The organism is Lentzea sp. NPDC036949, assembly GCF_055608075.1.
The window spans coordinates 173,015-288,357 of record NZ_JBVJRA010000006.1; the positions used below are offsets into that span (position 1 = coordinate 173,015).

The following is a 115,343-nucleotide window of genomic DNA, read 5'->3' on the forward strand; positions in this document are numbered from 1 at the left end:
GGCGATGTTGTTCGCCACGCAGTACGGCCAGCCGTAGTTGCCGGGCGACTTGATGACGTTCCACTCCACCAGGCCCGCGGGTCCGCGGTTGGGGTTGTCCGAGCCCGCGTCCGGGCCGTAGTCGGCCGCGTAGACCACGCCCGTGGTGGGGTGCACGCTGAAGCGGAACGCGTTGCGGAAGCCCATCGCGTAGATCTCGGGCCGGGTCTTGGCCGTGCCGGGCGCGAACATGTTGCCCGCCGGGACGGTGTAGGTGCCGTCGGCCTCCGGGTGGATGCGCAGGATCTTGCCGCGCAGGTCGTTGGTGTTGGCCGCGGTGCCCTGCGCGTCGTAGAGCGAACGGCCGGAGCGCTCGTCGATCGGCGCGTAGCCGGCCGAGTCGCCGTTGGGGTTCGTGTCGTCGCCGACGCTGATGTAGAGGTTGCCGTTCGGCCCGAACGCGAGCTGGCCGCCGGTGTGGCCCGGTTCCTCCCGCCGCGACGCGGGCAGGGTGAGCAGGACCTTCTCGGTCGAGGTGTCGAGCCGGTCGCCGTTCATCGTGAACCGGGAGATGCGCGCGATCTCCTGCGACCCGGTCGGCGAGTAGTTCAGGTACACCCACCGGTTCGTGGCGAACGCCGGGTCGAGCGCGAGGCCGACGAGACCGTCCTCCGAGGTCTGCCCGCCGCCGTAGACGCTGAGCGTGCCCGCGACGACCGTGGTCCTGGTGTCCGGCTTGTAGATCTTGAGGTTGCCGTTGTACTCGGTGAAGAACACCCGGCCGTCCGGTGCGACGTCGAGGGTGCTCGGCGCGATCGTGGAGCTGTCGAGCTGCACCTTCTGGAAGCTGCTCCACACCGTGGCCCCGCAGTCGGCCGAGACGACGCCGCCCGCGGACTCCACGCCGCCGGTGATGTGCTGGCGGAACAGGGGTTCGGAGTAGCTCGACGCCTGGTGGCCCATGCCGGTGGCCCACAGCCGGCCGCCCTCGTAGTTGCGGCACCAGGAGATCGGGTGGTCGACGCCCATCTTCGACGAGCCCGCGTCGTAGGTCGACTCGTCGGCGGTGACCAGGACGTGCACGTCACCGCGCGCGGAGCGGTTGAAGTTGTACCACTCCTCGGTGCGCGTCCAGCGGTCCGGCAGACCCGCGCCGGACGGGTGCTTGCGGTCGGCGACCTTCGCGGTGCCGGACACGACCGCCGAGTGCTGCGTCATCGTCATGCCGAGCATCTGGTCCCACCACGGGAACTGCGCCTCGATGTTCATGTCGGTGGCGTTGTGGATCGCGACCACACCACCGCCCCTGCGCATGTAGTTCTGCATCGCGGTGCGCTGCGCCGCGGTGTCCCACACCATGCCCGACGTTTGCAGCATGACGACGACGTTGAACGTGGCGAGCGTGGTGTCGTTGAAGACCGACGCGTCCTCGCTCTTGGTGAGCTCCCAGCCGCGTTCGGCGGCCAGCTGCTCGAACATCGTGATGCCCGCGGGGATGGAGTCGTGCCGGTAGGCGCCCGAGGCGGTCTTGGAGAACAGCAGGACGTGCAGGCCGTGCGCCTGGGCGGGGGTGACCGGAACGACGAGCCCCATCACCACCAGGACACCGGCCAGCACTGACAGTAATCGCGTGAGTCTGCGTTGCATTGCCACTCCTCCGTGGTGGTGAGGCGGTCGGCGGTCAGGTCAGAGCGGCGGCGGCGGAACGCAGGAAGGCGAGCCCCTCGGCGGCGAGGGCGTCGGGTGAGTCGGCGAGCGGCCGCCAGATCGAGGCGGCGGTCGCGATGGCGGCGTTGTCCGGGGTGAACGACTCGATGCACAGCGGTCCCCGGTAGCCGGCCCCGGAGAGGGCGCCCAGCAGGGCCGGCCAGTCCTGGTGGTCGCGGCCCGGTGTGCCGCGGTCGTTGGCGCACACCTGGACGTGCGCGATCCGCGACCCGGCGGCGTGGACCGCCTTCACCGGTGCCGCTTCCTCGATGTTGAGGTGGTAGGTGTCGAGCGCCAGTCCGCAGCCCTCGTCCGGGAGCCCGGCCAGTGCCTCCAGCGCCTGGTCCACGGTGTTGAGCAGGCTGGTCTCGTAGCGGTTCAGCGGTTCCACGGCGACGCGGACGCCACGTGCGGCGGCGTGCTCGACGACCGGGGTCAGGTTCGCGCGCAGCTCCGCGTACACCCGCGGCCGGTCGTCGATCCGCCAGGTGCGGCCGACGGAGCTGTAGGCGGGACCGGCGATGACCGGGCTGCCCACGACCGCCGCGACGTCGACCACGTGCCGCAGGTAGTCCTGCGTCTCCCGCACGGTGTCCGCGGCGACCAGCTCGCGGCCCGGTGGCATGACCAGGCAGACGGTGGCGCGCAGGCCGAGCGCGGCGAGCAGGTCGGCCGCGCGGTGCGGGTCCCAGTCACCCGGCTGCTCGACCGGCAGCTCGATGACGTCGAAGCCCTGCTCGCGGACCTTCGGTGCGAGGGCGGCCAACCCGTCGTCGGTGAGCGGCGACGTCCAAACCCATGTGCTGACGCCAATGTCCCACATGAGCCTGAACGTAGGCCCGGACATATGACCGGGTCAATGCAGAAGAGCGTCGCTTCTGGCGTAACTTATGACGACTATCCGCCAAAAGTGCCGTGGACCTCCGCGGTGGCCACCCCGGCGACCCCCGCCGCGACGGCACCCAGCCGCGCGTCCAGCACCTCCGGCGACAGCACGTGCCGCACGACCATCGCCGCCGCGCCCAGCGCACCCGCGGTCACCCCGGCACCCGACGCGACGATCCGCAGGTTCTCCGTGGCCAGCGGCAGCGAACGCCGGTAGATCGACTCGCGCACCCCGGCCAGCAGCATCTCCCCCGCCTCGGCGAGCAGCCCGCCGATCACCACGAGCGCGGGGTTGAACATGCTCACGCACCCGGCGAGCACCTCGCCGATGTCGCGGCCGGCCTGCCGCACGACCCGGCCGGCCTCGAGGTTGCCCGACCGCACCAAATGCACCACGTCGGCGGTGGAGTGCGCGGGCAGGCCCAGTCCTCGCAGCTTCGCCGCCAGCGCGGGTCCACCGGCGACCGCCTCCAGGCACTCGGTGTTGCCGCACCGGCACAGCACCTCGCCGCCCTGCGGCACCCGGATGTGCCCGAGGTCCCCCGCCGCGCCCGCCGCACCCCGGTGCAGCACGCCGTTGCTGATCAGCCCGGCACCGATGCCGGTCGCCGCCTTCACCACGATCATGTGCTGCACGTCCGGGTGGGACGCCGCGTGCTCGCCCAGCGCCATCAGGTTGACCTCGTTGTCGACGAGCACCGGGGCACCGAACTCCGCCTCGATCGCCGCGGGCACGTCGTAGCCGTCCCAGCCGGGCATGATCGGCGGGTTGTTCGGGCGCCCGGTGGAGTGCTCGACCGGTCCGGGCAGCCCGATGCCGACACCGGCGATCTCGGCGGGGTCCACCGTCCGCAGGAGCTCCCGCCAGGTCGCCACGAGCAGCGGCAGGATCACCGCGGGCCCGTCGGCGACGTCGAGGCCCACCTGCTCGACGGCCAGCAGCCGGCACGCCAGGTCCGCCACGGCCACGGTGGCGTGCGTGGCCCCCACCTCCGCCGCCAGCACGAGGTGCGCGCCGGGGTTGAACCCGAACCGGCTCGCCGGGCGCCCGCCGGTGGACTCACCCGTGCCGTTGCCGGTCACCAGTCCCGCGGCCACGAGCAGGTCCAGCCGCGCCCGCACCGTGGAACGGGCCAGGCCGGTCGCCGCCACGATCTCCGCTCGGGTGCGCGGCCTGCCGTCCATCAGCATGCGCAGCACAGCGGCCGGCGAACCCGCCTCGATGCCCTGGGTGCTCTCCATCAGCCAATTGTCACATCGCCACCGAAAGTACGGGTGCAGCTGTCACGGCCGCGTGTCACCGCCGCCCGAACCGGTGGCGTCGCGGTGGCGCGCGAACAACGCCGTGTAGTCCGCGTCCAGTCCGGCCAGCGCCGTGCGCAGCGCCTGGGTCACCCACGCCGTCGGCGACGCGTACCGGTCGAGCTTGGTGAGCAGCAGCAGCCGGGTCGCGCCGATGACGACCAGCGTGGTGCCGCTGGCGGAGATCGTGCCGTCGAACGCGACCACGCGCGTGACGCCCTCGCAGCCGGGGACGCCGTCGCGGACCGGGGCCGAGCCGCGCAGGTTGAGGTAGCCGGAGCCGCCGCTGACCGTGGCCCTGGTGGTGAAGCTAAGGCCACCGGGAAGGCCGTCGAGCGCGGTGTCGACGCTCAGCGTGGTGTCGACCGTGCGGCCGGGCGCGGGCAGCAGCTCGTGCACGATCACCCGGTCCACCCTGGACGCGAACGCCCGGCGGGCCCAGATGCCGTACCTGTCGATCCACGTCGAGATGACCTCGCCGGTGCGGTAGTCGGTGATCCGGCCGTAGCCGTCGACGGCGGTCATGCCGGGGCTGGAGATGCGGAACTCGTAGGCCGGGTCGCAGCCGGGGTGGTCGAAGACGACCTTCTCCATCGCGGGCATCCCGTACAGCAGGGCGCCGCACTCGTCGTTGTCGGTGCGGAAGCCGTCGGTCCTGGACACGGCCGGGCTCGTGTCGTGCCGGCCGCGCTCGCGGTCCACGGAGGTGCGCATCACACGACTCCTTCGTCAGTGATGGGTGGTCATGGCTGTGCGCGGCGTGTGGAACGGTGCCAGTCGTACCACGGAAGGCACGACTGGCACCGCGTTGTTCGACAGTTCGACTGTCAACCGGAACTGTCACTGGAACTGCGCGAAGAACCTCCAGATCTCGGCCTTCGTCCACGTCCGTGCACCGTCGTCACAGCCGCAGCCCTCCACCGGCGCGGGCGCGTGGCCCCCGTCGTAGGCGGCCCACTGCACCGGGTACCCGGCCCGGCACGAGTAGGTGGTCGTGACGTGCGTCCGGCTGCCCACCGCCGGTTCCCGCGGGCTTTGCGCGGCACAGCCGTTGTTGCGCACGAACCGGTCGCGCAACGACCGGCCCTGGCCGATGCCCAGCACGTTGTCGCTGACGCCGTGCAGACCGAAGTACGCGACGGGCTGCGTGCCGCCGCTGCACCCGCTGATCTCGCCACCGGAGATCACGGCGACCGCGCGGATCGCGGTCGGCCGCGCGCAGGCCAGCGCGTAGCTCATGCCACCGCCCCAGCTGAACCCGAGGGCGAACCGCTGCGCCGGGTTGACGCACAGGTCGCCCTCGACGCGTTTGACGAGGTCGTCGATGAACGTGACGTCCTCACCGCCGGAGTTCGCCCACCCGTTGCCCTGGCCCTGCGGTGCGACGAGGACGGCGGTGTTGTTCGACTGCTCCTGCTGGCCGTAGTAGGCCCAGGCGGCACCGCTGCTGCCACCGGACGCGACGTCGTTGGCCGTGCCGCCGCGCCAGTGCAGACCGATGATCAGCTTGTAGCGGTTGGTGTTGTTGTAGTTGTCGGGGATGCGGAGGATGAAGCTGCGGGTCTTGCCGCCGCTCTGGATCGTGTGCGTGCCGTTGCGCAGGGTCGGTGCCTTGCCGCAGCCGCCACCGGTTCCCGGGTCGCCGCCACCGGACAGCTTGACGAGCTGCCACTGCTGGCTCGCGGCACCGGTGTCGGTGTTCTGCACGACGTCGGCGTTGTCGGCGGTCGACCCGCCGCGCACGTCCACCGCCTTGGCGCTGTGCCTGGCGATCAGCCGCACGTGGCCGCCGTCCGAGTCCGCGGCCCGGAACTGCTGGTTGGACCCGTTGTTGTCGGACCACTGCACGACAGCGGCACCGTCGGCCGCCGACGCGCCGGACACGTCGAGGACCTTGCCCGAGCTGCGGGACCTGATCCGGTAGTAGCCGCCGCCGGAGTCGACGAACTGCCACTGCTGGTTCGCCGCGTCCGTGCGGCTCCACTGGATGATCCGCGTGCCGTCGGCGGCCGAGGCACCGGACACGTCCAGCGCCTTGCCGCTGTTGCGGTCGACGAGGACGTACCAGGCGGTGGTGTCGATGGTCGCAGCCGACGCCGGTGGACCGGCCGCGACCACCGTCCCCGCCACGACGAGTGCCGCCACCGCGGCGCTCACCCGCCTCACGGCAGGGTCCAGCGCTGGTTGGTCCCGCCGTGGCAGGTCCAGACGATCAGCGACGTGCCGTCGGCCGAGCCGCCGCCGTTGGCGTCCAGGCAGCGGCCGGACTGCTGGTGCACCAGCGACCCGTTCGCGCCCGGCGCCCAGTTCTGCGTGCCGCTGCCGTTGCACGTCTGCAGCTGCACCTGCGCGCCGTTGCCGCCGGCGGTGGTCATGCACTTGTTGAACGCGCGCAACGTGTTCCCGTTGACCGTCCACTGCTGGGCGGCGTTGGAGTTGCAGGTGTAGAGCTGGATGCGGGTGCCGTCGGCGCTGCTGCCGCCCGCCACGTCCACGCACTTGCCGGAACCACCGGTGATCCGGCCGGTGCGCGGCGTCGTCCCGCCGAGCTCCTTGATCCGGACGTTGCGGAACGACACGTCGTCGCCCGTACCGTGGTTCTGCAGGCCGATGTACCCCGACGTGAGCGAGCGGGCCGGGTCGGCGTTGGTGAAGTCGTTGATCTTCACGCCGTTCAGGAACACCTGCAGCCGTTCGCCCTCGACGAGCAGCTCGTAGGTGTTCCACTCGCCCGGCGGGTTCAGCGCCGCGTCCCTGGCCGCGATGTCCGCGCCCTTGACCCCGTAGATCGCGCCCGTGGTCTTGTCCGCGGTGTCGGTGGCGTCGATCTGGACCTCGTAGCCGCTGGTCAGCGCCGAGTCCGGGGTGCTGCCGGCCGGGAACCCGAGCACGACACCGGAGTTGTCGTCACCGGGCACCTGCCAGTCCAGCTTCAGCGAGTAGGACCGCAGCTCCTTCGCGCTGTACCAGAGCATGCCCATGCCGTCGTACGACGTGAGCGTGCCGTTGGTGTTGGTGAAACCGCCGGGGCCCGCCTGCGTCCACCCGCTCGTCGAGCCGTTGTAGAGGGTGGTGTACCCGGTCTCGGGCCGGCAGTCGGCCTTCGTCCGGTTCGCCGCGTAGCGGATGCCGCCGAGGACCATCGAGCGGAACGCCGGGTCGGCGTAGCTCTCCCTGGTGTGACCGGTGCCGGTGTAGAACGACCGGCCGCCGCTCAGGGTCTTGCACCAGGTGATCGGGTGGTCGCCGCCCATCGACCCGCCGGAGTAGGTCGACTCGTCCAAAGTGGACAACACGCGGGCCGTGGAGCGCGGGTTGCTGCGGTAGTTGTACCACTCGTCGGTGCGCGACCAGGCCGGGCTCAGGTGCGCGGTGGCCGCGTGCGCCCGGTTCTCCGTGCGGACCGTGGCCTGCTGGATCGCCGGGTGCGAGGAGAAGTACGCGCCCACCAGCTCGCCGTAGAACGGCCAGTCGTACTCGGTGTCGGCCGCGGAGTGGACGCCGACGTAGCCGCCCCCGCCGCGGACGTAGGACTCGAACGCGGTCTGCTGGGTCGCGTTGAGCACGTCCCCGGTGGTGTTGAGGAAGACCACGGCCTCGTACTGCGCGAGGTTCGAGGTCGTGAACACCGCGGAGTCCTCGGTGGCGGTCACGGTGAAGTTGTTGCCGGCGCCCAGGTCGCGGACCAGCTGGATGCCGGTGGGGATGGCGTCGTGCCGGAAGCCCGCGGTCTTGGAGAACACCAGCACGTCGTACGGTGCGTCGGCAGCCGCCGCCGGTGGCGCGGTGACGACCGCCCCGGCGACCAGTGCCGCGGCGGTCGCGCTGAGCGCCCGCCGGAGTGCCTGGTACCTCATCTCATCCTCCTTGATGGTGAAGCAGGCGGCGGAGTCGTCACGGCAGGGTCCAGCGCTGGTTCGTGCCGCCGTGGCAGTTCCAGATGATCAGCGCGGTGCCGTCGGCCGTGCTCGCCCCGTTGGCGTCCAGGCACTTGCCCGACTTCGTGTTCACCACGGAACCGTTGGCGCCGGCGGACCAGTTCTGGCTCGTGGCACCGTTGCAGGTCGTCAGCTGCACGGCCGTGCCGTCGGCGGTCGCGCCACCGGCGGTGTCCATGCACTTCGACAACGCCCGCAGCGTCGTGCCCTGGACGGTCCACCGCTGGTTCGTGCCGTTGTTGCAGGTGTAGAGCTGGATGCGGGTGCCGTCGGCGGTGCTGCCGCCGGTCACGTCGGCGCACTTGCTCGCGGGGCCGGTGATCGGCCCGGTGCGGCCACCGCCGCCGGTGGAGGTGTCGAACGTGAAGGCGTCCAGGTCGAACAGGTAGCCCGTGCCGCTGCCGGTGAAGGTCAGGTACAGCCTGCCGGTGGTCGCGGGCACCGAGCTGAGAGCGGTCGAGACCTCGGTGAAGGTCTCCCAGCCGCCCGTCACCGGCGCCGTCAGCGTGGCGATGGCCGTGCCGGTCGGGGAACCGGCGCGCACCGTGATCGTGCCACCCGCGCCGGCCGAGGACACCCGTGCGGTGAACCGGTTGGCGCCGGTGAGGTTGTAGTTGTCGAACGCGATCCAGTCGCCGTTGTGGACGTCGCCGACGGTCCGGCCGCCCTCGGCCGGGGTCTTGTCGTACAGGGCGACACCCGACTGCGCCGCGTAGTGCTCGGCCTGGCGGTGGCGCGGCTGCAGCACGTGCTGGGTGTGCGTGGTCGCCGCCGGGACGCCGTTCGCGCCGTTGTCGGTGTACTCGGCGTCGAAGACCGCGTAGATGTTCGCCGCCGTGTCGTGCTCACCGTCGACCGGGATCGTCAGGGTGCCCGAACAGCCGGTGTTCGACGTGATCGGGTGGCCGTGGCTGTCGTGGCCGAGGATGTAGGACAGCTTGACCCGCGTGCAGTCGATCGTGCCGTCCTCGGCGTCGGTGACCGTGATCGTGTACGGGATGGTGTCGCCGTAGCTGAACAGGCTGCCGTTCAGCGGTGCGTTCAGAGTGACGACCGGTGCGGTGTTGCCCACTGTGACCACCACGCTGGTGTTGGCCGTCGCCCCGGCGGGGTCCGTCACCGTCAGCGTGACCGTGTACTGGCCGTTGGCGGTGAAGGTGTAGCTCGGGTTGGCCGCCGTGGAGGTGGCGCCGTTGCCGAAGTTCCACGAGTAGGTCAGCGCGCCGTTCTCCGGGTCGGAGGAGCCCGCGGACGAGAAGTTCACGGTCAGCGGAGCGGCACCGGACGAGCGATCCGCGCTCGCCTTCGCGACCGGCGCCCGGTTGCCCGACGGCACGTACTCGATGCGGTAGAGCGCGGAGCTCGCGTCACCGCTGCCCCAGCCCGTGCCGTAGTCGAGCACGTAGAGCGCGCCGTCCGGGCCGAACGCGGCGTCCATGACCTGCGTGCCGCGCCACGGGAAGTCGCCGACCGTGCCGGGCGTGCCGTCGGAGTTGACGTCGATCGTCTTGATCCAGCGGCGGCCGAACTCGGTGGCGAACACGTGCCCGTCCAAGGAGGCCGGGAACTTGACCGTCGACGGGTTCGTCGAGTCGTAGCGGTACACCGGCGCCGCCATCGGCGACTCCGAGCCGCAGCCGAACGCGGCGAACGAGCAGTTGTCGTACTTGATCCACGCCGCGCGCGCGGGCGGCAGGTTCGTCAGTCCGGTGTTGTTGGGCGAGTTGTTCACCGGGGCCGCGCAGTTGAACCGGCTGCCCGACGGACCCGACGGGAACGTGTAGTCCACATAGGTCTCGTTGGTGGTGTTGCCGCCGGTGCAGTACGGCCAGCCGTAGTTGCCGGCCGAGGTGATCCGGTTGAACTCGACCTGGCCGGCGGGACCGCGGGTGGACGTCGTCGACCCGGCGTCCGGGCCGTAGTCGCCGAGGTAGATCGTGCCGGTGGCCTTGTCCACGTTGAAGCGGAACGGGTTGCGCAGGCCCATCGCGTAGATCTCCGGGCGGGTGCGGGCCGTTCCCGGCGCGAACAGGTTGCCGGCCGGGATCGAGTACGACCCGTCGGCGTTCACCTTGATCCGCAGGACCTTGCCGCGCAGGTCGTTGGTGTTGCCGGCGCTGCGCTGCGCGTCGTAGACGGGGTTGCGGCCGGAGCGCTCGTCGATCGGGGTGTAGCCGCCCGAGTCGAACGGGTTGGTGTCGTCACCGGTGGACAGGTACAGGTTGCCGGCCGCGTCGAAGTCCATGTCACCGCCGACGTGGCAGCACATGCCCCGGCTGGTCGGCACGTCGAGCACCGTCACCTGGCTCGCCATGTTGACCGTGAAGTCGGTGTTGAGGGTGAAGCGGGACAGCCGGTTCACACCGTTCCACGCCGAGAAGTTCGTGCCGGTGGCCGGAGCGTCACCGGACGGTGTCGACAGCGGTGGCGCGTAGAAGAGGAAGATCTGCCGGTTGGTGGCGAAGTTCGGGTCCGCCGCGACGCCCTGCAACCCCTCCTCGTCGTGGGTGTAGACGGGGATGTTCGCGATCACGCTCGTGGTGCCGGTCGCCGTGGTGCGGCGCAGCGTGCCGTTGCGGGAGGTGTGCAGGACGGAGCGGTCCGGCAGCACGGCCATCGACATCGGCTCGCCCATCTCGGCGACGCCCTTGGCGAGTTCCACCTGCTGGAAGTCCGCCGGGTTGACGACGTGCGCGGCGGCCGGTGGGGCGGTGGCGACCGAGGCGGCCGTGACGGCCACCGCTCCGGCCACGGTCAGCAGTGCGGCGGAGAACGCCGCGGAGAATCGTTTTCTCATGACAGGTGACAACCTTCGATCTCGTTCGCACGCGGGCAGCGCGCGGTCCGCTGTGGACGGTCAGGGCGTCGGCGCGTCGAGTCGGTCGGTGTGCGGGCGCGTTCGCCAGGGGAAGCCCTCTTCTGGGAGCGCTCCCAGAAGAGGGCGGCCGGAACGGCCCTGTTCACCGCCGGGGGAACGCGGGCCGGGAGGGGTTACGCGCGGGCCGAGGAGGTGCCGGAGAGCGGGACGACTCCTCGGGGGCGGACGCGCCGCCATGACGTTCTGTTCACGCTTGGCTCCTTCGCAGGGAAAGGGTCGCGCAGCGGAAGCGAACCGGAACGGTCGGTGGGTCAGTCGGTCTGGCGCGAGCGCGGGTCATCCAGTCCCCGCGCCCACTCGTGCAGTTCGCGGGCCTGTTCGGCGAGCCGGTGCTCGTCGCTGCCCAGCGGGTCCTTGAAGAAGAACGCGAGCGCGCCCTGCGCACCGCTGCGGCCGGCCGCGTGGGCGGCGGCGAGCAGGCGGGCGAGGTCGAGCACGAGCGGGGCGGCCAGGGACGAGTCCAGGCCGCTCCAGGTGAGCTGCAACGACATCCGCGCGCCCAGGAACCCCTCGAAGGACACGTGGTCCCACGCGGTCTTGCGTTCACCGAGGTCGGGCACGTGGTCAATGTGCAACGGCGCGGTGACCTCCGCGCCGAGCAGGGCGGCCAGTCCCCTGGCCTTGGACGCGAGCTTGCTGTCGGCGTGCGCCGGGTCCTCCAGCGTCGCACCGTCACCGCCGCCGAGCAGGTTGGTGCCGGTCCAGGACAGGACCTTCAGCGCCCGCGAGGTGAACATCGGCGCGATCGCCGCGCGCAGCAACGTCTCCCCCGTCTTGCCGTCACGGCCGGCGTAGGGCAGCGACCGCGCCCGCGCCAGCTCGTCCAGCGCGGGCAGCGCCACACCGGTGGACGGGGTGAAGTCCACGAAGGCGCACCCGGCCTGGAACGCCGCGTAGGCGACGAGGGAGCTCGGCGGCAGCACGGCGTTCCCCGGCACGGCGAGCGCTTCCTCCAGCTCCGCCAGCGACTCGTGCGGCACGTGCACGGGCGGTTCGGTCGACGCCACGTTCACCACGACGACGCGGGCGAGCCCGTGCCGTTCGCGGAAGCCGGTGATGTCGGCCGCCAGCCGCCGGGCGGCCTCGGCCTGGCTGCCGGCGAACGCGGCGGGGTCGTGGCCGGGCCGGATCTCCGCGTCCACGGCGTCCAGCCCGTCCGCCACCCACCCCGCCAGGTCGTGCGGCAGCACCCCGTCGCGCACGAGGCCCTCCACCCGCTTGACCAGCGGGGTGTCCACGACGTCGTGCCCGCCGACCACGAACGCCTCCCACGGCGGCAGGTCGGCGTCCAGCAGTTCCGAGGCGCAGCCCGTGGGCGGCACGAGCCCCTCGCGCAGGGCGAGCAGCCCGCTGACCGCTGTCGTCGCCACCGACCCCCTGGCACCGTTCAGCCACAGGCCGATTCGTTCGGTCACGACCGTCTCCTCTCGTCAGCGGGCCCTCGCCCGCGCGTCACCCGCCCGAGCTGAACGCGGCGTCGAAGGAAGCCGACGGCGGGTCGAAGGCGTTGCGGCGGATGAACTCCAGCGCCTCGGGCGCGCCGACGAGGCGGTCCATGCCGGCGTCCTCCCACTCGACGCTGATCGGACCGGAGTACCCGATGGTGTTGAGCATCCGGAACGACTGCTCCCACGGCACGTCGCCGCGTCCGGTCGAGACGAAGTCCCAGCCGCGCCGCGGGTCCGCCCACGCCAGGTGCGAGCCCATCCGGCCGTTGCGGCCGTTGCCGACCTGGCGCCGGGCGTCCTTGCAGTCGACGTGGTAGATCCGGTCGCGGAAGTCCCACAGGAACCCGACCGGGTCCAGGTCCTGCCACACGAAGTGCGACGGGTCCCAGTTGAGGCCGAACGCGGGCCGGTGCCCGATCGCCTCCAGCGCCCGGACGGTCGTCCAGTAGTCGTAGGCGATCTCGGACGGGTGGACCTCGTGCGCGAACCGGACGCCGACCTCGTCGAACACGTCGAGGATCGGGTTCCAGCGGTCGGCGAAGTCCTGGTACCCGGCGTCGATCATCGACTGCGGTGCCGGCGGGAACATCGCGACGGTCTTCCAGATCGACGAGCCGGTGAAGCCCACGACGGTGTCGACGCCGAGCTTGGCCGCGGCCCGCGCGGTCATCTTCATCTCCTCGGCCGCGCGCTGCCGCACGCCCTCGGGGTCGCCGTCGCCCCAGTTGCGGGCGGACAGGATGCCCTGGTGCCGCTCGTCGATCGGGTCGTCGCAGACGGCCTGGCCGGTGAGGTGGTTGGAGATCGTCCACACCTTCAGGTCGTGCTTGGCGAGGACCTCCAGCCGGTCGGCGACGTAGTCGTCGTCCTCCGCGGCCCGCCACGGGTCGAGGTGGTCGCCCCAGCAGGCGATCTCCAGGCCGTCGTAGCCCCAGCCGGAGGCCAGCCGGCAGACCTCCTCGAACGGCAGGTCGGCCCACTGGCCGGTGAACAACGTGATCGGGCGTGCCATCTGTTCTGCCTCCTCAGACCTGTTGCCACGTGCGGGACTCGGCACTCGTCTCGACCGCCGCGAGCACCCGCTGCACCTGGAGGCCGTCGGCGAACGACGGCGCCGGGTCGGTGCCCGCGGCCACGGCTCGCACGAAGTCCACGGCCTGGTGGGTGAACGCGTGCTCGTAGCCGAGGCCGTGCCCGGCAGGCCACCACGCGGACACGTACGGGTGCTCCGGCTCGGTGACCACGATCCGGCGGAACCCGGCGACGGACGCGTCCTCGGTGCCGTCGAAGAACTGCAGGACGTTCATGTCCTCGAAGTCGAACGCCAGGCTGCCCGCCGAGCCGTTGACCTCGATGCGCAGCGCGTTCTTGCGGCCGTTGGCGAAGCGGGTCGCCTCGAACGAGGCGAGCGCGCCGCCGGTGAAGCGGGCCAGGAACAGCGCGGCGTCGTCCACGGTGACCGGGCCGGTCTCGCTGCCCGCGGCGGTGCCCGACAGCCCGGAGTGGGCGGCCGCGACGGGCCGCTCCGGCACGAACGTCTCCATGGTCCCGGTCACCTCGGCGACGGTGTCGCCGAGGATGAACTGGGTGGCGTCCACGATGTGCGCGCCGATGTCGCCGAGCGCGCCGGAACCGGCCTTCTCCTTGTCCAGCCGCCACGACAGCGGTGCGGCCGGGTCGACGATCCAGTCCTGCAGGTACTGGGCGCGCACGTGGTGGACGCGGCCGAGCCTGCCCTGCGCGACGAGGTCGCGGGCCAGGGCGAGCGCGGGCACCCGCCGGTAGCTGAAGCCCACCATCGCCCGCACCCCGCGTTCGGCGGCGCGTGCGGCCGCTTCCGCCATGGCGACCGCCTCGGCGACGCTGTTGGCCAGCGGCTTCTCGCACAGCACGTGCTTGCCCGCCTCCAGGGCGGCGACCGCGATCTCGGCGTGCGTGTCACCCGGTGTGCAGATGTCCACCACGTGCACGTCGTCGCGGTCCAGCACGGACTTCCAGTCGGTCGCGGCGTCGGCCCAGCCGAGCCGGTCGGCGGCGGCGCGCGTGCGGCCGGGGTCCCGGCCGCACAGCACCGCCATCACCGGCCGCACCGGCAGGTCGAAGAAGCGGGGGGCGACCCGCCACGCCTGGGAGTGAGCGGCTCCCATGAACGCGTGGCCGACCATTGCGATGCCCAGCGTCGTCACAGTGCGTTCCCTCTCAGGACTCGAAGGCGGTCGGCAGGTAGCGGTCGACGTTGTCCTTCGTCACGACCGGCGCGTACAGCTGGACCTCGCGGGGGACCTCCACCTCGACCAGGTCGCCGAGGCTCTTGCCCTGCACCGCGAGCCGGGCCAGCCGGATGCCGTCCGCACCCTGGGTCGACGGGTAGACGACCGTCGCCTTGTGCGGCCCGTTGTCGGCCTTGATCTCGCGCATCACGTTCGCCGAGCCCGCGCCGCCGACCATGAAGAACTCGCCGCGGCCGGAGTTCTTGACCGCGGCCGCGACGCCGACGCCCTGGTCGTCGTCGTGGTTCCAGATGGCGTCGATCTTGCGCGCGGCCTGCAGCAGGTTCGCCGCTGCCCGCTCACCGCTCTCGACGGTGAACTCGGCGGCCACCCGGTTGGTCACCTTCAGGCCGCAGCCCGCGAGCGCCTCGGCGAAGCCCTTGCTGCGGTCCTGGGTCAGCGGCAGCGAGTCAATGCCGGCGATCTCCGCGACCACGGCGTCGCCCTTGCCCTTGAGCCGCTCGCAGACGTAGGTGCCCGCGGACACGCCCATGCCGTAGTTGTCGCCCAGCACCGTGGACCGCGCCGCGAACGGGCTGTCGAACCGGCGGTCGACGTTGATCACGGTGATGCCGGCCTTCATGGCCTTGAGCGCGACCGGGGTGAGCGCGGCGCCGTCGAACGGCAGCAGGACGATCGCGTCGACCTTGTCGTTGATGAACGTCTCGACCTGGCTGATCTGGAGGTTGGGGTCGTTGGTGCCCTCGACGACGCGCAGCTCGACGTCGGAGTACTTGCCGGCCTCCTTCTTCGCGGCGTCGGTGATCGCGGCCATCCAGCCGTGGTCGGCGGCCGGTGCCGAGAAGCCGATGACGACCTTCTTGCCCGGCTCGTCGTTGGCGACCCGCACCCCGCCCTGGTTGCCGCCACCTCCGGTGTCCTGCGGCGTGTTGCCGGTGCACGCGGTCAGCGCGGCACCGAGCGCGAGTGTCGCCGCCGCTGCGGCGATGCGGGTGGTTCTCTTGTGCGGCATGACTTTCTTGTCTCCTCGGGTGGCAGCGGTCTGGAGGGGCGGCGTCAAGCGCCGCTGCGTCGGGCGAGCCGCTGCTGCAGGAGGACGGCGACCACGATGATCGCGCCCTTCGCGACGGCCTGGGCGGAGATGGAGAGGTTGTTGAGGGTGAAGACGTTCGACAGCGTCGTGAAGATCAGGACGCCGAAGACGGTGCCCGCGATCGTGCCGCGGCCGCCGGAGAGCAGCGTGCCGCCGATGACGACCGCGGCGATGGCGTCGAGCTCGTACAGGCCGCCGTGGGTGGCGCTACCGGTGGTGGTGCGGGCGATGAGCATGACCGCGGCCAGCCCGCAGCACAGGCCCAGCAGCGAGTACAGCATCACGGTGTGCCGCCGCACGTCGATGCCGGCGAGCCGGGCCGCCTCCGGGTTGCCGCCGACGGCGAACGTCCTGCGCCCGAACGTCGTGCGGTTGAGCAGCACCCACCCGCCGACCGCGACCAGCGCGAAGATCACCACCAGCACCGGGACGCCCAGCACCGACGCGTCGAAGAACGCGGCGAAGCCCGGCACGTTCACGATCTGCGTCTTGCGGTTGGAGATGATCTCGGCCAGGCCGCGTGCGGCGGCCAGGCTCGCCAGGGTCGCGATGAACGCCACGACCCGGCCGTACGCGATCAGCACCCCGTTGACCAGCCCGCAGGCTCCGCCCACCAGCAGGGCCGTGAACACCATGACGATCCAGTGGGTGTCGCCGGCCAGGCCCTGCGTGGCCAGCGTGGTCGCCCACACCGACGACAGCGCGACGATCGCGCCCACGGACAGGTCGATGCCGCCGCCGGTGATCACGAACGTCATGCCGATGCTCACCACGCCGATCACGGCCGCGAGCCGCAGGATCGTGAGCACGTTGTCGATGTCGGCGAACCGGTCCCCGGCGGTGACCACACCGCCCGCGCACAGCAGGACCAGTGCGACCACGAGTCCGGTGTTGCGCCCGGCGGCGGAGCCCAGCAGGCCCGCGATGCCGGTCTCCTTGGCTGCGGGCGCTCTGCCCTGTGTTCGCGCGGGCACGGCGGTGTCCTCGCTCATGCGGCGTGTCCTTCCATGACCAGGTCGAGGACCCGGGACTCGTCGATCTCGCCGGCCGGCCCGTCGTGGACCACCCGGCCCTCGCGCACGACCAGCACCCGGTCGGCCAGCCCGAGGACCTCCTCCACGTCGCTCGACACGACGACGACGGCCACCCCCCTGGCCGCCAGGTCGCGGATCAGCTCGTAGATCTCGTTGCGCGCGCCCACGTCGACCCCGCGCGTGGGTTCGTCGAGCAGCAGCACCCGGCACTCCCGCAGCAGCCACCGCGCGAGCACCACCTTCTGCTGGTTGCCGCCGGACAGGCCGCGCACCACGCGGTCGACCCCGGCTGGGCGCACGTCCAGCGCCTCGGTCAGCGCGGTCGAGCGGGCGCGTTCGGCGCGGTCGTCGAGGAACCCGAACCGGGCGAAGGCCGACATCGACGACACGGTGATGTTGCGGTAGACGGCCTGGTCCAGCAGCAGCCCCTGGCTCTTGCGCTCCTCCGGGCACAGCCCCATGCCCGCGCGCACCGCCGCCCCGACACCACCGCGCCGCAACGGCCTGCCGTCCACCTCGACCGTGCCACCGGCCCGTTTGCGTGCGCCGTAGACGGTCTCCAGGATCTCCGAGCGGCCCGACCCGACCAGACCGGCGAGCCCGACCACCTCACCGGCGCGGACGGTCAGGTCCACGTCGCGGAAGCGGTCGCCGTCGGTCAGCCCGCGCACCACCAGCACCTCCGGCGCGGCCGGGTCGAGCGGCGGCCGGTCGGGGTAGACGTTGTCGAGGTCGCGCCCGGTCATCAACGCGATCAGGTCCGCGGTCCGCACCTCGCGCGCGGACAGGCCCGTCGCGACGGTGCGGCCGTCCTTGAGCACGGTCACCCGGTCGCCGATCTCCCTGATCTCGGCCAGCCGGTGCGAGATGTAGATGACGGCCACGCCCTGGGCGGTCAGCTCGCGGATGACGTCGAACAGCACCCGCACCTCGTCCGGGTCCAGCACGGCCGACGGCTCGTCCATGATGAGCAGCTGTCCGTCCAGCGACAGCGCCCGCGCCATGCTGACGACCTGCTGGTGGGCCACGGACAACCGGCCGACGTCCCGGTCCGGCGCGATGTCGGGGTGGCCCAGCCGGTCGAGCAGCGCACGGGTCCTGCGGTGCACCTCCGCGCGCCGGCTGAAGCCCGCAGTGGACAGTTCGTGCCCGAGGAAGACGTTGTCGGCCACCGAGAGGCCCGCGACGAGGTCCAGCTCCTGGTAGATGGCGGCCACCCCGCTGCGCATCGCGGCGGTGGGGTGGCCGAACGACACGACCTCGCCGCGCCAGCGGATCTCGCCCTCGTCGGGGCGGTGCGCACCGGACAGCACCTTGATCAGCGTCGACTTGCCGGCCCCGTTCTGCCCGAGCAGGCAGTGCACCTCCCCCGCGCGGACGTCGAAGTCCACCCCGCCCAGGGCCGTCACGCCGGGGAACCGCTTGACCAGGCCCCTGACCGACAGCAGTGCCGCCGCCGGGACCGTCATCCGGTCACTCCCGTCCACAGCCGACCAGGCGCGCGACCGCGCACGGGTGAGCCCACCATCGAAGTCCTCCGAGCCCCGGCAACCGCTGTGCCAGCAGGGAAATCCGGCCTTGTGAACCGTCAACCTAGGTTCGGCCGAGCCCGGGGACAAGGTGGTGGAGGTGGCACATATCGGCCAATTTTTCCCTTGACCAGGGGCCGTTCGGGAGCGATGGCGACGCGGGCCGGGAGTCGTCCCGGCCCGCGTCGGACGTGCGGTCTTCCACTGTGGAGGATCAGCTGCCGTTCGTCTTCGCCAGCACCCGCAGGAACGCGCGCGACCACTCCGGCAGGTCCGGCCAGCCGCGGCAGGAGACCATCACGCCGTCCACCACGTCCGGTCCGTCGGCGAACGTCCCGCCGGCCTGCTCCACGTCGGCGCGCAGCGGCGGGTAGGCCGCCGTGGTCCGGCCGCGCAGCAGCCCGAGCGCCGCCGGGACCTGCGGTCCGTGGCAGATCGTCCCGACCGGGCGGTCGTGGGTGAAGAAGTGCTCGACGATGCGCGCCACGTCCGGGTCGACGCGGATGTACTCCGGTGCCCGGCCGCCCGGGATCACCAGCGCGTCGAACTCCTCCGGCCGCACGTCGGCGAACGCCAGGTCCACCGGCAGCCGCCGGCCGGGTTTCTCCGTGTAGGCGTCGCAGCCCGGCTCGAAGTCGTGCACCACCAGCTGCACCGGGCGGGTGGTCGGTGCGGCGACCACCACCTCGTGGTCGTCCTCCCGCAGGCGGAACAGCGGGTACATCGAGTCGAGCTCCTCCGCGGCGTCACCCACCAGCATCAGCACTCGTGCCATGCGCACTCCTCGTCGTCAGCGACTGCGGACACGGCGGTTCCACGGCGAGGGCGCCGGTGGCACCCGGAGAGTTGTGTCCACAAAGGACTACATCGGTCTTCGGCAGAACAGCTCCCACGGTAGGACCACCACCACTCGCGGTCAACCGGCCGAGGTGGCAGGTGCAGGCCATTCCCGCGGCGTGCGCAGGGCAGCGCGAGGCACACCTCCGGCCCCCGCCCGGCGCACAGGTGTTCTGCCGATTTCCCTTGTGTCACTTCATTGACGGCGTTGCCGCGGCCCTCCTAGGTTCGATCACGGACGCCTTCCTCCCGAAGGGTTGGGACAATGCGCAGACGCTCCTTCCTCGGCGCCGCGGCCGCCACGGTCGTCGCCGGATCCACCACCACCGCGGTGGCCGCCACGCCACCGCGGGGCCGGGAACGCTGGGTCGGCACGTGGGCGTCGATGCCCCAGCTGACCGAGCCGCACAACATGCCACCGGCGCCGTTCACCCAGGACGGGCTCGTGCTGGCCGACGCGACCCTGCGGCAGACCGTCCGGGTCACGATCGGCGGGCGGCGGCTGCGGTTGCGGTTCTCGAACGCGTTCGGTGGCGCGACGCTGCCGATCACCGCGGTCACCGTCGCACTCCCCGCGGGCGGCCGGGCCGGTGTGAGCGCCGTCGAACCCGGCAGCACGCGCCGGGTGACGTTCAACGGCTCGCCGTCGGCGGACCTCACGCCCGGCATGCTCGTGGTGTCCGACCCGCTGGACTTCCCGCTGGCCGCGGGCTCGATCCTCACCGTCACCACGTACCTCGCCACCGGGCAGGCGTCGAACGACATCACCTCGCACCCCGGTTCGCGCACCACGTCCCACCTCCTGGCGGGCAACCACGTCGAGGCGGCCGACCTGCCCGGCGCGACCCCCACCGACCACTGGTACTTCCTCAGCGGTGTCGAGGTGGTCGCGGGTGCGGGCACGTCGGCCCTCGTCGTGATCGGCGACTCGCTGACCGACGGCCGCGGTTCGACCACCAACGGCAACGACCGCTGGCCCGACCGGCTCGCCGACCGGTTGCGCGCGGACCGCCGCACCGCCGGGGTGGCGGTGCTGAACCAGGCCGCGGGCGGCAACCGGGTGCTGGACAACGGCCTGGGCCCGAGCGTGCTGGCGCGGCTCGACCGCGACCTGCTGGCGCAGAGCCGGGTCGAGTGGCTGCTGCTGTTCGAGGGGATCAACGACATCGGCACGGCCGCCGCGGACCAGGCGTCGCAGCAACGCGTCGCCGAGCGCCTCATCGCCGGCTACCAGCAGGTCCTCGACCGGGCCCATGCGCACGACCTGGCCGTGTACGGCGCGACGCTGCTGCCGTTCGGCGGCAGCTTCTACGACGACGCGGGCGGGTTCCGCGAGACGGCGCGGCAGGCGGTGAACCGGTGGATCCGCACCAGCCGCCGTTTCGACGCCGTGGTCGACCTCGACGCCGCCGTGCGCGACCCGGCCGCACCGCGGCAGCTGCTGACCGCGTTCGACGTGGGAGACCACCTGCACCTGAACCCGGCCGGGTACCGGGCTCTGGCGGAGGCGGTCCCCCTGCGCCTGTTCCACTGATCAGCTCCTCCGGACAGCCGGTGCCGCGAGGGCACCGGCTACTCCAGGCCGCGGTAGGTGAAGCTGTCGAAGTCGGCCCACGACTCGCTCGGCACGCCCTCGGAGGACGCGTACAGTCCGATGTGGACCCCGGTGAACCCGCCGGCGACCGGGGTGCTCAGCACCCGCCCGTCGAACGGGTCGCCGAGCAGCTGCCAGCCCTCGGTGCCCGCGGCGACCAGCGCCTGCACGTCCTGGCCGACCGCCTCCAGGCACAGCCGCACCGCGCCCTCGCCGACCGCCGTCCGCGCGAGCTCCTCGTCCTTGCCGCCGAAGCGGCGCACGAGGACGACCTCCCGGTCGGCGCCGAGCAGCAGCCGCACGTGGTGCTCGTCGTTCTGCAGCAGCACCAGCCCCGCCACCTCTGACGGTCCCGCCGGGGCGAAGTCGAGCACGCAGGACGCGTGGAAGCTGGCGTGCTGCTGGCGCCGCAGCACGATGCTCGGCGTGACCGCCTCGGTGACCGACTCCGGCCGGACCCGCAGCCGCAGGTGCCCCGGCCGGTCCGCCAGCGACCAGAACGGCTCCTCCGGCGTGCGCAGGAACATCCACACCGGGTCGAGCCCCGGCCCGTCGAAGTCGTCGGTCCTGTCCGGTTCCGGCCACGGGTGCGGCGGCAGGTCGGGCACGTCGTAGGACGCCTCGACCCTGCCGGTGCCGGGGCTGAACACCGGGCCGCCCGCCTCCCACCTCACCGGCACGAGGAACGTCTCGCGGCCGAGGTTGTAGTAGTAGCCGCCGTACGGCCTGGTCGCGAGCAGCACGGCGTACCACTGGCCGTTCTGCGTGCACACCAGGTCCGCGTGCCCGGCCGCCGCGATCGGGTGGTCGCGGCCGAGGTGGCGGTGGGTCAGCACCGGGTTGAGCAGCGACCCGCGGTACGGGCCGGTGACGTGGTCCGCCGTCGCCACGACGACCGAGTGCTCGAAGTCCGTGCCGCCCTCCGCGGTCAGCAGCACGTACCGGCCGTCCACCTTGTACACGTGCGGTGCTTCGGGCCAGACCGCGTCCCTCATCGCGCCGCGCCACACCACGTGCTCGTCCCCGACCAGGTCGAGGGTGGCCGGGTCGAACTCGCGCAGCCAGACCTCGGTCTCACCGGGCGGGCGCACCAGCCGGGTCGCGGTCCACCACGCCCGGCCGTCGTCGTCGAAGAACAGCGACGGGTCGAAGCCGTCGGCCTCCGGCAGCCACTTCGGTTCCGACCACGGACCGGCCGGGTCGGTCGCGGTCACGACGAAGTTGCCGGACTCGCTCTTGCCGTGCACCAGCGTGCAGACCACGTAGAACACGCCGTCGTGGTGCCGGATCGTCGGCGCGTACAGGCCACCGGAGGCCGGCACGCCCTGCAGCGGCAGCTGCGACGGCCGGTCGAGCACGTGGCCGAGCAGCCGCCAGTGCACGAGGTCCAGGCTGTGGTAGACCGGCAGGCCGGGGAAGTACTCGAAGGTCGAGGTCACCAGGTAGTGGTCCGGTCCCACCCGGCACACCGACGGGTCGGGGTGCGAGCCGGGCAGGACCGGGTTCGAGAACTGTGCCAAGTGGGGGCTCCCGCTAGGGGTTGATGCGCTGGTAGGCGGGCTTGGGCCGCAGGTCGTCGTCGAACAGGCACGCGTCGTCCTCGCCGGGGAACACGCCGGGCACCCACGAGTGCCGGTCGGTGAAGCCCCACGTCGTGAACTCCACACACCGCTTGACGGCGTGGCAGGCGTCCCAGGCCTGTTCGAAGAAGTCGGCCTGGGCCTCCAGCTTCGCCGCGTCGGTCGGCTGCGGGATGCGCACGTCGGCCTCGGTGATGGCGACGTCGACGCCGAGCTTCGCGAACCGCTCGATGTTCTGCTTCATCGTCGTCGGGAAGCCGTACTGCAGCGCGAGGTGCGTCTGGATGCCGACGCCCTCGATCGGCACGCCCTGCCTCTTCAGCTTGCGCACCAGCTCGTACACCGCGTCGCTCTTGGGGTTGAGGCCCTCGATGTTGTAGTCGTTGATGTACAGCTCGGCCTTCGGGTCCGCGGCGTGCGCGTGCCGGAACGCCTCGGCGATGTAGCCGTCGCCGAGTTTCTCCTGGAACACCGTCGGCCGGCGGGTGCCGTCCTCGTTGAACGCCTCGTTCACGACGTCCCACGCGCGGATCTTGCCCTTGAACCGCCCTGCGGTGGTCTTGATGTGCTCCTTGACCACCTTGCGCAGCTCGGGTGCCTCCAGCCCGGCGACCCAGTCGGGCAGCTGGCTGTGCCACACCAGGGTGTGCCCGCGCACGGACTTGCCGGTCCGCTTGGCGTAGCTCACGATCGCGTCGGCACCGGACCAGTCGTACTGGCCGCGGGTCGCCTCGACGACGCCCCACTTCATCTCGTTCTCCGGGGTGACGCTGTCGAACTCGCGGGTCAGCACCGCGCGGTAGTCAGCCTCATCGGCCAGCGGACCGGCGGCCACGGCACTGCCGACCCACCTGTTGGTGCTGTTCTTCAGCGGTCCCGCCGCCGACGCGGGCACCGCCTGGCTCGCCACCAGCACGGCCGCCGCCGCGGTGATCACGAGGACCCGGGGTAAGCGCAACATCATCGTCGCTCTCTCCTTGACGTGGTTCTGGGTGCGGTCCGCCGGTCCTGCCCGGCACCGCTCGGGTGCCGGGCAGGACGTGGCCGACGGGGGGTCGGTCGTTACGGGTTGATCCGGGTGTAGGCGGGTTTCGGCCTCAGGTTCGAGTCGAAGAGGCAGGCAGCACCCTCACCGGGGAACGTCCCCGGCACCCACGAGTGGCGGTCCGTGTACCCCCACGTCGTGAACTCCACGCACCGCGAGACGGCGTGGCAGGCGTCCCAGATCTGCTTGTAGTAGTTGGCCTGCTGGTTCAGCTTGTTCGAGTCGACCGGCAGCTGGACGCGGACGTCGGCCTCGGTGATCGCGATGTCGACGCCGAGCGCGGCCAGCCGTTCGATGTTCTGCCGGAAGCTCGACGGGAAGCCGTACCGGGTGGCGAGGTGCGTTTGGATGCCGACGCCGTCGATCGGCACGCCCTGCTGCTTCAGCGTGCGGACCAGGTTGTAGACGGCGTCGCTCTTGGCGTTGATCCCCTCGGTGTTGTAGTCGTTGATGTAGAGCTTGGCCGACGGGTCGGCGGCACGCGCCCAGCGGAACGCGTCGGCGACGAACCCGTCACCCATGCGCGTCTGGAAGATCGACTGCCTGCGCGAGCCGTTCTCCTCGAAGATCTCGTTGACGACGTCCCACGCGCGGATCTTGCCGCGGTACCGGCCCATCTCGGTGTTGATGTGCTGCTGGGTCACGCTGCGCAGCTCGGAGCCACCGAGGTTGTTGAGCCAGCCGGGGTACTGGCTGTGCCACACCAGGGTGTGCCCGCGCACGGTCTTGCCGTTCTGCTGCGCGTAGTTGACGATCGCGTCCGCACCGGACCAGTTGAACTGGCCGCGGTTGGGCTCGACCACCGCCCACTTCATCTCGTTCTCGGGCGTCACGCTGTCGAACTCGCGGGTCAGCACCGAGCGGTAGTCGGCCTGGCTGCCCAGCGGCCCCGCCGCCACAGCGCTGCCGACCCACCTGTTCGTGATGTCCTTCAACGGCCCCGCGGCCGATGCCGGGACCACCTGGCCCGCCGCGATCGCGGCCGCCGCCGCCGTGATCGCGAGTAACCGCGTGGTCCTGGTTGAGTGCAACTTCATCGTCGCTCCCTTGGATTGACTACATGCGCTTGCTCTCCGGCGGTCCGAGGTAGCTCGCGCGCAGGCCGCCGGTGTCCACGACCAGCTTCTGCACCACGAGCGTGGGGTCGACCATCCAGAACCGGAGCACGTGCGGGCCGGGCCTGGTGATCGTGTGCCTGGTGGCGGTGCGGTTGACGTTGTCGGAGGTCATGCGCTCCCACGGCCGGTTCATCAGCGAGTGGTCCGCGCCGTGCACCTTGATCGCGTCCACGACCTGGGGCACCTCGTCGTCGAACGACACCGCGTAGCGCAGGCCCGGTGTGGGCAGCACCCCGGCGCGGGGCGAGAGGTGCGCCCACACCGTGACCTCACCGGGGGCGAGGAGCGTGAGCCGGTACTCCAGCCGCGGTCCGCGACCGGGTTCCTGGCTCGGTGCGGTGACCGGGAACGGCTTCATGCCCGCACCCGTGCGGCCGAGACCGGGGATGCGCCGCCACCGCACGCCACCGGCGGCGACGTTCGCGCTGTGGTGCTCGGCCTCGATCGACACGCACCCGCCGGCCTCCACGAACCCCTCGCGCCACGAGTACGGCAGCGCCGGGTTGCCGATCGGGGCCCGCACGGTCACCGTGCGCCCCGCACCGGACACCACGACCGGCACGCTGGTCGTGCCCTTCGGTGCCCGTGACCAGTCCACGGAGAGGGTGGCGCGCAGCTGCTTGTCCACCCGGCCCGACGCCGGCCGCACGACCAGCCACGGCGCACCGGAGGTGATCGTGCAGTCGAACGGCTCGGTGCCGCGGTTGAAGACGTCGACGAACGGCGCGGGCGCGCTCTGGAACGGGCTGAGCTCCGGCAGCACCGGCGGCTCCTGCGAGGACGGCCACCACTGCTCGGACCCGTCGATCGCGACACCCATCTCGGCCGGACCGGCCGGGGTGATCCGGCGGACCGGCGGGAAGACCTCGTCGGGCAGCGCCACGTTGTCCTTCTCCGGCTGCTGCCACGGCGCGTTCGGCCCGTAGCGTTCGACGTCGCCGTACCCGATGTGCGGCTGCGTCTGGAAACCACGCCACTTGCCGCCCGCGACGACGTTGTTGAACCGGTCCGCGAGCGCCAGGTCGTCGGCGAACCGCGCCTCGGTGGTCGCGGCGAGGTCGTTGGCCAGCGCCCGGCCCTGCGCGGCGTAGAAGAGGTTCGTGAACTCCGCGTGCCGCAGCTCGTAGAGGTTCGCGGTGGCCTTCACCTGGTACAGCACCAGTTCGAAGTAGGCGTCGCGGTAGGCGGCGGGCAGACGTGCGCCGACCTGCTCGGCCTTCTGGCCCAGCCGCTTCCACTCCTCGGTGACGCGGTCGAGCTCGCGGTAGTTGACCAGGCTGAACGGCGTGGCCCTGTCGTCATTGACGATCGTGGTGCCCTCGACGGTGATGCGGCGGTTGAGCAGCTCGGGCTTGCGCCGCGCCTGCAGCCGGCCGTACTCGTTCAGCACCTCGGCGATGGCCGCGGCCTCGCGCCTGCCGAAGTTCTGCTCGGCGTACTCGCGCTCCCAGGTGGACAGCCGTTCCAGCGGCAGCGCCTGCGGGTTCCAGGCGTAGTCGAGGAAGAACTGCGTGGGCAGCTCGTTGCCCTTGAAGTCGCCGACGTTCGCGACCCACAGCCGGGAGATGCCGTACTCGGCCGCCTGGTGCAGCTGCTCCCACAGGTTCGCGATCGCGCAGGTGTCGACCCATTTGTAGTTGCGCCCCACGCCGACGTAGTCGAAGTGGTAGTAGAGGCCGTACCCGCCGGCGCGGTCCGGCAGCGAGCGGTCCGGCAGCTTGCACAGGTTGCCCCAGTTGTCGTCGGGGAAGACGACGGTGACGTGGTCGGGCGGGCGCAGGCCCTTGTCCCAGTACCGCAGGACCTCCTTGTAGAGGGTCCACACCTGTGGGATCTGCGCCGGGTCGCGCCCGGTGACCTGGGCGAGGACCTCCTGCTCGGCCGCGATGATCGACTGCATGAGCTCGATGCTGTCGCCGTCGGGCAGCTGGGTGTCGCCGTTGCCGCGCATGCCGACGGTGACGACGCCCTCGATGTCCTCGTCCACCATGCGGCGGATGCCGTCGGTCCAGTACGCCTTGATCGCGTCGGCGTTGCGGCGGAAGCTCCACTCCCCCGTGCCGCCGTACGGGTCGTGACCCGGCTTGGTGATGACGCCGTTCGCGTCGCGCACCGCGGGCACGGCGTGGCGGTTCCACTCCTCGATGCCGCGCATCATCGGCGCCTCGTGCGAGGTGCCCATGACGATGCCGTAGCGCGTGGCGGTGGCGTGGTTGAGCGGGTCGTCCTCGGCGAACGCCCGTCCCCACACCGCGGGCCAGACGTAGTTGCCCTTCAGCCGCAGGAGGGTCTCGAAGACCTTCTCCCAGAACAGGTGGTTGAAGCCGCCGGGGTGACCGGGTGCGTGGCCGGGGCCGAAGTAGCGCGGCGCCCAGGTGCCCAGCGCCGGGTTCTCGTCGTTGATGAAGATGCCGCGGTACTTCACGAACGGCGGGCCGGGGCTGTGCCGCTCGGAGCGCACGTGCAGCTCGTCGCGGTGCTCGACGGGCACGTCGTCCCACCAGTACCAGGGCGAGACGCCGATGGCGCGGGAGAGGTCGTAGGTGCCGTAGACGGTGCCGCGCTGGTCGCTGCCGGTGATCACCAGCACGCGCCGCCCGCCGGTGCGGACCTCCTGCGTCAGCGAGGTCTCCCACCTGCCGGCGATGCCGGTGACGTCGAGCGCGCCCGCCGCCACGAGCCGGTCGACGAGCGGGCTGCCGACCGTGCCGATGAGCACGACGTCGCCCTTGTCGGGCAGGGAGTGCACGAGCGCCGGCTTGACGCCGGTGACCCGTTCCACGTCGGCCTGCAGGTCACCGGCGACCCGGACGACGCCGGGGTGGTCGGCGGTGCTGACGACCAGCACCGCCGACCTCCCCCTGGACACGAGCGGGAACCGGCCGGCCCCGCCCTGCGCCGAGACGAGCTCGGCGGCAGCAGCGGTTCCGGTCGCGCTCGCGGTCGCCGTGAGCGCGGCGAGCAGTTGCAGGAAGTGACGCCGGGCGAAGGACGAGTTCATCGTCGAGCTCCTCCGAGGTGTCAGCCCTTCACCGAACCGGTCAGGCCACCGACCATCCGTCGTTCGGCGAGCACGAAGAACGTGAGCGCCGGGATCATGGACAACGCGGTGAAGGCGAGCACCTTCGCGGTGTCCTGGGTGTGCTCCGACTGGAACATGGCAACGCCCAGCGGCAGGGTGAAGTTGCTGGAGTCGTTGAACACGAGCAACGGCAGCAGGAAGAAGTTCCAGCTGCTGACGAACGCGAGCACGGACACGGTCGACAGCGCGGGCCCCGACAGCGGCAGCAGGATCCGCCAGAAGAACCCGAGCTTGGCCGCGCCGTCGAGCAGCGCGGCGTCCTCCAGCTCGGCCGGGATGGCGTGCATGAACGGCCGCAGGATCACGATCGTGATCGGCAGCGAGAACGCCGCCTCCGGGATCGCGACACCGAGCGGGTTCTCCAGCAGACCGAGCTGGCGCAGCCACAGGTACAGCGGCAGGGTCGCCACTCCCAGCGGGAACAGCAGGCCGAGCGTGAACAGCGTGTAGAACGCCTCCCTGCCGCGGAAGGCGTAGCGGGACAACGCGAACGCCGCCATCGCCCCCAGCACGACCGCCAGGGTCGTCGCGATCACGGCGATCAGCGCGCTGTTGCCCAGCAACCGCCAGAACACCGGTGAGGTCGCGACCTCGGCGTAGTTCTCCCACACCCACGGGCCGGGGAGGCCCGCCGGTGCGGAGTTGATCTGCGCCGTGGTGCGGAACCCGCCCAGCAGCACGAAGAGCAGCGGCACCACCGTGACGCCCACGACGGCGAACGCGGCGAGGTAGCCCGCGGTGTTGCGACGTGACAACTCAGCCCACCGCCCTGGTCAAGGCGCCCTCGGTGTCCCTGCGCAGCGCGAACCGCTGGTAGAACAACGCGAACGTGAAGCAGATGATGAAGAGGATCACCGCGACGGCGCTGCCGAAGCCGAACTCGTAGCGCTTGAAGCCGTGGTCGATCAGGTAGGTCGCCATGGTCGAGGACGCGTTGGCGGGACCGCCGAGCGTCATGATCCACACGAGGTCGAACAGCTGCAGCGAGCCGATCACCGACAGGAAGATCCACACGCGGATCGTGGGCCCCAGCAAGGGGAGCACGACGTGCCGGGTGGTCTGCCACGCGGTCGCCCCGTCGAGGGCGGCGGCCTCCCGCAGCTCGGGCGGCACTCCCTGGAGCCCGGCCAGCAGCAGGATCACGCCGAACCCGATGTACTTCCACGTGATCACGACGAACAGCGTGTAGAGCACGATCGACGGGTCGGCCAGCCACTGCTGGACCAGCGAGCCGAGGCCTGCCGACCGCAGGACCTCGTCGACGAACCCGCCCGGTTGCAGCATCAGCAGCCAGATGACGGCGGTGACGGCCTCCGACAGCACGTACGGCGCGAAGACCACCATGCGCAGGAACGTCCGCCCGCGCAGCTTCCGGTTGAGCAGCAGCGCGAGGCCGATGCTGAGCGGGAGCTGCACGACGATCGACAACGACGCGATGATCAGGTTGTGCCCGATGGCGCCTTGGAATACGTCACCGGAGAAGGCGTCGACGTAGTTCTTCAGGCCGACGAAGTCGGTCAGCGGGCCGAACCCGTTCCAGGAGTACAGGCTGTAGACCGCGGCCACCCCGATCGGCACCAGCACGAACCCGGCGAACAGCACCAGGGCCGGTGTGAGCAGGAGGGCGAGCTCGAGACGTGTGCGGGTGCGGGACCGCCGCCGCCGGGTGCCCCCAGCCGCTGGCGCGGGCGAGCTGGGGGCGGTCAACGGCCGCGAACTGGTCGCGGTGCTCATCACTTGTTCCCGGCGGCTGCCTTGGAGACCGACTGGACGATCGTGTCAGGACCGCCCTGGCCGGCGAAGAAGTTGGCGATCGAGTCGTTCAGCGCCTGGCCGACGTTGGTCGGGAAGGCGATGTCGAAGTAGAACTGCAGGTGCGGTGCCTTCGTGACGTACTCGGAGATCTGCTTGTGCGTCTCGGTCTTCAGCGACGCCACGGCAGCCGGGTGCACGGGCAGGCCGGAACCGGTCGCCGCGAGCTTCTTCTGCACCTCTTCGCCCACCAGGTAGCCCAGGAAGTCCGTGCAGGCCTTGGCCGCACGCGAGGTGCACGAGAAGCCGTCACCGCCGCCGAGCACGGCGTCCGGGGCACCCTCGCCGCCGGGCACCGACGGGAACGGGAACCAGCCGATCTTCGAGTCCAGCTCCTTGTCCTCCGACAGGGCCTGCATCACGTCCGGGTTCCAGTCGCCCTGCAGCTCCATGGCGGCCTTGCCGTTGGCGAGCATGCCTGCCGAGCTGCCGGCGCCCTGCTGGGCCGGGGTGCCGACGAAGCCGTCCTGGAACGGCTTGGTGTCGATGAACGCCTTGAGGTTCTCGCCCGCCTTGGTGAAGCACGGGTCGGCGAACTCGGTCTTCTCCACGGCCTTCTTCAGCGCGTCGACCGAGCACTGCCGGATCGCGAAGTAGTTGTAGTAGAAGGCGTCCGGCCAGCGGTCCTTGCCGCCGACCGCGATCGGCACCAGGCCCGCGGTCTTCAGCTTCGCGACCGCGGCGTTCAGCTCGTCCAGAGTGGACGGTGGCGCGGTGACGCCCGCGGTGGCGAAGAGGTCCTTGCGGTACCAGAAGCCCACGGCGTGCATCTGGTACGGCACACCGTACTGCTTGCCCTTGACCTGCCAGCCCTGCGCCGCCTGGCCCAGCGGGCCGATCCAACCGGAGGCGCCCTGCGTGATGTCCGCGATCTTGCCGGAGCTGAGCTGTGAGGCGAGCCCGCCACCGCCCCACTGCTGGAAGATGTCCGGCGGGGTGTTGCCCTGCAGGGCCAGGGGCACCTTGGTCTGGAACTGCTCGTTCTGGATCGGCTCGATCGTGAACGAGACGTCCTGGTGGGTCTTGTGGAAGTCGTCCGCGATCTGCTGCCAGATCGACTTCATCGGTTCAGTGGTCCGGTTGTGCCACCAGGTGAGCGTGACCGGACCGTCAGCGGAGGCGTCGCCACCGCTGGAGCCGCTGCACGCGGCAAGCACGAGCGTCGCGGCTGCGGCGAGAGCGACGGACAACTTGTGCACAGAACGCATTGGGGTCCACTCCTGACGACTTCGGCCGAGTAGGACGGGGCGGGATCGAACACATGCCCTGCGGTGGCTAGAGAGAATTCCGCTTCGAAGTCGCTGTGTCAATCGTTGTCGATAACGTTTTACACGGCTAGTCTCAGCCCCGTGCCCCCTCGCTCTCGTGTCACCATCCGTGACGTCGCCGCTCAGGCCGGCGTCTCGGTGGCCACCGTGTCCAAGGTCCTCAACCAGCGCTACGGCGTCTCCGCCGACACGTTCGCGCGAGTGACGGCGGTGATCAAGGAACTCGGCTACGAGGCGAGCCTGGTCGCGCAGAGCCTGCGCAACCACCGCACGAACGTCATCGGCATCCTGGTCGCCGACATCGAGCCGTTCAGCACCGAACTGCTCAAGGGAGCGGCGGATGCCATCCGCGGCACCGGTTTCGAGCTCGTCGTCTACTCGGCGGGCGGCCGGACCGGTGACCCGCAGGGCTGGGAACGCCGGTACCTGAGCCGGTTGAGCGGCACCCTGGTCGACGGCGCCGTGCTCGTCACGCCCGCCGTGGACCTGGAGGAGGTGCCGGGCACCCCGGTCGTGGCGGTCGACCCGCACACCGGGCGGGCGGCGCTGCCGACCGTCGACTCCGACAACCTGACCGGTGGCCGGATCGCCACCGAGCACCTGCTGGCGCTGGGCCACCGCAGGATCGCACTGCTCACCGGCCGAGCGGACCTGAAGTCCGCCCAGCAGCGCGAAACCGGGTACCGCAGGGCGCTCGCGGGTGCGGGCGTCGAGGTGGACGAGGACCTGGTCCGGCCGGGTGACTACGACCGCGACGTGGCGGCCGCGTCCGCGCGGGAGCTGCTCAGCCTGCCCGACCGGCCGACCGCCATCTTCGCCGCGAACGACGTCACCGGCATCGCGGCCATCGAAACCGCTGTGGCAATGGGGTTGCGCGTGCCGGAGGACCTGTCGGTGGTCGGCTTCGACAACATCCCCGAGTCGGCGCTGTGCGCCCCCGCGCTGACGACCGTGGAGCAGCCCATCCGCGAGATGGGGCGCCGCGCGGTCTCGTTGCTCGTCCGGCTCATCAACGGAGAGACGCCGGACGGCACTCACATCACGCTCGGAACCGAGCTGATCGCCCGGCACTCGACCCGAGCGCTGTCCTCCTGACCCCTGGAGATCATGTGACGACCGAAGCCACCACCTCGGCAGAACTCTGGCGCGACCCGCACGCCGCCGCGGCGGACCGCGTCCGCGACCTGATGGCCAGGATGACCCTGCCAGAGAAGATCGCGCAGCTGCAGGGCATCTGGGTCGGCATCGACTCGGCGGGCGAGATGGCGCCGCACCAGCACGACCTGATCGTGGAGCCGCCGGACTTCGACGAGCTGACCCGCCACGGCATCGGCCAGCTCACCCGCGTGTTCGGCACCCGGCCGATCGCGCCGGAGGTGGGCGCGCACAGCCTCGCCCGCAGCCAGCGGCAGATCATCGCGAGCACCCGGTTCGGGATTCCCGCGATGGTGCACGAGGAGTGCCTCACCGGCCTGGCCGCGTGGCAGGCGACCGCCTTCCCGTCACCGCTGTGCTGGGGCGCCTCGTTCGAGCCGGACCTGGTGCGCCGCATGACGTCCCTGATCGGCGGCTCGATGCGCCGCCTCGGTGTGCACCAGGGTCTCGCGCCGGTGCTGGACGTGGCGCGCGACCTGCGGTGGGGCCGGGTCGAGGAGACCATCGCCGAGGACCCGCACCTGGTCGGCACCATCGGCGCCGCCTACGTGGCGGGCCTGGAGTCCGCGGGGATCGTGGCCACGCTCAAGCACTTCGCCGGTTACTCGGCCTCCAGGGGCGGCCGCAACCTCGCGCCGGTGTCGATCGGCCCGCGCGAGCTGGCCGACGTGCTCCTGCCGCCGTTCGAGATGGCCCTGCACGCGGGTGCCCGGTCGGTGATGAACTCCTACACCGACAACGACGGCGTGCCGGTCGCGGCCGACCCCGCGATGCTCACCGACCTGCTGCGCGACGGCTACGGCTTCACCGGCACCGTGGTGGCCGACTACTTCGCCGTGCCGTTCCTCTACCGCCTGCACGCCGTGGCGACCGACAGGGAGGACGCCGCGGCACAGGCGCTCGCCGCCGGCATCGACGTCGAACTGCCCACTGTGGACTGCTACGGCGACCCGCTGCTGACCGCCGTGCAGGAGGGCCGGGTCGACGAGGCGCTGGTGGACCGGGCGCTGACCCGCGTGCTGGCGCAGAAGTGCGAGCTCGGCCTGCTCGACCCGGACTTCTCCCCCGAGCCCGACAACGGCGCCGCGGGCATCGACCTCGACGACGCCGACTCCCGTGCCGTCGCCCGTCAGCTCGCCGAGCGCTCGATCGTGCTGCTGCGCAACGAGGGCGTGCTCCCGCTGACCTCCCGCCGCCGCGTCGCCGTGGTGGGCCCGCGGGCGAACGACCCCGGCGCGATGCTGGGCTGCTACTCGTTCCCGCTGCACGTCGGCAAGCACCACCCCGAGGTGCCGATGGGCATCGACGTGCCGACCGTCCTGGACGCGCTCGGCGACGACCACGACGTGGTGCACGCCGCCGGCTGCACCGTGCTCGGCGGCACCGACGCCGACCTGCGCGCGGCCGTCGAGGCGGCGGCCGGCGCGGAGGTCTGCGTCGCGGTCCTCGGCGACGAGGCGGGCCTGTTCGGCGGCGGGTCCTCCGGCGAGGGCTGCGACGCGAGCGACCTGCGCCTGCCCGGCCGGCAGGAGGAGCTCCTCGAAGCCCTCATCGCCACCGGCACCCCGGTCGTCCTGGTGCTGCTCTCGGGCCGCCCGTACGAGCTGTCCCGCCAGATCGACCGCCTCGCCGCCGCCGTGTGCGGCTTCTACCCCGGCGAGGAGGGCGCGGCGGCACTGGCCGCGGTCCTCAGCGGCCGGGTGAACCCGTCCGGGCGCCTCCCGGTCAGCTTCCCCGGCGCCGGTGCCACCCAGCCGTCGACCTACCTGACCGCACCCCTGGGCGCGCGCAGCGACGTGAGCACGGTCGACCCGACCCCGCTGTTCCCGTTCGGCCACGGCCTCACCTACGCCCCGGTCACCTGGGTGTCCGTGACGGCCGACGCGGCGGAGTGGCCGACCGACGGCACGTGCCGCGTGGTCACCACCCTGCGCAACGACACCGAGCTGCCCACCACCGAGGTCGTGCAGCTGTACCTGCACGACCCGGTCGCCGAGGTCGCCCGTCCCGTGCAGGCACTCGTCGGTGCGGTGAAGGTCGACCTCGAACCGGGCGAGACCCGCACCGTCACCGCGGTGGTGCACGCCGACCAGACCTCCTACACCGGCCGTGCCGGTCGGCGCCAGGTCGACCCCGGTGCCGTCGAGCTGCGGGTGGGCCGGTCGAGCGGTGACATCGACACGGCGATCGGCCTGACGATGACCGGTCCGCGCCGCGAGGTCGGTTTCGACCGGGTGTTCACACCGACGTTCGACCTGAACTGACCACCTCCCCAGCATCTGCAAGTACCACCAACTCGACATCAACAAGCACCTTCCTACTACCAACAGCTCCCCCGTTCCCCGGGGACAGGGGAGCCTGCTTCGGCGAGCGGCGAACGTGTTGGTGGTGGTCAGCGGCGATTCGATCATGTGTTGGTGGTACTTGCAGACGCCTTGGCAGCAAGGGGCCTCTCAGGATGCGACGGGGATGGGCTGCCGGGCCGAGGCCGCGGGTGGTGCCTCGGCGCGGTTCCAGTGCATCCGCGACCACGGCAGGTCCATGTCGGCCAGTGCCGTGATGTCGTGCGGCTCCAGCTCCGTCAACGGCAACGCCTCGGAGTGGCGCGAGTAGGCCGCGTCCACGTAGCGGTGACCGGTGTCCGGTGCCAGCAGCACGACGTGCCGGTCCGGGTCGAGCTGCTGTTCCCACCGCGCCGCGAGGTAGGCCGCGCCGGCGGAGAGCCCGGCGAAGATCGCGTGCTCGCGCAGCAACGCCACCGCGCCCGCCAGCGCCGCGTCGAAACCGACCCAGTGCACGGTGTCGTACAGGGTGTGGTCGACGTTGGCGAACGGGATCGAGCTGCCGATACCGGCGATGATGATCTCCGGGTCGTGCACGTGCTCGCTGCCGAACGTGACGCTGTCGAACGGTTGCACGCCGACCAGTTCCACGCTCGGATCGGACTCCCGCAGGAACTTCGCCAGCGCACCGGTCGACGCGCCCGTGCCCACGCCGCCGACGACGGTCAGCGGCACCGGGCCGAGCTCCGCGCGGACGGCGTCGGCGATGGGCCGGTAGCCGAGGTAGTGCACGTCGTCGTGGTACTGGCGCATCCAGTGGTGGCGCGGGTTGTCGCGCAGGATCTCGTGCACCCGCGCGACCCGGCGGCTCTGGTCGAGCTTCAGGCTCGCGGTGGCGGGCATGGGTTCGACCGTCGCGCCCAGGATCTCCAGCTGCGCCCGCAACGTCTTGTCCACGGTGGTGGAGGCGACGATGTGGCAGTGCAGGCCGTGCCGGTGGCAGGCCAGCGCCAGTGCGTGGGCGTAGATGCCGCTGGAGCTGTCCACGAGCGTGTCGCCCGCGCAGACCGTGCCGCACTCCAGCAGGTGGCGCACGGCGGCCAGCGCGGAGGCGACCTTCATGGTCTCGAACCGCAGGCAGGTGGTGCGGTCGTCGAGGCGCACCAGGGCGGGTCGGCTGAGGGTGTCGGCGATGTGGTGGTCCACGACGGGGCTCACGTCCGGGTCCGGTAGCGGTGCAGGACTGTCTCGTCGGCGCTGAACTGGGAGAACGGGAACGGTTCCGCGGACAGCGCGGTCACCCCGTTGCCCAGGAACTGCCGGGCGACGGCACTGGCGGTCTGCGCGTAGACGACCAGCGGTATGTCTCGCGACCGGCAGGTGCGCAGGATCTCGTCGAACGTGCCGTTGCCGATCGTCATGCCGGTGGCCACGACCGCGTCGGCGACACCGAGGACGTCCCTCATGTCCGGTGTCACCGGGTCGCCCCACTGGGTGGTGCGCAACGACAGGTCGCACGGCAGGCACTCGGCCCCGCGGTCCCTGATCGCCGCCACCAACGGGTTCACCACACCGATCAACGCGACCTTGGCACCCGGCTCGACGTCCAGCAGCCCCGCGACCGCCGCGTCACGGGCACGAGCCCGTTCCTCCGGCGTGCCAACGGGGAGCACGACCCGTTCGGCGCCCGAGGTCCGGTGTGGACGGACCGAGGCGAGGTACGCGTCCAGCGCCGCGACCCGCACCGGCGCCGGCGCCTCGGTCAGCAGCGCGGAGACCGGCGCGCCGCTGTAGTCCGCGCACACCGCCGGGTCGGTCTCGCCCTCGGCGAACGCGCAGGCGCCGAACGCCGACCCGATCCGCACGAGCACGTACTGGTTGCGGTAGGTGGTGTCACCGCCGGCCAGCCGGGTGCCGTGGTGCACCCAGAACACACTGGTCGCCACCACGGCTCCCGGATCAGGCCCGTGCCTGTTCGCGAGCACCTCGGCGACCAAACCATCCACTGTGGTCACAACTCCCCCTTCAACGAGCCGGTTCGCGGTAGCCGACGGCCAGGTGGCCCAGGCCGTCGCGACCGATCTCGGCGTCCACTTCGAACACTTCACGCAACAACGGCGCCGTCAGCACCTCGGTGGCGCCGCCCTGCGCCACCAGGGCACCGCGGTGCAGCAGGACCAGCCGGTCGCAGTAGCGGGCGGCCTGCGCGAGGTCGTGCAGCGCCACCACGACGGTCTGCGGTGTGCCGCTGACGAGCTCCATCAGCTCCAGCTGGTGCCGCACGTCCAGGTGGTTGGTCGGCTCGTCCAGCAGCAACGCCCGCGTCTCCTGGGCGAGCGCGCGCGCCAGGTGCGTGCGCTGGCGTTCGCCACCGGAGAGCTGCTTCCACGGCCGGTCCGCGAGGTCGGCCAGGTCGAGCCGGTCCAGCGCGGCCGCGACCACCTCCCGGTCGTGCGCGTCCGGTCCGCGCCAGCGCGACCGGTGCGCGGTGCGGCCGAGCATCACGACCTCGGCGACGCGCAGGTCGCTGTCGGTGTCGGCGGTCTGCTCGACGAAGGCCAGCCGCAGCGCGCGGTCGCGGGGACCCAGCGACGCCGCGTCCGCACCGTCCCAGCGCACGGCTCCGGCGACCGGTGTGCGCAGGCCGGCCAGGCACCGCAGCAGCGACGACTTGCCGGACCCGTTGGGGCCGATCAGCCCCACCGTCTCACCGGGCTCGACGACCAGCTCGACGTCCCGCACGATCGCCTTGCCCGGCACGCCCCAGTCCAGGTGCTCCGCGGAGATCCTCACAGCTCTCCCCTCCTGCGCAGCACCAGCAGGAACAGCGGCACGCCCAGCAGCGCGGTGAACACGCCGACCGGCACCTCCAGCGGCGCGAACACCACGCGCGTCACCGCGTCGGTCCACACCAGGAACACCGCGCCGACCACCGCCGACAACGGCAGCAGCCGCCGGTGCAGCGGCCCGACCAGGAACCGCACGCCGTGCGGCACGATCAGCCCGACGAACCCGACCGCCCCGACGGCCGCCACGGCGACGGCGGTCAGCACCGACGTCGTCACCAGCAGCACGATCCGGGTGGTCCGCACGTCCACACCGAGCGAGGCGGCGGTGTCGGTGCCGAACGCGAACCCGTCCAGCGCCGCCGAGCACAACCACACGACCAGCAACCCCAGTGCGAGCACGACCGCGCACACGGCGACCGACGACCAGCGCGCCGACGCCAGCGACCCGAGCAGCCAGTGGGTCACCGCGCGGATGCTGTCGGCGTCACCGGAGGACAGCAGGATCAACGACGTCAGCGCCGCGAACAGCTGCCCGACGACGACACCGGTGAGCACGACCCGCACGGAGTCCAACCCGGTGCGCCGCAACAGCAGCATCAGCACGGAGAACGCGACGAGCGCACCGATCAGCGCACCTCCCGTGACCCCGAGCCGCGACCCGCCGAACCCGAGCACCACCACGACGACGGCGCCGGTCGAGGCACCCGAGGACACCCCGAGCAGGTAGGGGTCGGCGAGCGAGTTGCGGGTGACGCTCTGCAGCGCGGCACCGCACACGGCGAGCGCGGCGCCCACCAGTGCGGCGAGCAGCACCCGCGGCACCCTCAGGTCCCAGATCAGCGAGTCCTGCAACCGGGACAGCGGCACGACCGGCACCCCGAGGCGCCCACCGACGGCCCTGCCGATCTCCGCCCAGCCCGTGCCTGCGCCGATGCGGACGGCGAGCACGAGCGAGAGGACGAGGAAAGCGAGGCACAGCACCGTGGTCAGCGTGCGCCTGACCGGTTCCGGTGGTGCGGGTGGTTCAGCGAGCACAGCGGTGTCAGCCACCCGCGACCTCGTCGAGGCCCTTGCTGAACGCGCGCAGCGCGTCGACCGTGCGCACCGACGGGTCCATCTCGATGCCGGGCAGCTCGATGACCCTGCCGCCCTTCAGCGCGTCCAGCTGCGCGACCGCCGGGTGCTCGCGCATCATGGCGAGCTTCTCGCTCGCCTTGTCACCGGGGTTGCCGCGTTCGGACAGGTCACCGACCACGATCACGTCGGGGTTGCGCCGCGCGATCTCCTCCCACGACACCTCCGGCCACTCCTGCGCGACGTCGTCGAACACGTTGACCGCGCCCGCGATCTTGCTCATCTGGCTCGGCATGCCGTCGCGGCCGGCCACGTACGGCACGTCCTTGAACACCGAGTAGATCCACACGACCTTGGGCGCCCTGGGTCGTTTCGCGCCCGCGGCCTGCACTTCGGCCACCGCGGCGCGTTGTTCGGCGGCAAGCGCGTTCGCCTTGTCGGCCACCCCGAGGAACTTGCCGAAGTTCTCGTAGTCGCGGAACAGCCGTTCGAACGGCGGCGTGGTGCCGTCCGGGCAGTTCACCGCGCTGACGTAGCTCGGCACGCCCAGTTCCGCGAGCTCGTCGCGGGTGCCGGCGCGGTCGGTGGTGAAGTGCTCCTCGAACGACGACACCACGACGTCCGGGTTCGCCGCGCGCAACGGTTCGGAGGTCAGCACCTTCGGCGAGAGCACCGGGATCTTCGCGTAGGCCTCGGCGAACCTGGGCGACACCTTGGTCTTGAGGTTGGCCGTGCCCGCCATGCGGTCGGCGACCCCCAGTGCCAGCAGGGTTTCCGTGGAGTTCTGGTCCAGCGTGACGACCCGCTGCGGCGTGCCGGTGAAGGTCAGCTGCTTGCCGCAGCTGTCGACCACGACCGACGACGCCGGCGCGGCCCCTCCTCCCGGTGCGGCGCAGCCGGCGACGAACGCCGCGGCGGTGAGCGCCAGGCCGAGCCGGGCGGCGTGTGACATCGGATCCTCCAGTGCGAGACGACAGCGGTGTCCGTTACTGTAACGACAACCATTTTCAACACAAGCCCCAATCCGGAAGGTCGGCCGCGTGGTTCACGACACACTGCCCCCACCCGCCCCCGTGCTCAGGAACGTGGCGTTCCTGCGGCTCTGGACGGCGACCACCGCGTCCGGCATCGCCACCTGGGCGCTGCCGTACGTGCTCGGCCTGGCCGTGCTCGACCGCACCCTCACCGCGGTGGAGCTGGGCGTGCTGCTGGCCGCACGCACCGCCGGGTTCCTCGCCGCGGTGCCGATCAGCGGCGTGCTGGCCGACCGCTACGCCCGTCGCCGCGTGGTGCTCTGGTCGGGGCTCACGGCGGCCGTCGCGGCACCGGTGCTCGCGTTCTTCGTCGGGAGCTCCCTGCCGCTCATGGCGGTTGCCGCGGTGGCGATGGGCGCGGGCCAGGGCGCGTGCCGCCCGGCGTTCCAGGCGCTGACCGCCGAGGTGGTGCACGAGGACCAGCGCCAGCGGGCCAACGCCGCGATGACACTCTCGGTCCGCGTCACGACGCTCGTCGCACCCGGCCTCACCGCGTTGCTCGCGCTCGTCGCGACCACGGAGGCGCTGCTGCTCGGCATCGGCGCGCTGTGGCTGGTGGCAGCGCTGGTTCCGCCGCGCGGCAACGACTTCGCGGGCACGGCGGGCAGGCCGCGGTTCTTCGCCGAGTTCGCCGAGGGCGTGCGGGAGGCCCGCCGGCACCCCTGGTTCCTGGCCGGCCTGGGCGCGCTGACGGCCGTGATCGCCACCGGCTACTCCGCGACCGGCGTGGTGCTGCCGCTGGTCAGCCGCGACCGCTACGGCACGGAGGCCGTGCTCGCCGGCGCCCTCACCGCCTACACGCTCGGCGCGCTCGCCGGCGCCCTGCTGATCGCGCGCTGGCGGCCGAAGCACGCGGGCTGGACGGCGTTCGCGGGCCTGGCGCTGTACGGGTTCGCGCCGCTGAGCCTGCTGCTGCCGGTGCACCCGGCGGTCGTGCTCGCCGCCTACGCGGTGGCCGGTGTCGGCATCGAGCTGTTCAACGTGCCGTGGTTCACCGCCACCCAGCGCGAGGTCGAACCGTCCAAGCTCGCCCGCGTGTCCTCTTTGGACTTCCTGATGTCGTACGGCCTCGCGCCCGTCGGCCTGGCGCTGATCGCCCCCGCCATCGCGCACTTCGGTGCCACCGCGGTGCTCGCCGGGTGCGCCGTGGTCTGCTTCGCCGCTCCCGCGGTGGCCGCGCTGGTCCCGTCGGCGCGCGACTTCCGGGCCAGGTCGTGATCCCGGCCCGGCTGCCGGCCACCTCGCCCCAGGCCCGTGCCGCGCTGACCGGCACCGGCGCGGTGGTCCTCACCGGGCTGCCGGTCGAGCCCGGCTCGCTCGCGGTGGCGGCGGCGGTGTTGTTCGGCAGCGGGGTGCGCGAGCTGTACCCGCACCGCACGCGCAGGTCCGTGGACGGCGGCCCGCTGCCGTTGCACGCCGACAGCTTCGACGTCGTCGTGGACGTCGGCGGCAGGCAGGTGCGGCGGCGGCACCCCGACGAGGACTTCGTGCTCCTGCAACTGGTCGAGCAGGCGCCGTCGGGCGGTGAGTCGTTCGTCGTCGACGCGCACGCGTTCACCGACTCGCTGCCGGCGGACCTGCGGGCGTTCCTCACCGACGTCGACGTCGACCTGTACGGGCGGTGGGCCGGCGTCCGCGGCCTGCCCGCCACACCGCGGGTCGCGCGGCACGTCGAGCACACGCGCACCGGGCGGCGCATCACCCGCCGCACCGACGGTGCCGCTCCCCTTCACCGCGACCCCCGGAGCGACCACGTCACGGCGATGCTGCGGCGCCTCGACGAGGAGGTGGCCCGCGTGCAGCCGACGCTGCCGAGGTTCCGGCTCGACGAGGGCGACGTGCTGGTGCTCGACAACTACCGCTGCTGGCACGGCCGCGACGCGCACACCGGCACACGCACGGTGCACATCCAGACGATCCGCACGGACGACGCAGCCTGAGCGGGTCCACACACGACAAAGGGAGGAAGCGCGCTTCCTCCCACTTCAACATATAGCGCACAGGGGGCCTTGCCACAAGACCCTGTGCCTGCCCCACACTTCACCGCGCATTGCTTGGTGAACGGGGGAGCAACACATGTATGACGTGATCATCGTCGGCGGCGGGCCCACCGGCTTCATGCTGGCCGGGGAGCTGCGCCTGCACGGTGTGCGCGTGGTCGTGCTGGAACGGGAGCAGCAGCCGACGCCGGTGGTGCGGGCGCTCGGCCTGCACGTGCGCAGCATCGAGCTGATGGACCAGCGGGGGCTGCTGGAGAAGTTCCTGGAGCTGGGGACGAAGCACGAAGCGGGCGGGTTCTTCGCCGGCATCCTCAAGCCGTGGCCCGCGGACATGGACACCGCGCACGGCTACATCCTCGGCATCCCGCAGCCGCTGACCGACCGGCTGCTCACCGAGCACGCCGTCGGGCTGGGCGCCGAGGTCCGGCGCGGCAGCGAGGTCGTGGGCCTGACGCAGGACGACGAGGGCGTGACGGCCGCGCTGGCCGACGGGAGCACGGTGCGCGGCCGCTACCTGGTGGGCTGCGACGGCGGCCGCAGCACGGTCCGCAAGCTGCTCGGCATCGGCTTCCCCGGCGAACCCGCCCGGCTGGAGACGCTGCTGGGCGAGATGCAGGTGACGATGCCGCTCGACGAGCTCACGGCGCGGGTGGCGGAGATCCGCAGGACCAACCCGTGGTTCGGCGTGGGCCCGATGGGCGACACGTTCCGCGTCGTCGTCTCGGCCGATGACGTCCGGCAGGACCGCACGCCGCCGACCCTGGACGACTTCCGGCGCCGCCTGGTCGCCGTCGCGGGCACGGACTTCGGCGTGCACTCGCCGCGCTGGACGTCCCGGTTCAGCGACGCGACCCGGCAGGCCGAGCGCTACCGGTCCGGCCGGGCGTTCCTGGCGGGCGACGCGGCCCACGTGCACCCGCCGGCCGGTGGCCAGGGCCTCAACCTCGGTGTGCAGGACGCGGTGAACCTCGGCTGGAAGCTCGCCGCGGCGGTCCGCGGCTGGGCGCCCGCCGACCTGCTCGACAGCTACCACGCCGAACGGCACCCGGTGGGCGCCGCCGTGCTGGACAACACCCGCGCGCAGGTGCAGCTGATGACACCGGAACCGGGTCCGCAGGCGGTGCGCAGGCTGCTCGGCGAGCTGATGGACCTGGAGGGCGTCACCCGCCACCTGATCGAGAAGATCACCGCGGTCGGCATCCGCTACGACTTCGGCAGCGACCACCCGCTGGTCGGGCGGCGGCTGAAGGACGTGCGGCTCAAGGACGGCCGCCTGTTCGAGCTGCAACGCACCGCCCGCGGCCTGCTGCTCGACCAGACCGGCAGGCTCTCGGCGCGGGGCTGGGCTGACCGGGTCGACCACGTGGTCGACGTGAGCGAGGAGCTGGACGTGCCCGCCGTGCTGCTGCGGCCGGACGGGCACGTCGCGTGGGCCGGTGACGACCAGGACGACCTGGAGGAGGTGCTGCCCCGCTGGTTCGGCGCCTGAGCGCCGGTGCGGCGCCGGGAGACCACGACCCGCAGACGGGTGCGGCACAAGGGATTGACTCCCCCGGTACGGTTGCTGGCGGTGACCTGTTCAGGGGGAGGTTGCTTTTGCTGCGTATCCATTTCTCGGCAGGAGATCTGGAGCGGACGCAGGTCGCGGATCACGTCGATCCGTTGTGGGAGATGGTGTTCAGCTGGTTGCGGCTGACCGAGCGGGACAGCGGCCTGCTGTTCGAGCCGTGGTTGCGCGCGGTCCGGCGCGGCCCCGCGCGGGAGGCGGTCCGCGCCGGCGTGGGTGTGCTGTCCGTGCTGGCACCGCTGGGCCCCTACTTCCCGGACTTCCTCACACCGCCCGAGGGTGCGCACGGGCTGTCCAGCGCGCTCGCCGCGATCAGGTCGACTCCGCGCGCCCGCCTGCGCGCGGAGTTCTCGCTGCTGGCCGCGATCCGCCCGACTCCGGAGTGGACGCGTCCGCTCGTGGAGGGCGACGGCGCGGCACTGGAGGACCTCACCGGCACCCTCGCCCGCTACCACTGCGCCGTGATCGAGCCGTACACCGACCTGGTCGAGGACGCGGTGGAGACCGACCGCGTGCACCGCGCGGGCTTCGACGGTGTCGAGGGCCTGCTGCGCGGCATGTGGCCGTTGATGAACTGGCGCCCACCCGTGCTGGAGGTGCAGTACTCCTACGACCGCGACCTGCACCTCGGCGGCCGCGGCCTGCGGCTGGTGCCGTCGTACTTCTGCCGCCGCACACCGGTCGCGCTGGCCGACCCCGGTCTGCCGCCCACGCTCGTCTACCCGGTGCACCACGACTGGACGTGGCGCCGCCAGCTCTCCTCCGGCAGCCGGCCGGAGGGCGCGCTGGCCGCGCTGCTGGGCACCACCCGCTCGTCGGTGCTGGCGGCGGTGGGCACGGGCGCGACGACCACGGAGCTGGCGTCGCGGCTCGGGGCGTCGCCGTCCGCGGTCAGCCGGCACACGACCGTGCTGCGGGAGGCGGGTCTGCTCACGACGGTCCGGCGGGGACTGTCCGTGCTGCACCGGCGGACGGCGCTCGGGTCAGCGCTGCTGTGCGGGCACGACCACCGCTGAGCGGCGGCGGGGAGGTCGTGACGGCGGTGGGGGTCAGACCGGGTACGTGTGCGTCTCGGTCGCCTTCACCGCCGCCCACACCTCGTCCCCCGGCCGCAGCCGCAGCTCGGCGAGGGTCGCCGTCGTGATGTCGGCGAGCACCGACGGCGCCCCGTCCAGCCGCACCCGCGTGGTGTGGGCGTGCTGTTCGACGGCGGCCACGGTCACCGGCCACGTGTTGCGCGGGCTGCCGGTGGGCCGGTCGAGGTGCAGGCCCACGGCGGTGGGCGGGAACGCCACGTGCACCGCGCCGTGCGCGGGCGTGGCGACGACCAGGGTGCCGCCCTCGTCCAGCGCCACCGCGGTGCCGTCGGCGGTGCCGCGGTAGAGGTTGAGGCCGACGAGGTTCGCCACGTAGTCGGTGCGCGGGCGGCGGGCGACCTCCGCGGGCGGTCCCTCCTGGACGGCGCGGCCGTCCTCCAGGATCACCAGGCGGTCGGCCAGCACCATGGCGTCGAGCGGGTCGTGCGTGACGAGCAGGGTGTGACCGGTGAAGCCGGTGAGCACCCGGCCGAGCTCGGCACGCACCTGGAGGCGGGTGCTCGCGTCGAGGGCGGCCAGCGGTTCGTCGAGCAGGAGCAGGCTCGGGCCGGTGGCGAGGGCACGGGCCAGCGCCACCCGCTGGGCCTGGCCGCCGGACAACGCGCGCGGCTTCGCCCCGGCGTGGCCCGCGAGGCCGACGCGGTCGAGCCAGGTCGCGGCCACCGCACGGGCCTCGGCCCTGCGGGTGCCCCGTGCGCGCAGGCCGAACGCGACGTTCTCCAGCGCCGACATGTGCGCGAAGAGCAGGTAGTCCTGGAACACCACGCCGATCGGGCGTTCCTCGGCCGGCAGGTACCGGCCCGGACCGTCCCAGACCGACTCCCCCACCGCGATCCGCCCGCCGGTCAGCGGCTGCAGCCCGGCCAGTGCGCGCAACGCGGTCGTCTTGCCCGCGCCGTTCGGGCCGAGCAGCGCCACCACCTCGCCGGGGGCGATGGTGAGGTCGAGGTCCAGGTCGAAGTGCGCGCGGGTGACCCGCAGAGAAGCGGTCAGGGTCATGACGGCCCGCTGATCCACCGGTCGCGCAGACCGGCCAGCACGCCCACGGACACCACCAGCAGCACCACGCTCAGCACGACAGCGGCGTCCGGGTCCGTCTCCAGGGCGAGGTAGACGGCCAGCGGCATGGTCGTGGTCTCGCCGGGGAAGTTGCCCGCGAACGTGATCGTGGCACCGAACTCGCCCAGCGCCCGCGCCCAGCACAGCACCGCGCCCGCGACCACACCGGGCAGCACCGACGGCAGGGTGACCCGCCGGAACGTGAGCCACCGCGACGCCCCGAGCGTGGCGGCGGCCTCCTCGAACCGCGGGTCGGCGGCCCGCAGCGCCCCCTCGACGGAGATCACGAGGAACGGCATCGCCACGAACGCCTCCGCGAGCACCACCCCGGCCGTCGTGAACGGCAGCGAGATCCCGAACCACGCGTCCAGGTGCTGCCCGACCAGCCCGCGCCGCCCCAGCACCAGCAGCAACGCCACACCGCCCACCACCGGCGGCAGCACCAGCGGCACGGTGACGAGCGCACGCAGGAACCCCCGCCCCGGCAGCCCCGAGCGCGCGAGCAGCCAGGCCAGCGGGATGCCGAGCACCAGGCACAGCGCGGTGGCCAGCGACGCGCAGACCAGGCTGAGCCGCAACGCCTCCCCGACCTCGGCGCTGAGCAGCCCCGGCAGCTCGGTCCACGGCGCCTTCACCAGCAACCCGGCCAGCGGCACCAGCAGGAACGCCAGCCCGAGCAGCGCGGGCAGCAGGAGGACGACCGGCAGCCGGTGACGCCTGGTCACGGCCCGTCGAACCCGGCGGCGCTCAGCGCGGACCGGCCCTTCTCCGACAGCACGAGCTCGACGAAGGCACGGGCAGCGGCGGCGTTGGGGGCCTTGGCGAGCGGCGCGATCGGGTAGTCGTTGACGGCCTGGTCGGCTTCGCTGAAAGCGATGCCCTCGACCCTGTCCCCCGCGGCCTGGACGTCGGTCTTGTAGACCAGGGCCGCGTCGACCTCACCGAGCGAGACCTTGGTGAGCACCGCCTTGACGTCCTGCTCCAGCGTGTCCGGCTGCGGGGTCACCCCGGCGAGGCCGAAGACCTTCTTGGCGGCGGCACCGCACGGCACCTGCTCCGCGCACAGGGCGATCTTGCGGCCCCGGTCGGCGAAGTCGGCCAGCCCGGTGACCTTCCCCGGGTTGCCCTTGGGCACCACGATCCGCAACCTGTTCCTCGCGAACGTGCGCGGCGCCTCGGTGATCGCCCCGGTGTCGGCGACCTGCTGGAGGTTCGCGGGCGCGGCACTGGCGAACACGTCAGCGGGCGCGCCGTTGGTGAGCTGCTGGGCGAGCGCCGAGCTGCCGCCGAAGTTGAACCTGACCCTCGTGCCGGGGTGGGCGGCCTCGAAGTCCCTGCCCAGCGCCGTGAACGTCTCGGTGAGCGACGCAGCGGCGAACACCGTGACGTCCCCGCCGATCCCCCCGGCCGCCGGCTCGGCGGACCCGCACCCCGCGAGCCCCAGTGCGATGAGTGCCACGAGCGGACGACGCACGGTCAGGCCTCCGGGATCTCGACGACGACGTGGGTGGACTTGATCGACGCGACCGCCACGCTCCCGGCCTCGAGGCCGAGCTCGTCCGCGGCCTCCCTGCTCATGAGCGACACGACCCGGAACGGCCCCGCCTGCATCTCGACCTGCGCCATCACACCGTCCTTGAGCACGCGCGTCACGATTCCCCGCATCCGGTTGCGCGCCGACGCCGCCACCGTCGTCCCCGCCTCGGTGCCCTCGGCCACCCGCTGCGCGAACGCCGCGAGCTCCTTGCCGTCGATCGCCTTGCGCCCGTTCTCGGCCACGGTGGCCGCGAGCCGCCCCTGGTCGACCCACCGGCGCACGGTGTCGTCGCTGACACCCAGGAGGGCGGCGGCCTCGGTGATCCGCAGATTCGGCATGATGCGCATCCTATGTCCCGCGCCTGCGGACACAAGGGCCACCCGATTGCGGCTTCTGCGGAACACACCGCCGGGTGCTCGCCCGTCCGGCGCACCACCGCGCGTCCTGCCCCCGCCAGCCACCGCACCCGCGTGCCGGTGCACCCGCGTCCCGCAATCCCGCCCGCCCCAGCGCCCCCGCACCCCGCGTCTCGGTCAGCCCAGCCCGCCCCGCACCCCCGCACACCCCCAGCGCGCCCGCGTCCCGCAATCCCGCGCGCCCCAGCGCGCCCGCACCCCGCGCACCCCGCGTCCCGCTCAGCCCAGCCCGCCCCGCACCCCCGCACACCCCCAGCGCGCCCGCGTCCCGCTCCCAGGCGCACCCCTGGCACCCCGCGTCCCGCTCACCCCCCGCCCGTACCCTGATCCCATGATCACTTCCACGGCGCGGGCCAGGGTCGTGGCCCGGATCGCCGACCACCTCGCGAGCCGGGACCCCGGACACCCGCTGCGCGTCGCCGTCGACGGCGTCACCGCGGCCGGCAAGACCACCCTGGCCCGCGAGCTCACCGCCGCCGTCGCCGAGCGGGGCCGTCCCGCCGCCCACCTGTCCATGGACGGCTTCCACCACCCGCGCGCCCACCGCCACCGGCGGGGCCGCGACTCCGCGGACGGCTACTACGCCGACGCCTACGACTTCGCCGCGGTCGCCCGCGAGGTCCTCGGCCCGCTCGGTCCCGGTGGTGACCGCCGCTACCGCGAGCGCATCCTCGACCTGCGCGCCGACACCCCGGTCGACGAACCGCCGCTGACCGCCGCCGACGACCTCGTCCTCGTCGTGGACGGCAGCTTCCTGCAACGCGACCTGACCTGGGACGAGGTCGTCTTCGTCGACACGGCGTTCGAGGTCGCCAAGACCCGCGGCACCCGGCGGGACGCCGAACTGCTGGGCGGCGCGGCGGAGGCGGCGCACACGTTCGAGCACCGCTACCACGCCGCGAGCCGCCGGTACCTCGCCGAGGCGAACCCCGTCGGCAGGGCCACCGTCGTGGTCGGCAACGACGACGTCGCGCACCCCGTGCTGCGCCGCATCGGCGGCCCGGCCGGCGCCACCGCCCGGCTGTTCTCCTACGGCACCCTGCAGCTGGAGGCGGTGCAACGCGAACGCTTCGGCCGCGTGCTCGCGGGCGAGCCGGACCTGCTGCCCGGCCACCGGCAGGACTGGGTCACGATCACCGACCCGGACGTGGTCGCGGTCAGCGGCACCGACCGGCACCCGATCGTCCGCCGCACCGGCGACCCCGCCGACACCACCAAGGGCACCGTCCTGACCGTCACCGCCGAGGAGCTGGCCGCGGCGGACGTGTACGAGGTCGACGACTACCGGCGCGTGCTCGTGGCGCTCGGTTCCGGCCCCGCGTGGGTATACCTCGCCAAGACGGACTGAAGGAGGCGCTCGTGCGGATCGACCACCTGGTGTACGCGGTCCCGGACCTGGAGGCCGGGGTCGACGAGTTCGAGCGGCTCTTCGGCGTCCGCGCCGCCGGCGGCGGGCAGCACGTCGGCATGGGCACCCACAACCGGTTGCTCGCCCTCGGCCCGCACACCTACCTGGAGCTCATCGCCCCCGACCCGGCGCAACCCGAGCCGGCCCTGCCCCGGCCGTTCGGCGTGGACGGCATGACCGGGCCCGGTCTCGTCGGCTGGGCCCTCGCCACCGACGACATCGACGCGGCACGGGACCACGCGGCGGCGAACGGCCACGACCCCGGACCCGTCATCGACGGCCAGCGGCGCACCCCGGAGGGTGGCCTGGTCACCTGGCGCCTCACCACGAACGCGCTGCAGGGCGGTGTGATCCCGTTCCTGATCAGCTGGGGCACCACCCCGTCACCCGCGACCACCGCACCGCAAGGCCTGGAGCTGCGGCACTTCCACGTCGAACACCCCGACGACATCACCCCGCAGCTGCGCGCGCTGCAAGCCGACGTGGAGACGGCGAAGGGCCCGGAGCCCGCGCTGACAGCGCGGATCTCCGGGCCCGGGGGCACTCACACGTTGTCGACGTGGTCCACGCCGGAGCCGCGGTAGCCGTTCACCGCGGACGTCACCTGCGCGGGCGAGAGGACGCGGTCCTTCGCGAAGTACACCCAGTCGACCTCCTGCTGGTAGGCCCGCTCCGCACCGCTGCCGACCAGGCCGCCGGAGATGAACCACAGGTTGAAGTTGATCGACATCGGCGTCTCCGGGTAGTACCTGTCACCGTGGTCGGCGACCTGCGTGCCGTCGATGAAGTACTTCACCCGGCCGCCGCCGACCTGGATCACGAGGTCGTGCCAGCCCGCCCAGCTCTGCCGCTGCTCGGTGTGGACGTTGTCGGCCACCCACGGCTCGTTCTGGTAGGTCTCCCAGGTCGTCTCGTACATGATGTTGGCCGGTTCGCCCCAGCCGCCGTTGGGCAGGTACTCGAAGTCGAGCTCACCGTAGTTCGGGTCCATCGGCGCGTTCAGCGGCGTGATGGTGAAGAACGTCTGCACCACGTGGTCGCCGTCCGGGCCGAACACGGGGGCGTCGGAGAACTTCACGCGCGCGGCGTAGGTGCCCTCGAAGAACTTGCGCTGGTGGAACACCTCGGTCTGCGCGGCGGCCGAGCCGTTGTTCCACGAGTCCAGGCGCATGACCTTCTGGCCGCCCACGGTCGGGAACGTCACCCGCGACGGGTCCCAGGTGGCACCCGGCACGCCGGGACCGCCACCGCCGGAGCGCACGGTCCAGCCGCGCTGGGCGATGCGGCTGTCGCCGGAGCTCGCGTAGTTGAAGTCGTCGAAGAGCGCGGGACCGCTGCCGGGGTTGGACGGCGTGGTGGTCGTCGTGCTCGTCGTCGGGCCGGTGCCGCCGGGCGGGGTGCCCCACAGCAGGGTGCCGCCGCGGTGCACGGTCACCCGGTTCCACGCCGAGTAGGTCGAGTCGGCGCGGTAGGAGTAGTCGTCGCTCTGGACGATCCGGCTCCAGTTGCTGCGGTAGAACCGCAGCTGCAGGTCACCGGTGTCGGTGCCGGGGCTCAGCGTGCCGGCGCCCGCGGTGAAGCCGACCTCCAGGTAGCGGTCGGCGGGGCCGCCGGACAGGGTGCCGAACTGGCCGGTGACGTTGCCGCAGCCGCGCACGGCCCACGAGCAGGCGAACCGGTAGCCGACGTCCGGGGTGTCGGACCGGAAGTAGTAGCGGACCTTCACCTCGGACAGCGGAACGGTGGTGGTACCGGTGTTGACGACCTTCAGCCACGGTTCGACCTGGTCGACGGACGCGGCGGCGGCGCTGGTGCGGTGGTGCGCGGTGAGGGCGTCGGCGGCGAACGCCGACGGCGCGGTCGCGAGGCCCGCGACCGTCAGCGCGGCTGCGGTGAGTGCGGTCAGGGTGCGTTTCTTCACGAGTCTCTCCTGGGTACGGCAGGGGTGGACCGGGAGACGAGCTCCTCTCTGGTCTGGAGTGGACGGAGGCCCAGCTCGGCGAGCCGGGCGTTGTGCGGCCGCATGCGGGTCACGAAGCCCTCCCACGACGGTGTGGCGGCCCAGAGCGTGTCGGCGAGGGCGGCCAGGCGGGGGAAGGCCTGGTGTTCCAGGTGGTGGCGGGTGCGGACGTGCTCGGTCCAGAGCTGGCACTGGGCGCCGAGCACGCCCTCGGGCAGCGGCACGTGGTAGACGTCCTGCGCGGTCACCACGAAACCGGGCTGGCCCGGTGGTTCGCCGGGCGAGTCGGACTGCGGGTAGTCCAGGTAGGTCGAGGTGTGCGGCGCCATCACGACGTCCTGGCCGCGTCGCAGCGCCGCCACGGCCTGGTCGGCGTCGCGCCACGGCATCACGACCGACCGCGGGTCGCCGGTCGGTTCCCACGCGACCGGTGTGCGGCCGTTGTCCAGCAGGAACTCCACGGCCTGGCGCAGGAACCAGCCCCGTTCCTCCTCCGGCAGCGGGCACTCGTCACCGCCGATGTGGACGTGCTGACCGGGGAAGATGTCAACGACCTCGGCGAGCACGTCCCGGCAGAACCGCACCGCGTCCCGGTTGAACGCCGAGTCGCTGATGCCCCAGCCGGTCCAGACCGGCAGGTTCCGCCCGTCACCCAGCTCGGGGTAGGCGGCGATGGCGGCACGGGCGTGACCGGGCATCTCGACCTCCGGCACGATCCGCACCCCGCGGTCGGCCGCGTGCGCCACCAGCCCCTCCAGCTCGGCGCGCGTGTAGCTGCCGCCGTGCGGGACGCCGTCGCCGTTCGTCTCCGGCCGCCACCCGCCGACCTCGGTCAGCCGCGGGTAGCCGGGCACCGGCAGCCGCCAGCCCTGGTCGTCGGTCAGGTGCAGGTGCAGGACGTTCAGCTTGTGCACGGCCATCAGGTCGACGAACCGGCGCAGCACGTGCACCGGCTGGAAGTGCCGTGCGACGTCGAGCATCAGCCCGCGCCACGGCAGCCGCGGCACGTCCCGCACGTCCACACCCGGCAGCACCCAGTCCACATCGGACACCCGCGTGGACCGGTAGACCTGCGGTGGCAGCAGCTGCCGGATCGTCTGGACGCCGTGCCCCAGGCCGGCGGTCGTGCCGGCGCGAAGCAGGACGCCGTGCTCGTTGACGGTCAGCGCGTAGCCCTCTGCGCCGAGCCCGACGAGCCGTTCGTCCAGCGCCACGACGATCCGCCCGTCGGCGGTCGAGGGCAGCGGCAGCCCGGTGGCCGGTCGCAGCACCGCGCGCAGCAGCCGCGCGGCGCCCTCCGCACCGGGGGCGGGCCTGATCCCGGTCTCCGCGGTGAGCGTGAACCCCTTGCCCCTGGCGACCACGCGCATGGGCTGTGGCACGAGCACTGGTGTCATCCCTTCACCGCTCCCCCGACGATGCCGGTCGTGACCCGGCCCTGCAGCACGACGAAGATCAGCAGCACCGGCAGCATGAACAGCGTCGAGGCGGCCATCGTGGCGCCCCAGTCGGTGCCGAAGGTGTTCTGGAACGACGACAGCCACACCGGCAGCGTGCGGTCGTCCTGGTCCTTGATGATCAGCACGTTGGCGAACGCGAACTCGTTCCAGGCCGTGATGAACCCGAACAGCGAGGTCGCCAGCAACCCCGGTGCGAGCAGCGGGAAGACCACCCGCCGGAACGCCTGCCCGCGCGAGCAGCCGTCGACCAGCGCCGCCTCCTCCAGGTCCGGCGGGATGGCCGCGAGGAACCCGCGCAGCGTGACGATCGTGAACGGCAGCGTGATCATGAAGTAGACCAGCGTGAGCATCCAGAGCGTGTCGAGCATGCCGGTGTCGCGCGCGATCACGTAGATCGGGATCAGCAACGCCTCCCACGGCGTCATCTGCGCGATGAACACCATCAGAACGAACGCCCGCCGCCCCCGCCACCGCAGCCGCGCCACGGCGTAGGCCGCGAGCAGGGCCACCAGCAGCGCCAGCAGCACCGCGCCGCCCGCCACGAGCAGGCTGTTGCGCCAGAACGAGGAGAAGCCCTGCGCCGAGACCGCGGTGCCGAAGTGCTCGAACGTGACCGACACCGGCAGGAACGTCGGTGTCGCGCTCTGGATGTCCCGCGTCGGCTTGATCGCGGTCAGCACCATCCAGTACACCGGGAACACCGCCACGGCGAACACGACGAGCGCCGCGACCGTCCTGAGCACCCGCCCGGTCATGCTTCCCGCTCCTGCCGGTAGAGCACGCGGAAGTACGCGAGCAGCGCGATCACCAGCAGCAGCACCATGAGCATCGACACCGCGGCGCCGAGGTCGTAGCGCTGCAACGACTGCGCGACCTGGAAGGCGTACACCGGCAGCGTCGTCGTCGACTGGCCGGGCCCGCCCTGGCTGACCACCCAGATCTGCACGAACGCCTTGGCCACCCAGATCACCTCCAGGCACGTGACCAGGCCGAACATCGCCCTCAGCAGCGGGAAGGTGATCGTGGTGAACACCCGCCACGCGCCGGCGCCGTCGATCCGCGCCGACTCGTACAGTTCAGTCGGCACTGTGACCATCGCGGCGTACAACGACAAGGCGGCGAACGGCACGGACTGCCAGACGACCAGGCCGACGAGGATGCCGAACGTGGCCTCGCCGTCGGCGAACCACGTGTAGTCGCGGTACTGCTCGAACCCGAGCGCGACGAGCAGCCAGTTGACCACGCCCAGCCGGGACTGGAAGAGCCACTGGAACACCGTGGTGGCCGCGATGACCGGCGTGGCCCAGGTGAGCACCAGCCCGCCCATCACCAGCAGCCGCAACCACCTCCCCAGCCGCATCAGCAGCAACGCGACCAGCGTGGACAGCACCATGATCAGCACGACGTTGACCGCGGTGAACCACAGCGTCCTGCGCACCACGGCCCAGAACTCCGGGTCGGCCAGCACCTCGGCGTAGTTGGCGAACCCGACGAACTGCGCGTCGCCGCGCACCAGCTCGGGCAGCCCGAACCGCTGGAACGAGATGACCACGTTGCGCACCAACGGGTACACCAGCAGGTACGCGGTGGTGAGCACGGTCGGCGCGATCAGCAGGTACGGCAGCACCACGCGCTTGCGGCGCTTCGGGGAGGGTGGAGCGGCCGCTGTCACCGGCCGCTCCACCACGAGCGTCGCCACTACTTGCCCGAGTTGAGGGCTTGGGTGATCACCGCGTCGGCCCGCGCCGCGGCGGTGGCCGGGTCGGTGCCGGTCAGCACGGCGGTCTGGAACTCCTTGATCGGGTTGCGCGCCTCGACGGCGGCCCAGTTCGGCGAGTTCGGGGTGGCGTGCCCGTTGGCCGCGCCCTTGGCCATGGCGGTCGTGCCGGGGTCGTCACCGATCTTCGTGGCGAGCGACCTGCGGTTCGGCACGTAGTTCATCGTCTTGGCGAGCTCGACCTGCCACTGCTCGCCCGCGAGCGCCTTGACGACCTCGTAGGCACCGCTCTGCCGGCTCGACGCGAGCGGGATGATCAGGTCGGAGCCGCCGGTGAACACCGCGCCCGGCCGGTCGGCGGTCTTGCCGGGGACCGGGAAGAAGCCGAGCTGGTCGGCGAGCGCCGGGTTGGCCTTGGCGACGAGCTTCGCCGAGCCGGGCGCCGCGATGTACTGGGCGACCTTGCCGGTGGCGACGACGTCGGTCTGCTGCGGCTTGGCTTCGTCGGAGTCCCTGGGACCGTCGCCGAGTGCTTGGAGCTGCTTGTAGAAGTCCATGCCCGCCAACGCCTGCGGGGTGTTGAGCGCGCCCTTCCAGCTGCCGCCCGACTCCTGCGCGAGGTCGCCGCCCTCGTCCCAGACGAAGCCGGCGAGGGTGTACCAGTTCTGGCCGGGCAGGTAGATGCCCTGCTGGTCGCCCTGGTCGCCCTGGTCGAGCTTGCGCGTGGTCTCCAGCCACTCCGCGCGGGTCGTGGGCGGCGTGACGTTCGCGGCGGCGAAGAGGTCCTTGCGGTAGATCACCACCCGGTTGGCCGCGTAGAACGGGACGCCGAACTGCTTGCCGTCCACCGCGCCGGGTTCGGCGAGACCCGGGACCCAGTCGTCACCACCCAGCTCGGCCTTCTTGTCGCTCAGGTCGGTGACGCCCTTGCTGGCCACGTACTGCGCGACCTGGGTGTTGCCGACCTCGATCACGTCGGGCGGGTCGGTGCTGGCCAGCGCGCTGGTCACCTTCTGCGTGATGCCGTTCCACTCCTGGATCTGGACCTTGACGTCGAACCCGGTGTGCTCGCGTTCGAACTCGGTCTCGAACCGCTGCACGAACTCGTCGGTCGCGGTGTCCCTCATCAGCCAGACGGTGATCTCCTCCCTGCCCCCACCTCCCCCGCCGGAGGTTCCGCAGGCGGACAGCGCGAGAGCCAGCACGAGCAGGGCGGCAGAGCGACGCGGCACGGCTCACCTCTCCGGAGTGATGTGACCAATTGGTCAGGTCCGATGGGTGAGGTAGAAAGTGGCATAGACCACTTCGCACGTCAATAGCCTGGTTAGACGCGTGAGAGCGCTCTCGATCTTCGACGGACCAGGTACTTACCAGTGGTATGCAATACTGGCCGCCCAGCCAGCGGAGGTGCCATGGGAGAGCCGATCCTCAAGCGCGAGCGGGTCCGCGACCACCTGCTGGAGCTCATCGAGACGCACCCGACCGGCGCCCCGATCCCGGCCGAACGCGTGCTGTGCCAGCAGCTCTCGGTGTCGCGGCCGACGGTCCGCAGCGCCGTCGAGGAGCTCGTCAACCTCGGCCTGCTGGTCCGCCAGCACGGCCGCGGCACGTTCGTGGCCCGCGCCAAGATCACCCAGGAGCTGGTGTCCGACTCGCACGCCATGACCGCGCCCGCCGCCTCCGGCACGTGGTCGAGCCGCGTGCTGGAGCACGCCAAGATCCCCGCCGGCGCCCGCGTCGGCCGCCGGCTGCACGTCTCCCCGGCCGCCGAGATCCACTACATCGCCCGGCTGCGGCTGGTCGACGGCGAGCCCATGGCGATCGAGCACCTGCACGTGCCGGTCGCGGTCGCACCGGGCCTGACGTTGCACGACATGGAGTCCGGTGACTTCTACGAACGGCTGCGCGAGCACGACGTGCACGTGACCGAGGCCGTGCAGTCGATCGAGCCGACCGTCACGAACGACACCGAGGCCGCGCTGCTGGCCGTGCCGGTGCTGGCGCCCGCGCTGCTGTTCGAACGCCTGACGACGGACGCCCAGAGCCGGAACGTCGAGTACGTGCACTCGATCTACCGGGGCGACCGGTACCGGATCGTGTCGCGCCTGACGTTCTGAGCACCCCCGGGAGGGTGCTGCCGCGGTCTCAGACCGGCTTGCGCCACACGGAGATGTGCTTCGCGGAGTCCTGGGTGAACGGGGTCCCGTCCCAGTCCGCGACCCGGCGTTCCAGCTCGAGCCCGGCGATCCGGGCCATCAGGTCGAGCTCCGCCGGCCAGGCGTACCGGTGCCGGGAGCTGCCGCGGCGGTAGCGGCCGTCGTCGCCGTCGCGGGTGAGGTGGTGCGAGACGAGGACCTGCTCGACCAGGTCGAAGGTGTCGAAGCCGAGGTGCTGCTCGGAGACGTCGAACGGCACCGCGACCTGACCGGGCGGCAGGAAGCGCAGCGGCGGCACCCCCAGCTCGATGACGAACCGGCCGCCGGGCCCCAGGTGCCGTGCGGCGTTGCGGAAGCACTCGACCTGCTCGTCCTGGGTGAGCAGGTTCGTGATGGTGTTGTAGACCAGGTAGACCAGGCTGAACTCACCGGGGACGACGGTGGTGGCCATGTCCCCGATGACCACCGGGAGCACGTCCTCGTCGACCTTGCGCCGCAGCACCGCCGCCATGTGCTCGGACAGTTCGATGCCCACCACCGGCACGCCGCGTTCCCGCAGCGGAACGCCCACCCGCCCGGTGCCGATGGCGAACTCCAGTGCCCGGCCGTCTCCCGCGAGGCCGGCGAGGAAGGCGAGCGCCGGCCCGAGGACGGCAGCCGAGAACGCTTCGGTCTCCTCGGCGTCGTAGCGGTCGGCGGTGGCCCGGCTCCACAGTTCGCTGCTCGTCACGGGCAACCACTCTGCCGAGCACCGTGGGCGCTGTCGACGCATTTACGCCGGTGCTCAGGGGTTCTTGTCGGCCGGGATCTTGTCCAGCTCTTCGAAGACGCTCACGAACGCGTCCGGTCCGACCTGCAGCCACCCCTTGTACGGGTGCGACATGCCGACGCACACCGCGCACACCGCGGCGAGGACACCCGCGGTGATCGCGATCTGCACGACGTGCCGTGCCCGCGCCGTGAAACCCATGAGCAGCGGGAACACGATCATGGCGACGGCACCGACCAGGGTGGCGGCGAGCATGATCTGTCCGGTCGTGCTCAGGCCCTGGGCGGCGTCGACCCGTTCGCGGCGCTGGTCGCGGATGTCGCGGACGCGTTCGACCATCCTGTCCCTGGCGCTCTTCACCTGCTCCGGCGTCGCGGGGAGGCTGACGACCTCCAGGTGCAGCGCGTCGAGCACGCGGTCGGTGCGCTCGTCGGTGGCTCCCTCGGCCAGCCGCGGCCACTCGTTGTCCACAACGGACTTGGCGTAGTCGCGCAGCAGCGTGCGGACGCGGTCGCGCTGCGGCTGCGGGAGAACCGCGGTCTGCCAGTAGGAGTCGGCGATGGCGGCGGCCTCCGCGGACGAGGTGTCCTCGACCGACGAGGCGTCCTCCCACACGATCACCGTGTAGAAGGCGAGCGCGACGATGAAGAGCCCGCTCAGCACCGCGCCGAGGAAGCCGCGCGAGTCGGCGTCGCGGTCGTCGGCCTGCTCGTGGTCCCTCGACCGTCCGACCAGGACGGTCACGACCACGGTGACCACCACCGCCACGCCGGTGATGGCGAGGATCATCAGCATGCGGCCGGGTCCTTCGCTGTCGGGAGTGCGGTGTCCATCATGGGCACAGTCCGGTGGCGGCCCGCCAGGACGGGGCCCGCGAATCACGCTTTGCGGTGGTGGTTGCGACCCGGTCGAGTGGTGGGAGCCGGTTTGGGTGCCTTCCGGGGTCAACCGTCCGGGTGACGGCACGCGGTTGTCCACCCGAACCAGGGAACCGAGGCCGTTCAGTCCTCTACGGACGGTGAGGTTCGCGGTGCTCGCGTTCCCGGCGGATGTGCCATCCTGGCCCGCGCCCGTCCGGTGAGGAGTGGTCGCGTGCGCGTTGTCGTCGTCCTGTCCGCAATCGGGGTGTTCCTCGCCCTGTTCGCGCCGGCGCCGCCCTCCAGAGCGGCGGAGACCTGGCACACGCAGTTCGACGCGGCGGTCTACGGCGACATGGCGGTCGTCGGCAACGCGGTGGTGACGTGCCCGACGCCCGAGCAGGCGGGGCCGCACCCCAGGTACCCGCCGCAGGCCTGCGTGGACGCGCAGCGCCGGGTCGGCCAGGGCCGCGGCGCCCTCAACAACAACCACCGGATGGTGTGGGCCGACGTCGACGCCGACCCGGCCACGTTCAACTCCTCGCGTGCCCGCGTGACGATCCCGGACGGCGCCGAGGTCGCCTACGCCAAGCTCGGCTGGGCGGGCAACGCCCGCTGCCTGAACGGCGAGGCGCCGCCCGGTGACCCGCGCACCCAGCCGGTCACCCTGGTGGTGAACGGGACCTCGGGCGTGGTCGACCGGTTCACCGCGGTGGTCGACGACCCCGGCTCGATCGGGCACACCGACAACCGGTTCTACAGCGCGGAGGCCGACGTGACGGCCCGCTTCGCCGCCGTCCACGGCAGCGCCGAGATCACCGCCGGCAACATCTGGACACCGCAGGGCCCCGACTGCTTCGGCGGCTGGTCGGTGACGGTCGTGTGGCGCTTCGCCACCGCTGTCCCCGCGGCTCCGGCGCAGCGCCGGGTCGTGGTGCACGGCGGTCACGTCCGCCTCACCACCGCCGTGAACACCATCCGCACCCAGGTCTCCCCCACCCGCGCGGCCGGTGGCGTGACCCGGTTCGGCGTCGTCGGCTACGAGGGCGACTGGGGCACCGGCGGCGACCGCCTGCTGGTCAACGGCTCCGCGCTGGGCGACCGCGACAACTTCTTCGTCTCGGCGGCGGACGGCGCGGTGGCACCGGCCGCGCTGAACAACATGAGCGTCGACGCGCGCACCCTGTCCGTGTCGAGCGAGCAGCTCCCACCGGGTGCGCGCACCGCCGAGCTGACCCTCGCCCGCGACGAGGACGCGTTCCTGGTGCAGAGCCTGGCGTGGTCGTTCCCGCTGCCGGCCCTGACCGTGACCGTCACCCCCGGCGCACTGGCCGCGTACCCCGGCGGCGAGGTCAGCCGGACCGCCGTGGTGACCAACGCCGGTGACGCGCCCGCCGCGGCGGTCGTGGTGTGCGGTCAGGACGCGGGAGAGCTGGCACCGCACGCCTCGGTGTCGCGGACCTGCGTGTCGAAGGCCGGGCAGGACGACTTCACCGCGGTCACCGACGTGTCCGGCCGGTCGCTCGCCGGCGACCCGCTGACCGCCCGCGCCACGACCCCGGTGGACGTGCTGCACCCGGCGCTGAAGGCGTCGGCCACGGCATCACCCTCGACGGTGTTGCCCGGTGGGCAGCTGACGCTCACGACCGTCGTCACCAACACCGGTGACGCGGTGCTGTCCAGCGTCTCGGCACGGGCCTCCGCGGACTGCGGCACGGTCCCGCGGCTCGACCCCGGCGCTTCGTCCACCGTGGAGTGCACGGTCGTCGCGGGCGAGGAGAGCGGCAGCGCGGTGGTGACCGTGACGGCCGCGGACCAGCTGGGCGGCACGGTCCGCACCGAGGCGTCGGCGCAGTACACCGTGGTCTACCCGAGGCTGACCATCACCGCCGTCTGGTCCGCCGACAGCGCACGCGAGGGCGAACTGGTGACGATCACCGTGACCGTCGGCAACCCGTCGGCGATGCCCATCACCGACGTGCGCGTCACCGGCGAACCGGTGTCCTGTCGCCGGAACATCCCCGTCCTCGCACCCGGCGAACGCCTCACCTACACCTGCGTCGCCGCCGCACCGCTGAACACCCGGCTGCTCGTGTCCAGCGCCGCCACCGGGACGGCGATCAGCGCCTCGGCGGACGTGCGGGTCGCCTCCCTGTCCGAGCCCGTGCCGGCGCCGGTGGTCCAGCCGCCTGCGGTCCAGCCACCCGCGCCCCAGCCGCCGGTGGCCCAGCCGGCGCCCGCCGAGCCGGTCCCGGCCGCGCCGGAGCCGGTCGCGGACGTGCAGCCGATGCCGAAACCGGTGGTCGGCGGGGTGGCGGCGATCATCAGCGCGGTGGTGATGGCGATGGTGGCGAGCGTGCTGTCCGGGATCAGGCGCTGAGGTCCGCCGGCGCCGCCGTGCCGGTTGGACGTCAGCCCGGGTCGAGGACCCGTTTGAGGAACCGCCGCGTCCGCTCCTCCCGCGGGTCGCCGATGACCTGCGCGCTGGGCCCGTGCTCCACGATCAGCCCGCCGTCGAGGAACAGCACCTGGTCCGCGACGTGCTCGGCGAACCGGATCTCGTGCGTGACGACCACCAGCGTCCAGCCCTGCGCGGCCAGGTCCCTGATGACCGCGAGCACCTCCCCCACCAGCTCGGGGTCCAGTGCCGAGGTCGGTTCGTCGAACAGCACGACCCGCGGCTTGAGCGCCAGTGCCCGCGCGATGCCGACGCGTTGCTGCTGACCACCGGAGAGCTGGGACGGGTAGGCGTCCGCGCGGTCGGCGAGGCCGACCTGGTCCAGGAGCCGGCGAGCGTCGGCCACGGCCTCCTCGCGCGGGCGGCGCTGCGCGACGACGGGCCCCTCGATGATGTTCTCGAGGACCGTGCGGTGCGGGAACAGGTTGTGCGACTGGAACACCATGCCGCTCTGCGCGCGCAGCCGCTCCTTCTGCGCACGGCCGGCCTTACCCGCGGGCAGGGCGGCGAAGTCGACCTCCACGTCGTCGATGCCGACGACGCCGCGTTCCGGGGTCTCCAGCGCGTTGAGCGAACGCAGGACCGTCGTCTTGCCGGAGCCGGACGGTCCGATGAGGACGGTCGCGGTGCCCTGCTCCGCGGTGAGGTCGACACCGCGCAGCACCTGGTTGTCGCCGAAGGACTTCTCCAGGCCGTGCACTCGGATGCGGGGCTCGGTCATGCGATCACGTACCTGCTCAGTCGGGTTTCGAGACGTTTCTGGGCACCGGACAGGGCCACGCACACCACCCAGTAGTAGAGGCCGGCGAACGAGTACAGCACCAGGAACTCGTTGCTCTCCGCCGCGGCCAGCTGCGACTCGCGGAACAGCTCCGTCAACAGCACCACGGACCCCAGCGACGTGTCCTTCAGCAGCGACAGCAACGTGTTCGACAGCGGCGGCACCGCGGTCCGCGCCGCCTGCGGCAGGACGATGCGCCGCAACGTCTGCGGGTAGTCCAGCCCGATCGTCTGCGCCGCCTCGAACTGCCCCTTGGGCACCGCCAGGATCGCCGACCTGATCACCTCGGCCGCGTAGCCGGCGACGTTCAGGCTGAACGCGATCACCGCCGCGGTGAACGGCGGGAACTTCAGCCCCACCTGCGGCAGCCCGTAGAACACGATGAACAGCTGCAGCAGCAACGGCGTCCCGCGGATGACCGAGATGAACGCCCGCGCCAGCCCGCTCAGCACCCGGTAGCCGGAGATCCGGGCGAGCGCGACGAGCAGGGCGAGCGCGAGGCCGATCGCGAAGCTCAGCGCCGTCAACGGCACCGTGACCTTCACCAGCCCCACGAACATCGGCCACGCCGTGCTCCGGACGACCTCCCAGGTGCTGCGCGGCCCGCGGTTCTGGCTGAGGTCGGCCTCGCCGCCGTCGGGCACGGACACGTTGGCCCTGAAGTACTTCTGCGAGATCGTGCCGAGCGTGCCGTCGGCCTTCAACGCCTGGACCGCCTGGTTCGCCTGCGCCCTGAGCTGCTCGTCGGCCTTGCGGAAGGCGAGCACCTGCTCGCTGCCCGCGTCCCCGGCGTCGCCGGCGATCTCGATGTCACTGGACCCGGTCGACGCCAGGTAGTCGAGCACCGCGATGTTGTCGTTGACGATCGCGTCGACCCGCCCCTGCACGAGCAGCGCGGCGGCCTGCGCGAACCCCTCGACGGCCTCGACGTTCGCCCCGGCGTCCTTGGCGACCTTCGCCCAGTTGCTGGTGCTCGACTGCGCGGTCGTCCTGCCCTTGACGTCCGCGAGCGACTTGATCCGGTCGTCGCCCTTGCGGCGCACGACCACCCCGCGCGAGTACGTGTAGGTGTCGGACAACCCGTACCTGGCGTCCCGCTCGGCGTTGCGCGACACCTGGTTGGCGATGACGTCGATGCGGCCGGCGTCGAGCGCGGGGAAGATCGCGTCCCACTGCGTCTCCACGAACTCGACCCGCCACCCGGCCTTCGCCGCGACCGCCTCGACGACCTCGATGTCGTAGCCGGTGAGCTCCTGCGAGCCCGGGTCGTGGAAGGAGAACGGCGGATACGTCCCCTCGGTACCGACGCGGACCACGGTCTGCTCCTGGCTCGCGCTCGCCGGCGCGGCCCCGGTCGCCACCAGCAGGAGGAACAGCACCGCGCCCTTGAGCACGTGTCGCATGCACGGAGCGTAGAGGCCAATCGGGTGAGCCCGCTCGTTGATCCACTATGCGGGAAGCTCCGTTTCGGTACGCTTCCCGGCCGTGACGGGTGGGATCTTCAACGGTTTCGAGGACTACCGGACCGCTACCGAGGACGACTACCGTCGGACGCTGACCACCGGCATGGTCGTGTTCGATGCCAACGTGCTCTTGAACCTCTACCGCTTCAACAGCACCACGCGCGCCGACCTCATCAAGGTCATGCAGTCCCTCGGTGACAGCCTTTGGGTCCCGCACCAGGTCATGCGCGAGTTCTGGCGCAACCGCGAGTCCGTCATCGACCAGCTGGGTGAGACGCCCAAGGAGTCGCTCACCAGGTTGGACAAGGCCCGCCAGGACGCCGAGGAGGCGGTGCGGGCGTGGAGCAACCGGATCTACCTGCCGGAGGGCGAGCGGGACGGGCTGCTCACGCGGTTGAACGGCGCTTTCCAGGCGGTCCGGCACGCGATCAGCGAGCAGGCGGCGACCAACGCGCACCCGCACGACACGAACGCCGATTCGATCGTGTCGACGCTGGAACCGATCGTCGCGGGCCGGACAGGTGCCGCACTGCCTGTCGACGACCACGACGCCGCGGTGGCGGAGGCCGAACGCCGGATCGCGGCGAAGGAACCGCCGGGGTACCTGGACAAGGACAAGCCCGACGCGGAGGGACGGGCGGGCGACTACCTGGTCTGGAAACAGATCCTGGTGGAGGCTGCGCAACGACCCCGTGACGTGCTGCTGGTGACCAGTGACGGGAAGGACGACTGGTGGCGACGTGCCAAGGGGCAACTGCGCGGGCCGCGGTGGGAGTTGATGGCGGAGTTCCGGCGGTCGACTGGGCACCGACTGTTCATGATCACGGCGTCAGAGCTGATCAGACGGGCTGACTCGCTGACGGACGTGCACGTGAATCCGGAGTCGGCCGAAGAGATCGAACGCGTCGAGAACACCACCGCGGAGCTCATGCCACCGGAAGTGGTGAGAAGTCTGGTCGCCGACATCTATCGAAGGATCGCGGAGCAGCACGACTCGATGCTCGTTTCGTCGAACAAGCACCGTGTGATCAGCGAGTGGATCGAGGACCCGGCGATCGGCGGGCTGCTGTTGAACTACATGACCGCAGAGGACGCCTGGAAGTGGATCGACGCCAGGCGATCCGAGCACACCCTGCACGCGCTCTACGGGCGGGGGCCTTTCGCCGATCTGGTCCCAGTCCGCTATCAGACGATCGACGACATAGTCACTACCGCTTGCGGACCAGGCTGGTACCCGGAGCCCGGCACAACGCGCGGTGACATATCAGGGCACTGCGTCGCCACCAATGGCACGAGCACCCGATACGTGTGTTGGGGTGATGAGGGTGACTTCAACACCCTGCTGGACGCAGTGGCGCGTGAGGGCAACATGCCGCACGGCAAGCCTGCGATGGTGATCGTCGACTTCGGACGGCTCTCCGATCCCGCTTACTACTCGTCAGTGGCCCATAAAGCCGGAGTCGACTTCACCCACATCAAGCTGGAGCTCAGGCCGAACCCCGACTACGCGGGCTGACGCCCTTCCGCGCCCGGTGAGCCTTCACGTGCACCCGGTTCCCGCACACCGCCGGACTGCAGAACACCCGCGACTGGTTCCGCGACAGGTCCACGAACACCGCGTGGCAGTCCGGCCCCGCACACCGGTGCAACCGCGACACCCCGCCCTGCTCGACCACGGCCAGCAACGCGAACGCCGCCTGCCCGGCAACCCAGGCCGGCAACGCCACGGCCCCCGTCAGGTGCAGGTGCCACGACAGCCCGTCGTGCTCCACCAGCTCCGGCACCAGCCCCGACGACGCCACCAGCTCGTTCGCCGCGGCCACCGAGTGCGCCTCGAACACCGCCCGCAGCGGCGACCGCAGCGACCGGACAGCCACAACGTCCGCAGGAGAAGCGTCAGCGCCGGTCCAGCCGCGAGCACGCGCGAGAGAAGTCAAAACAGCAGGTGAGAGGTCGTCCACGCCGACGCTGTGGCGGTAGGAGTTCACGACGTCCTCGGCCAGCGTCACCACCGGATCCGCGTAATCACCGAAGCGCATCTTGACCCCTTTCCCCGGCCATCCTAGCGTAAGTAGTCATTATGGCTGATGCTAATTACACGAGCGCGCGGACGATCAGACTGCAGGCCATCGCGCCGGTGGCCACGGCCGCGTTCCTGTTCGGGATCTCCTTCGGCGCCGTGGCGACGACGGCCGGGTTCGGCATCGAGTCCGCGCTGGTCATGTCGGCGACGACGTTCGGCGGTGCGGCGCAGGTCGGGAGCGCGGCGGTGCTCGCGGCGGGGGGTGGGGCGCTCAGCGCCATCCTCGCGGGTGTCCTGCTCAACCTGCGGTACCTGCCGATGGGCGTCACGGCGTCCACGGCCTACCGGGGCCCCTGGTACTCGCGGGCCGCGCAGGCGCAGCTCCTCGGCGACGAGACGTGGGCGCTGAGCCGGACGCCCGACGGCGGGCACGACGCGCGGTTGCTGTTGCAGGCCGGTGCGACGGTCTTCGTCGTGTGGCTCGCGGGCACGGCGATCGGGGTCGTGGCGTTCAAGGACGTCAGCGTCGAGGCCTGGGGGCTCGACATGGTCAGTCCCGCGATCTTCTTCGCACTGCTGTGGAACCAGCTCGACTCACCGCGCACGCGCGTCGCCGCGCTCACGGCGGTCGCGGTGGCCCTGGTGCTCGTTCCGTTCACCCCGGCCGGCGTGCCGATCGCGGTCGCCAGCCTCGTCTGCCTGATGGGACTCGTCAAATGAGCGCGGTGTGGTGGGTCGTGGTCGTCCTGGGTGTGATCACCGTCGTGATCAAGGCGGCCGGGCCGGTCGCACTGGGCAACTGGACGCCCTCGGACAAGGCGAAACGGGTGCTGGCACTCGTGTCACCGGTCGTGCTGTCGGCGCTGATCGCCGTGCAGGTGTTCACGAGCGGGCAGCACTTCCAGCTCGACGAACGGGCCGCGGGACTGGGTGCCGCGCTGGTCGCCTTGCTGCTCAAGGCACCGCTGCTGGTCGTCGTGCTGGTCGCGGTCGCGGCGACGGCGGTGACGAGGGCGCTCGTCTGACCGTGCGGGAAACCGGGTGAACGCACAGAAACCCGGGTCGATCGTTGTGCGAACGTCCATGGTCCGCCACCGCGGGCCCCAATAGCGTCGAGAGGGTAGGACCAGCACCACCAGCTGTCCTGTTTGGACGAACAGGCTTGGAAGGATGCGATGGACTCCACCCTCACTCTCCCTGAGCTCTTCGCGGCCAGCCGCGCCCGCCACGGCGACCGGCCCGCGGTGAGCGACGACGACACCACCCTCACCTACGCCGAACTGGACGCGCGCTCGGACCTGCTGGCGGACGTGTTGGCCGGCAAAGGGGTCCAGGTCGGCGACAACGTCGGCATCCTGCTCGACAGGGGCGCGCTGGTCGTGGTCGCCATGCTGGCGGTCGCGAAGGCGGGCGGCGCGTACCTGTCGATCGACTCCAACTACCCGGCGCAGCGGCGGGACGTCATGCTGCGCGACGGCGGCGTGAAGCTCGTCATCACCCAGTCCGGCACCCGGCTCCCCGACGGCGTCGAGGCCGTCGAGTGGAGCATCGACCGGACCGGCGACGCGGAACCGGCCGGCACCCGGCTCATCCCCGAGGACGCGGCGTGCGTGCTGTACACGTCCGGGTCGACGGGCGAGCCGAAGGGGATCGTGTTCGAGCACCGCAACATCGCGGCGCTCGCGGTCAACCCCAGCCTGCCCAAGCTCACCCAGGACGACAAGGTCGGGCAGATCTCCAGCGTGTCCTTCGACGGCATCACGCTGGAGGTGTGGTCCGCGCTCGCGGTCGGCGCCGAGGTCGTCGTGCTGCCGCGGATGGGCTCGCTGCTGCCCACGGACCTGCAGCGGGAGCTCAAGCGCCGCAAGGTGTCCATGATGCTGGTGCCGGCGACCGTGCTGAACGAGGTCTGCCGGGTCGACCGCAACACGTTCGCCTCGCTCAAGCACCTGTGCAGCGGCGGCGACGTGATCCTGCCCGCGACCTGCCGGGCGATCCTGGGCGGCAAGTTCAAGGGCGACTTCTACAACCTCTACGGGCCCAGCGAGATCACGACGGCGGCGACGGCGTTCCGGATCACCGAGGTCCCCGACGACACCGGTTCCATCCCGATCGGCACCGCGATCGACGGCTACGAGACCTACGTGGTCGACGAGAACAGGCAGCCGGTCCAGCGCGGTGAGGCGGGCGAGCTGCTCGTCGGCGGCGTCGGCGTGGCCAGGGGCTACTTCGGGCCGCCGCGGCTGACCGCGGAGCGGTTCGTGCCCAACCCGTTCGGCGCCGCCGGCACCCGCGTCTACACGACCGGCGACCGGGTCAGGGAGAACGAGCAGGGGCAGCTGGAGTTCCTGGGCCGCCTCGACGGGCAGCACAAGATCCGCGGCCACCGGGTCGAGCCGGCCGAGGTGGAGCAGGGGATCTTCGCGCACCCGCAGGTGCGGCAGGCCGCCGTGCTGGTCGAGGAGTTCGACGGCGACCGCAGGCTGGCCGCGTTCGTGGTCCCGGCCAGCGACGACCTGTCCACGGTGGAGCTCAAGGAGTTCGTCACCGCCAAGCTCCCGCCGCACATGGTCCCGGCGTCGTTCACGGTGATCCAGCAGATGCCGCTGACGTCGAACGGCAAGCGCGACCGGGACGCACTGGCCGAGCTGCGCGGCAAGGCCGTGCAACGCCTCGCGCGCCGCGTCGAGCCGGAGACCGACACCGAGCGGTGGCTGGTCGCGTTGTGGGAACGCCTGCTCAACATCGAGGACGTGGGTGCGGAGGACGACTTCTTCGACCTGGGCGGCCACTCGCTGCTCGCGTTCCGCGCACGCAGCGCCATCTCGCGCGAGTACGGCATCAAGGTCGACGCCGGCGTCCTGTTCGAGCACAGCACCCTGCGCGGCCTGGCCCGCGTGATCGAGGAGGCCAAGTGACGACGACCCAGATCGACCTCGGCGGCACCGAGCTGTTCGCCGACGGTGACCCGATCGAGGCGTACAAGTGGTTGCGGCACAACGCACCCGTCTACTGGAACCCGACGGCCGACGGCGGTTTCTGGGCGCTGACGAAGTACGACGACGTGGCAGAGGCCTACCTGAACACCGAGGTCTACAGCTCGTCCAAGGGCACCATGCTCGGCGGCTCGTACCGCAGCCAGACCGACACGGCCAGCGGGCAGATGCTGATCGCCACCGACCCGCCGCGCCACCAGCACCTGCGCCGGTCCGTGCACAACGCGGGCTTCAACCCGTTGAAGATGGACAAGGCCCGCGAGGGCGTCACGGCGACGGTCAACGCAGCGCTGGACAAGATGATCGCGGACGGCGGTGGCGACTGGGCCACCGAGATCTCGCTGGCGCTGCCCACCGGCGTGCTGCTGGGCACGATGGAGCTGCCGCTGGACAAGGCGTCCATGCTGCAGCGCCTGACCCGCACCATGATCGGGTTTCGCGACAGCGAGTACCGCGGTGACGCGACCGCCGCGCAGACGCTGATCCGCGCGCAGGTCGACATCTTCGAGTTCTTCTACGACCTGATCGAGGAACGCAGGGAGAACCCGGGCGACGACCTCATCAGCCTGCTCACGCAGGCGGAGGTCAACGGCGAGCCGATGAGCGAGTCGGAGATCCTCTACAACTGCATGAACGTCGCGGTCGGCGGCAACGAGACCACCGCGCACACCTCGTCGTACAGCGTCATGACGTTCCTGGAGCACCCCGACGCCTACGAGCAGCTGCTCGCGCACCCGGAGCTGCTGCCGACGGCGATGGAGGAGCTGTTCCGCTGGACCGCGACGAACACGTACGTGCAGCGGCACATCACACGGGACATCGTGATCCGCGGCCAGGAGGTCAAGGAGGGCGACGCGGTCACGCTGTGGAACTCCTCGGCCAACCGCGACGAGGACGTCTTCCCCGACGGCGACGTCTTCGACATCACCCGCAACCCCAACAAGCACCTCACGTTCGGTCTCGGCCGGCACCACTGCATCGGCGCCGTGGTGGCCAGGCTGGAGATGGAGCTGCTGCTGGGCGAGATGGTCAAGCGGGGCCTGCGGTTCCGGCTCGCCGGCGAGGTCGAGAAGCTGCACTCCAACTTCGCCCTCGGCATCCGGCACCTCCCGCTCGAGGTCTGGGCGTCGTGACCTGGTTCCCGGAACCAGGAGACGGCGCGGTCCGGCTGATCTGCTTCCCGTACGCGGGCGGGTCGGCGTCGGTGTTCCGCGGCTGGGAACGGTCGGTGCCGCCGGGGGTCGAGGTGCTGGCGGCCCGGCTCCCCGGCCGCGCGGAACGGTGGCGTGAGGAGCCCTTCACGTCACTCGACCTGCTCGTGGACGCGCTGACCGAACCGGTGAAGGCGGTCGCGGACCGGCCGTTCGCGTTCTTCGGGCACAGCATGGGCGCGGTGCTCGCGTTCGAGCTGGCGCGGCGGATGCGGCGCGAGCTCGGGACGGAGCCGGTGCACGTGTTCGCGGCGAGCTGCAACCCGCCGCTGCCGGACGTGCCGATGCCGGTGCTGGGCACGCTGGACGAGCCGGCGCTGCGGGCGACGCTCGCCGACCTCGGGCTCGCGGAGGAGGTCATGGCCGACGAGGACCTGATGGAGATGCTGCTCCCGTTGGTGCGCGCCGACCTGCGCATCGCGGACGGCTACCTGGACCGCGACGGCGAGCCGCTCACGTGCCCGCTGACGGCGTTCCACGGCCGGCGGGACCCGATGGTCAGCGCCGAGGACATGGCGCAGTGGGCCGTCGGCACGACGGGTCCGTTCCTGCTGCGGCAGGTCCAGGGCGCGCACCTGTTCTCCGACGACGGGTGGCGCGACGTGCTGACGGCGGTGTCGGACGAGCTGGGTGTCTTGGTCTGAGAAGGGATTGCGCAATGGACACGACCGTTGTGGTGAACGCCGAGGAGCAGTACTCGGTGTGGCCTGCCACCGCCCAGCCGCCCGCCGGGTGGCGCGTGGTCGGTGAGCCGGGCACGCGGGCCGAGTGCCTCGCGCGCATCGACGAGCTGTGGACCGACATGCGGCCGCTGAGCCGCCGGTGACGCCCGTCAGGTGACAGCGCGCATCGCGAGCCAGAGGTTGACACGGGCCTCGACCGAGCTGAGGGAGAGGCCCGTGACGCGCTCGATCTGCTCCAGCCGGTAGCGCACGGTGTTGCGGTGCACGAACAACTCCTTGGCGGCCAGCTGCGGTGAGCCGCCGGTGGCGAGGAACACCTCCAGGGTCCGCATCAGCTGCCCGCCGTGGTCGGCGTCGAACGCGAGCAGCGGCTGGAGCACCTTGCGGGCCACCTCGCGCACGGGGAGGTCGGGGTTCGACATGAGCAGGCGCGGCATGTCGATCACCCGACCCTCGTGCACGCCCGGTCCCCTGCTGACGGCCTCCTGCGCCTCCAGGAACGCCCAGCGCAGCCCGTGCACACCGCGGTAGGGCCCGCCGACACCGACCGACGTGGCGCTCTTGGCCAGCAGCCGGGTGAGCTCGTGCGGTGACCGGTTCCCTTCCAGCACAACGGCTTCGTACGGTCCGACGCGGGCGACGACGACGTCGGTGAGGTCGTCGAGCTCGACCGGTGCGTCGGTCACCAGCAGCACGCTGTGCGTCGCGGCCGGGTCGACACCCGCCGCGGTGAGCCTGCGCGCCGCCTCGCTGGAGGAGATGGCGGACCGCACCAGGTCCTCGATCACCTGCCCGGTCAGCTCGCGCCGGCCGGCCCGCAGCGCCTGCACGCGGGCGAGCTCGAGCCGGACCAGTCCGGCGACGTGGCCCGCGAGGTCGTCGGCGAACGACGTGCGGCCGGTGGCGAACAACGCGTGCGGCACGTCGGCGTTGATGGGCAGCAGTTGTGCGCCGTCCGCGTCGTCGGGTGGCCACCGGAACCCCGGTGGCGAGCTCGCGATCACCTGGTCGGGAAGCCTGATGAGGGCACAGGGTTCGCCGGTCGCCCCGGTGAAGAGGGCCAGCAGACCGTCGATGCCCCGCTCCGCCAGGCAGTCGAACATCGCGCGCTGCACGTCGCGCAGCCGTTGTCCTGTCGTCAGGACAGGCGCACCTCCTTCGAGCAGCTCAACCATGGTTCCCATCATGCACATCCGGGTCCACTGCGGATAGCGGGCGCGGCGCCGCGGACCACGGCCGCTGATCGGTGGGACCGCTGTCGGTGCTGGTCAGGATCGTTGGAGCGCAAGGAAGAACGGGCGCGGACGGACCGAGGTCCTTGACAGCGCGCGATGTTCGCCTGCGGTGTGCCGTCGAACTCGACCGTGGTTGGGCCGACACAGCCGCGTTCTCATCATCGACAATGGACCTGGGGTCGCTCTCACGCGATCGGTCACGTGAAGATCGCCCGAACACCGGCTGAACACACCGGCGTTTCGCCGGTCTCCGCGCTCCCGGTCGTGGCACCGTCGTGCCATGACCGGCGGGCACACCCTGAACGACCAGCGCACCGACCCGGGACAGCGGTTCCACGCCTGGACGGCCGCGGTGGTCCGCCACCTGCCGTTCGGCCTGTCCCGGCTCGTCCCGCCCAGCCTCCTCGGGTTCGCGCTCATCAACGGCTGCACGTTCGGCGTCGACCTGCTGCTGCTCACCCTGTTCCGCTCCGGCCTGGGCTGGCCGGTACCGGTGGCGTTCACCGTCGCCTACGTCATCGCGTTCGGCCTGAGCTTCGTGCTCAACCGAGCGCTGAACTTCCGCTCGCACGCCCCGGTCGGCCCGCAGGCCGGTCTCTACGCGGTGGCGGTCCTCGTCAACTACCTGGCGTTCATCCTCGGCGCCGGCAGCGCGCTGACCGCTCTCGGCGTCCAGTACCACCTCTCCCGAATCGTCGCCGGGATCTGCGAAGCAGCGTTCATGTACAGCGCCATGCGGTGGCTCATCTTCCGCCCCCGCTAACCTCTCCCCCTTGCTGCCATGGCATCTGCAAGTACCACCAACCCTTGATCAAATCGCCGCTGACCACCACCAACCTGTTCGCCGTCCCGCGAACCAGACTGCGGGCCCGCAGGTGACCGGGGGCGCTGTTGGTAGTGGAAAAGTGCCTGTTGACCTTGAGTTGGTGGTACTCGCAGATGCCGGCAGAGGCTTGGGCGCGATGCCACGGGCGGCGAACCGCACCGGTCGAGGCGCCGCACCCGTCGAGGCGCCGGTCGCCACCCCCAGCGGCGACCGGCACCAGGTCGTGCTCCTCGATCCTCGCCCGGCGCGCCCTCACCCCGGAAGGGCCGCGGACGACACCGGACGGATCCGGACAACCGTCACAGGTACCAGGGCGTGCAGCCGGCCTCGCCCTCGCCGACGCAGACCCGCAACCAGAACCGGTGCATCTGGTCGGCCGAGAGCCACTCGACGGTGGCGGAGGTGCCCATGCCCGACGCGCTCGCGATCGACTTCACCACCTCCTGCGTGCCACCCGGAACGATCTTGAAGTACCGGACCCACAGGTGGGCGGCCATGCCGTCGTCCGCGGTGTCCTCGATGTACGACGGCGCCTTGATGTGCGGTGTCTTGTCGATGAACGTGCCCTTCGCCACGGCGCTGGCGCCGGGCAGGACGTGGTACAGGTCGATCTGGAACGTGGTCGAACAACCGGTTCCCGGGTCGTGCACGGGATCGCAACCAGCCTGCGCGGGCGCTGTGGAGCACAGTCCGGCCACCACCGCAGCGGCCACGGACACACTCAGCTTCATCATGGTTCCCCCTTGTGCGTGTTGATCTACCAAGCGCCGTGCCGCGATCACAAGCCGTTCGGACGATCCCGGACACCGAGCAGTGATCGCACGCGTGCGGCTTCGTCGCTGCCGACGGACTCGAAGATGTCCAACGCGCGCTGCCACGCCGCCACGCCGTCGTCCGATGCGAGTCCCAGGTGCAGCAGTGCTCGCGCCAGGCCCAGCCGGTACCCGGCGCCCTCCAGCACCGCCACGGCGGCCTCGCCGGCCTCGACCGACCCCTCCGCCGCGCACACCGCGGTCAGCGCCAGCCCCTCCAGGATTCGCTGGCCGGTCGCGGCGGCGTGGTCGCGGGCCTGCGCGGCGGCGGTCGCGGCGGCCGGGCGGTCACCGGCCGCGAGCTCCAGCCAGGCCAGCTCGACGAGTGCGTCCGCCATGCCGTGGCCGTACCCGGCGGCCGCCGCCTGCCGGGACGCGCGCAGCAGGTCGTCGCGGCGGCCGCGGATGGCGGCGACGGTGATCCGCGCGTCGATCTCCACCCGGCCCGACGCCAGCGAGAGCGCCTGTTCCGCGCACCGCAGGGCCTCCTCGGGACGGCCGGCGTCGCGGTGCACGCGGGCCAGGTCGTCGAGGGCCGCCGCCTCGCCGACGCGGTCCTGGTGGTCGTGGTTGAGCTGCCGGGCACGGCACAGGTGGACCACGGCCTGGCCGGTCTCGCCCAGGTACCGGTGCACGATGCCGAGCGCTCCCAGCGAGTTCGCCGCCGACCGGGTCTCTCCGATCGACTCGCGCAGCTCCACGGCCGCGCGCAGGTGGGCGGCCGCGTCGGCGAGCGCGCCCAGGCGCAGCTGGGCGAGGCCGAGGTTGCCCAGCGCGCGGGCCCGCCGGGCCGAGTCGCCGATCTCGGTGTAGAAGGCCAGCTCGCGGGTGTAGCAGTCGGCCGCCTCGGTGAGCGCGCCCAGCTCGGAGTGCACGCCGCCGAGGTTGCCGAGCGTGCTGAGCTCGCGGTACCGGTCGCCGGCCACCCGGCTCGCCGCGACGGCCCGCTCGAAGTGCTCCGCGGCCACGCGCAGCTCGCCCGCGCTCCACTGGGCGGTGCCGAGCGACAGCTGCATCGCCGCGGTCGCCCGCGCGTCGCCGAGCCGGTCGGCGGCGGCGAACCCGGCCCGTGCCACGGCCAGCCACTCCGCGGTGTGCCGGCGCAGCCAGTAGCAGCCGCGCAGCGCGTCGGTGAGCAACCACGCCATCGGCGCCTGCCCGAGCTCGACGGCCTTCTCGACGGCGGTCACGAGCGTGGCGCGTTCGGCGTCGAACCAGCGCAGCGCGTCGGCCGCCGTGGCGAACGCCTGCCGCGGCTCCACGTCGGACAGCACCAGGAAGTCCGGCCGCACCGCGCGGGCGGCCGCGACCGACGCGTCCAGCAGGTGCGCGTAGAACCGCTCGACCGCCGCCGCGGTGGCGGCCGCGGTCTCCTCGGCGGCGCACCGGTCACGGCCGTACAACCGCAGCAGGTCGTGCAGCCCGTACCGGTCCACCGTCCTGGCCTCCACCAGGTGCGCGCCGACGAGCGCACGCAGCACGGGCGCCGTCTCCGCCTCCGACCGGTCGAGCAGCACCGCGCACGCCCGCGTGGACAGCTCGGGGCCGGGCACGAAACCCGCGCGGCGGAACAACGTCCTGGCGAGCGGGTCCAGCGCCGCGTACGAGTGCCCGAACGCCGTGCGCACCGCCGCGTCCGTGTCGCCCTCGATCTCGAACGCGCCGAGCCGGTCACCGGCCAGCAGCTCGGCGACGTGGTCCGCGATCGTCTGGTGTGGACGGTCGGCCAGGTTCGCCGCCGCGATCCGCAACGCGAGCGGCAGGTGCCCGCACAACCGGACCAGCTCCTCGACCGCGTCCTCCTCGCGCAGCACCCGTTCCGGGCCCAGCACGCCGATCACGACCGCCGGGGCCTCCTCGGGCGTGAGCACGCCCAGCTCCAGCCGGTGCGCGCCCTCCCGCGCCACGAGCCCGGCCATCCGGTCCCGGCTCGTCACGAGCGTCATGCACCCGGACCCGCCCGGCACCAGCGGACGCACGTGCGCGGCACTCGGCGCGTTGTCCACGACGAGCAGAGCGCGCTTGTCGGACGTGATGGACCGGTACATGCCGACCATCGCGTCCTGCTGCAACGGGATGTCCTCACCGGGCACGCCGAACGCGCGGATCGCGAGCGCCAGCGCCTGGTCCGGCGTCACCGGCGGCCCGGACGAGTACCCGCGCAGGTCCAGGTGCACCTGGCCGTCCGGGAAGCGGTTCGCCACCTGGTGCGCCCACTGCACGGCCAGCGCCGTCTTGCCCACGCCGGGGATGCCGCACACGACCGCGAGCCGGCTGCCGTCCTCCAGCAGCGCCGACAGCTCCTTCAACGCCTTGGCGCGCCCGGTGAACCCCGGCACCACCGCGGGCAGCTGCCGCGGCACCACGGCCCGCGCCACCGGTTGCGGGGCCGGTCCGGTCTGCACCCGGCGCCACGCGGCCAGCCAGCCCTCGGTGTCCGTGACGCCGAACGCCCTGAGCAGGCCGCGGAAGACGTCGACGGCGGGCGCTGTCCTCCGTTTGGGGCTCAACGCGTCCGCGAGCGTGCTGCGCGCCAGCCCGGACAGCTTCTCGACCTGGCGCAGCGACGGGTTGCCCGCCCACACCTTCAACAGGCGCAACGCGGCGATCAGCTCGTCGAGCGTCTGCACCTGCTCTGGTCTGGGGCGGTCCGGCACGCTCCCGAGCCTAGTGATCTCCCCGCGCGCCGCGTGGGGCGCGCCGCACCCCCGGGTCCCGCGTCGAGCAGGTCGCGATGGTGCGGCGGTCCTCGACCGCGCACCGTGAGCGCGGGGACTACTGCAGGTAGCCCTCGACCTCGCCCACCGACCGCGCCCGCACGTCGTCGGGGTCACCACCGGCCGACCGCGCGGTCCGGCGCCGGCGCAGCAGGTCCCAGCACTGGTCGAGCGACTCCTCCAGCGCGCGCAGCCGGGCGCGCTCCTCCTCGGAGGAGATCTCGCCGGCCGCCAGCGCCTCCCGCAGCCGGTGCTCTTCCTCGACCAGCTCGTCGATGCGGCCCAGCACGTTCTCATCGGTCATGTTCACCACCTAAGCACGAACGGGTACCCGAAGCCCGTCAACGAGATGGAGGGTCCACATGCAACCGATTCCGTTCGTCCCGTTCGTGTGGCGCGACCAGTCCTGGTTCGGGCAGGACGACGACGCGACCGACCTGGCCCACCGCCCGGACACCGGCCTGATCGGCTACGAGGTCGAGGCGACCGACGGCAGCATCGGCAAGGTCCACGACGACAACGCGGAGGTGCCCGGCGACTGCCTGCTCGTCGACACCGGGCCGTGGATCTTCGGGCACAAGGTCGTGCTGCCCGTCGGCACGGTCCGGCGCGTCGACCACGACGAGCGCAAGGTGTGGGTCGACCGCACCAGGCAGCAGATCAAGGACGCGCCGGAGTACGACGCGGACGCCGACCCCGAGGACCACCGCAGGCGCAGCGGCGAGTACTACTCCGAGTCCTACCGGCTGATGCCGCCCATGTTGTAGGGCTCATCGCCGCGGCATCGCGCACGCCGGGCCTGGCACCGCACCCTCCTCGGTGGACGTTGTCAGGCCAGCGGGACTTCCTGGCGGCGCAACGCCTCCGGCACGGAGGGCCGCACGTTCAGCACGTCCTCCAGCTCCAGCACCCGCAACGGCCGCAGCACCACGGCACTGGTCGCGACCACGGCGAACGAGCCGCCGTCGCGCACGCACCGCTCGTGCTGTTCCAGCAGCACCCTGATCCCGCACGCCCCGAGGAAGTGCAGCCCCGTCAGGTCGAGCACCACCGGCGCGGACGGCCGCACCACCTCGCCCAGCCGGTCGGAGAGGTCGTCGGCGGTGACCTGGTCGACCTCGCCCGCGACGTGCACGACGACCGCGGCTCCCACGCTCTCGCTCGTGATGCTGCAGGGGGCTTGGTCGTCGGTGTGCACGTGGCAACCTCCAGATGGGCAGCGCGGCCTGTCTGCTGGACCCGGTTCACGACGGTAGCGCAGGACCGGTCCGCGCGCGCCGTCACGCACGGACCGGCCGGCCGGAGGATCGCCAGGGTGGAGGATCGTGCTGCGCGTAGGATCAGGCGCCATGCGCACGTCCGGTGTTACCGACGTCGTCGTCGGGATGAGCACGAGCGACCACCTCTGCTGGTCGTTCGACGACTTCACCGACTTCCGCGCACGGGCGGCCGAGTTCCTCGTGGACGGCCTCGTCAGGGGCCAGCGCGCCTGCTACGTGGCCCGCGGCGACGCCCGCGAGCTGGCCGGGCACCTCGCGTCGTCCCCCGTGCTGGCCGCCGCGTTGCGCGACGGTTCCGCCGAGGTGATCCCGCTCGAGTCGCGGTACCGCTCCGGTGCCACCGTGTCACCGAACGACCAGGTCGCCGCCTATGCGGAGGCCACCAGCGCCGCACTGGCCGACGGCTTCACCGGCCTGCGGGTGGCCGCGGACGCCACCGCGCTGGTGAGCTCACCGGCCTCGCTCGACGCGTTCTGCCGCTACGAGCACCTCATCGACCGGTACATGACCGGCTCGCCGTTCTCCGCGATGTGCGCCTACCACCGCCCGGAGCTCGCCGACGGCACCGTCGAGCAGCTCGCGTCGATGCACCCGGTCAGCAACGCCCGCGGCGCCCCGTTCCGCCTGCACGCCACCGCCGACGGCCTGGCCCTCGTCGGCGAGATCGACCGCGCGAGCCGCGAGCTGCTGCCGCTGGCCCTGCTGCGCGCGGAACCGCCGGTGGACCGCAGCGAGCTCCGCGTCGACGCGACCGGCTTGCGCTTCATCGACCACCACGGCCTGCTGGCCCTGCACGACTGCGCGCGCTCCCACGCCGCGACGCTCGTGCTGCGCTCGGAGAAGTCCGCCCTCGCACGCCTGGTGTCCATCCTCGGGCTGGAAGACGTGGAGTGCGTCCGATGACGGCGGGGTTCTTCCACGAGTGCGCGCTCTACGACTCGGAAGACACCTTCCTGGCGCTCGCCGTGCCGTTCGTGGAGGACGGGCTGCGGGCGGGCCACCCGACCTTCGTCGCCTGCGCGGAGGACAACACGGCCCTGCTGCGCGGAGCACTGGGCCGCGACGACGCCGTGACCTACCTCCCCGCCGCCGACCAGTACGCCCGTCCCGCGGACGCGATAGCGAGCTACCGCGAGATCTGCGCGAAGCTCGTGTCCGCCGGTGCCACCGGCATCCACGTGGTCGGCGACGTCCCCCACCCCGGCGTCGGCGCCCCCTGGGACTGGTGGGCCCGCTACGAGGCCGCCGTCAACCGTGCCTACGCCGAGTTCCCGCTCCACGGCCTGTGCCCCTACGACACCAGGACCACCCCGGACTACGTGCTGGCCGACGTCGCCAGCACCCACCCCAACGTCGCCGGTCAGGGCACGCCGAACCCGCACTACGGCGCTCCGCTGAGCGCACCACGCCCCGACGTCCTCGAACAGGCGCCGCCGCTGGTCGAGCTCGTCGACCCGACCCCGTCCGCCGTGCGCGGTGCCGTCCTCGCGGCCATCGCCGGCGTCCGGCTCGACGAGGACAGCGCGCACGACGCGGTCTACGCGGCCAGCGAGATCATCACGAACGGACTGACCCACGGCGTCGGCCCGGTCCGGTTCCGGCTGTGGGCGGACGCGGCACGGGTGGTGGTCGCGACGACCGACCACGGTACGGGGCCGTCCGACCCGCTCGTGGGGCTGATGCCGACGGAGGCCACGCAGACGGCGGGCCTGGGGCTGTGGATCCTGCACCGGACGTGCAACTACGTGTCGATGGGACGCGGTGACGACGGGTTCACGGTGCGGGTGAGCGTGGGCGCCTGAGCCCGGAGCGCCCGTCGCGGGGAGGGGGCAGAATTCCGGCGTGAGCGCCACCGTCTCCGCCAAGCTGCTCTCGCTGCTCGGCACCTTCGACACCCGCCACCGCGCCCAGACCCTCAGCGGCATCGCACGCCGCAGCGGCCTGCCGGTCAGCACCACCCACCGCCTGCTCGCCGAGCTGGAGGGCTGGGGCGCGGTCCGGCGGCTCGCGTCCGGGGAGTACGTCATCGGGCGCCGGATCTGGCGGCTCGGCCTGCTGGCGGCGGGCGAGGTGGACCTGAGCCGGGTCGCGGAGCCGTTCCTGCACGACATCCACGCGGCCACGCGGGCCGTGGTGCACCTGGCGGTGCGCGAGGGTGCGGAGGTGCTGTACCTGGACCGGGTGTCCGGGCACGCGTCGGTGCCGATCGTGAGCACCACGGGCAGCAGGTTGCCGTTGCACGCCACGGGCGTCGGGAAGGTGTTGCTCGCGCACGCGCCGGCGGAGGTGCAGGAGGAGGTGCTGGCGCATCGGCTGACGCGGTGCACGGCGTTCACGATCGTCGATCCGGCCCGGTTGCGCGCGCAGCTGCACCGCATCCGGCGGGACGGGTACGCGCAGACGTTCGAGGAGATGACGCTCGGCGCGTGCTCGGTGGGGGTACCGGTCGAGGTGCGCGGCGGGGTCGTGGCCGCGCTCGGGATCGTGGTGCCGGACCTGCGCAGCGTGCGGGGGCGGCTGGTGGCGGCGTTGCAGGTCGCGGCCCGCGGCATCACCCGGACGATGGAGTCCGGTTTCCACCCACCGGAAAGCGGGGTTGGATGATCAGCTCGCCTGCGGCTCTACTCTGCGCTGTGGCGAGCGAAAAGCGTGAACTCTTCATCGGCGGCGAGAGCGTTCCGGCACTGGACGGCCGCACGACCGAGGACCTCAACCCCTACACCGGCGACGTCTTCGCCGTGGTGGCCGCGGCCGGCACGGCCGACGTGACCCGTGCCGTGGACGCGGCCCAGGCGGCGTTCGAGCAGTGGTCGGCGACCTCCCCGGCCACGCGGCGCGCGATCCTGCTGCGCGCGGCCGACCTGCTGGAGGCCAGGGCACCGGACGTCGTGCGGGTCATGGCCGCCGAGGTCGGCGGTGTCGCCGGGTGGGCCGGCTTCAACGTGGCGCTCGCGACGAACGTGCTGCGCGAGTCCGCGGCCGCCGTCACCCAGCCCGTCGGCGAGGTCCTCACGACCGAGACCGCGGGCCAGCTGTCGCTCGCGGTGCGCGAACCGCTCGGCGTCGTCGCCGCTTTCGCACCGTGGAACGCGCCGGTCATCCTCAGCACCCGCGCCGTCGCCGCCCCGCTCGCCGCCGGCAACACCGTGGTGCTCAAGCCCAGCGAGGACGCCCCGATCACCGCCGGTCTGCTCATCGCCGAGGTGCTGCACGAGGCGGGGCTGCCCGCCGGTGCGCTGAACGTCGTCACCAACGACCCCGCCGACGCCGCCGACGTGGCTGCCGCGCTGATCACCGACCCGCGGGTGCGCGCCGTGAACTTCACCGGCTCCACCGAGGTCGGCCGCACCGTCGGCACCCTGGCCGCCCAGCACCTCAAGCCGGCGGTGCTGGAGCTCGGCGGCAAGAACGCCCTGCTGGTGCTGGAGGACGCCGACCTCGACCACGCCGTGAACGCGGCCGTGTTCGGCTCGTTCCACAACTCCGGGCAGATCTGCATGTCGACCGACCGCGTCCTCGTCCACCGCTCGATCGCCGAGGAGTTCACCACCCGCTTCGTCGCCAAGCTCGCCGCGCTCCCCCACGGCGACCCGAGCGACCCCGGCACCGTCTTCGGCCCGGTGATCAACCGGCGTTCCGCGGACCGGGTGTCCGCGCTGGTCGAGGAGGCGGTCTCCGCGGGCGCCCGACGGCGCACCGAGGGCACCGGACCGATCGTGCTCGACCGGGTCACCCCGGACATGCGGATCTTCCGCCAGGAGATCTTCGGCCCGGCCGTCGTCATCGTGCCGGTCGCCGACGACGACGAGGCCGTCGCCATCGCCAACGACACCGAGCACGGCCTCACCGCGGGCATCCTCACCGAGGACACCCGCCGCGGCCTCGCGCTGGCCCGCCGCATCCGCACCGGCATCGTGCACGTCGGCAACCAGACCGTGGCCGACGAGCCGCAGGCACCGTTCGGCGGGGTGAAGTCGAGCGGCTACGGCCGGTTCGGCGGCCGGTGGGGCGTGGAGGCGTTCTCCGCGACCCGCTGGGTCACCGTCGCCGGTTCCCACGGCCACTTCCCGTACTGACCTCCCCCTGCTGCTGCCGGCATCTGCAAGTACTGCCAACTCATGATCAAATCGCCGCTGACCACCACCAACATGGTCGCCACTCGCCGAACCAGGCTGCGTGCGCAGGTCAGCCGCAGGCGCTGTTGGTAGTGGAAAAGTGCTTGTTGATGTTGAGTTGGTGGTACTTGCAGACGCCGGCAGAGGCAGGGGTGGCTAGGTGCGAGGGGGCAGACCGGCCTCGTGGGCCACGATGGCCGCCTGCACCCGGTTCTGCGCCCCGAGCCGGGTCAGGATGGCGCTCACGTGCCCCTTCACCGTGCCCTCGACCAGGTCCAGCCGCCGGGCGATCTGCGCGTTCGACAGGCCCTCGCCGAGCAACGCGAGCACGTCGCGTTCGCGGGCGGTCAGCTCCTCGACCCGCGCGCGGGCGGCGCCGGTCCGGGTGCCGCGGAACCGGGTGATCATCCGGGCGGCGACCTTCGGGGCGAGGTAGGCGCCGCCGGCGGCCAGCGCGTGGACGCCCGCGATCAGCTCGCGCGGGTCGCCCGACTTGAGCAGGAACCCGCGCGCGCCGCCGTCGAGGGCCTGTTCGAGGTAGCCGTCGTCGTTGAACGTCGTCAGCATCGCGACGCCGAACCCGTGGCGCGCCAGTTCCTCCGCCGCCCGCAGGCCGTCGAGGCGGGGCATGCGGACGTCCAGCAGCACGACGTCGGGGCGGTGCCTCAACGCGAGGTCGACGGCCTCGTGACCGTCGGCGGCCTCGGCGACGACCTCGACGGCCGGGTCGGCGCTCAGGATGGCGCGCACGCCGGCCCGCACCATGGCCTCGTCGTCGGCGAGCAGTACGCGGATCACTGGTCCCCCGGCTGTGGCAGCGTCGCGACCAGCTCGAACCTGCCGTCGCCACGAGTGGTCCGCAGCGCACCGCCGGCCAGCCGCACCCGTTCGCGCAACGCCACCAGGCCGAGCCGCGACCCGGCGGCCCGCCGTCCGCCCAGCGCGTTGCTCGCCTCCACGACGGTCGTGGCGTCGGCGGTCGTGACGGTCAGGTGCAACACCGAGTGCGGCGCGTGCTTCGCGGCGTTCGTCAACGCCTCCTGCACGACCCTGCGCACGGTCGGCTCCACTGTGGACGGAACAGGTCCATCCGCGGTGAACCGGACGTCCAGGCCCGCCCGCACGGCCCGGTCCACGAGGTCCCGCACGCCCTCGACCGCAACCGGCTCACCATCGCGCAGCAGGAACACCAGGTCCGCCAGCCGTTCCGTGGCACCGGCCGCCGTGCGCCGCAGCTGTGCGGCGGACTCGCGGTGCTCCGGCGGCAGCGTCATCTCCAGCGCCCCGGCCTGCAGCGCCAGCAGGCTCAGCTCGTGGCCGAGGCTGTCGTGCACCTCGTGCGCGATCCGGGTGCGTTCCCGCAGGTGCGCGGCCTCGACGGCAGCGGCGGCCAGTGCGGCCTGCTGGTGGACCACCCGGCCGAGGAACCACGGCAGCGCCACCGCGACCGCCACGATCCCGGCCGCCACGCCTCCCGCGAGTGCCCCCAGCGGGAACAGCACGGCCGGCCACAGCACCGCCGTGCGCCGCCCGAGCAGGAAGGACACCGCGAACAACGGCACGCACACCGCAGCCGTCCACGGCGGCACGGAGTCGTCGATCGCGAACGACACGGCCGCCGCCACCGCAACGCACGCCGCGAGCGCCGCCGCCTTCACCGCCGCCACCGCACGACCGCGACGCTGATGTTCATCACGCTGGACACGCCCAACCACACCACGAGCGGCAGCGAATAGTGCGCCAGTTGGAAGAACGTGATGTCGCGCCCGCCGCCGTACAGGAGCCCCAGCAACCACGGCGCCGCCACCAGCAGCCCCACCGGCACGAACCGCAGCACCTGCCACGGCCTGGGCCACCGCCGCGGCCGCCGCAGCGCCCGCACGCCGAGCGCCACCGACAGCAGGGTCAGCGCCGCCAGCACGAGGTCCGTGAGCAACCGGAACGACGACGGCTGCGCGGGCACCTTCCCGTCGAGCAGGTCCGCGATCCCGTCCTCCAGCTGCGAGGTGCCCTCGTTGCCCAGTCCCACACCGCTGTTGGCCATGACCGCGACGCCGTACCCGGACGACGTCAGCAACTGCCCGGCCGTCGCCGTGAACCAGATGCCGTTGTGCCGCAGGCCGCGCCCGTCGCGCACCCAGCCCAGCCCCTCCTGCGGCCGCAGCCGCCCCTGCGCCGCCAGCCACCTGCCCATGTCCGCGGCGGTGGTGACCACCCCGTCGGACCCGGCGACGAACCGGTGCGGCTCGGTCACCGCGACCGAGAACCCGTACGCGTACCCGTGTCCCGTGCGGTAGCCGGCCGGCAGGTCGCGCGGCGTCACGTCGATCGCGACCGTTTCGCGCATGTCCAACGGCTCGAAGACGTGCTTCCTGAGGTGGTCGTCGAAGTTCTCACCCGACACGACCTCCACCACCCGCGCGGCGAGGTGGTAGTTCGTGTTGGTGTACCGGTGTTCGGCACCGGGATCGGCGGCGAGCGTCGCCTGCTTCGCCCGCCGGACCGCCCCGTCGAGGGTGTCCGGCTGCGGCAGGCTCTTCTCCGGCAACGTCCGGTCGGTGATGCCCGAGGTGTGCTCCAGCAGGTGCCGCACGGTGATCCGCCCGCCCCGCGGGTCGGCGACCTCGAACTCGGGCAGGTAGGTGCGCACCGGCCGGTCCAGGTCGAGCTTGCCCGCGTCGGCGAGCTGGTGGACGGCCAAGGCGGTGAACGACTTGCTGACCGAGGCGATCGCCATCTTCGAGTGCTCGGTGAGCGGCGCGCCGGTCGAGTCGCGGCCGTAGCCCTTGGTCGCGATCACCCTGTCCCCCTTCGTGATCGCGACCGCGACTCCGGGGTAGGAGGCCTCTGCGAGGTACGCGGCCACGTGACCGTCCACTGCGGACAGATCGGGTGGGGAGACCAGTGCGGCGACCAGGCCGATCGCCCAGATGCTGTTCATGGTCGTGACCGTAGGGAGCGCGGGCCCGCGGCACCCGACCCGGAAGACGGGGCGGACCCCCGACGAAAGTCAGGGGTCCGCGCCGGTGCCGAACTACGAGGATCAGTGCCCCGCGGCCATCTCCGCCGCCAGTCGCTCGTCCCCGCTCTGCTCCTTGAGCGGCTTCTCCTTGATGAACACCACCGCGAGGAACGCGAGCACCGCGAACGGCGCCCCCACCAGGAAGATCTCCGCCGTCGCCGTGGCGTAGATGTCGGCGATGACGGCCTTGACCTCCGGCGGCAGCTTCGTGATGTCCGGTACCGCGTTCTCGCCGCCGGCGGTCGCGATCGGGCCGAACTTCTCCTCGGTCAGCGACGAGACCTTGCTGGCCAGCACCGCGCCCAGCGCCGAGACGCCGATCGCGCCGCCCAGCGAGCGGAAGAACGTCAGCGTCGAGGTCGTGGCGCCGAGGTCGCGGGCGGGCACGTCGTTCTGCGCCGCCAGCACGAGGTTCTGCATCAGCATGCCGACGCCCACGCCGAGCACGAACATGTCGACGCCCACCATGAACACCGTGGTCTGCGCGGTGATCGTGGACAGCAGCAGCATGCCCGCGACCATGACGACGCCACCGGCGACCAGGAACGCCTTCCACCGGCCGTACTTCGTGATCAGCTGGCCCGCGACGGTGGACGACACCAGCAGGCCGAAGATCAGCGGCAGGCCGAGCAGACCGGCCTGGGTCGGGGTCTTGCCGAGCGAGAGCTGGAAGTACTGCGACAGGAAGACCGTGCCGCCGAACATCGCCACGCCGACGAGCGCGCTCGCGAGGGTGGCCAGCGAGACCGTGCGGTTGCGGAAGATCGACAGCGGGATGATCGGGTCGTGGGCGCGGGACTCGACCCACACCGCGGCGACGAGCAGCACCACGCCGAGCGACACGAGCAGCGCGGTCCAGCCGGAGGCCCACTCGAACTTCTGGCCGGCCAGCGAGGACCACACCAGCAGCGTCGACACACCGGACACGATGAGGAACGCGCCCAGGAAGTCGATCTTCGTGTTCTCGTTGCGCACGACCGGGAGGTGCAGGGTGCGCTGCAGCAGCCAGATCGCGGCCAGCGTGAACGGGACGCCGATGAAGAAGCACCAGCGCCAGCCCAGCCAGGAGGTGTCGACCAGCAGGCCGCCGATCAGCGGGCCGGCCACGGTGCCGACGCCGAACACGGCGCCGAACAGACCGGAGTAGCGGCCGAGCTCGCGCGGCGGGATCATCGCCGCCATCACGATCGTGGCGAGCGCGGTGACACCACCGGCGCCGAGGCCCTGCACGACGCGGCTGACGATCAGCATCTCGATGTTCTGCGAGAAGCCCGCGATCAGCGAGCCGACGACGAACAGGCTCAGCGAGGCCTGGATCAGCAGCTTGCGGCTGTAGAGGTCGGCGAGCTTGCCCCACAGCGGCACGGTCGCGGTCATCGCGAGCAGCTCGACGGTGACGATCCAGGCGAAGATCGACTGCGAGCCCTTGAGGTCGGCGACGATGCGCGGCAGGGCGTTCGAGACGATGGTGCTCGCCAGGATGGACACGAACATGCCCATCATCAGGCCGGACATGGCCTGCAGGACGTCGCGTCTGCTGTGGGCGGGTCTTGGCGCTTCGGTTCCGGTGCTCATGAGGGTCCCCCTTCGTGGTGGTGCGGTGCGTGAGCCAGTCCGGCACCGAGCAGGTCGAGCGCCTCGGAGATCAGGTCGCCCAGCGCGACCTCGTCGTCGAGCGCCCAGCGGGTGACCGCGCAGCGGAACGCGACGGTGCCCGCGGCCACCAGCAGCCGCGGGTACAGGTGGTCGGCGGGCAGCCCGCTGCGCTGCGCCACCGCCGCGCCGATCAGCTGCTCGGCCTCCGCGCTCGACGCGAACGCGCGGACCAGCAGGTCGGGGCGTTGCATCAGCACGTCCTTGCGCAGCAGCCACAGGTCACGCGCGTTGTTCAGCTCGTCGTCGATCTCCGCCAGCACGGCGGCGCGGAACGCCTCGAAGGGCGTGACCCCGTCCGCGGCGAGGACGCGCTCGGCCATGCGCGGGCCCGTCTCCGGGTCCGCGCCGATCAGCGCGTCGTCCTTGCTCGCGAAGTAGTTGAAGAAGGTGCGCACCGAGACGTCGGCCTCGGCGGCGATCTCCTCCACGGTGACGTGGTCGAAGCCCCTCTCAGCGGAGAGGCGCAGCGTCGCCCGCTCCAGCGCGGCACGCGTGCGGCGCTTCTTGCGGTCGCGCAGGCTCTCCCCCGACTGGTTCACGGGTCGACAGTACAGGATATTTTTGCAGTCACTGCAAGTTTGCAGTGTGTGAAGGATCTCGTCGGCGCGTGCCGGTCACGACCAGGGCGACTTCGGCCGTTCCTGCAGCTCCCCGTCCAGGTGCAGGTCGACCTTCTCGCTGTAGAAGCACACCAGCCCGGCGACCTTCTGGCTCTCCGGCAGCGGGGTGCGGTAGATCCACACGAGGTCCTCGTGCAGGACCCCGCCGATCTCGACCGACCAGTACGTCGCCGTGCCCTTGTACGGGCACCGCGTCTGCGTGGCGGAGGGGCGGAGCAGGTCGAACCGGACATCACTCAACGGCAGGTAGTACCTCGGTGGCAAGCCGGTTTCGAAGAGGATGCGCGGCTGGGCCGAGGCGGCCAGCGTGACGCCGTTCAACGCCACCCGCACGTGCCGCGAGCTGTTCAGCACGTCCACGCGCGTGTACGGGTCGCGCGGGTGGACGTAGACCGGCTCGTCCTCCTCCAGCCACTCGTCCATCGCCGCGAACTCGAACCGCACGAGGCCCCTCAGCTCCTCGACCGGCGAGCCGGGGTAGGTGAGCGCGGCTCCCTCGGCCACTCCGCCCCTGGTGACCACGTCGTGCAGCACGCCCTCGCCCCGGCTCGGCGAGTGCCGCGTCTCCCCCGTCGGCCTCAGCTCGGCGCGCACGGACGCCAGCGGCAGGTAGTACGCCGGGTAGTGCGGGATCTCCCAGACCAGCCGCGGCGCGGTCGTGTCCGCGACCAGCTCGCCACCGGAGTACGTGCGGACCCGCTTCGCCGAGTGCTCCACGCGCACGCGGCCACGCTGCTCGTTGTCCATGTACCGGCACAACAAGACGCGATCGGCGGCTGTTCCGCGGCCCGCCCTCGGCGCGGAGCGCAAATCGCTCGATCGGGTATCACCTACTGGGGTACAAGGAAGGTGAAATCCCGGTCGGCGTCGTTGGGGGGTCAACGACCATGCCTACGCTCCTCGCATGCCGGAGGAAACCGACAAGGCTGGTCCGACACCTCCCGCCGCACCGGCGGGACCGGTCGTCATGAGCACGCCGATCCACGATCAGATCGCCGCTCAGCTGGGAGTTCGTCAAAAGCATCGACGGCCCGACTGATCACGGCTATGAATGGCTCCTCAGCCCGCTGGAAGGGGAGCCATGCGCGCGTTCGTGCCCAGGTTGGTCGCGGCGGTCGCGGTCGCGGTGTCCACCCTCGCGCCCGCACCACCCGCGTGGGCCGCGGTGCCGCCGATCGCCTGGCAGGCGTGCGGCCCCGACCACCCGGGCTTCGAGTGCGCGCAGCTCGTGGTGCCGCTCGACCACGACCACCCGCGCGGCGCCACGACGACGCTCGCGCTGACCCGCCTGCCCGCCGCGGACCCGGCGCGGCGGATCGGGTCGCTGCTGTTCAACCCCGGCGGCCCCGGTGCCTCCGGCCTCGACTACACGTGGGCGTGGGGCGCCCGGATGTCGGCGGGGACGCAGGGCCGGTTCGACGTGGTCGGCTTCGACCCGCGCGGCATCGGCCGGTCGGACCCGTTGCGCTGCTTCGCCTCCGAGCAGGAGCGAGCCGAGTACCTGGCCGACCTGCCGCTGTTCCCCTACCGGCCGTCGATGCAACGGCCGTTCTTCGACCGGTACCGCGCCCTCGCCGCCAAGTGCGACCAGCCGATCGCACGGCACATGAGCACCGCCGACGTCGCACGCGACATGGACCTGCTGCGCCGCGCGCTGGGTGATCGCAAGCTCACGTACTTCGGCCACTCCTACGGCTCGTACCTCGGCACGACGTACGCGAACCTGTTCCCCGGCAACGTCCGCGCGCTCGCGATCGACGGCGTGCTGGACCCCGAGCGGTACTCGAGCGGCCGTCAGATCGAGTCGGACCGCGTCGCCGGCGAGGAAGTGCTCGACGAGTTCTTCCGGCTCTGCGACGAGGCCGCCTGCCCGCTCGCACCCGCCTCGCGGGAGCGTTACGACGCGTTGCTCGCCGCCGCGCGGGCCAATCCGGTCCAGCTCGGCGACGAGGTGTGGACCTACGACCAGATCGTGGGCCACGCACGACTCACCGGGTACGCATCGGAGCTGTGGACGGTCATCGCGACCACGCTCGCCCAACTCGCCGATGCCGCGGCTGAACCTGGTGTCACCGCACTCGTGACTCCGCCTTACGACAACATGTTCGATGCCAACCTCGGCAACATGTGCGCGGACATCGAGTTCCCGCGCAACTTCGAGACCTACCGCGCCATCGGGCGTTATGCGGAGGCAGGTTCCGAGTTCGGCCCGTACTGGTGGTGGACGAACTCGGCGTGCGCCGACTGGCCGGCGAACGAAGACCGTTACACGGGGCCATGGACCGCGCACACGTCCGCACCGGTACTGGTGGTGGGTGGCTACTTCGACGGAGGAACGGACTACCGCGGCGCACAGGCCGTGGCCCGGCAACTGCCCAACAGCCGGCTGCTGTCGTACGCGGGCTGGGGACACGTGTCGTGGCGGCGCAGCCAGTGCGCGGCCGACCACATCTACGCGTACCTGCTGGACGTGACGCTGCCCGCGCCTGGCACGGTGTGCCCGGCGAACCCCAACCCGTTCAGCACTGCGCCGTCCCAGTCGGTCGAAGACGACTTTCGTCGCTACACGCACCCCGCCGCAGCGAGATAGGAAGAGCGCTCCTGGCCGACACGAGGGGACTCGCCCATGCGAACAACCGCGCTCGTCGCGCTCGCAGCGCTCATGGTCACGCTCACCCCGGTGGCGCACGCCGAGCAGGGCGCGCCCAGGATCGACTGGCAGGCCTGCGGACCGGAGCACCCCGGCTTCGAGTGCGGCACGGTCCGCGTGCCGCTCGACCACGACGACCCGCGCGGCGCCACGACCACCGTGGCGCTGACCCGCAAGCCCGCCACCGACAAGGCCCGCCGCATCGGGTCGCTGTTCCTCAACCCCGGTGGTCCCGGCGGGTCCGGCGTCGACCTGGCCCACTCGATCGGCGACCAGCTCTCGGCCGCGCTGCGGGGCCGCTTCGACGTGGTCGGCTTCGACCCGCGCGGCGTCGGCCGCTCCGACCCGCTGCACTGCTTCCCGAGTGAGGAGGCCCTGGACGAGTTCTTCGAGGGCCTGCCCGGTTTCCCGTACCGGGCGGCGCAGGAGCGCCCGTTCTTCGACCGCTACCGCACCCTCGGCCCGAAGTGCCGCTCCGGCGAGCCCATCGCCCGCCACATGAGCACCGCCGACGTGGCTCGCGACCTGGACCTGCTCCGCAGCGCCGTCGGTGACCGCAAGCTCACCTACCTCGGCTTCTCCTACGGTTCGTTCCTCGGCACGACGTACGCGAACCTGTTCCCCCGCAACGTCCGCGCGCTCGCGATCGACGGCGTGCTCAACCCCGTGCTGTGGTCGGGCGGCCGCCAGATCGAGTCGGACCGCATCGCCGGCAAGGAGGTGTTCGACGAGTTCCTGCGCCTGTGCGACGAGGCGGCGTGCCCCCTCGCCCCGAACTCAGCCCAGCGCTGGAAGGCCTTGCTCGCCGCGGCGAAGGCCAAGCCGATCCAGCTGGGCGACCAGACCTACACCTACGACGCCATCATCGGCACGGCCATCGGCACCGGCTACGCCCCCGACGCCTGGCCCGCCATCGCCGCCCTGCTCGACAGGCTCTCCGACGCCTCCACCGGCACCGTGCTGACCGCCGCGGAACCGGACTACGACAACTTCTTCGACGCCTACAACGGCAACGCGTGCGCCGACATCGAGTACCCGCGCAACTTCGAGACCTACCGCGCCATCGGGCGTTATGCCGAGGCGGGTTCGGAGTTCGGCCCGTACTGGTGGTGGGGCAACGCCGCGTGCGCGAACTGGCCCACGAACCCCGACCGCTACACGGGCCCGTGGAACGCCCGCACCTCCGCACCGGTACTGGTGGTGGGCAACTACTTCGACGGTGCGACCGACTACCGCGGTGCGCAGGCCGTGGCCCGTCAGCTGCCCAACAGCCGGTTGCTCACCTACGCGGGATGGGGTCACACGGCTTATGGGGTCAGTGCGTGCATCACGGACCACATGAACGCGTACCTGCTCGACGTGAAGCTGCCTGCGGCGGGCACGGTGTGCGCGGCCAACCCGAACCCGCACCTGCCCGGTTCGGCGGCGTCCGTGCCGTTGTACAAACACCGCCGCTGACCACTCGCCGCCTCATCGCTGCCCAGGCATCTGCAAGTACTTGCAGATGCCTGGGCAGCGGGGGCGGGCCCATGGGCCTGTGGGGCGTTTGCGCGCGGTTGTGAGACAGCACAGGCGGTTTTAGCCGGCGAGAGCGAAGAGCTCCTCCGGGCGGCCGGTGGACTTCAGGACGGCCAGCGACTGCTTCTCCAGCTGGCGGATCCGTTCCCGGGTCAGGCCGAGCTCGTCGGCGACCTCCTGCAGCGTCCGCTCCCGGCCGTCCTCCAGGCCGAAGCGCAGCCGCATGATCCGCCCCTGGCGCTCGGGCAGGACCTCCAGCAGCGACCGCACGCCCTCGACGAACTCCTGCTGCTCCACCAGGTCCGGCGCCGACACGCCGTCACCGTCCTGGATCAGGTCGCCCAGCACCGAGTCGCCCTCGTCGCCGACCGGCGTTTCCAGCGACACGCACGTGCGGGCCGCGTCGCGCAGGTCATGCACGCGCTGCGCGGACACCTTGGCGTGCGCGGCAATTTCCTCCACAGTGGCCTCACGGCCGAACTCGGCGGAGAGCTTCTGCCCGATCCGGTTGAGTTTGTTGACCTCTTCCACGACGTGCACCGGCAGGCGCACGGTGCGGGTCTGGTCGGCCAGACCGCGTTCGATGGCCTGGCGGATCCACCACATGGCGTAGGTGGAGAACTTGTAACCCTTGGCGTAGTCGAACTTCTCGACCGCGCGGATCAGGCCCAGGTTGCCCTCCTGCACCACGTCCAGGAACGGCAGGCCGCGGAACGAGTGCTTCTTCGCGACCGACACGACCAGGCGCAGGTTCGCGCGGATCATGTGGTCCTTCGCGCGCTCGCCCTCGGCGACCAGCCGGCGCAGCGTGCGCCGGTCCCGCGTGGTGTCGCCGGAGTCGAGCAGCTGCTGTGCGTACAGGCCGACCTCGATCGCCTTCGCGAGCACGACCTCCTCCGCGGCGGTGAGCAGCGGCGTGCTGCCCACGTCGCGCAGGTACTGGCCGACCAGGTCCGCGTCCTGCTGTCCGGACGCGCGGTTCTTCAGTTCTGCAGGCATGACAGATCCCCCGTTTCCGATTGGCAGGTGGTGCGGGCGAGCTGGCCGCCTCTGGTGTAACGGTTCAGACCTCTTGGTCATTCCGCGTTTTCGGTTGTGACCTCAGCCTCACCCGTGTGATCGCGTGGTGTTCCACGCGTTGCACGGTGATCTCCCAGCTGGAGACGTGCACCACGTCTCCGGGCCCTTCCGGGATTCTCCCGAGGACCACCAGGACCAGACCCGCGATCGTCGCGTAGTCCCCCTCCGGTGCCTCCGGCAGCTCGACCCCGATGTCAACGAGGTCGTGCACCGGAAAAGTTCCCGGCAGGATCAGCGAACCGTCCGCTTCGGTGCGGACGTTCGCGACATCGCGGTCCGTCTCGTCGTAGATCTCACCGACGACCTCCTCGAGCAGGTCCTCCAGCGCGACGATGCCGTCGACCGCGCCGTGCTCGTCCACCACGAGCGCGAGCTGTTCGCGCTCGGCCTTCATGCGGCGCAACGCGTCGGTCACGCGCAACGAGTCCGGCAGCATCAGTGCGGGCCGGGCCACGTCCTTCAACGCCGCCGTGTCGTCCAGCACGTCGCGCAGGTGCACGACGCCGATCACGTCGTCCAGGTGGCCGTCCCGCACCACCGGCGCCCGTGAGTGCCCGGACTGGGCCAGGGTTTCCCTCGCCACGGGGATGGTCAAACTCGCGTCGAGCACAACCACCTGCCGACGGGGCACCAGCACCTCGCGCAGCCGCCGTTCGTGGATCTCCAGCGCACCGGTCATGATCTCCCGCTGCTCGGCGTTCAGGTGCTTCTGCACGGCCACCAGCTCGCGCAGCTCGTCGGGTGACATCTGCTCCTCGTCGGCGTTCGGGTCGCCGCCGAACACGCGCACCACGAGGTCGGTCGCCTTGCTGAGCAGCCACACGGCCGGGCGGGAGACGGTCGACAGCACGTCGAGCGGCCGGGCGATGATCTTCGACCAGCGCACCGCGTACTGCATCGCGAGCCGCTTGGGCGCGAGCTCGCCGAACACCAGCGTGACGAACGTCAGCAGGATCGTCACCAGCGCGATCGCCACGCCGTTCGCCGCGCTGCCGAGGAACTCCAGCGCGGGCACCAGCGGCTGCGCGAGCGACACCGCCGCGGTCGCGGAGGCGAGGAACCCGGACAGCGTGATGCCGATCTGGATGGTTGCGAAGAACCTGTTCGGATCCCGTGCCAGTCGCACGAGCGTGCGGTGCCCATCCCGTTCCAGCGCGCGCAGCTGCCCCTCACGCAGCGACACCAACGCCATCTCGCTGCCCGCGAACGCAGCGTTCAACAACACCAGCACTCCGACCAGCGCAAGGTCGAACCCGAAGCCGTCCATGCGTTTGGGTTAGCACCCGCGGTGGTATTTCGCGACCTGACGGCCGTCTTGAGCAGCCAGGGCAGCCAGAACGTGAACGGGGTGGATCGAGATGGACGCTCCCGAGGTGCTCCGCACCTCAGCGCGATATCCCCTGCCCGACTCCGACCCGGATCTGGCAGACCTGCGCTCGTGGGCTTCGACGTTGCTGGCCGACCTGTCCGAGGACGTGCTGCTGGACGTGCAACTGGTGTGCACCGAACTGGCCAGCAACGCTTATGAGCACGCGGCCGCTCCACGGGTGGTGCGCATGTCACGCACCGATGAGGTCATTCGCGTCGAGGTCGAGGACGGGACACCCGCCGAACTGCCGCAGCTGGGCGAGTCGCGCATCGCCGACTCCCGCGGGCGTGGCTTGGTGTTGGTCGCCCATCTCTCTCGTTGCTGGGGTACGCGTGAGGCCGCCGACGGCAAGACCGTCTGGGCGGAGATCAGCGTCTGAGCTCAGGCGCACGGTTCGGCTGTGCGTTTCGCACGGTGAAGACATGACATCGCGCGGATGGATGTTGCCGGGCGTCGGTTCGACGCTCAGTGCATGACAACGACGACAACTTCCGCGGTCCGGCCGCTGGTGCGCCACGGCGTCGAGATGCTGGTGGCGATGCTCCTGGGAATGTCCCTGCTGGGACCCCTGTGGACGCCGGACTCGATCGAGCTCACCGTCCTGTGGATGGCTGTGTCGATGTCCGTGCCGATGGCGCTGTGGATGCGCTATCGCGGTCATGGGCGCGTGGTGGAGATGTGCGCCGCGATGGCGGTGCCGTACCTCGTGCTGTTGGTGCCCTACTGGTCGGGTGCGGTGGACCGCGATGCCGTGCTCATGGGCGGTCACCTGCTCATGGTGCCCGCGATGATCTTCGTGCTGGTCCGCTACCGCCACGAGCACGGCGTCGCGTCCACCAACCCGGCCATCCGGTTCCTGGGCGACCGTTGGCCGACGATGGTCGCGCTGGCGCTGACGTTCGACTTCTGGCAGGCGGCGCTGGTGCCCCCGGTGTGGACGCTGCTGGTGTGCCAGGCCGTCTACCTGATGTGGGGCCGGCGGGCACCGCGCGTGCAGCTGGCCGTGTTCGGGGCCTACGCGGCGCTCGCGGCCGTGGTCACCACCTCGTCGGCCGACCTCGGCGTGGTGCTGATCGCCGCCGGGTGGGGCGCGCACGCCGTCTGGGACCTCGTGCACCACGTCCGCAACGCCGTCGTGCCGCGCTGGTGGTCGGAGTTCTGCGGGGTGTTCGACCTGGTCGTGGCGGTCACCATCATGATCGCGTGGCTCTAGGGTGGTGGCGGTGACCGAGCTTTCCCGGACCGAGCTATCCCGGACCGATCCGGCACGGGCCGCGTTGCGCTGGACGTTGCACTCGCTGTGGGCGGCCTCGCTGGTCGTGCCGCTCGTCGCGGTGCTGCGCGAGCCGACGGCCACGCGCTGGCTCGGCGGGCTGGGCCTGGTGCTGCTCGCGGCGGCGTGCGTGGTGGCGGTGCGCACCGGGACGTTCTGGGTCCTGGGTGCGGCCGCGCTGGTGTCGATCCCGCTCGTGGCGCCGGTCGGACCGGCCGGTCTGCACCCGTGGGCGTGGGTCGGCGGGGTCGCGGCGGGGTTCGCGCCGCTGCTGCTCACCGGCGTGTGGCGGTGGACGGCGGCAGTCGCCGGGGTGGCGCTGGCGGGGGTGGTGGGGTTCGCCGTCGGTGGCATGCCCGCGACCCACCTGCTGATCGCCGCCTCGGTCGCGGCCACGGTGATCGCGATGGCCGGGCTGCCGACGTGGTACGCCGGGCTGCTGGAGCAGGCGCGGGCGGGCCGGGAGGCGCGGGCGGCGCTGGCGGTGAGCGAGGAACGGCTGCGGTTCGCCCGCGACGTGCACGACCTGCTCGGGCACCGGCTGACCGTGATCGCGCTGAAGGCCGAGCTGGCCGGGCGGCTCGCCGGCACGGACCCGCAGCGGGCGGCGGCCGAGGCGTTCGAGGCGCAGCGGCTGGCGTCCTCGGCGCTGAGCGAGGTGCGCGCCGCCGTGGACGGCTACCGGGCGGTCGACCTGGCCGAGCAGCTGGCGGCGGTGCGCGGCGTGCTGCGGGAGGCCGGCATCCGGTGCACGGTCCCCGACAGTGGCGGCCTCACCGGTGACAGCGCCACCCAGCTCGCGCTGGCGGTGCGGGAGGCCTGCACCAACGTGCTGCGCCACAGCAGGGCGACGTGGTGCATCATCGACCTCGCCGAGCGGGACGGGGAGGTGCTGATGACGGTCACGAACGACGGCGTCGACCCGGACGCGCCCGAACGCGGGGGCAACGGCCTGCGCGGCCTGGGCGAACGGCTGGCCGCGCACGGCGGCCGGATCTCCGGCGAGCGCTCGGCCGGCACCTTCACGCTGCGGGTCGTGGTGCCCGCGTGATCAGGGTGCTGCTGGCCGACGACGAGGAGCTCATCCGCGACGCCCTCGCCGCGCTGCTCGACCTCGAACCGGACCTGTCGGTGGTGGCCAGCGCCGGTGACGGCCGGGCCGCCGTCGACGCGGCGCTGGCCCACCGCCCCGACGTCGCCGTGGTGGACCTCCAGATGCCCGCCCTGGACGGCTTGGAGGTCACCGCGGAGCTCGCCCGCGTGCTGCCGTCGTGCGCCGTCGTGGTCCTGACCGGCCGCGGCCGCCCGCCGCACCTGCAGCAGGCCCTGCGGGCGGGCGCGAAGGGCTTCCTGCCCAAGGGCTCCCCCGGCGGCACGCTCGCCGACGTCATCCGCCGCGTGCACTCCGGGTCCCGCTGGGTCGACCCGGCGCTCGCGGCCGACGCGCTCGCCGCTCCCCCGTGCCCGCTGACGCAGCGCGAGCTGGAGGTGGTGCGGCTCAGCGGGTTCGGCACCCCGGTGGCGCAGATCGCGGCCCGCACGTCGCTGTCACCGGGCACGGTCCGCAACCACCTGTCGGCCGCGGTGGCCAAGCTGGGCGTGGCCGGCCGGGGTGAGGCGTTCCAGCTGGCGCAGGAACACGGCTGGCTCTAGTTCGACGTCAGCACGTCGAACGCGTGCTTGCGGTGCACCGCGAAGAGCTGCAGAGCACCCTCGACGTCCCCGGCCCGCAAGGCTTCCACCAGCGCACGGTGTTCGTCGCGCACGTGCTCCAGGTAGCCCTCCGTGCTCACCGCAACGCGCGTGAGCAGGAACAGGTGCACCTGCGACCGGATGGCCTCCCAGGCGTGCACGAGCCGTGAGTGGTCGGCGGCGGCGTAGACGGCGTCGTGGAACTCGATGTCCAGCTGCACCATCTCGTGCGGGGTGCGGGCGCGTTCCATCTCCTGCGCGGCCTTCTCGACGGCGGTGAGGTCGGCGGCGGTGTCGACGACCCGGCGCACCGCGAGCACCTCCAGGGCGCCGCGCAGGCTGTCGAGCTCGGCCACGTCGCGGGCCGACAGCTCGGCGACCGTCGCGCCGCGGTGCCAGCCGGTGCGGACGAGCCCTTCGCGTTCCAGCTGCTGCAGCGCCTCGCGGACAGGGCCGCGGCTGACCTCCAGCGCCTCGGCCAGCTCCACCTCGCGCAGCGGGCTGCCGGGCGGGTAGCGACCGTCGAAGATCGCCGTCCGGATCGCGTCCGCGACCTCGCTGCTCAGGCCGCGCCTGCGGGCGGGCTCCAACCGTGCCATGGCGCAATGTTAACAAGCGCACATTCCACCGACCAGCCTCGTTGTCCTAATGTCAACATTCAGACAACAGAAAGGCGCCAGCGTGAGCATCCCCCGCTTCCACCTCGCCATGCCCGTCGACGACCTCGCCGCCGCCCGCGCGTTCTACGGCGGCGTCCTCGGTCTCGACGAGGGCCGCAGCTCCGACACCTGGATCGACTGGAACCTGCACGGCCACCAGTTCGTCACGCACCTGGCCCCGCGGGTCGAGCGGGTGCACAACCCGGTCGACGGGCACGACGTGCCGGTGCCGCACTTCGGGTTGCTCCTCACGCCCGACGAGTTCCAGGACCTCGCCGCGAGGCTCACGGCGGCCGGCACGCGGTTCGTCATCGAGCCCTACCTGCGCTTCGCGGGGCTGCCCGGCGAGCAGTGGACGATGTTCCTGCTGGACCCGGCGGGCAACGCGCTGGAGTTCAAGGCGTTCGCCGACGACGCGCAGGTGTTCGCGACGTAAAGGGCGGCCAAAAATCTTGCACGATGCGCAAGTTTCGGTAGCGTGGAGGTGACACCGAGCGACGGCCCCGTCACGCGGGGCCGGGGACGGGAGCGCTTCCATGACCACGGCAGAGCGGCAACGCACCGCGCAGGAGCTGATCCGGCCCCAGCTGCCCGCTGAGCTGACCCGGCGCGGCCGGTGCCCGTTCGACCCGGCGAAGGGGCTGCTGGAGCTGAGCGGGCAGGGGCCGGTGCACCGGGTCGAGCACGGCGGCGAGGCGGTCTGGGTCGTCACCGGGCACGACGAGGCGCGGGCGGTGCTGGCCGACCCGCGGATGAGCGCCGACCGGTTCGGCAACCCGCGGGTGCGGGCGCGGATGTCGCCGGAGTTGTTCAACGAGATCTTCCCGCCCGAGCGCCGTGCCGGGTCGTTCATCTCGATGGACGCCCCCGAGCACACCCGCTACCGGCGGATGCTGACCGGGCAGTTCACCGTGCGGCGCATGCGGCAGCTGGAGCCGCGCGTGCACGAGATCGTGACGCAGCAGCTGGACGCGATGGTCGCCGCAGGCCCGCCGTCGGACCTGGTGCACGACTTCGCTCTGCCGGTGCCGTCGCTGGTGATCTGCGAGCTGCTGGGCGTCGACTACGGCGACCGCGACGAGTTCCAGCGCACCACCTCGAAGCTGCTCAGCCTGACGACCACGATCGACGAGCAGATCAAGGTCGGCACCGAGCTGCGGCGCTTCATGCAGGGCCTGGTGCGCGCCAAGAGGGCCAAGCCCACCGACGACCTGCTGTCCGGCCTGGTCACCGAGACCGACCTGACCGAGGACGAGCTGGTCGGCATCGCGAACCTGCTGCTGATCGCGGGCCACGAGACGACGGCGAACATGCTGGCGCTGGGCACGTTCGCGCTGCTCGAACACCCGGAGCAGCTGGAGCTGCTGCGGGCCCGGCCCGAGCTCACCGAGAACGCGGTCGAGGAGCTGCTGCGCTACCTGTCGATCATCGCGTTCGGCGTGCCGCGGTTCGCGAAGGAGGAGAGCGAGGTCGGCGGTGTCACGATCCCCGCGGGTGAGACGGTCCTCGTGGCCGTGCCGGCGGTGAACCGCAGCCCCGAGCAGTACGAGGACCCGCACGAGCTGCGCGTCGACCGGCCGCGCGGGCACCACCTGGCGTTCGGGCACGGCATCCACCAGTGCCTGGGCCAGCAGCTCGCCCGCGTCGAGATGGTCGTCGGCTTCACCGAGCTGCTGCGCAGGCTTCCCGGCCTCATGCTGGCCGTGCCCGCGACGGAGGTGCCGCTGCGCACCGACATGGCGATCTACGGCGTGCACGCGCTCCCGGTCAGCTGGGACGCGTGAGGCCGGTGCCGAGCTGGTCGATCCACCGGTCGATCAGCTCGGCACCCGACCACGTCCTGGTCGCCTCCGGCGAGTCGAGCCACCACTGCACGACCGAGCGCAGCGACGACGTGATCATCGAGGCCGCCACCACCGGGTAGGGGTCGACCTCCGGGTCCAGGCCGGTCCGCTCGGCGATCACCGCGGTCAGCTCCTGCTCGCGCGTCGAGTAGGCCGCGAGGACGTGCGGCAGCAGCGCGGGCGTGCGGCGCAGCTCCCGCAACTGCCGCAACCGGTCGAGGTCGAGGTGCTCGGGGAACGTGGACTGCAGTGCCGCCCGCAGCGCGGCCAGCAGCGGTTCCTCCGCCGGGCGGGACGCGAACGCGCGCACGAACGCCTCGGCCGCCGTGGAGTCACCGGCGACCACGGCCTCCTCCTTGGACGAGAAGTAGTTGAAGAACGTCCGCAGCGACACCCCGGCCGCGTGCGCGATCTGCTCCACGGTCACGCCGTCGAGGCCGTGCTGCACGCACAGGCTCCGTGCGGCGTCCCCCAACGCCTCCCGTGTCGCCGCCTTCTTGCGCTCCCGCAGGCCAGTCATGCCGCACACCCTAGGTCCTCGCGCCTGTCGGCGCCGTAACCGGGCGACGCGCGCGGACCTGCTGAGACGGTTGACCGAACCATCGAGCGCAGGTGTCAAAATTGGTCTGGCCCGGATCTGCTCCGATCCCTTGTCACCCGCGTGAACACCTCACTACGGTCCGTGAGATCGCTCTCACAGACCCACGGAGGACCGGGTGCGCGTACTCGGAGTCGTCGTACTGACCGGTGCCCTGCTCACCGCGGTCCAGGCCACCGCCGCACCCCCGCAGCCGCCGCGGACCACCGCCGGCGCCGCACCGGTCACGCTGATCACCGGCGACCGGGTGCTGCCCGGTCAGCGCGCGGTGCAGCCGGCGCCGGGCCGGGAGCGCGTGCTGTTCACCTCGTACACGGCGGGCGGGCGGGAGTTCGTGGTGCCGGACGACGCCATGCCGTTCATCGCCGACGGCCGCCTCGACGAGCGGCTGTTCGACGTCACCGAGCTCGCGGGCCACGGCGGTGCGCTGCCGGTGATCGTCACCTACCCCGAGGGGGCGCCGCGGGCCCAGTCCGGGCTGGACCTGCCCAGCATCAACGGTGTCGCGTTCGACGCGGCCAGGACGCCGGTCACGGGACTGACCGCGGCGGGCACGTTCTCCCTGTCCGGTGTGGAGAAGGTCTGGCTGGACGCGAAGCGCCACGCCACCCTCGACCGGAGCGTCCGGCAGATCGGCGCCCCCGCCGCGCACGCCGCCGGGTACACCGGTGCGGGCACGACGGTCGCGGTGCTCGACACCGGCGTCGACCAGACCCACCCGGACCTCGCCGACCGCGAGATCGGCGAGCGGAACTTCACCGGCTCGCCGGACGCCGGTGACCACCACGGTCACGGCACGCACGTCGCGAGCATCATCGCGGGCACCGGCGCGCGGTCCGGCGGCAAGTACCGCGGTGTCGCGCCGGACGCCCGCATCCTCGACGTGAAGGTGCTGGGCGACAACGGGTCCGGGCAGGACAGCCAGATCATCGCCGGCATGGAGTGGGCCGTCGAGCAGGGCGCCCAGGTCGTGAACATGAGCCTCGGCGGCTTCGACACCCCCGAGGTCGAGCCGCTGGAGGAGGCCGTCAACCGGCTCACCGCCGAGAAGGGCACGCTGTTCGTGGTCGCGGCGGGCAACAGCGGTCCCGCGGGCGGCACGCTCGGCTCCCCCGGCACCGCCGACGCCGCGCTGACCGTCGGTGCGGTCGACGACCGGGACCGGGTCGCCGAGTTCTCGAGCCGCGGCCCGGCGCAGGCAGGCACGCTGAAGCCGGACCTGACCGCGCCGGGTGTGGGCATCGTCGCCGCCCTGCACTCCGACGGCCGCATCGGCGCCCCCGTCGAACCCGGCTACACCGCGCTCGACGGCACCTCGATGGCCACCCCGCACGTGGCGGGCGCGGCGGCGTTGCTGCGCCAGCGGCACCCCGGCCTGAGCGGTCCCCAGCTCAAGGCGCGGCTGACCGGCAGCGCCACGCCGGCCGCGAGCGCGACGCCGTTCGAGCAGGGCTCCGGCCGCGTCGACGTCGCGAAGGCCATCGCGCGGAACGTGACGAGCTCGCCCGGCAGCCTGAGCTTCGGCCGGCACCTCTGGCCGCACACCGGCGAACCCGTGGTGGCCAAGGAGATCACCTACACCAACGCGGGCACGGCACCGGTCACGCTCGACCTCACCACCGACACGAACGGCGCGGTCTTCTCCGTCTCGCCGGCACAGCTGACCGTTCCCGCCGGCGGCACCGCCACCGCCACCGTGACCGCGGACGTCTCCCGGCAGCCCGCCGGTGGCGTGGTCGGCGGCGCGGTCGTCGCGTCCGGCGTCCGCACGGCCGTCGTGGTGGACCTGGAGAAGGAGAGCTACGACCTCACGATCAACGCCGTCGACCGCACCGGCGCCAAACCGGGCCACCTCAGCGCGTTCCTCGTGAACGTCGGCACCGGCGCCCGCGCGTGGCCCGGCAGCGCCACCGGCGTCGTGCGCGTCGAGAAGGGCGACTACCTCCTCAGCGGCAGCGTCCTGGGCTCCGCGGAGTGGACGCACGACTCGTTCAGCTACCCGAACCTGAGCGTGACCGGCCCGATGACGATCGACCTGGACGCCCGCACGGCCAGGCCGGTCGACGTCACGCCGCCGGTCGACGCGCGGCTCAGCCTGCTGCAGACCGGTTTCGAGCGGGTGCACGGCGGAACCGCCTACACCGTCGGCAACTTCTCCGTCGGCGGCTCGATCGCGCACCTCGGCCTCGCGCACCTCGGCCCGGACTCGGAGGAGGTCACCGGCCAGGTAGCCACGTTCTGGACCGCAGGCACCGACTTCTACGGCCTGGCCTGGTACCGCGCCGGCGGCACGTTCACCGGGCTGTCGAAGACCGTGGCCGCGAAGGACCTCGCCGTGGTGAAGGTCGACCTGCCCCCGTTGCGGGACGGCCAGACCGCCACCATCGGCCACACGGTCGCCCCTCGCGGCCGTGCAGCGTGGACCTACGGCTCGCTCGACGCCCTGGTGCCCGGCCCGCGCACGGAGTACTACGGCGGTGAGGGGGCCGACTGGTCGCGCCGCCTGACCCTGTTCTCCCCGGCCGGCTACGCGGGCACCCTCGACGGCCCGCTGCGCCACTACCGCCCCGGCAGGCACTACGGGGAACCGTTCCACCGCGCCGTCTTCGGCCCCGCCCTGCCCGCGACCCGCGACGTGCCGCACTCGTTCCGCACCGGCGACCTGGTCCGGGTGACGATCCCGCTGTTCGGCGATTCCGCGGGCAACGCCGGGTACAGCCCGGTCACCTCGGCCCGCACGACGGTCCTCCGCGACGGCGTCCGCGAGTTCGAGACCGGCGAACCCGGCTGGGCGGTGTACGACACCGCGCCGGGCGAGGCCGGGTACGAGGTCGTCACCGAGGCCGTCCGCGACAGCGCGCTGAGCACGAAGGTCTCGGGCAGGTGGACGTTCCGCTCGGGCACGACCTCCGGCCGGACCGCCCTGCCGCTGTCGGTGGTCCGCTTCACCCCGGAGCTCGACGACAACGGCACCGCACCCGCCGGCCGCGCGTGGGGCGTGCCGATCACCACCCAGTCGCTGACCGGCGACGTGCGGGTGACGTCGGTCGAGGTCTCCTACGACGGCGGCACGACGTGGAAGTCCACCCCGGTGCACGGCAACCGCCTGCTGCTGGCGCACCCGCGGGACGCGAAGTCGGTGTCGCTGCGCGCCCGCGCGGTGGGAAGCGGGCAGACGGTGGAGCAGACGATCATCAACGCCTACCTGCTGCGGTGACGCGCTGAGCCGGTCCGCGTGCCCTGGCAGCTCACGAGGCGACAGGGCACGCGGGCCTCCCTTCCCGCACCGGACGACCTGGCCACGACCGGGGGCGCCGTGGTCAGCTGAGGAGCAGAGCCCGACGGCAAGGGGGTACCGCGGTGCGCGAACTGACCGACGAGATGGTCGCCGACTGGACCGCTGCACGCCCGGCGCCCGCCGCCGAACCGCCCCAGCTGGTCCCGCACCGCCACGTCGCCCGCGCCGGTGACGTCGCCGTGCACCCCGACGGCCGGCGGGCGGTGCTCAGCTGGTCGGCTCCGCGGATCGACCCCGGGCTGCTCAACCCCGCTCTGCACGTCGTCGCCCCGGACGGCACCGTGACCGACCTCGGGCCCGCACCGGCCGACGCGCGCACGCCGGTGTGGTGGGGCGACCGGATCTTCTACCTGGCCCTGACCCCGCCGGGCCTGCAGGGCGGGATGGCTGTGTTCGACCAGGACCACCGCAACCTCACCGCGGACCTGCCCGCGTGCCCGACCGACCTCGTGCAGACGGACGGCGCGCCGATCGTGGTGGTCGCGACCGGGCTGGACACCGAGTTCCACCGCCTCGACGACGCCTGGGCCGACGCGAGGCCGGGTGGAACGCCCATCGCACGCGTCAAGGGCTCCCACCGCCCCGGCCGCAGGGCACCGCTGGACATCCCGCTCGGCCCCCAGCACCGCCTGCGCTACCGGGCGCACGACGGTCTCGGCCTCGACGCCCTGCTCGTCCTGCCCACCGGCACGACCGGCGCGGCCGACGGCCCCTTCCCCCTCATCACCCTCGTGCACGGCGGCCCCTACGACCGCTGGGCCGACGACTTCCAGCTCGGCTGGGTGCCGTCCGCCCAGTGGTTCGCCCAGCAGGGCTTCGCCACCTTCCTGCCCAACCCGCGCGGCGGACTCGGCCGCGGCCACGCGTTCGCCGCGGCCGTCAGCCACCGCGTCGGCCTGGAGGAGTGGCAGGACGTCGAGACCGGCGTCGACCTGCTCGTCGAGCGGGGCATCGCCGACCCCGACCGGCTCGGCATCGCGGGTTGGAGCCACGGCGGGTACCTGGCGGCGTGGGCGACGACGCGGACCGACCGGTTCAAGGCGGCGTTCGTCGGTGCCGGCATCTCGCACTGGCCTCGGCAGGTCGCCACCGGCGAGTGGGGCCGGTTCGAGGCCGCGCTGAGCGACAGCCTCGACACCAGCCCGATCACCTACGCCGACCGCATCCGCACGCCGCTGCTGATCGTCCACGGCGCCGACGACACGAATGTGCCGCTGGAGCAGGCCGAGCTGCTGCACGCGGCCGTCCCGCACTCCGAGCTCGTCGTCTACCCCGGCGAGGGACACACCTTCGCGCAGCGCGCCAACAAGATCGATCTGCTGAACCGAGCCAGAGCGTTCTTCGCGAAGGTCAGGGACTTGCGCAAGCCTTACGCAACGCCCGCAACCGAACCGCAAACCACCGCAAGCGGACGCCTCGACGCCGAAGCAATTTCCCCGCACCGTTCGGACGCGAACCGAAGCCGTCCGACTTCACAGCATGGCTGGTGATCGAGCGTCCTGACCGCAAAAGGCCACTCAACCCCACCTCGAAGCACCCGTCTTTCCTGTTCAGAGCGCTCTGTCGCAAATTTGCGCAATCACGTCGAGATATTGCGGTAATCTGCTGGTCACTTCTACGGTGAGGCGCGCCACACCCCCTCGCGTCCCCACCGAGAAGGGCCAAGCACGCCATGTCACCGACGACACGCGCTCGCTCCCTGCTAGCCCCGTTAGCCGCAGCAACCCTCACCGCCGCGACGCTGGTCGTCGCCCCTGCCGCACAGGCCGCGCCGGTGAGCCTGGACCTCGCGCAGCAGACCAGGATCGACGAGGTCACCCTCACCAAGGCCGGTGCCGGCACGGAGACGTTCGCCGTGCAGACGAGCCTGGACGGCAGAGGCTGGTCCACGCTCGTCGCGGAACAGCCGCACACCTTCCGGGACGGCAAGGTCACCTTCCGCGTCGACCCGACCCTCGCCAAGCACGTCCGCGCCACGAAGACCACGGCGAAGCTCCAGGTCCACGAGGCGCAGGCGAGCGTCAGGCTGGCCGCCACCCTCACCGCCAGCAGCACGAACCAGGGCTACGGGCCGGGCAACGCGGGCGACGGCGACCAGTCGACGTACTGGGAGAGCGCGAACAACGCGTTCCCGCAGTGGATCCAGGCCGACCTGGGCTCCGCGACCAAGGCCGACCGGGTCGTGCTGAAGCTGCCGGCCGCGAACTGGGGCACGCGCACCCAGACGATCGCCGTCCAGGGCAGCACGGACGGCAGCTCCTTCACGGACCTGGTGGCGGCGCGGGGCTACGAGTTCAACCCGGCCGCGGCCAACACCGCCACCATCGACTTCACCGCCGCGACCACTCGGTACGTCCGGCTCCGCATCACCGCGAACACCGGCTGGCCCGCGGGGCAGCTGAGCGAGTTCGAGGTGCACGGACCGGCGACCGGTGACACGCAGGCGCCGTCCGCACCGGCGAACCTCGCGTTCACCCAGCCGCAGTCCGGTCAGGTCCGGCTCACCTGGTCGGCGAGCACCGACAACGTGGGCGTCACCGGGTACGACGTCTTCGCCAACGGCAGCCTGCGCACCACGGTCACCGGCACCACCTACACCGACACCCAGCCCGACGGCCTGCGGGTGACCTACCACGTCGTCGCGAAGGACGCGGCGGGGAACCAGTCAGCCGCCAGCGGCTCCGTCACGCGCGAGGGTGCGACGGGCCAGAACCTGGCGCAGGGCAAGCCGGTCACCGCGAACCACAACGTGCACACCTTCGTCGCCGCCAACGCCAACGACGGCAACGTGCAGACCTACTGGGAGTCCAACGGCTTCCCCGGCACGCTGACCGTCGGGCTCGGCTCGAACGCCGACGTCTCGTCGGTCGTGGTCAAGCTCAACCCCGACCAGGCCTGGGGCGCCCGCACGCAGAACGTCGAGGTCCTCGGCCGTGCGCAGGACGCCACCGCGTTCACCAGCCTGGTGGCCGGCCGCGACCACCGCTTCGACCCGGCGAGCGGCAACAGCGTCACGATCAGCGCGGCCGCCAGGGTCGCCGACGTGCAGCTGCGGTTCACGTCCAACACCGGCGCGCCCGGCGCCCAGGTGGCGGAGGTCCAGGTGTTCGGCACCTCTGCCCCGAACCCCGACCTCACCGTCACCGCGACGTCGTTCACGCCCACGGCCCCCGTCGAGACCGACCGGATCACGCTCAACGCCACCGTCCGCAACGCCGGCAGTGCCGCGTCGGGAGCTACCGACGTGACGTTCTTCCTCGGCACCACCGCGGTCGGCACGGCTCAGGTCGCCGCCCTCGCGGCCGGTGCGCAGGCGAACGTGAGCACCGCGGTCTCCGCTCGTCCGGAGGGTTCGTACGAGTACACCGCCAAGGTCGACGAGACCGGGAAGGTGGCGGAGCAGAACGAGACCAACAACGCCCGCGTCCACCCCGACCGGCTCGTCGTGACACCGGTCCCGAGCTCCGACCTGGTCGCCGTGCCGTCCTGGTCCCCGAGCAACCCGGGCAACGGCCAGACCACCACGTTCAGCGTCGCGCTGAAGAACCAGGGCAGCATCGCGAGCGCGACCGGAGCACACGGCATCACGGTCACGGTCCTGAACAGCAGCGGCCAGACCGTCCGCACGCTCACCGGCAGCCACACCGGCACGATCGGCGCCGGTGCGACGACCGCCCCGGTCACCCTCGGCACCTGGACCGCCGCCAACGGCCGCTACACCGTCCGCACGGTCATCGCGAACGACGGCAACGAGATCCCCGCCAAGCAGGGCAACAACACCAGCGAGCAGTCGCTGTTCATCGGCCGCGGCGCGAGCGTCCCGTGGCAGCACGTGGAAGCCGAGGACGCGACCGCCGGCGGTGGCGCGCAGGTCCTCAGCCCGAACCGCACGATCGGCGACCTCGCCGGTGAGGCGTCCGGCCGCCGTGCCGTCACGCTGACCGGCACCGGTCAGTCGGTCGAGTTCACGACGTCCGTTCCGACGAACACGCTCGTCACCCGGTTCTCCATCCCGGACAGCTCCGGTGGCGGCGGCATCACGAGCACCCTCAACGTCTACGTCAACGGCCAGTTCCACAAGGCGATCGACCTGACGTCGAAGTACATGTGGCAGTACGGCAACGAGGCCGAGCCGGGCAACTCGCCGGGAGCGGGCGGGCCGCGCCACGTCTACGACGAGGCCAACGTGGTGCTCGGTTCCACGTTCCCGGCGGGCACGAAGATCAAGCTGCAGAAGGACGCGGCCAACACCACGAACTACGCGATCGACTTCGTGAACTTCGAACAGGTGACGGCCGCCGCGAACCCCGACGCCGCACGCTACGCCGTGCCCGCCGGGTTCACCCACCAGGACGTGCAGAACGCCCTGGACCGCGTCCGGATGGACACGACCGGCACCCTCGTCGGCGTCTACCTGCCCGCGGGCACCTACCAGACGGCGCAGAAGTTCCAGGTCTACGGCAAGGCGGTCAGGGTGGTCGGCGCCGGCCCCTGGTTCACCCGCTTCCAGGCACCGCTGTCGCAGGAGAACACCGACATCGGCTTCTCCGCGCAGTCGTCCGCCAACGGCTCGACGTTCAGCGGGTTCGCCGTGTTCGGCAACTACACCGCCCGCATCAACGGACCGGGAAAGGTGTTCGACCTCGCGGGCGTCCAGAACATGACCATCGAGAACATCTGGGTCGAGCACATGATGTGCCTGTTCTGGGGCAACAACGTCGACAACAACGTCATCCGCGACAACCGCATCCGCGACATGTACGCGGACGGCCTGAACATGACGAACGGCTCGTCGGGCAACCGCGTCGCCAACATCGAGGCCCGCTCGACCGGTGACGACGCGTTCGCGTTGTTCGCCGCCACCGACAACGGCGGCAGCGGCCAGCAGAACAACGTCTTCGAGAACCTGTCGGTGCTCACGCCGTGGCGCGCGGCCGGTCTCGCGGTCTACGGCGGCAAGCTCAACACGTTCCGCAACATCTACGTCGCCGACACCCTGACCTACTCGGCGGTGACGATCAGCTCGCTCGACTTCGGCTACCCGATGGAGGACTTCGGGCCGGAGCCGACGACGTTCAGCGGCCTCACCCTGGTCCGCTCCGGCGGTCACTTCTGGGGTGCGCAGACGTTCGGCGCGATCTGGATGTTCTCCGCCTCCAAGAAGTATACCGGCATCCGGGTGAGCGACGTCGAGATCATCGACCCGACCTACAGCGGGATCATGTTCCAGACCAAGTACAACGGCGCCGCCGAGAACGTCTTCCAGGACACGGTGCTGTCCAACGTGAGCATCTCCGGAGCGCGCAAGTCCGGCGACGCGTTCGACGCCAAGTCCGGTTTCGGCCTGTGGGCCAACGAGATGCCGGAACCCAACCAGGGTCCCGCCGTCGGCGAGGTCACGTTCAACGGCCTGCGCTTCAGCAACAACTTCCAGGACATCAGGAACACGACGTCCACCTTCAAGATCACCATCAACTGATACCCCTGCCGCGAAGGACAAGTCCATGAAATCCACGCTCATGAAGCGTGCGGTGAGCGCTGCGGTCGTCAGCGCACTCGCACTGTTCGGATTGACACCCACGGCGGGAGCAGCGGTCGTCCGCCTGTCCGCGAACCTGACCGCGTCCAGCAGCAACGGCCCGTACGGGGCCGGGAACGCCGGTGACGGCAACCAGGGCAGCTACTGGGAGAGCGCCAACGGCGCATTCCCGCAGTGGCTGCAGGCCGACCTCGGTGCCGCGAAGAGCGTCAGCAAGGTCGTGCTGCGGCTGCCCTCGAACTGGGAGCAGCGCACGCAAACGCTGGCCGTGCAAGGGAGTTCCAACGGCTCGCAGTTCAGCGACCTCACCGGGTCGAGTGGCAGGGTGTTCTCGCCCGGCTCGAACAACACGGTGACGCTCGACTTCGGCGCGACCAGCGTCCGGTACGTGCGCGTCACGGTCACCGCGAACACCGGCTGGCAGGCCGCGCAGCTCAGCGAGTTCGAGGTGCACGGCGAGTCCGGCTCGGTCGACCCGCCGCCCACCGGCGCCAACCTCGCGGCGGGCAAGCCGGTCGAGGAGTCCGGGCACGTGCACGACTTCGTCGCCGCCAACGCGGTCGACGGCAGCACCGGCTCGTACTGGGAGTCCAACGGCCTGCCCGGTCACCTGACCGCGAAGCTGGGCTCGAACGCGGACATCACCTCCGTCGTCGTGAAGCTCAACCCCGACTCGGCGTGGGGTGCGCGGACGCAGAACTTCGAGGTGCTGGGCCGGGAGGCGAGCGCGACCGCGTTCGCGACGCTGAAGGCGCGGGCGGACCACCGGTTCGACCCGGCCACCGGCAACACGGTCACCATCGCGGTGAGCGGCAGGGCGTCGGACGTGCGGCTGCACTTCTACTCCAACACGGGCGCGCCCGGCGGCCAGGTCGCCGAGTTCCAGGTGTTCGGCTCCTCCGCACCGGCGCCCGACCTGACGGTCACGAACCTGACGTGGTCGCCGGCCAGCCCCAGTGAGGCCGACTCGATCAGTCTCTCCGCCACCGTGCGCAACGGCGGCACGGTCGCCTCCGGCGCGACGACCCTGAACGTCGCGCTCGGCGGCACGACCGCGGGCACCGCGCAGGTCGGCGCGCTCGCGGCGGGCGCCACGACCACCGTCACCGTCAGCGCCGGCCGGCGGGGCGCCGGGTCGTACGCGGTCTCGGCCACCGTCGACCCGGCCAACCAGGTCGCGGAGACCAACGAGGGCAACAACACCTTCACCTCCGGCTCGCCCCTGGTCGTCGGCCAGGCACCGGGTCCGGACCTGCAGGTCACCGGCGTCACGCCGAACCCGTCGTCCCCGGCGGCGGGCCAGCAGGTGACGTTCGCGGTGCAGGTCAACAACCGCGGCACGTCGGCGGCAGGCGCCTCGGTGACCCGCGTGGTCGTCGGCGGCAGCACCCTGAACGCCACCACCTCCGCCATCAACGCCGGTCAGACCGTCACGGTCACCGTCGGCACCTGGACCGCCACCAACGGCGGCGCCACGGCCACCGCGACCGCCGACGCCACCAACGTGGTGGCGGAGACCAACGAGAACAACAACACCGCCACCCGGTCCATCGTGGTCGGACGCGGCGCGTCGGTGCCGTTCACGAGCTACGAGGCCGAAGCGGGCCGCCACAACGGCACGCTGCTGGAGGCCGACGCGAAGCGCACGTTCGGGCACACCAACTTCGGTTCCGAGTCCTCTGGCCGCAAGTCGGTGCGCCTCGACGCGCAGGGCCAGTTCGTGGAGATCACCTCGACGGTCAGCACGAACTCGATCGTCGTGCGCAACTCCATCCCGGACGCGGCCGGTGGCGGCGGCCAGGAGGCGACGATCAGCCTGTACGCCAACGACCAGTTCGTGCGGAAGCTGACGTTCTCCTCGCGCCACAGCTGGCTCTACGGCACGACCGACGACCCCGAGGGCCTCACGAACCGCCCCGGTGGCGACGCCCGCCGGTTGTTCGACGAGTCCCAGGCGCTGCTCGCGAGCTCCTACCCCGCGGGCACGAAGTTCAAGCTGCAGCGCGACTCCGGTGACACCGCGCAGTTCTACGTGATCGACCTGATCGACCTGGAGCAGGTCGCACCGGCGGCGCAGAAGCCGGCCGAGTGCGTGTCGATCACGCAGTACGGTGCCACGGCCGACGACCAGACCGACGACACCGACGCCTTGCAGCGCGCCGTGACCGCCGACCAGAACGGGGAGATCCCCTGCGTCTGGATCCCGGCCGGCCGGTTCCGCCAGGAGAAGAAGATCCTCACCGTGTTCAACAGCGGCGGGGACAACCAGGTCGGCATCCGCAACGTGACGATCCGCGGCGCCGGCATGTGGCACTCGCAGCTGTTCTCGCTGATCCAGCCGCAGGACGCGGGCACGATCAACCACCCGCACGAGGGCAACTTCGGGTTCGACGTCGACGACAACACGCAGATCTCCGACATCGCGATCTTCGGCTCCGGCCGGATCCGCGGCGGTGACGGCGGTGCCGAGGGCGGTGTCGGGCTCAACGGCCGGTTCGGCAAGAACACCAGGGTCACCAACGTGTGGATCGAGCACGCCAACGTCGGCGTCTGGGTCGGCCGCGACTACACCAACCTGCCCGACCGCTGGAACCCCGGCGACGGCCTGCAGTTCAGCGGCATGCGCATCCGCGACACCTACGCCGACGGCATCAACTTCACCAACGGCACCCGCAACTCCACGGTCTTCAACTCGTCGTTCCGCACCACGGGCGACGACGCGCTGGCCGTGTGGGCGTCGAAGTACGTGAAGGACCAGAACACCGATGCCGGCAGCGGCAACGCGTTCCTGAACAACACGATCGCGCTTCCGTGGCGTGCCAACGGGATCGCGATCTACGGCGGGTCGAACAACCGCGCGGAGAACAACATCATCTCCGACACGGCGAACTACCCCGGCATCATGCTGGCGACCGACCACGACCCGCTGCCCTTCGGCGGGACGACGACGCTCGCCAACAACGCCCTGTACCGCACCGGCGGCGCGTTCTGGGGTGAGGCGCAGGAGTTCGGCGCCATCACGCTGTTCTCGCAGAACCTGCCGATCCCCGGCGTCGTCATCCGCGACACCGAGATCCTCGACTCGACCTACGACGGGATCCAGTTCAAGGGCGGCGGCTCCGGCATGCCGGACGTGCAGATCACCAACGTCCGCATCGACAGGTCGAACAACGGCTCCGGCATCCTCGCGATGGCCCAGGCCCGCGGTTCGGCGAAGCTGACGAACGTGACGATCACCAACTCGCGCGACGGTGACGTCACGATCGAGCCGGGCTCGCAGTTCGTCATCAACCGGTAGATCCTCTTTAGAACCACCTCCAAGCGGGTATTACCCCGTTTGGAGGTGGTTTTCCATGTCGACGGTCGTTGTCGGGTTCGACGGCTCTGACCAGGCGAAGCGCGCGGTGCTGTGGGGCGCGGAGGAGGCTTCCCGGTGCGGGGCGGCGTTGCGGGTGGTGCACGGTGTGCGGGCCCCGCTGCCGGAACCGGTGTTCACGCCGGTGTCCGCCCCGGTCCCCGAGTTCGTGACCGAGGAGACGATGGCCCGCGCAGCCGAGGACCACCTCGCCGAGCTGGCGCAGGAGGTCCGGCAGACCTGGCCCTCGCTGCAGCTCTCGACGGACGTGAAGATCGGCCGCCCGGTCGACGTGCTGGCCGACGAGCCCGGTGAGCTGCTGGTGCTCGGTTCCTCCGGCCGCACCGGCCTCGCCGAGATGTTCCTCGGCTCCACCGCCGCCGAGCTGGTCTCGATCGGCGGCCGGCCGGTCGTGGTGACCCGCAGCGGCCCGCTCGACGGCCGGGTGGTCGTCGGCATCGACGGCTCCGAGACGTCCGCGGAGGCCATCGAGTTCGCGTTCTCCTTCGCCGAACGCCACGGCCGCGACCTGCTCGCGGTCTACGCGTGGACCGACGTCGGCTGGGCGGAGCTGCCCGAGCAGGACTGGGACCACGTGCGCGCGGACCTCGCGAAGGTCCTCGACGAGCAACTGGCCCCGCACCGGGAACGCCACCCCACCGTCCAGGTGGCCGCGGAGGTCGCGTTCGAGGCACCGGCCCGCGCACTGCTCCAGGCGGCCGACGGTGCCGCCCTGCTCGCGGTGGGAAGTCACGGCCGCGGTGCCGTGGCACGTGCAATTCTGGGCTCGGTGAGCCACGCTGTGCTGCACCACGCGCCGTGCCCGGTCGCGGTGGTCCACCGGAGGTGACGTGAGATGCGCGGGGTGGCCGTGCTGGTGACGTGCTTGGCCCTGACCGGATGCGCCGGCGCGGAACCACCGGGGGTCCCCGGGTCGAGCGTCACGACCCCGACACCCTCGACGTCCGCACCGGCGGCGTCATCGAGCCTCCCCGCGCCGCTCCCGCCCTCCTCGACCCCGTTGCCGCCCAGGACGACGCCGTCGCGCGCCTTGGAGCCGGGGATGACGGTGCGCGGCACGGTCTCCGGTGGCGTGGAGTCCGGGTGCCTGCTGCTCGACACGGGCACCGCCCAGTACCTCCTGCTCGGCGCCGACCCCGCCATCGCGGTGGCCGGTGCCGTGGTGGAGGTGAGCGGGCGTGCGGAGCCCGGCGCGATGACGACCTGCCAGCAGGGCACGCCGTTCCAGGTCACGCGCACGCAGCGGGCCGGCGGCTGACCGGCCCGGACGGCGACCGGTCCGGCCACGCGCGGTGGCAGGACCGGAGGTCGTGGGCCGTGACTACTTCGCGAGCGCCTCGCGCAGGAACGCAACCGCCTGCTTGATCGCGGCCTCGGCGGCGTGCGTGCCGCGCAGCGCGTTCAGCATCACGAAGTCGTGGATCACACCGGCGTAGCGGACGGCGGTGACGGGGACGCCTGCCTCGCGCAGCTTGTCCGCGTAGGCCTCGCCCTCGTCGCGCAGCACGTCGGCCTCCGCGGTGATCACCAGTGCCTGCGGCAGCCCGGCGAGCTGCTCGGTCGTGGCGCGCAGCGGGGACGCGGTGATCTCCGCGCGCTCCACCGGGTTCGTCGTGTACTGGTCCCAGAACCACTGCATGGCGTCGCGGCGCAGGAAGTAGCCCTCGGCGAACTGCAGGTAGGAGTCGGTGTCGAAGGACGCGTCGGTCACCGGGTAGAACAGCACCTGGGCCTTGAGCGGCACGTCGCCGCGTTCCTTGGCCTGCAATGTCAGCGCGGCGCTCATGTTGCCGCCGACCGAGTCACCGGCGACGGCGATGCGGGTGGCGTCGAGGCCGTGCGCGGCGCCCTCGGCGACGACCCAGCGCGCGGCGGCGTAGTTCTGGTCGATCGCGACCGGGTAGCGGGCCTCCGGCGAGAGCGAGTAGTCGGGGAACACGACGGCCGCGCCGGTGCCGGCGGCGAGCTCGCGGACCAGGCGGTCGTGGGTGTGGGCGTTGCCGAACACCCAGCCGGCGCCGTGGATGTAGAGGACCACGGGCAGCGGGCCGGTGGCACCGACCGGCTTGACGACGCGGACCCGGAAGCCGTCGAGCTCGACCCACTCCTCGTCGACCTCGGGCTTGGCGATCTCACCGGACTGCACCTCGTCGACCGTCCTGCGGCCCTCCTCCGGTCCCAGGTCGGACAGGAACGGCGGCTTCGCGGTGGCGGCGGCGAACTCGGCGGCGGCGGGTTCGAGGACGGGGCGCTTCATGACTTCCTCCTGGCGTTCCGGGGTGGTGCCATAAAACTAGTGCGCGATTAAATCGTACACAACGTAATCACCGCCTCATCGCAGCCCGGAATAACTGCGGCGGGGCACGTCGTCGGACGTGCCCCGCCACCTCCCCGCACAGGCGGTCTAGCCGACCGTGAACGCGGAGGTCGCCCCGGTGAAGCCGGTGACCCTCCCGGTCCAGCCGGACTTCTCGTCGCCGTGGTGCACGATCCGGTAGGTGCCCGCGGGCGTGTCCGCCGGGACCTGCCAGGTGATCGTGGCGTTCGAGAACGCGATCCCGACGCGTTCCCACCGGTAGCGCGTCGCCCAGTCGCCGTCGTCGGCCACGCGCACCCAGGTGCCGTTCACCTGCCGCTGCACCTCCAGGAACGTCCCGTTGCGGCGCAGGTTGTTCTTCGGGTGCCCGGTGACGAACACGGCCGTGACGGTCTCACCGCGCGCGTAGGACGGCTTGAGCGCGTTCAGCACCGAGCCGTAGCTCTTGTCGGCGGGCTTGTCGTCCAGCACCACACCGGTCTGCAGGTTGATGTCGGTGAACGGCGGCCTGCCCGGCACCGGACCGGCGGGCAGCGTGGTGCCGTTCTTCATCGACGCCGCCAGCTTGCCGAACTCCTGCTGGTAGGCGGGCGTGGTGTTGCGGCCGAACAGGGTGGAGCCGCCCTCGTACTGCTGCGAGTCGTACTCCTCCGGCGTGGTGACGTACTGGCTGTAGTCGTTGGCGTAGCCCTGGATCAGGACGGTGCGCACCGGCACGCCCAGCTCGGCGGCCACCGACTGGCGGATGCGCAGGCCCGCGGTGATCGTGACCTCACCGGGCACCGCCACGAGGTGCAGCTGGCCGATGCGGACGAGCTGCAGCGGCAGCACGTTCGGCGTCGCCGCGACCAGACCGGTGGGCACCAGGGACGCCTTGGGGAACTGGCAGTCCCGCAGCCACTGCGGCACCTCGACGTTCAACGGCTCGAACAGCTTCTTCAGCGGCGACTGCATGCCCTCGGAGAAGCCGGGGATCGCGGGGCCGTCCTCGACGCTGCCCGCGATGGTGGAGGCGCCGACGACGCCCGAGCAGGTCGTGCCCGGCTGGCCGGTGGTCGTGTAGCGGCCCTCGACCTGCACGGTCGACATGTCCACGAACCGCATCCGCGAGTCGACCCCGCCGGACAGCTCCGCGCGCGGCCCGTCGTAGATCTCCTGAGCCTTGCGGTTCTGGCGCTCGCCGATGATGCGGGCGTTCTCCCACTCGTTCTCGGTGGGACCGGAGCCGGGCTTGAGGTTGAGGTTCGGCGACATGTCGCCGGCGTTGGTGTTCGGGAAGGCGGCGACGAAGCCCGGTGCGTTGTCCAGGTACCGCACGCCCTCGTCGTCGTGCTCCCACTGGTAGGCCGCGTAGCCCTTGTTGTCCGGGGAGATCAGCGTGTTGGCGTTGGTGACCGAGGTGTTGTGCGTGGCGAACCAGCTGATCGCGCCGACGTCGGCACCGGACTGCCTGAACCGCAGCACGGTCATCTGCGGGTCGATGCCCTGCGGGAAGAACCCCTTGTCCGGGTTGCGGTCGAACGCCACCCGCGACCGGTTGACCGAGGCGTTGGTCAGCTCGCCGAAGCCCAGCGACACCGAACCGGGCCTGAGGTCCTCGTGCGCCTCGACGATCGACTCGGTGATGCCGTCGACCACGGCGGCGAGCGCCTGCGGCTGCATGCCGAGGATCGACAGGTTGTAGGCGAGGTTGTGCGAGTAGCCGCCGGGGCCGGAGTGCGTGTGGGTGGCCGACAGCAGCAGGTTCTCGCGGGTGTAGGTGGTGCCGTAGCGCGGCTGGAGCTTCGCGAGCACGCCCTCCTGGACCGCGCGGAAGATCATCGCGAGGTCGGCGTTGACGTACGCGACGCGCTTGTTCGTGGCGCGGTCGACCACGATGTAGGCCCGCGACCGCAGCCGCTGGTGGATTCCTGTCGTCTTCTGGTCGAACTTCGAGTAGCCCATCATGCCGTTCTCGGCGGCCGGGCCGGTGACGTCGGAGATGCCGCGGCCGACGAGGTAGGGCTCGGGTTCCGCCCACGCGGACGGTCCGCTGACCAGTGCCGCTCCCGCCAGTGCCGCAACGACCGTCATGACTGCTGTCCGCATGGACACCCCGCTGAAGTGAATGGGATTCACATTTCAGGAGCCACGGTAGGTGATCCAGACCACTTCGAGCAAGTGACGGCGAGTACGTTGGCGGTCACGACGAGCAAGATCCCGGCCCAGTGGTGCGGTGCCAGCTCCTCCCCGAGCACCACCAGCCCGGCCAGTGCGGCGAGCACCGGGTGAACGCTCATCGCCAGCCCGAACAGGCGCGCGGGAACTTTCCGGAGAGCGATCACATCGACCGCGTAGGGCACCACGCTGCAGAACACACCGGCGCCGATCGCGTACAGGACCGACATCCCGGTCAGCTTCCCGTGCACCACCAGCAGCACCGCGACCGGGACGTAGAGCGTCGCCGACATCGCCGTCGCGACGGCGGGCGCCTGCAACCCCGGCAGCCGCGCGCCGACCAGCCGGTTGAGCAGGATGTAGGCGGCCCAGCAGCCCGCGGCCAGCAGGCCGAGGCCGACACCGAGGTAGTCGCTGCTCGGGCCGGGCAGCACGAGCACGTACACCCCGACCGCCGCGACCAGCACGAACAGCACGTCGCGGCGCGTGCGCGACCCGGCCAGCGCGACGCCGAGCGGCCCGAGCACCTCCAGCGTCACGGCGAGGCCGAGACCGATCCGGTCGATCGCCATGTACAGGCTGAGGTTCATCGTCGCGAACACCAGACCGAGCGCGATCGTCGGCCACCACTGCGCCCACGTGAACCGGCGCAGGTTGGGCCTGGCCATCGGCAGCAGCACGGCGGCGGCCACGAACTGGCGCACCGCCACCACCCCGGCCGGTCCGATGGCGGCGAACGCGTGGGCGCCCACCGCGGCGCCGAGCTGGTTGCTGGCCGCGCTGGCGGTCATCGTCGCGAACGCTCCCGTGCTCTTCATGCGCACCAGCCTGCGTCGGCCGCATCGATGCGGGAAATGCATGAGCCGCACGACCTATACGCTGAACGCATGGATCTCCGGCACCTGCGCGCGTTCGTGGCGGTGGTCGACGCGGGCACGTTCACCGACGCCGCCGCCACGCTCGGCCTGACGCAGGCGTCGGTCTCCCGGTCGGTCGCCGCGCTGGAGGCGGCACTCGGTGCCCGGTTGCTGCAACGCACCACCCGGCACGTGGCGCTGACCCCGACCGGCACGCGGGTGCTGGCCGGTGCCCGCCGCGTGCTGGACGAGGTCGCGCACCTGCACCTGGTCGTCGAGCAGTCCCGCACCGAGCTGCGCGTCGGCTACGCCTGGGCCGCGCTCGGCCGGCACACGCGGCGCGTGCAGAAGGCCTGGGCCGCGGCCCATCCCGGCTTGCCGCTGGTGTTCGTGCACTCGAACTCGGCGTCAGCGGGCCTCGCGGAGGGCGCGGCCGAGGTCGCGGTGGTCCGCCGCGCGCTCGACGACCCGAGGTTCGAGACGGCCCTGCTCGGCACCGAACGCCGCTACGGCGTGGTCGC

At 71.6% G+C, this 115,343-nt stretch carries 97 protein-coding genes (2 of these 97 running past the window's edge); 39 read left to right on the forward strand and 58 right to left on the reverse strand.

Going from position 1 to position 115,343, the window contains the following annotated elements; translation table 11 throughout:
- From ACZ7CD_RS18700 to ACZ7CD_RS18765, 14 genes are all read right to left on the reverse strand, one after another.
- On the reverse strand, positions 1-1,572 hold the beginning of the coding sequence (locus ACZ7CD_RS18700; protein WP_470379351.1) for a ThuA domain-containing protein. 1,866 nt of this gene lie to the left of the window's left edge; 1,572 of the gene's 3,438 nt are visible here — the first part of the coding sequence; it begins with the start codon at positions 1,570-1,572; its stop codon lies beyond the left edge, outside the window.
- A gap of 88 nt (positions 1,573-1,660) precedes the next feature.
- Positions 1,661-2,509, reverse strand: coding sequence for a sugar phosphate isomerase/epimerase family protein (locus tag ACZ7CD_RS18705; RefSeq protein ID WP_470379352.1), 849 nt, complete (start codon positions 2,507-2,509; stop codon positions 1,661-1,663).
- A 74-nt stretch (positions 2,510-2,583) separates the two neighbouring features.
- A complete protein-coding gene (locus ACZ7CD_RS18710) occupies positions 2,584-3,813 on the reverse strand; it encodes an ROK family transcriptional regulator (protein ID WP_360389579.1) in 1,230 nt (409 codons plus the stop codon).
- Positions 3,814-3,855: 42 nt separating this feature from the next.
- The gene (locus ACZ7CD_RS18715; RefSeq protein WP_470373620.1) at positions 3,856-4,587 is read right to left on the reverse strand and encodes a glycoside hydrolase N-terminal domain-containing protein; all 732 of its coding nucleotides are present in this window, start codon (positions 4,585-4,587) and stop codon (positions 3,856-3,858) included.
- A 126-nt stretch (positions 4,588-4,713) separates the two neighbouring features.
- Positions 4,714-6,030 (reverse strand): RICIN domain-containing protein, encoded by a 1,317-nt coding sequence (locus ACZ7CD_RS18720; RefSeq protein ID WP_360389585.1) that lies wholly within the window; start codon positions 6,028-6,030, stop codon positions 4,714-4,716.
- A 5-nt stretch (positions 6,031-6,035) separates the two neighbouring features.
- On the reverse strand, positions 6,036-7,730 hold the full coding sequence (locus ACZ7CD_RS18725; RefSeq protein WP_470379353.1) for a ThuA domain-containing protein: 1,695 nt from the start codon (positions 7,728-7,730) through the stop codon (positions 6,036-6,038).
- Between the two features lie 37 nt (positions 7,731-7,767).
- Positions 7,768-10,608, reverse strand: a complete 2,841-nt coding sequence (locus ACZ7CD_RS18730) for a PQQ-dependent sugar dehydrogenase (RefSeq protein WP_360389589.1) — start codon at positions 10,606-10,608, stop codon at positions 7,768-7,770.
- A 332-nt stretch (positions 10,609-10,940) separates the two neighbouring features.
- Entirely contained in the window at positions 10,941-12,104 is a 1,164-nt protein-coding gene (locus ACZ7CD_RS18735) for an inositol-3-phosphate synthase (protein ID WP_360389591.1), read from the reverse strand.
- Positions 12,105-12,141: 37 nt separating this feature from the next.
- Positions 12,142-13,149, reverse strand: a complete 1,008-nt coding sequence (locus tag ACZ7CD_RS18740; protein ID WP_360389594.1) for a sugar phosphate isomerase/epimerase family protein — start codon at positions 13,147-13,149, stop codon at positions 12,142-12,144.
- Positions 13,150-13,162: 13 nt separating this feature from the next.
- A complete protein-coding gene (locus ACZ7CD_RS18745; RefSeq protein ID WP_360389868.1) occupies positions 13,163-14,302 on the reverse strand; it encodes a Gfo/Idh/MocA family protein in 1,140 nt (379 codons plus the stop codon).
- A 34-nt stretch (positions 14,303-14,336) separates the two neighbouring features.
- Positions 14,337-15,380, reverse strand: coding sequence for a substrate-binding domain-containing protein (locus ACZ7CD_RS18750; RefSeq protein WP_458431741.1), 1,044 nt, complete (start codon positions 15,378-15,380; stop codon positions 14,337-14,339).
- Positions 15,381-15,424: 44 nt separating this feature from the next.
- Complete coding sequence (locus ACZ7CD_RS18755) at positions 15,425-16,453, reverse strand: ABC transporter permease (RefSeq protein WP_360389599.1); 1,029 nt, start codon at positions 16,451-16,453, stop codon at positions 15,425-15,427.
- Entirely contained in the window at positions 16,450-17,964 is a 1,515-nt protein-coding gene (locus ACZ7CD_RS18760; protein WP_470379354.1) for a sugar ABC transporter ATP-binding protein, read from the reverse strand. Before ACZ7CD_RS18760 ends, ACZ7CD_RS18755 begins: the two co-directional genes overlap by 4 nt.
- Before the next feature lie 274 nt (positions 17,965-18,238).
- Positions 18,239-18,799, reverse strand: coding sequence for a DJ-1/PfpI family protein (locus ACZ7CD_RS18765; RefSeq protein WP_360389605.1), 561 nt, complete (start codon positions 18,797-18,799; stop codon positions 18,239-18,241).
- 327 nt (positions 18,800-19,126) lie between these two features.
- On the opposite strand from ACZ7CD_RS18765, the gene ACZ7CD_RS18770 reads away from it, so the two are divergent.
- Positions 19,127-20,395: an SGNH/GDSL hydrolase family protein gene (locus ACZ7CD_RS18770; protein WP_360389608.1), complete on the forward strand. Its 1,269-nt coding sequence runs from the start codon at positions 19,127-19,129 to the stop codon at positions 20,393-20,395.
- Between the two features lie 38 nt (positions 20,396-20,433).
- On the opposite strand, the gene ACZ7CD_RS18775 is transcribed toward ACZ7CD_RS18770, so the two are convergent.
- The 7 genes from ACZ7CD_RS18775 to ACZ7CD_RS18805 form a co-directional block, all read right to left on the reverse strand.
- Positions 20,434-21,975, reverse strand: a complete 1,542-nt coding sequence (locus ACZ7CD_RS18775) for a glycoside hydrolase family 43 protein (RefSeq protein ID WP_360389610.1) — start codon at positions 21,973-21,975, stop codon at positions 20,434-20,436.
- A gap of 13 nt (positions 21,976-21,988) precedes the next feature.
- A complete protein-coding gene (locus tag ACZ7CD_RS18780) occupies positions 21,989-22,996 on the reverse strand; it encodes an endo-1,4-beta-xylanase (RefSeq protein ID WP_470379355.1) in 1,008 nt (335 codons plus the stop codon).
- Positions 22,997-23,097: 101 nt separating this feature from the next.
- Positions 23,098-24,117 carry an endo-1,4-beta-xylanase gene (locus tag ACZ7CD_RS18785; RefSeq protein WP_360389615.1) on the reverse strand — a complete coding sequence of 340 codons (1,020 nt, stop codon included), beginning with the start codon at positions 24,115-24,117 and terminating at the stop codon, positions 23,098-23,100.
- A 19-nt stretch (positions 24,118-24,136) separates the two neighbouring features.
- The gene (locus ACZ7CD_RS18790; protein WP_470379356.1) at positions 24,137-27,199 is read right to left on the reverse strand and encodes a glycosyl hydrolase 115 family protein; all 3,063 of its coding nucleotides are present in this window, start codon (positions 27,197-27,199) and stop codon (positions 24,137-24,139) included.
- A gap of 20 nt (positions 27,200-27,219) precedes the next feature.
- Positions 27,220-28,035, reverse strand: a complete 816-nt coding sequence (locus tag ACZ7CD_RS18795) for a carbohydrate ABC transporter permease (protein ID WP_360389620.1) — start codon at positions 28,033-28,035, stop codon at positions 27,220-27,222.
- 1 nt (position 28,036) lies between these two features.
- On the reverse strand, positions 28,037-29,014 hold the full coding sequence (locus ACZ7CD_RS18800; protein WP_360389622.1) for a carbohydrate ABC transporter permease: 978 nt from the start codon (positions 29,012-29,014) through the stop codon (positions 28,037-28,039).
- Positions 29,014-30,300 (reverse strand): ABC transporter substrate-binding protein, encoded by a 1,287-nt coding sequence (locus tag ACZ7CD_RS18805; RefSeq protein WP_360389625.1) that lies wholly within the window; start codon positions 30,298-30,300, stop codon positions 29,014-29,016. Before ACZ7CD_RS18805 ends, ACZ7CD_RS18800 begins: the two co-directional genes overlap by 1 nt.
- 141 nt (positions 30,301-30,441) lie before the next feature.
- On the opposite strand from ACZ7CD_RS18805, the gene ACZ7CD_RS18810 reads away from it, so the two are divergent.
- Together ACZ7CD_RS18810 and ACZ7CD_RS18815 are read left to right on the forward strand one after the other, a co-directional pair.
- Complete coding sequence (locus ACZ7CD_RS18810) at positions 30,442-31,455, forward strand: LacI family DNA-binding transcriptional regulator (protein ID WP_360389627.1); 1,014 nt, start codon at positions 30,442-30,444, stop codon at positions 31,453-31,455.
- Positions 31,456-31,469: 14 nt separating this feature from the next.
- Positions 31,470-33,779 (forward strand): beta-xylosidase/alpha-l-arabinosidase, encoded by a 2,310-nt coding sequence (locus ACZ7CD_RS18815; RefSeq protein ID WP_458431733.1) that lies wholly within the window; start codon positions 31,470-31,472, stop codon positions 33,777-33,779.
- A 189-nt stretch (positions 33,780-33,968) separates the two neighbouring features.
- On the opposite strand, the gene ACZ7CD_RS18820 is transcribed toward ACZ7CD_RS18815, so the two are convergent.
- The 5 genes from ACZ7CD_RS18820 to ACZ7CD_RS18840 are packed head-to-tail and all read right to left on the reverse strand — an operon-like array spanning position 33,969 to position 38,612.
- Complete coding sequence (locus tag ACZ7CD_RS18820; protein ID WP_458431732.1) at positions 33,969-35,015, reverse strand: pyridoxal-phosphate dependent enzyme; 1,047 nt, start codon at positions 35,013-35,015, stop codon at positions 33,969-33,971.
- On the reverse strand, positions 35,012-35,812 hold the full coding sequence (locus tag ACZ7CD_RS18825) for a Rossmann-like domain-containing protein (protein ID WP_360389633.1): 801 nt from the start codon (positions 35,810-35,812) through the stop codon (positions 35,012-35,014). Before ACZ7CD_RS18825 ends, ACZ7CD_RS18820 begins: the two co-directional genes overlap by 4 nt.
- A 10-nt stretch (positions 35,813-35,822) precedes the next feature.
- Entirely contained in the window at positions 35,823-36,590 is a 768-nt protein-coding gene (locus tag ACZ7CD_RS18830) for an ABC transporter ATP-binding protein (RefSeq protein WP_360389635.1), read from the reverse strand.
- Positions 36,587-37,636 carry a FecCD family ABC transporter permease gene (locus ACZ7CD_RS18835; RefSeq protein ID WP_360389638.1) on the reverse strand — a complete coding sequence of 350 codons (1,050 nt, stop codon included), beginning with the start codon at positions 37,634-37,636 and terminating at the stop codon, positions 36,587-36,589. The genes ACZ7CD_RS18830 and ACZ7CD_RS18835 overlap by 4 nt, the downstream gene beginning before the upstream one ends.
- On the reverse strand, positions 37,629-38,612 hold the full coding sequence (locus ACZ7CD_RS18840; protein WP_470370387.1) for an ABC transporter substrate-binding protein: 984 nt from the start codon (positions 38,610-38,612) through the stop codon (positions 37,629-37,631). The genes ACZ7CD_RS18835 and ACZ7CD_RS18840 overlap by 8 nt, the downstream gene beginning before the upstream one ends.
- 88 nt (positions 38,613-38,700) lie before the next feature.
- Here ACZ7CD_RS18840 and ACZ7CD_RS18845 point away from each other — a divergent pair, with 88 nt between their 5' ends.
- The 4 genes from ACZ7CD_RS18845 (at position 38,701) to ACZ7CD_RS18860 (ending at position 43,277) form a co-directional block, all read left to right on the forward strand.
- Positions 38,701-39,912 (forward strand): MFS transporter, encoded by a 1,212-nt coding sequence (locus tag ACZ7CD_RS18845; RefSeq protein ID WP_470379357.1) that lies wholly within the window; start codon positions 38,701-38,703, stop codon positions 39,910-39,912.
- Positions 39,909-40,634 carry a TauD/TfdA family dioxygenase gene (locus tag ACZ7CD_RS18850; protein WP_470379358.1) on the forward strand — a complete coding sequence of 242 codons (726 nt, stop codon included), beginning with the start codon at positions 39,909-39,911 and terminating at the stop codon, positions 40,632-40,634. The genes ACZ7CD_RS18845 and ACZ7CD_RS18850 overlap by 4 nt, the downstream gene beginning before the upstream one ends.
- A 136-nt stretch (positions 40,635-40,770) precedes the next feature.
- Positions 40,771-42,183 (forward strand): rifampin monooxygenase, encoded by a 1,413-nt coding sequence (gene rox, locus ACZ7CD_RS18855; RefSeq protein ID WP_470379359.1) that lies wholly within the window; start codon positions 40,771-40,773, stop codon positions 42,181-42,183.
- A gap of 182 nt (positions 42,184-42,365) precedes the next feature.
- A complete protein-coding gene (locus tag ACZ7CD_RS18860; protein ID WP_360389650.1) occupies positions 42,366-43,277 on the forward strand; it encodes an ArsR/SmtB family transcription factor in 912 nt (303 codons plus the stop codon).
- Between the two features lie 33 nt (positions 43,278-43,310).
- Here ACZ7CD_RS18860 and ACZ7CD_RS18865 read toward each other — a convergent pair whose 3' ends face one another.
- Genes ACZ7CD_RS18865 through ACZ7CD_RS18880 form a run of 4 tightly spaced genes read right to left on the reverse strand, consistent with a single transcriptional unit; the run spans position 43,311 to position 46,292 of the window.
- Entirely contained in the window at positions 43,311-44,357 is a 1,047-nt protein-coding gene (locus tag ACZ7CD_RS18865) for an ABC transporter ATP-binding protein (protein WP_470379360.1), read from the reverse strand.
- Entirely contained in the window at positions 44,354-45,142 is a 789-nt protein-coding gene (gene modB, locus ACZ7CD_RS18870; protein ID WP_360389656.1) for a molybdate ABC transporter permease subunit, read from the reverse strand. The genes ACZ7CD_RS18865 and modB overlap by 4 nt, the downstream gene beginning before the upstream one ends.
- Positions 45,139-45,876 carry a molybdate ABC transporter substrate-binding protein gene (gene modA, locus ACZ7CD_RS18875; protein ID WP_470379361.1) on the reverse strand — a complete coding sequence of 246 codons (738 nt, stop codon included), beginning with the start codon at positions 45,874-45,876 and terminating at the stop codon, positions 45,139-45,141. Before modA ends, modB begins: the two co-directional genes overlap by 4 nt.
- A 17-nt stretch (positions 45,877-45,893) precedes the next feature.
- Positions 45,894-46,292 carry a TOBE domain-containing protein gene (locus ACZ7CD_RS18880; protein ID WP_360389658.1) on the reverse strand — a complete coding sequence of 133 codons (399 nt, stop codon included), beginning with the start codon at positions 46,290-46,292 and terminating at the stop codon, positions 45,894-45,896.
- Between the two features lie 409 nt (positions 46,293-46,701).
- On the opposite strand from ACZ7CD_RS18880, the gene ACZ7CD_RS18885 reads away from it, so the two are divergent.
- Positions 46,702-47,718: a gamma-glutamylcyclotransferase gene (locus ACZ7CD_RS18885; RefSeq protein WP_470379362.1), complete on the forward strand. Its 1,017-nt coding sequence runs from the start codon at positions 46,702-46,704 to the stop codon at positions 47,716-47,718.
- A gap of 11 nt (positions 47,719-47,729) precedes the next feature.
- On the forward strand, positions 47,730-48,362 hold the full coding sequence (locus ACZ7CD_RS18890) for a VOC family protein (RefSeq protein WP_470373606.1): 633 nt from the start codon (positions 47,730-47,732) through the stop codon (positions 48,360-48,362).
- On the opposite strand, the gene ACZ7CD_RS18895 is transcribed toward ACZ7CD_RS18890, so the two are convergent.
- Genes ACZ7CD_RS18895 through ACZ7CD_RS18915 form a run of 5 tightly spaced genes read right to left on the reverse strand, consistent with a single transcriptional unit; the run spans position 48,323 to position 54,147 of the window.
- Complete coding sequence (locus tag ACZ7CD_RS18895; RefSeq protein WP_470379363.1) at positions 48,323-49,699, reverse strand: cellulose binding domain-containing protein; 1,377 nt, start codon at positions 49,697-49,699, stop codon at positions 48,323-48,325. The two genes, ACZ7CD_RS18890 and ACZ7CD_RS18895, sit on opposite strands and share 40 nt — an antisense overlap.
- A complete protein-coding gene (locus ACZ7CD_RS18900; RefSeq protein WP_360389667.1) occupies positions 49,696-51,135 on the reverse strand; it encodes a beta-N-acetylhexosaminidase in 1,440 nt (479 codons plus the stop codon). The genes ACZ7CD_RS18895 and ACZ7CD_RS18900 overlap by 4 nt, the downstream gene beginning before the upstream one ends.
- A complete protein-coding gene (locus tag ACZ7CD_RS18905; RefSeq protein ID WP_360389670.1) occupies positions 51,132-51,953 on the reverse strand; it encodes a carbohydrate ABC transporter permease in 822 nt (273 codons plus the stop codon). The genes ACZ7CD_RS18900 and ACZ7CD_RS18905 overlap by 4 nt, the downstream gene beginning before the upstream one ends.
- Positions 51,950-52,870, reverse strand: a complete 921-nt coding sequence (locus ACZ7CD_RS18910; protein WP_458431723.1) for a carbohydrate ABC transporter permease — start codon at positions 52,868-52,870, stop codon at positions 51,950-51,952. The genes ACZ7CD_RS18905 and ACZ7CD_RS18910 overlap by 4 nt, the downstream gene beginning before the upstream one ends.
- Before the next feature lie 26 nt (positions 52,871-52,896).
- The gene (locus ACZ7CD_RS18915; RefSeq protein WP_470379364.1) at positions 52,897-54,147 is read right to left on the reverse strand and encodes an extracellular solute-binding protein; all 1,251 of its coding nucleotides are present in this window, start codon (positions 54,145-54,147) and stop codon (positions 52,897-52,899) included.
- A 180-nt stretch (positions 54,148-54,327) separates the two neighbouring features.
- Here ACZ7CD_RS18915 and ACZ7CD_RS18920 point away from each other — a divergent pair, with 180 nt between their 5' ends.
- A complete protein-coding gene (locus ACZ7CD_RS18920; protein WP_360389679.1) occupies positions 54,328-55,032 on the forward strand; it encodes a GntR family transcriptional regulator in 705 nt (234 codons plus the stop codon).
- A gap of 28 nt (positions 55,033-55,060) precedes the next feature.
- Here ACZ7CD_RS18920 and ACZ7CD_RS18925 read toward each other — a convergent pair whose 3' ends face one another.
- Both ACZ7CD_RS18925 and ACZ7CD_RS18930 read right to left on the reverse strand, forming a co-directional pair.
- Positions 55,061-55,801, reverse strand: coding sequence for a class I SAM-dependent DNA methyltransferase (locus tag ACZ7CD_RS18925; protein ID WP_458431721.1), 741 nt, complete (start codon positions 55,799-55,801; stop codon positions 55,061-55,063).
- Positions 55,802-55,855: 54 nt separating this feature from the next.
- Positions 55,856-56,635 (reverse strand): bestrophin-like domain, encoded by a 780-nt coding sequence (locus ACZ7CD_RS18930; RefSeq protein ID WP_458431720.1) that lies wholly within the window; start codon positions 56,633-56,635, stop codon positions 55,856-55,858.
- A gap of 297 nt (positions 56,636-56,932) precedes the next feature.
- On the opposite strand from ACZ7CD_RS18930, the gene ACZ7CD_RS18935 reads away from it, so the two are divergent.
- Positions 56,933-59,077 (forward strand): hypothetical protein, encoded by a 2,145-nt coding sequence (locus ACZ7CD_RS18935; RefSeq protein ID WP_470379365.1) that lies wholly within the window; start codon positions 56,933-56,935, stop codon positions 59,075-59,077.
- 31 nt (positions 59,078-59,108) lie between these two features.
- Here the strand turns inward: ACZ7CD_RS18935 and ACZ7CD_RS18940 are convergent, their stop codons facing one another.
- Both ACZ7CD_RS18940 and ACZ7CD_RS18945 read right to left on the reverse strand, forming a co-directional pair.
- Positions 59,109-59,876 (reverse strand): amino acid ABC transporter ATP-binding protein, encoded by a 768-nt coding sequence (locus tag ACZ7CD_RS18940; RefSeq protein ID WP_470379366.1) that lies wholly within the window; start codon positions 59,874-59,876, stop codon positions 59,109-59,111.
- Positions 59,873-61,339, reverse strand: coding sequence for an ABC transporter substrate-binding protein/permease (locus ACZ7CD_RS18945; protein WP_458431717.1), 1,467 nt, complete (start codon positions 61,337-61,339; stop codon positions 59,873-59,875). The genes ACZ7CD_RS18940 and ACZ7CD_RS18945 overlap by 4 nt, the downstream gene beginning before the upstream one ends.
- Positions 61,340-61,376: 37 nt before the next feature.
- Here ACZ7CD_RS18945 and ACZ7CD_RS18950 point away from each other — a divergent pair, with 37 nt between their 5' ends.
- Positions 61,377-62,915, forward strand: a complete 1,539-nt coding sequence (locus tag ACZ7CD_RS18950) for a PIN-like domain-containing protein (RefSeq protein ID WP_470379367.1) — start codon at positions 61,377-61,379, stop codon at positions 62,913-62,915.
- Here ACZ7CD_RS18950 and ACZ7CD_RS18955 read toward each other — a convergent pair.
- On the reverse strand, positions 62,887-63,438 hold the full coding sequence (locus ACZ7CD_RS18955) for a CGNR zinc finger domain-containing protein (RefSeq protein ID WP_470370370.1): 552 nt from the start codon (positions 63,436-63,438) through the stop codon (positions 62,887-62,889). The two genes, ACZ7CD_RS18950 and ACZ7CD_RS18955, sit on opposite strands and share 29 nt — an antisense overlap.
- Positions 63,439-63,479: 41 nt before the next feature.
- Here ACZ7CD_RS18955 and ACZ7CD_RS18960 point away from each other — a divergent pair, with 41 nt between their 5' ends.
- The 6 genes from ACZ7CD_RS18960 to ACZ7CD_RS18985 all read left to right on the forward strand — a co-directional run bounded on the left by ACZ7CD_RS18960 (position 63,480) and on the right by ACZ7CD_RS18985 (position 68,455).
- Positions 63,480-64,142: an AzlC family ABC transporter permease gene (locus ACZ7CD_RS18960; RefSeq protein WP_360389702.1), complete on the forward strand. Its 663-nt coding sequence runs from the start codon at positions 63,480-63,482 to the stop codon at positions 64,140-64,142.
- Positions 64,139-64,447 carry an AzlD domain-containing protein gene (locus ACZ7CD_RS18965; RefSeq protein ID WP_360389705.1) on the forward strand — a complete coding sequence of 103 codons (309 nt, stop codon included), beginning with the start codon at positions 64,139-64,141 and terminating at the stop codon, positions 64,445-64,447. Before ACZ7CD_RS18960 ends, ACZ7CD_RS18965 begins: the two co-directional genes overlap by 4 nt.
- Positions 64,448-64,597: 150 nt before the next feature.
- Positions 64,598-66,340, forward strand: coding sequence for a non-ribosomal peptide synthetase (locus tag ACZ7CD_RS18970; protein ID WP_470370369.1), 1,743 nt, complete (start codon positions 64,598-64,600; stop codon positions 66,338-66,340).
- The gene (locus ACZ7CD_RS18975; RefSeq protein ID WP_470370368.1) at positions 66,337-67,551 is read left to right on the forward strand and encodes a cytochrome P450; all 1,215 of its coding nucleotides are present in this window, start codon (positions 66,337-66,339) and stop codon (positions 67,549-67,551) included. Before ACZ7CD_RS18970 ends, ACZ7CD_RS18975 begins: the two co-directional genes overlap by 4 nt.
- Entirely contained in the window at positions 67,548-68,273 is a 726-nt protein-coding gene (locus tag ACZ7CD_RS18980) for a thioesterase II family protein (protein WP_360389713.1), read from the forward strand. The genes ACZ7CD_RS18975 and ACZ7CD_RS18980 overlap by 4 nt, the downstream gene beginning before the upstream one ends.
- A 14-nt stretch (positions 68,274-68,287) precedes the next feature.
- Entirely contained in the window at positions 68,288-68,455 is a 168-nt protein-coding gene (locus ACZ7CD_RS18985) for an MbtH family protein (protein ID WP_063798670.1), read from the forward strand.
- 6 nt (positions 68,456-68,461) lie between these two features.
- Here ACZ7CD_RS18985 and ACZ7CD_RS18990 read toward each other — a convergent pair whose 3' ends face one another.
- Entirely contained in the window at positions 68,462-69,487 is a 1,026-nt protein-coding gene (locus ACZ7CD_RS18990) for a PucR family transcriptional regulator (protein ID WP_470379368.1), read from the reverse strand.
- A gap of 340 nt (positions 69,488-69,827) precedes the next feature.
- Here ACZ7CD_RS18990 and ACZ7CD_RS18995 point away from each other — a divergent pair, with 340 nt between their 5' ends.
- Entirely contained in the window at positions 69,828-70,310 is a 483-nt protein-coding gene (locus tag ACZ7CD_RS18995) for a GtrA family protein (RefSeq protein ID WP_470379369.1), read from the forward strand.
- Between the two features lie 362 nt (positions 70,311-70,672).
- Here ACZ7CD_RS18995 and ACZ7CD_RS19000 read toward each other — a convergent pair whose 3' ends face one another.
- The 3 genes from ACZ7CD_RS19000 to ACZ7CD_RS19010 form a co-directional block, all read right to left on the reverse strand.
- The gene (locus tag ACZ7CD_RS19000) at positions 70,673-71,107 is read right to left on the reverse strand and encodes a hypothetical protein (protein WP_470373592.1); all 435 of its coding nucleotides are present in this window, start codon (positions 71,105-71,107) and stop codon (positions 70,673-70,675) included.
- Positions 71,108-71,151: 44 nt separating this feature from the next.
- Complete coding sequence (locus ACZ7CD_RS19005) at positions 71,152-73,842, reverse strand: ATP-binding protein (protein WP_470379370.1); 2,691 nt, start codon at positions 73,840-73,842, stop codon at positions 71,152-71,154.
- A gap of 118 nt (positions 73,843-73,960) precedes the next feature.
- Complete coding sequence (locus ACZ7CD_RS19010; RefSeq protein ID WP_360389728.1) at positions 73,961-74,206, reverse strand: DUF2630 family protein; 246 nt, start codon at positions 74,204-74,206, stop codon at positions 73,961-73,963.
- 58 nt (positions 74,207-74,264) lie between these two features.
- Between ACZ7CD_RS19010 and ACZ7CD_RS19015 the strand changes: the two genes are divergently transcribed.
- Positions 74,265-74,669 (forward strand): PRC-barrel domain containing protein, encoded by a 405-nt coding sequence (locus ACZ7CD_RS19015; protein ID WP_360389731.1) that lies wholly within the window; start codon positions 74,265-74,267, stop codon positions 74,667-74,669.
- Between the two features lie 62 nt (positions 74,670-74,731).
- Here the strand turns inward: ACZ7CD_RS19015 and ACZ7CD_RS19020 are convergent, their stop codons facing one another.
- Complete coding sequence (locus tag ACZ7CD_RS19020; RefSeq protein WP_360389734.1) at positions 74,732-75,100, reverse strand: STAS domain-containing protein; 369 nt, start codon at positions 75,098-75,100, stop codon at positions 74,732-74,734.
- 127 nt (positions 75,101-75,227) lie between these two features.
- On the opposite strand from ACZ7CD_RS19020, the gene ACZ7CD_RS19025 reads away from it, so the two are divergent.
- From ACZ7CD_RS19025 to ACZ7CD_RS19040, 4 genes are read left to right on the forward strand one after another with little or no spacing between them, the layout of a single operon-like run.
- A complete protein-coding gene (locus ACZ7CD_RS19025; protein WP_360389737.1) occupies positions 75,228-76,085 on the forward strand; it encodes an MEDS domain-containing protein in 858 nt (285 codons plus the stop codon).
- Positions 76,082-76,984, forward strand: coding sequence for a sensor histidine kinase (locus ACZ7CD_RS19030; RefSeq protein WP_360389740.1), 903 nt, complete (start codon positions 76,082-76,084; stop codon positions 76,982-76,984). Before ACZ7CD_RS19025 ends, ACZ7CD_RS19030 begins: the two co-directional genes overlap by 4 nt.
- 40 nt (positions 76,985-77,024) lie before the next feature.
- The gene (locus ACZ7CD_RS19035) at positions 77,025-77,786 is read left to right on the forward strand and encodes an IclR family transcriptional regulator (RefSeq protein WP_470379371.1); all 762 of its coding nucleotides are present in this window, start codon (positions 77,025-77,027) and stop codon (positions 77,784-77,786) included.
- 29 nt (positions 77,787-77,815) lie between these two features.
- Positions 77,816-79,258: an aldehyde dehydrogenase family protein gene (locus tag ACZ7CD_RS19040; protein WP_470379372.1), complete on the forward strand. Its 1,443-nt coding sequence runs from the start codon at positions 77,816-77,818 to the stop codon at positions 79,256-79,258.
- Between the two features lie 195 nt (positions 79,259-79,453).
- Here the strand turns inward: ACZ7CD_RS19040 and ACZ7CD_RS19045 are convergent, their stop codons facing one another.
- From ACZ7CD_RS19045 to ACZ7CD_RS19070, 6 genes are all read right to left on the reverse strand, one after another.
- Positions 79,454-80,095: a response regulator gene (locus ACZ7CD_RS19045; protein ID WP_458431707.1), complete on the reverse strand. Its 642-nt coding sequence runs from the start codon at positions 80,093-80,095 to the stop codon at positions 79,454-79,456.
- A complete protein-coding gene (locus tag ACZ7CD_RS19050; RefSeq protein WP_470379373.1) occupies positions 80,092-80,964 on the reverse strand; it encodes a sensor histidine kinase in 873 nt (290 codons plus the stop codon). The genes ACZ7CD_RS19045 and ACZ7CD_RS19050 overlap by 4 nt, the downstream gene beginning before the upstream one ends.
- A complete protein-coding gene (locus ACZ7CD_RS19055) occupies positions 80,952-82,238 on the reverse strand; it encodes a serine hydrolase domain-containing protein (protein WP_470379374.1) in 1,287 nt (428 codons plus the stop codon). Before ACZ7CD_RS19055 ends, ACZ7CD_RS19050 begins: the two co-directional genes overlap by 13 nt.
- A gap of 102 nt (positions 82,239-82,340) precedes the next feature.
- The gene (locus tag ACZ7CD_RS19060; protein WP_470379375.1) at positions 82,341-83,894 is read right to left on the reverse strand and encodes an MDR family MFS transporter; all 1,554 of its coding nucleotides are present in this window, start codon (positions 83,892-83,894) and stop codon (positions 82,341-82,343) included.
- Entirely contained in the window at positions 83,891-84,514 is a 624-nt protein-coding gene (locus ACZ7CD_RS19065) for an acyl-CoA-like ligand-binding transcription factor (RefSeq protein WP_360389760.1), read from the reverse strand. The genes ACZ7CD_RS19060 and ACZ7CD_RS19065 overlap by 4 nt, the downstream gene beginning before the upstream one ends.
- Before the next feature lie 75 nt (positions 84,515-84,589).
- On the reverse strand, positions 84,590-85,342 hold the full coding sequence (locus tag ACZ7CD_RS19070) for a DUF427 domain-containing protein (RefSeq protein WP_470379376.1): 753 nt from the start codon (positions 85,340-85,342) through the stop codon (positions 84,590-84,592).
- Positions 85,343-85,676: 334 nt separating this feature from the next.
- Here ACZ7CD_RS19070 and ACZ7CD_RS19075 point away from each other — a divergent pair, with 334 nt between their 5' ends.
- Entirely contained in the window at positions 85,677-87,185 is a 1,509-nt protein-coding gene (locus ACZ7CD_RS19075; RefSeq protein ID WP_470373584.1) for an alpha/beta hydrolase, read from the forward strand.
- Positions 87,186-87,221: 36 nt separating this feature from the next.
- A complete protein-coding gene (locus ACZ7CD_RS19080) occupies positions 87,222-88,703 on the forward strand; it encodes an alpha/beta hydrolase (RefSeq protein WP_360389769.1) in 1,482 nt (493 codons plus the stop codon).
- A gap of 120 nt (positions 88,704-88,823) precedes the next feature.
- Here ACZ7CD_RS19080 and ACZ7CD_RS19085 read toward each other — a convergent pair whose 3' ends face one another.
- Both ACZ7CD_RS19085 and ACZ7CD_RS19090 read right to left on the reverse strand, forming a co-directional pair.
- Positions 88,824-89,762, reverse strand: coding sequence for a sigma-70 family RNA polymerase sigma factor (locus ACZ7CD_RS19085; RefSeq protein WP_360389772.1), 939 nt, complete (start codon positions 89,760-89,762; stop codon positions 88,824-88,826).
- Between the two features lie 64 nt (positions 89,763-89,826).
- Positions 89,827-91,110, reverse strand: a complete 1,284-nt coding sequence (locus ACZ7CD_RS19090) for a hemolysin family protein (RefSeq protein ID WP_470379377.1) — start codon at positions 91,108-91,110, stop codon at positions 89,827-89,829.
- Positions 91,111-91,201: 91 nt separating this feature from the next.
- Here ACZ7CD_RS19090 and ACZ7CD_RS19095 point away from each other — a divergent pair, with 91 nt between their 5' ends.
- The 4 genes from ACZ7CD_RS19095 to ACZ7CD_RS19110 all read left to right on the forward strand — a co-directional run bounded on the left by ACZ7CD_RS19095 (position 91,202) and on the right by ACZ7CD_RS19110 (position 94,138).
- A complete protein-coding gene (locus ACZ7CD_RS19095; RefSeq protein WP_458431700.1) occupies positions 91,202-91,591 on the forward strand; it encodes an ATP-binding protein in 390 nt (129 codons plus the stop codon).
- A gap of 93 nt (positions 91,592-91,684) precedes the next feature.
- Positions 91,685-92,425, forward strand: a complete 741-nt coding sequence (locus tag ACZ7CD_RS19100) for a hypothetical protein (protein ID WP_458431699.1) — start codon at positions 91,685-91,687, stop codon at positions 92,423-92,425.
- 10 nt (positions 92,426-92,435) lie between these two features.
- The gene (locus ACZ7CD_RS19105; protein WP_470379378.1) at positions 92,436-93,536 is read left to right on the forward strand and encodes a sensor histidine kinase; all 1,101 of its coding nucleotides are present in this window, start codon (positions 92,436-92,438) and stop codon (positions 93,534-93,536) included.
- Positions 93,533-94,138, forward strand: a complete 606-nt coding sequence (locus ACZ7CD_RS19110; RefSeq protein WP_360389786.1) for a response regulator transcription factor — start codon at positions 93,533-93,535, stop codon at positions 94,136-94,138. The genes ACZ7CD_RS19105 and ACZ7CD_RS19110 overlap by 4 nt, the downstream gene beginning before the upstream one ends.
- Here the strand turns inward: ACZ7CD_RS19110 and ACZ7CD_RS19115 are convergent.
- Entirely contained in the window at positions 94,135-94,776 is a 642-nt protein-coding gene (locus tag ACZ7CD_RS19115; RefSeq protein ID WP_360389789.1) for a GntR family transcriptional regulator, read from the reverse strand. The two genes, ACZ7CD_RS19110 and ACZ7CD_RS19115, sit on opposite strands and share 4 nt — an antisense overlap.
- Before the next feature lie 49 nt (positions 94,777-94,825).
- Here ACZ7CD_RS19115 and ACZ7CD_RS19120 point away from each other — a divergent pair, with 49 nt between their 5' ends.
- Positions 94,826-95,272 carry a VOC family protein gene (locus tag ACZ7CD_RS19120; protein ID WP_470379379.1) on the forward strand — a complete coding sequence of 149 codons (447 nt, stop codon included), beginning with the start codon at positions 94,826-94,828 and terminating at the stop codon, positions 95,270-95,272.
- 100 nt (positions 95,273-95,372) lie between these two features.
- Complete coding sequence (locus ACZ7CD_RS19125) at positions 95,373-96,620, forward strand: cytochrome P450 (RefSeq protein WP_470379380.1); 1,248 nt, start codon at positions 95,373-95,375, stop codon at positions 96,618-96,620.
- On the opposite strand, the gene ACZ7CD_RS19130 is transcribed toward ACZ7CD_RS19125, so the two are convergent.
- Positions 96,604-97,200, reverse strand: coding sequence for a TetR/AcrR family transcriptional regulator (locus tag ACZ7CD_RS19130; RefSeq protein ID WP_470373579.1), 597 nt, complete (start codon positions 97,198-97,200; stop codon positions 96,604-96,606). The genes ACZ7CD_RS19125 and ACZ7CD_RS19130 overlap by 17 nt on opposite strands.
- A 196-nt stretch (positions 97,201-97,396) precedes the next feature.
- Between ACZ7CD_RS19130 and ACZ7CD_RS19135 the strand changes: the two genes are divergently transcribed.
- The 6 genes from ACZ7CD_RS19135 to ACZ7CD_RS19160 all read left to right on the forward strand — a co-directional run bounded on the left by ACZ7CD_RS19135 (position 97,397) and on the right by ACZ7CD_RS19160 (position 110,749).
- Entirely contained in the window at positions 97,397-100,495 is a 3,099-nt protein-coding gene (locus ACZ7CD_RS19135; RefSeq protein WP_470379381.1) for a S8 family peptidase, read from the forward strand.
- Positions 100,496-100,638: 143 nt separating this feature from the next.
- Positions 100,639-102,066, forward strand: coding sequence for an alpha/beta hydrolase family protein (locus ACZ7CD_RS19140; RefSeq protein WP_360389803.1), 1,428 nt, complete (start codon positions 100,639-100,641; stop codon positions 102,064-102,066).
- A 284-nt stretch (positions 102,067-102,350) separates the two neighbouring features.
- Positions 102,351-106,055, forward strand: a complete 3,705-nt coding sequence (locus ACZ7CD_RS19145; protein WP_470379382.1) for a discoidin domain-containing protein — start codon at positions 102,351-102,353, stop codon at positions 106,053-106,055.
- 25 nt (positions 106,056-106,080) lie between these two features.
- Positions 106,081-109,413, forward strand: coding sequence for a CARDB domain-containing protein (locus tag ACZ7CD_RS19150; RefSeq protein ID WP_470379383.1), 3,333 nt, complete (start codon positions 106,081-106,083; stop codon positions 109,411-109,413).
- Positions 109,414-109,468: 55 nt separating this feature from the next.
- Positions 109,469-110,320, forward strand: a complete 852-nt coding sequence (locus tag ACZ7CD_RS19155; RefSeq protein WP_360389812.1) for a universal stress protein — start codon at positions 109,469-109,471, stop codon at positions 110,318-110,320.
- 213 nt (positions 110,321-110,533) lie between these two features.
- Positions 110,534-110,749 carry a hypothetical protein gene (locus tag ACZ7CD_RS19160; RefSeq protein WP_360389815.1) on the forward strand — a complete coding sequence of 72 codons (216 nt, stop codon included), beginning with the start codon at positions 110,534-110,536 and terminating at the stop codon, positions 110,747-110,749.
- A 63-nt stretch (positions 110,750-110,812) separates the two neighbouring features.
- On the opposite strand, the gene ACZ7CD_RS19165 is transcribed toward ACZ7CD_RS19160, so the two are convergent.
- From ACZ7CD_RS19165 to ACZ7CD_RS19175, 3 genes are all read right to left on the reverse strand, one after another.
- Positions 110,813-111,748, reverse strand: a complete 936-nt coding sequence (locus ACZ7CD_RS19165; RefSeq protein WP_360389818.1) for an alpha/beta hydrolase — start codon at positions 111,746-111,748, stop codon at positions 110,813-110,815.
- 147 nt (positions 111,749-111,895) lie between these two features.
- Positions 111,896-113,881: a neutral/alkaline ceramidase gene (locus ACZ7CD_RS19170; protein WP_470379384.1), complete on the reverse strand. Its 1,986-nt coding sequence runs from the start codon at positions 113,879-113,881 to the stop codon at positions 111,896-111,898.
- A 41-nt stretch (positions 113,882-113,922) separates the two neighbouring features.
- Positions 113,923-114,783, reverse strand: coding sequence for an EamA family transporter (locus tag ACZ7CD_RS19175; RefSeq protein ID WP_470379385.1), 861 nt, complete (start codon positions 114,781-114,783; stop codon positions 113,923-113,925).
- A gap of 69 nt (positions 114,784-114,852) precedes the next feature.
- Here ACZ7CD_RS19175 and ACZ7CD_RS19180 point away from each other — a divergent pair, with 69 nt between their 5' ends.
- Positions 114,853-115,343 carry the 5' portion of a LysR family transcriptional regulator gene (locus ACZ7CD_RS19180; RefSeq protein WP_470379386.1) on the forward strand. Its footprint extends 358 nt past the window's final position, so only the first 491 of its 849 coding nucleotides appear in the window; the start codon lies at positions 114,853-114,855; the stop codon falls past the right edge of the window.

Excerpts from the sequence above, each read along its gene's own strand:
- ACZ7CD_RS18920 (WP_360389679.1), top strand. The coding sequence starts at position 54,328 with ATGGGAGAGCCGATCCTCAAGCGCGAGCGGGTCCGCGACCACCTGCTG.
- ACZ7CD_RS19120 (WP_470379379.1), top strand. The coding sequence starts at position 94,826 with ATGTCAACATTCAGACAACAGAAAGGCGCCAGCGTGAGCATCCCCCGC.
- ACZ7CD_RS18730 (WP_360389589.1), bottom strand. The coding sequence starts at position 10,608 with ATGAGAAAACGATTCTCCGCGGCGTTCTCCGCCGCACTGCTGACCGTG.
- ACZ7CD_RS18995 (WP_470379369.1), top strand. The coding sequence starts at position 69,828 with ATGACCGGCGGGCACACCCTGAACGACCAGCGCACCGACCCGGGACAG.
- ACZ7CD_RS19155 (WP_360389812.1), top strand. The coding sequence starts at position 109,469 with ATGTCGACGGTCGTTGTCGGGTTCGACGGCTCTGACCAGGCGAAGCGC.
- ACZ7CD_RS19085 (WP_360389772.1), bottom strand. The coding sequence starts at position 89,762 with ATGCCTGCAGAACTGAAGAACCGCGCGTCCGGACAGCAGGACGCGGAC.
- ACZ7CD_RS18900 (WP_360389667.1), bottom strand. The coding sequence starts at position 51,135 with ATGACACCAGTGCTCGTGCCACAGCCCATGCGCGTGGTCGCCAGGGGC.
- ACZ7CD_RS18755 (WP_360389599.1), bottom strand. The coding sequence starts at position 16,453 with ATGAGCGAGGACACCGCCGTGCCCGCGCGAACACAGGGCAGAGCGCCC.
- ACZ7CD_RS18945 (WP_458431717.1), bottom strand. The coding sequence starts at position 61,339 with ATGCGACACGTGCTCAAGGGCGCGGTGCTGTTCCTCCTGCTGGTGGCG.
- ACZ7CD_RS18860 (WP_360389650.1), top strand. The coding sequence starts at position 42,366 with ATGGTGTTCAGCTGGTTGCGGCTGACCGAGCGGGACAGCGGCCTGCTG.
- ACZ7CD_RS19070 (WP_470379376.1), bottom strand. The coding sequence starts at position 85,342 with ATGGACAACGAGCAGCGTGGCCGCGTGCGCGTGGAGCACTCGGCGAAG.
- ACZ7CD_RS19165 (WP_360389818.1), bottom strand. The coding sequence starts at position 111,748 with ATGAAGCGCCCCGTCCTCGAACCCGCCGCCGCCGAGTTCGCCGCCGCC.
- ACZ7CD_RS19175 (WP_470379385.1), bottom strand. The coding sequence starts at position 114,783 with ATGAAGAGCACGGGAGCGTTCGCGACGATGACCGCCAGCGCGGCCAGC.
- ACZ7CD_RS18885 (WP_470379362.1), top strand. The coding sequence starts at position 46,702 with ATGATCACTTCCACGGCGCGGGCCAGGGTCGTGGCCCGGATCGCCGAC.
- ACZ7CD_RS18985 (WP_063798670.1), top strand. The coding sequence starts at position 68,288 with ATGGACACGACCGTTGTGGTGAACGCCGAGGAGCAGTACTCGGTGTGG.
- ACZ7CD_RS18790 (WP_470379356.1), bottom strand. The coding sequence starts at position 27,199 with ATGAACTCGTCCTTCGCCCGGCGTCACTTCCTGCAACTGCTCGCCGCG.
- ACZ7CD_RS19130 (WP_470373579.1), bottom strand. The coding sequence starts at position 97,200 with ATGACTGGCCTGCGGGAGCGCAAGAAGGCGGCGACACGGGAGGCGTTG.
- ACZ7CD_RS18770 (WP_360389608.1), top strand. The coding sequence starts at position 19,127 with ATGCGCAGACGCTCCTTCCTCGGCGCCGCGGCCGCCACGGTCGTCGCC.
- ACZ7CD_RS18715 (WP_470373620.1), bottom strand. The coding sequence starts at position 4,587 with ATGCGCACCTCCGTGGACCGCGAGCGCGGCCGGCACGACACGAGCCCG.
- ACZ7CD_RS18800 (WP_360389622.1), bottom strand. The coding sequence starts at position 29,014 with ATGAGCACCGCGACCAGTTCGCGGCCGTTGACCGCCCCCAGCTCGCCC.
- ACZ7CD_RS18940 (WP_470379366.1), bottom strand. The coding sequence starts at position 59,876 with ATGACCGAGCCCCGCATCCGAGTGCACGGCCTGGAGAAGTCCTTCGGC.
- ACZ7CD_RS19090 (WP_470379377.1), bottom strand. The coding sequence starts at position 91,110 with ATGGACGGCTTCGGGTTCGACCTTGCGCTGGTCGGAGTGCTGGTGTTG.
- ACZ7CD_RS19075 (WP_470373584.1), top strand. The coding sequence starts at position 85,677 with ATGCGCGCGTTCGTGCCCAGGTTGGTCGCGGCGGTCGCGGTCGCGGTG.
- ACZ7CD_RS19030 (WP_360389740.1), top strand. The coding sequence starts at position 76,082 with ATGACGGCGGGGTTCTTCCACGAGTGCGCGCTCTACGACTCGGAAGAC.
- ACZ7CD_RS19170 (WP_470379384.1), bottom strand. The coding sequence starts at position 113,881 with ATGACGGTCGTTGCGGCACTGGCGGGAGCGGCACTGGTCAGCGGACCG.
- ACZ7CD_RS18710 (WP_360389579.1), bottom strand. The coding sequence starts at position 3,813 with ATGGAGAGCACCCAGGGCATCGAGGCGGGTTCGCCGGCCGCTGTGCTG.
- ACZ7CD_RS19150 (WP_470379383.1), top strand. The coding sequence starts at position 106,081 with ATGAAATCCACGCTCATGAAGCGTGCGGTGAGCGCTGCGGTCGTCAGC.
- ACZ7CD_RS18745 (WP_360389868.1), bottom strand. The coding sequence starts at position 14,302 with ATGGTCGGCCACGCGTTCATGGGAGCCGCTCACTCCCAGGCGTGGCGG.
- ACZ7CD_RS18780 (WP_470379355.1), bottom strand. The coding sequence starts at position 22,996 with ATGTTGCGCTTACCCCGGGTCCTCGTGATCACCGCGGCGGCGGCCGTG.
- ACZ7CD_RS18955 (WP_470370370.1), bottom strand. The coding sequence starts at position 63,438 with ATGCGCTTCGGTGATTACGCGGATCCGGTGGTGACGCTGGCCGAGGAC.
- ACZ7CD_RS18865 (WP_470379360.1), bottom strand. The coding sequence starts at position 44,357 with ATGACCCTGACCGCTTCTCTGCGGGTCACCCGCGCGCACTTCGACCTG.
- ACZ7CD_RS19015 (WP_360389731.1), top strand. The coding sequence starts at position 74,265 with ATGCAACCGATTCCGTTCGTCCCGTTCGTGTGGCGCGACCAGTCCTGG.
- ACZ7CD_RS18785 (WP_360389615.1), bottom strand. The coding sequence starts at position 24,117 with ATGAAGTTGCACTCAACCAGGACCACGCGGTTACTCGCGATCACGGCG.
- ACZ7CD_RS19000 (WP_470373592.1), bottom strand. The coding sequence starts at position 71,107 with ATGATGAAGCTGAGTGTGTCCGTGGCCGCTGCGGTGGTGGCCGGACTG.
- ACZ7CD_RS18880 (WP_360389658.1), bottom strand. The coding sequence starts at position 46,292 with ATGCCGAATCTGCGGATCACCGAGGCCGCCGCCCTCCTGGGTGTCAGC.
- ACZ7CD_RS19080 (WP_360389769.1), top strand. The coding sequence starts at position 87,222 with ATGCGAACAACCGCGCTCGTCGCGCTCGCAGCGCTCATGGTCACGCTC.
- ACZ7CD_RS18740 (WP_360389594.1), bottom strand. The coding sequence starts at position 13,149 with ATGGCACGCCCGATCACGTTGTTCACCGGCCAGTGGGCCGACCTGCCG.
- ACZ7CD_RS18840 (WP_470370387.1), bottom strand. The coding sequence starts at position 38,612 with ATGTCACACGCCGCCCGGCTCGGCCTGGCGCTCACCGCCGCGGCGTTC.
- ACZ7CD_RS18705 (WP_470379352.1), bottom strand. The coding sequence starts at position 2,509 with ATGTGGGACATTGGCGTCAGCACATGGGTTTGGACGTCGCCGCTCACC.
- ACZ7CD_RS19055 (WP_470379374.1), bottom strand. The coding sequence starts at position 82,238 with ATGAACAGCATCTGGGCGATCGGCCTGGTCGCCGCACTGGTCTCCCCA.
- rox (WP_470379359.1), top strand. The coding sequence starts at position 40,771 with ATGTATGACGTGATCATCGTCGGCGGCGGGCCCACCGGCTTCATGCTG.
- ACZ7CD_RS19060 (WP_470379375.1), bottom strand. The coding sequence starts at position 83,894 with ATGAGCACCGGAACCGAAGCGCCAAGACCCGCCCACAGCAGACGCGAC.
- ACZ7CD_RS18960 (WP_360389702.1), top strand. The coding sequence starts at position 63,480 with ATGGCTGATGCTAATTACACGAGCGCGCGGACGATCAGACTGCAGGCC.
- ACZ7CD_RS18990 (WP_470379368.1), bottom strand. The coding sequence starts at position 69,487 with ATGGTTGAGCTGCTCGAAGGAGGTGCGCCTGTCCTGACGACAGGACAA.
- ACZ7CD_RS18965 (WP_360389705.1), top strand. The coding sequence starts at position 64,139 with ATGAGCGCGGTGTGGTGGGTCGTGGTCGTCCTGGGTGTGATCACCGTC.
- ACZ7CD_RS18970 (WP_470370369.1), top strand. The coding sequence starts at position 64,598 with ATGGACTCCACCCTCACTCTCCCTGAGCTCTTCGCGGCCAGCCGCGCC.
- ACZ7CD_RS18725 (WP_470379353.1), bottom strand. The coding sequence starts at position 7,730 with ATGAGGTACCAGGCACTCCGGCGGGCGCTCAGCGCGACCGCCGCGGCA.
- ACZ7CD_RS18930 (WP_458431720.1), bottom strand. The coding sequence starts at position 56,635 with ATGCTGATGATCCTCGCCATCACCGGCGTGGCGGTGGTGGTCACCGTG.
- ACZ7CD_RS19095 (WP_458431700.1), top strand. The coding sequence starts at position 91,202 with ATGGACGCTCCCGAGGTGCTCCGCACCTCAGCGCGATATCCCCTGCCC.
- ACZ7CD_RS18805 (WP_360389625.1), bottom strand. The coding sequence starts at position 30,300 with ATGCGTTCTGTGCACAAGTTGTCCGTCGCTCTCGCCGCAGCCGCGACG.
- ACZ7CD_RS19160 (WP_360389815.1), top strand. The coding sequence starts at position 110,534 with ATGACGGTGCGCGGCACGGTCTCCGGTGGCGTGGAGTCCGGGTGCCTG.
- ACZ7CD_RS18905 (WP_360389670.1), bottom strand. The coding sequence starts at position 51,953 with ATGACCGGGCGGGTGCTCAGGACGGTCGCGGCGCTCGTCGTGTTCGCC.
- ACZ7CD_RS18765 (WP_360389605.1), bottom strand. The coding sequence starts at position 18,799 with ATGGCACGAGTGCTGATGCTGGTGGGTGACGCCGCGGAGGAGCTCGAC.
- ACZ7CD_RS19125 (WP_470379380.1), top strand. The coding sequence starts at position 95,373 with ATGACCACGGCAGAGCGGCAACGCACCGCGCAGGAGCTGATCCGGCCC.
- ACZ7CD_RS18760 (WP_470379354.1), bottom strand. The coding sequence starts at position 17,964 with ATGACGGTCCCGGCGGCGGCACTGCTGTCGGTCAGGGGCCTGGTCAAG.
- ACZ7CD_RS19100 (WP_458431699.1), top strand. The coding sequence starts at position 91,685 with ATGACAACGACGACAACTTCCGCGGTCCGGCCGCTGGTGCGCCACGGC.
- ACZ7CD_RS18750 (WP_458431741.1), bottom strand. The coding sequence starts at position 15,380 with ATGCCGCACAAGAGAACCACCCGCATCGCCGCAGCGGCGGCGACACTC.
- ACZ7CD_RS19010 (WP_360389728.1), bottom strand. The coding sequence starts at position 74,206 with ATGACCGATGAGAACGTGCTGGGCCGCATCGACGAGCTGGTCGAGGAA.
- ACZ7CD_RS19115 (WP_360389789.1), bottom strand. The coding sequence starts at position 94,776 with ATGGCACGGTTGGAGCCCGCCCGCAGGCGCGGCCTGAGCAGCGAGGTC.